The organism is Bacillus sp. TCT6 (assembly GCF_056033845.1).
This window is the reverse complement of sequence record NZ_JBVYHX010000001.1, coordinates 102672-218014: the sequence shown is the minus strand read 5'-3', so window position 1 is coordinate 218014 and position 115343 is coordinate 102672. Positions and strand designations below refer to the sequence as shown.

The 115343-nt window shown below is 35.2% G+C and carries 104 protein-coding genes, 3 pseudogenes, 4 riboswitches and 1 other annotated feature (2 of these 112 cut by a window edge); of the genes and pseudogenes, 32 read left to right on the top strand and 75 right to left on the bottom strand.

What is annotated here, in order from left to right:
• Both AC0ONG_RS00970 and AC0ONG_RS00965 read left to right on the top strand, forming a co-directional pair.
• Positions 1-155, top strand: partial view of a sigma-54 interaction domain-containing protein gene (locus AC0ONG_RS00970; RefSeq protein WP_001258425.1) — the end only. 1249 nt of this gene lie to the left of the window's left edge; the window shows 155 of its 1404 coding nt (coding positions 1250-1404); its start codon lies off the left edge, out of view; it ends in the stop codon at positions 153-155.
• 84 nt (positions 156-239) lie between these two features.
• Positions 240-443 carry a hypothetical protein gene (locus tag AC0ONG_RS00965; protein ID WP_000063865.1) on the top strand — a complete coding sequence of 68 codons (204 nt, stop codon included), beginning with the start codon at positions 240-242 and terminating at the stop codon, positions 441-443.
• 44 nt (positions 444-487) lie between these two features.
• Here AC0ONG_RS00965 and truA read toward each other — a convergent pair whose 3' ends face one another.
• From truA to AC0ONG_RS00930, 7 genes are all read right to left on the bottom strand, one after another.
• Positions 488-1225: a tRNA pseudouridine(38-40) synthase TruA gene (truA, locus tag AC0ONG_RS00960; protein ID WP_001067298.1), complete on the bottom strand. Its 738-nt coding sequence runs from the start codon at positions 1223-1225 to the stop codon at positions 488-490.
• A 114-nt stretch (positions 1226-1339) separates the two neighbouring features.
• A complete protein-coding gene (locus tag AC0ONG_RS00955) occupies positions 1340-2233 on the bottom strand; it encodes a hypothetical protein (protein WP_000758929.1) in 894 nt (297 codons plus the stop codon).
• 248 nt (positions 2234-2481) lie between these two features.
• A complete protein-coding gene (gene rlmD / locus AC0ONG_RS00950) occupies positions 2482-3861 on the bottom strand; it encodes a 23S rRNA (uracil(1939)-C(5))-methyltransferase RlmD (protein WP_000615212.1) in 1380 nt (459 codons plus the stop codon).
• Between the two features lie 10 nt (positions 3862-3871).
• A complete protein-coding gene (locus AC0ONG_RS00945; protein WP_000269427.1) occupies positions 3872-4735 on the bottom strand; it encodes a DNA-3-methyladenine glycosylase family protein in 864 nt (287 codons plus the stop codon).
• Positions 4736-4794: 59 nt separating this feature from the next.
• Entirely contained in the window at positions 4795-5577 is a 783-nt protein-coding gene (gene pdaA / locus AC0ONG_RS00940) for a delta-lactam-biosynthetic de-N-acetylase (RefSeq protein WP_000875970.1), read from the bottom strand.
• A 125-nt stretch (positions 5578-5702) separates the two neighbouring features.
• Positions 5703-7223, bottom strand: a complete 1521-nt coding sequence (gene fumA / locus AC0ONG_RS00935) for a class I fumarate hydratase (protein WP_000413529.1) — start codon at positions 7221-7223, stop codon at positions 5703-5705.
• Between the two features lie 206 nt (positions 7224-7429).
• Positions 7430-7612: an SE1561 family protein gene (locus tag AC0ONG_RS00930; protein WP_000513558.1), complete on the bottom strand. Its 183-nt coding sequence runs from the start codon at positions 7610-7612 to the stop codon at positions 7430-7432.
• Between the two features lie 213 nt (positions 7613-7825).
• Here AC0ONG_RS00930 and yfkAB point away from each other — a divergent pair, with 213 nt between their 5' ends.
• Positions 7826-8953 carry a radical SAM/CxCxxxxC motif protein YfkAB gene (gene yfkAB, locus AC0ONG_RS00925; protein WP_000156022.1) on the top strand — a complete coding sequence of 376 codons (1128 nt, stop codon included), beginning with the start codon at positions 7826-7828 and terminating at the stop codon, positions 8951-8953.
• A 35-nt stretch (positions 8954-8988) separates the two neighbouring features.
• On the opposite strand, the gene AC0ONG_RS00920 is transcribed toward yfkAB, so the two are convergent.
• Both AC0ONG_RS00920 and cax read right to left on the bottom strand, forming a co-directional pair.
• The gene (locus tag AC0ONG_RS00920; RefSeq protein ID WP_002083605.1) at positions 8989-9786 is read right to left on the bottom strand and encodes a YfkD famly protein; all 798 of its coding nucleotides are present in this window, start codon (positions 9784-9786) and stop codon (positions 8989-8991) included.
• A gap of 81 nt (positions 9787-9867) precedes the next feature.
• A complete protein-coding gene (cax, locus tag AC0ONG_RS00915; RefSeq protein WP_000482131.1) occupies positions 9868-10923 on the bottom strand; it encodes a calcium/proton exchanger in 1056 nt (351 codons plus the stop codon).
• Between the two features lie 178 nt (positions 10924-11101).
• On the opposite strand from cax, the gene AC0ONG_RS00910 reads away from it, so the two are divergent.
• The 3 genes from AC0ONG_RS00910 (at position 11102) to AC0ONG_RS00900 (ending at position 12457) form a co-directional block, all read left to right on the top strand.
• On the top strand, positions 11102-11518 hold the full coding sequence (locus AC0ONG_RS00910) for a pyridoxamine 5'-phosphate oxidase family protein (RefSeq protein ID WP_000550220.1): 417 nt from the start codon (positions 11102-11104) through the stop codon (positions 11516-11518).
• A 154-nt stretch (positions 11519-11672) separates the two neighbouring features.
• Positions 11673-11819, top strand: a complete 147-nt coding sequence (locus tag AC0ONG_RS00905) for a BH0509 family protein (RefSeq protein WP_000817786.1) — start codon at positions 11673-11675, stop codon at positions 11817-11819.
• A 209-nt stretch (positions 11820-12028) separates the two neighbouring features.
• Positions 12029-12457 (top strand): EamA family transporter, encoded by a 429-nt coding sequence (locus AC0ONG_RS00900; RefSeq protein WP_000100295.1) that lies wholly within the window; start codon positions 12029-12031, stop codon positions 12455-12457.
• Between the two features lie 11 nt (positions 12458-12468).
• On the opposite strand, the gene AC0ONG_RS00895 is transcribed toward AC0ONG_RS00900, so the two are convergent.
• Complete coding sequence (locus AC0ONG_RS00895) at positions 12469-13062, bottom strand: DedA family protein (RefSeq protein WP_000434870.1); 594 nt, start codon at positions 13060-13062, stop codon at positions 12469-12471.
• 487 nt (positions 13063-13549) lie between these two features.
• Here AC0ONG_RS00895 and AC0ONG_RS00890 point away from each other — a divergent pair, with 487 nt between their 5' ends.
• Positions 13550-16312, top strand: coding sequence for a tetratricopeptide repeat protein (locus AC0ONG_RS00890; protein WP_000151406.1), 2763 nt, complete (start codon positions 13550-13552; stop codon positions 16310-16312).
• 37 nt (positions 16313-16349) lie between these two features.
• Here AC0ONG_RS00890 and lepB read toward each other — a convergent pair whose 3' ends face one another.
• The 3 genes from lepB to AC0ONG_RS00875 all read right to left on the bottom strand — a co-directional run bounded on the left by lepB (position 16350) and on the right by AC0ONG_RS00875 (position 18815).
• Positions 16350-16886, bottom strand: coding sequence for a signal peptidase I (lepB, locus tag AC0ONG_RS00885; protein WP_000983696.1), 537 nt, complete (start codon positions 16884-16886; stop codon positions 16350-16352).
• 178 nt (positions 16887-17064) lie between these two features.
• Positions 17065-17745, bottom strand: a complete 681-nt coding sequence (locus tag AC0ONG_RS00880) for a lysoplasmalogenase (RefSeq protein WP_001051075.1) — start codon at positions 17743-17745, stop codon at positions 17065-17067.
• Positions 17746-17864: 119 nt separating this feature from the next.
• Complete coding sequence (locus AC0ONG_RS00875; RefSeq protein WP_000845710.1) at positions 17865-18815, bottom strand: DMT family transporter; 951 nt, start codon at positions 18813-18815, stop codon at positions 17865-17867.
• A 270-nt stretch (positions 18816-19085) separates the two neighbouring features.
• Here AC0ONG_RS00875 and AC0ONG_RS00870 point away from each other — a divergent pair, with 270 nt between their 5' ends.
• The gene (locus AC0ONG_RS00870; RefSeq protein WP_001083768.1) at positions 19086-21011 is read left to right on the top strand and encodes a heavy metal translocating P-type ATPase; all 1926 of its coding nucleotides are present in this window, start codon (positions 19086-19088) and stop codon (positions 21009-21011) included.
• A gap of 188 nt (positions 21012-21199) precedes the next feature.
• Here AC0ONG_RS00870 and AC0ONG_RS00865 read toward each other — a convergent pair whose 3' ends face one another.
• From AC0ONG_RS00865 to AC0ONG_RS00855, 3 genes are read right to left on the bottom strand one after another with little or no spacing between them, the layout of a single operon-like run.
• Positions 21200-22066, bottom strand: a complete 867-nt coding sequence (locus AC0ONG_RS00865; RefSeq protein ID WP_001226536.1) for a YihY/virulence factor BrkB family protein — start codon at positions 22064-22066, stop codon at positions 21200-21202.
• A gap of 6 nt (positions 22067-22072) precedes the next feature.
• Positions 22073-22588, bottom strand: a complete 516-nt coding sequence (locus AC0ONG_RS00860) for a DUF4075 domain-containing protein (protein ID WP_001085387.1) — start codon at positions 22586-22588, stop codon at positions 22073-22075.
• Positions 22589-22641: 53 nt separating this feature from the next.
• On the bottom strand, positions 22642-23106 hold the full coding sequence (locus tag AC0ONG_RS00855; RefSeq protein WP_000250910.1) for a low molecular weight protein-tyrosine-phosphatase: 465 nt from the start codon (positions 23104-23106) through the stop codon (positions 22642-22644).
• A 174-nt stretch (positions 23107-23280) separates the two neighbouring features.
• Here AC0ONG_RS00855 and AC0ONG_RS00850 point away from each other — a divergent pair, with 174 nt between their 5' ends.
• Both AC0ONG_RS00850 and AC0ONG_RS00845 read left to right on the top strand, forming a co-directional pair.
• The gene (locus tag AC0ONG_RS00850; protein WP_000366196.1) at positions 23281-23505 is read left to right on the top strand and encodes a DUF1128 domain-containing protein; all 225 of its coding nucleotides are present in this window, start codon (positions 23281-23283) and stop codon (positions 23503-23505) included.
• A 192-nt stretch (positions 23506-23697) separates the two neighbouring features.
• Positions 23698-26364, top strand: coding sequence for a cation-translocating P-type ATPase (locus AC0ONG_RS00845; RefSeq protein ID WP_000073684.1), 2667 nt, complete (start codon positions 23698-23700; stop codon positions 26362-26364).
• Positions 26365-26399: 35 nt separating this feature from the next.
• Here the strand turns inward: AC0ONG_RS00845 and AC0ONG_RS00840 are convergent, their stop codons facing one another.
• The 7 genes from AC0ONG_RS00840 to AC0ONG_RS00810 all read right to left on the bottom strand — a co-directional run bounded on the left by AC0ONG_RS00840 (position 26400) and on the right by AC0ONG_RS00810 (position 32981).
• The gene (locus AC0ONG_RS00840; RefSeq protein ID WP_001064413.1) at positions 26400-27482 is read right to left on the bottom strand and encodes a toxic anion resistance protein; all 1083 of its coding nucleotides are present in this window, start codon (positions 27480-27482) and stop codon (positions 26400-26402) included.
• A gap of 18 nt (positions 27483-27500) precedes the next feature.
• The gene (locus tag AC0ONG_RS00835) at positions 27501-29132 is read right to left on the bottom strand and encodes a YceG family protein (protein WP_000492854.1); all 1632 of its coding nucleotides are present in this window, start codon (positions 29130-29132) and stop codon (positions 27501-27503) included.
• Between the two features lie 109 nt (positions 29133-29241).
• The gene (locus AC0ONG_RS00830) at positions 29242-30033 is read right to left on the bottom strand and encodes a TerC family protein (RefSeq protein ID WP_000025702.1); all 792 of its coding nucleotides are present in this window, start codon (positions 30031-30033) and stop codon (positions 29242-29244) included.
• Between the two features lie 72 nt (positions 30034-30105).
• A complete protein-coding gene (locus AC0ONG_RS00825) occupies positions 30106-30684 on the bottom strand; it encodes a TerD family protein (RefSeq protein WP_000236653.1) in 579 nt (192 codons plus the stop codon).
• 85 nt (positions 30685-30769) lie between these two features.
• The gene (locus tag AC0ONG_RS00820) at positions 30770-31354 is read right to left on the bottom strand and encodes a TerD family protein (RefSeq protein ID WP_000146729.1); all 585 of its coding nucleotides are present in this window, start codon (positions 31352-31354) and stop codon (positions 30770-30772) included.
• A gap of 23 nt (positions 31355-31377) precedes the next feature.
• Positions 31378-31974 carry a TerD family protein gene (locus tag AC0ONG_RS00815; RefSeq protein ID WP_001121586.1) on the bottom strand — a complete coding sequence of 199 codons (597 nt, stop codon included), beginning with the start codon at positions 31972-31974 and terminating at the stop codon, positions 31378-31380.
• A gap of 128 nt (positions 31975-32102) precedes the next feature.
• A complete protein-coding gene (locus tag AC0ONG_RS00810; RefSeq protein WP_000666114.1) occupies positions 32103-32981 on the bottom strand; it encodes an ROK family protein in 879 nt (292 codons plus the stop codon).
• A gap of 201 nt (positions 32982-33182) precedes the next feature.
• Here AC0ONG_RS00810 and AC0ONG_RS00805 point away from each other — a divergent pair, with 201 nt between their 5' ends.
• Positions 33183-34151 carry an LPXTG cell wall anchor domain-containing protein gene (locus AC0ONG_RS00805; RefSeq protein WP_474203506.1) on the top strand — a complete coding sequence of 323 codons (969 nt, stop codon included), beginning with the start codon at positions 33183-33185 and terminating at the stop codon, positions 34149-34151.
• 113 nt (positions 34152-34264) lie between these two features.
• Here AC0ONG_RS00805 and proS read toward each other — a convergent pair whose 3' ends face one another.
• Positions 34265-35695 carry a proline--tRNA ligase gene (gene proS, locus AC0ONG_RS00800; RefSeq protein WP_001040984.1) on the bottom strand — a complete coding sequence of 477 codons (1431 nt, stop codon included), beginning with the start codon at positions 35693-35695 and terminating at the stop codon, positions 34265-34267.
• A 47-nt stretch (positions 35696-35742) separates the two neighbouring features.
• Positions 35743-35949: a binding site (T-box leader), on the bottom strand.
• Positions 35950-36042: 93 nt separating this feature from the next.
• Complete coding sequence (locus AC0ONG_RS00795) at positions 36043-36336, bottom strand: YesK-like family protein (protein WP_000383852.1); 294 nt, start codon at positions 36334-36336, stop codon at positions 36043-36045.
• A 154-nt stretch (positions 36337-36490) separates the two neighbouring features.
• On the opposite strand from AC0ONG_RS00795, the gene AC0ONG_RS00790 reads away from it, so the two are divergent.
• Positions 36491-37804 (top strand): alkaline phosphatase family protein, encoded by a 1314-nt coding sequence (locus AC0ONG_RS00790; protein WP_149185662.1) that lies wholly within the window; start codon positions 36491-36493, stop codon positions 37802-37804.
• Positions 37805-37912: 108 nt separating this feature from the next.
• Positions 37913-39196, top strand: coding sequence for an MFS transporter (locus AC0ONG_RS00785; protein WP_000738825.1), 1284 nt, complete (start codon positions 37913-37915; stop codon positions 39194-39196).
• A gap of 69 nt (positions 39197-39265) precedes the next feature.
• Here the strand turns inward: AC0ONG_RS00785 and AC0ONG_RS00780 are convergent, their stop codons facing one another.
• The 7 genes from AC0ONG_RS00780 to AC0ONG_RS00750 form a co-directional block, all read right to left on the bottom strand.
• On the bottom strand, positions 39266-39517 hold the full coding sequence (locus AC0ONG_RS00780) for a helix-turn-helix transcriptional regulator (protein ID WP_002023181.1): 252 nt from the start codon (positions 39515-39517) through the stop codon (positions 39266-39268).
• Between the two features lie 56 nt (positions 39518-39573).
• A complete protein-coding gene (locus tag AC0ONG_RS00775; protein WP_000992543.1) occupies positions 39574-40806 on the bottom strand; it encodes an MFS transporter in 1233 nt (410 codons plus the stop codon).
• A gap of 66 nt (positions 40807-40872) precedes the next feature.
• On the bottom strand, positions 40873-41454 hold the full coding sequence (locus AC0ONG_RS00770) for a TetR/AcrR family transcriptional regulator (RefSeq protein WP_001254432.1): 582 nt from the start codon (positions 41452-41454) through the stop codon (positions 40873-40875).
• An 80-nt stretch (positions 41455-41534) separates the two neighbouring features.
• Positions 41535-41678, bottom strand: a complete 144-nt coding sequence (locus AC0ONG_RS00765; protein WP_000817988.1) for a hypothetical protein — start codon at positions 41676-41678, stop codon at positions 41535-41537.
• A gap of 125 nt (positions 41679-41803) precedes the next feature.
• Positions 41804-42046, bottom strand: a complete 243-nt coding sequence (locus tag AC0ONG_RS00760; RefSeq protein WP_000394363.1) for a hypothetical protein — start codon at positions 42044-42046, stop codon at positions 41804-41806.
• 13 nt (positions 42047-42059) lie between these two features.
• On the bottom strand, positions 42060-42374 hold the full coding sequence (locus AC0ONG_RS00755) for a thioredoxin family protein (protein ID WP_000548632.1): 315 nt from the start codon (positions 42372-42374) through the stop codon (positions 42060-42062).
• Between the two features lie 10 nt (positions 42375-42384).
• Positions 42385-42756, bottom strand: a complete 372-nt coding sequence (locus AC0ONG_RS00750) for a DnaJ family domain-containing protein (protein ID WP_000382382.1) — start codon at positions 42754-42756, stop codon at positions 42385-42387.
• A gap of 371 nt (positions 42757-43127) precedes the next feature.
• Between AC0ONG_RS00750 and AC0ONG_RS00745 the strand changes: the two genes are divergently transcribed.
• Positions 43128-45152, top strand: coding sequence for a glycosyl hydrolase family 18 protein (locus tag AC0ONG_RS00745; protein WP_474203505.1), 2025 nt, complete (start codon positions 43128-43130; stop codon positions 45150-45152).
• 440 nt (positions 45153-45592) lie between these two features.
• On the opposite strand, the pseudogene AC0ONG_RS00740 reads toward AC0ONG_RS00745, so the two are convergent.
• From AC0ONG_RS00740 to AC0ONG_RS00710, 7 genes and pseudogenes are all read right to left on the bottom strand, one after another.
• Positions 45593-45787 (bottom strand): annotated as a pseudogene (locus tag AC0ONG_RS00740) (P-loop NTPase family protein); the annotation flags it as partial.
• A complete protein-coding gene (locus AC0ONG_RS00735; RefSeq protein ID WP_098829332.1) occupies positions 45784-46533 on the bottom strand; it encodes an ABC transporter ATP-binding protein in 750 nt (249 codons plus the stop codon). The pseudogene AC0ONG_RS00740 and the gene AC0ONG_RS00735, both read right to left, overlap by 4 nt.
• The gene (locus AC0ONG_RS00730; RefSeq protein WP_000715556.1) at positions 46530-47528 is read right to left on the bottom strand and encodes an ABC transporter substrate-binding protein; all 999 of its coding nucleotides are present in this window, start codon (positions 47526-47528) and stop codon (positions 46530-46532) included. The genes AC0ONG_RS00735 and AC0ONG_RS00730 overlap by 4 nt, the downstream gene beginning before the upstream one ends.
• Entirely contained in the window at positions 47525-48298 is a 774-nt protein-coding gene (locus AC0ONG_RS00725; protein ID WP_001057166.1) for an ABC transporter permease, read from the bottom strand. Before AC0ONG_RS00725 ends, AC0ONG_RS00730 begins: the two co-directional genes overlap by 4 nt.
• Positions 48270-48590, bottom strand: a complete 321-nt coding sequence (locus AC0ONG_RS00720; RefSeq protein WP_000082906.1) for an MTH1187 family thiamine-binding protein — start codon at positions 48588-48590, stop codon at positions 48270-48272. The genes AC0ONG_RS00725 and AC0ONG_RS00720 overlap by 29 nt, the downstream gene beginning before the upstream one ends.
• A 101-nt stretch (positions 48591-48691) precedes the next feature.
• A riboswitch (TPP riboswitch) is annotated at positions 48692-48793 on the bottom strand.
• Positions 48794-48845: 52 nt separating this feature from the next.
• Positions 48846-52427, bottom strand: a complete 3582-nt coding sequence (locus AC0ONG_RS00715) for a non-ribosomal peptide synthetase family protein (RefSeq protein ID WP_098829331.1) — start codon at positions 52425-52427, stop codon at positions 48846-48848.
• Between the two features lie 134 nt (positions 52428-52561).
• Positions 52562-54304 carry a methyl-accepting chemotaxis protein gene (locus tag AC0ONG_RS00710; protein ID WP_000761081.1) on the bottom strand — a complete coding sequence of 581 codons (1743 nt, stop codon included), beginning with the start codon at positions 54302-54304 and terminating at the stop codon, positions 52562-52564.
• Between the two features lie 135 nt (positions 54305-54439).
• Positions 54440-54524: riboswitch (cyclic di-GMP riboswitch) on the bottom strand.
• Between the two features lie 281 nt (positions 54525-54805).
• On the opposite strand from AC0ONG_RS00710, the gene AC0ONG_RS00705 reads away from it, so the two are divergent.
• A complete protein-coding gene (locus AC0ONG_RS00705) occupies positions 54806-56119 on the top strand; it encodes an anaerobic C4-dicarboxylate transporter family protein (RefSeq protein WP_000498722.1) in 1314 nt (437 codons plus the stop codon).
• A 115-nt stretch (positions 56120-56234) separates the two neighbouring features.
• Here the strand turns inward: AC0ONG_RS00705 and thiE are convergent, their stop codons facing one another.
• Positions 56235-56903: a thiamine phosphate synthase gene (thiE, locus tag AC0ONG_RS00700; protein WP_003255464.1), complete on the bottom strand. Its 669-nt coding sequence runs from the start codon at positions 56901-56903 to the stop codon at positions 56235-56237.
• A 5-nt stretch (positions 56904-56908) separates the two neighbouring features.
• On the bottom strand, positions 56909-57718 hold the full coding sequence (gene thiM, locus AC0ONG_RS00695) for a hydroxyethylthiazole kinase (RefSeq protein ID WP_001056107.1): 810 nt from the start codon (positions 57716-57718) through the stop codon (positions 56909-56911).
• A 72-nt stretch (positions 57719-57790) separates the two neighbouring features.
• Positions 57791-57903: riboswitch (TPP riboswitch) on the bottom strand.
• Positions 57904-58094: 191 nt separating this feature from the next.
• Here thiM and topB point away from each other — a divergent pair.
• A complete protein-coding gene (topB, locus tag AC0ONG_RS00690; protein ID WP_000047320.1) occupies positions 58095-60284 on the top strand; it encodes a DNA topoisomerase III in 2190 nt (729 codons plus the stop codon).
• Positions 60285-60322: 38 nt separating this feature from the next.
• Here the strand turns inward: topB and AC0ONG_RS00685 are convergent, their stop codons facing one another.
• The 4 genes from AC0ONG_RS00685 to AC0ONG_RS00670 form a co-directional block, all read right to left on the bottom strand.
• Positions 60323-63184, bottom strand: a complete 2862-nt coding sequence (locus AC0ONG_RS00685) for a YhgE/Pip domain-containing protein (RefSeq protein ID WP_000810075.1) — start codon at positions 63182-63184, stop codon at positions 60323-60325.
• Between the two features lie 305 nt (positions 63185-63489).
• Positions 63490-64281, bottom strand: a complete 792-nt coding sequence (locus tag AC0ONG_RS00680; RefSeq protein WP_016078585.1) for an endonuclease/exonuclease/phosphatase family protein — start codon at positions 64279-64281, stop codon at positions 63490-63492.
• Positions 64282-64285: 4 nt separating this feature from the next.
• Positions 64286-65923 carry a PTS transporter subunit IIBC gene (locus AC0ONG_RS00675; protein WP_000705560.1) on the bottom strand — a complete coding sequence of 546 codons (1638 nt, stop codon included), beginning with the start codon at positions 65921-65923 and terminating at the stop codon, positions 64286-64288.
• Positions 65924-66128: 205 nt separating this feature from the next.
• Complete coding sequence (locus AC0ONG_RS00670; RefSeq protein WP_001044700.1) at positions 66129-67793, bottom strand: glycoside hydrolase family 13 protein; 1665 nt, start codon at positions 67791-67793, stop codon at positions 66129-66131.
• Positions 67794-68036: 243 nt separating this feature from the next.
• On the opposite strand from AC0ONG_RS00670, the gene AC0ONG_RS00665 reads away from it, so the two are divergent.
• Positions 68037-69371: an FAD-binding oxidoreductase gene (locus tag AC0ONG_RS00665; RefSeq protein ID WP_016078584.1), complete on the top strand. Its 1335-nt coding sequence runs from the start codon at positions 68037-68039 to the stop codon at positions 69369-69371.
• 123 nt (positions 69372-69494) lie between these two features.
• Here the strand turns inward: AC0ONG_RS00665 and AC0ONG_RS00660 are convergent, their stop codons facing one another.
• The 9 genes and pseudogenes from AC0ONG_RS00660 to AC0ONG_RS00620 form a co-directional block, all read right to left on the bottom strand.
• Positions 69495-70178, bottom strand: coding sequence for an ABC transporter permease (locus AC0ONG_RS00660; protein ID WP_474203504.1), 684 nt, complete (start codon positions 70176-70178; stop codon positions 69495-69497).
• Between the two features lie 156 nt (positions 70179-70334).
• Positions 70335-71024, bottom strand: coding sequence for a Crp/Fnr family transcriptional regulator (locus tag AC0ONG_RS00655; protein ID WP_001081908.1), 690 nt, complete (start codon positions 71022-71024; stop codon positions 70335-70337).
• 202 nt (positions 71025-71226) lie between these two features.
• The gene (arcC, locus tag AC0ONG_RS00650; RefSeq protein WP_098829329.1) at positions 71227-72189 is read right to left on the bottom strand and encodes a carbamate kinase; all 963 of its coding nucleotides are present in this window, start codon (positions 72187-72189) and stop codon (positions 71227-71229) included.
• A 37-nt stretch (positions 72190-72226) separates the two neighbouring features.
• Positions 72227-73642: an arginine-ornithine antiporter gene (gene arcD / locus AC0ONG_RS00645; RefSeq protein ID WP_000503413.1), complete on the bottom strand. Its 1416-nt coding sequence runs from the start codon at positions 73640-73642 to the stop codon at positions 72227-72229.
• A gap of 99 nt (positions 73643-73741) precedes the next feature.
• Entirely contained in the window at positions 73742-74740 is a 999-nt protein-coding gene (gene argF, locus AC0ONG_RS00640) for an ornithine carbamoyltransferase (protein ID WP_000930283.1), read from the bottom strand.
• 30 nt (positions 74741-74770) lie between these two features.
• Positions 74771-76003: an arginine deiminase gene (arcA, locus tag AC0ONG_RS00635; protein WP_000682331.1), complete on the bottom strand. Its 1233-nt coding sequence runs from the start codon at positions 76001-76003 to the stop codon at positions 74771-74773.
• A gap of 268 nt (positions 76004-76271) precedes the next feature.
• Positions 76272-76721, bottom strand: coding sequence for an arginine repressor (gene argR, locus AC0ONG_RS00630; RefSeq protein WP_000711826.1), 450 nt, complete (start codon positions 76719-76721; stop codon positions 76272-76274).
• A gap of 146 nt (positions 76722-76867) precedes the next feature.
• Positions 76868-77440 (bottom strand): annotated as a pseudogene (locus AC0ONG_RS00625) (methyl-accepting chemotaxis protein); the annotation flags it as partial.
• Positions 77441-77809: 369 nt separating this feature from the next.
• A pseudogene (locus AC0ONG_RS00620) lies at positions 77810-77995 on the bottom strand (HAMP domain-containing protein); the annotation flags it as partial.
• A 374-nt stretch (positions 77996-78369) separates the two neighbouring features.
• Between AC0ONG_RS00620 and AC0ONG_RS00615 the strand changes: the two are divergent.
• The 3 genes from AC0ONG_RS00615 to AC0ONG_RS00605 all read left to right on the top strand — a co-directional run bounded on the left by AC0ONG_RS00615 (position 78370) and on the right by AC0ONG_RS00605 (position 80812).
• The gene (locus tag AC0ONG_RS00615; RefSeq protein WP_016078581.1) at positions 78370-79092 is read left to right on the top strand and encodes an amino acid ABC transporter ATP-binding protein; all 723 of its coding nucleotides are present in this window, start codon (positions 78370-78372) and stop codon (positions 79090-79092) included.
• A gap of 122 nt (positions 79093-79214) precedes the next feature.
• Positions 79215-80009, top strand: coding sequence for an ABC transporter substrate-binding protein (locus AC0ONG_RS00610; protein ID WP_000823756.1), 795 nt, complete (start codon positions 79215-79217; stop codon positions 80007-80009).
• A gap of 47 nt (positions 80010-80056) precedes the next feature.
• Positions 80057-80812, top strand: coding sequence for an amino acid ABC transporter permease (locus AC0ONG_RS00605; protein WP_003255986.1), 756 nt, complete (start codon positions 80057-80059; stop codon positions 80810-80812).
• 53 nt (positions 80813-80865) lie between these two features.
• Here AC0ONG_RS00605 and desB read toward each other — a convergent pair whose 3' ends face one another.
• Positions 80866-81951 (bottom strand): Delta(10) desaturase DesB, encoded by a 1086-nt coding sequence (gene desB, locus AC0ONG_RS00600; RefSeq protein ID WP_000661220.1) that lies wholly within the window; start codon positions 81949-81951, stop codon positions 80866-80868.
• A 581-nt stretch (positions 81952-82532) separates the two neighbouring features.
• Between desB and AC0ONG_RS00595 the strand changes: the two genes are divergently transcribed.
• Together AC0ONG_RS00595 and AC0ONG_RS00590 are read left to right on the top strand one after the other, a co-directional pair.
• Positions 82533-84059 carry an FAD-dependent oxidoreductase gene (locus tag AC0ONG_RS00595; protein ID WP_322217701.1) on the top strand — a complete coding sequence of 509 codons (1527 nt, stop codon included), beginning with the start codon at positions 82533-82535 and terminating at the stop codon, positions 84057-84059.
• Positions 84060-84204: 145 nt separating this feature from the next.
• Entirely contained in the window at positions 84205-85506 is a 1302-nt protein-coding gene (locus tag AC0ONG_RS00590; RefSeq protein ID WP_001183099.1) for an MFS transporter, read from the top strand.
• Between the two features lie 13 nt (positions 85507-85519).
• Here AC0ONG_RS00590 and AC0ONG_RS00585 read toward each other — a convergent pair whose 3' ends face one another.
• Both AC0ONG_RS00585 and AC0ONG_RS00580 read right to left on the bottom strand, forming a co-directional pair.
• Positions 85520-86302 (bottom strand): nucleotidyltransferase domain-containing protein, encoded by a 783-nt coding sequence (locus AC0ONG_RS00585; RefSeq protein WP_001208229.1) that lies wholly within the window; start codon positions 86300-86302, stop codon positions 85520-85522.
• Positions 86303-86413: 111 nt separating this feature from the next.
• Entirely contained in the window at positions 86414-87523 is a 1110-nt protein-coding gene (locus AC0ONG_RS00580; RefSeq protein WP_000147466.1) for a PRK06851 family protein, read from the bottom strand.
• Between the two features lie 148 nt (positions 87524-87671).
• Positions 87672-87784: riboswitch (SAM riboswitch) on the top strand.
• Between the two features lie 85 nt (positions 87785-87869).
• On the opposite strand from AC0ONG_RS00580, the gene AC0ONG_RS00575 reads away from it, so the two are divergent.
• Positions 87870-88502, top strand: coding sequence for a cyclase family protein (locus AC0ONG_RS00575; RefSeq protein ID WP_000862976.1), 633 nt, complete (start codon positions 87870-87872; stop codon positions 88500-88502).
• 134 nt (positions 88503-88636) lie between these two features.
• On the opposite strand, the gene AC0ONG_RS00570 is transcribed toward AC0ONG_RS00575, so the two are convergent.
• The 7 genes from AC0ONG_RS00570 to AC0ONG_RS00540 all read right to left on the bottom strand — a co-directional run bounded on the left by AC0ONG_RS00570 (position 88637) and on the right by AC0ONG_RS00540 (position 94416).
• Positions 88637-89017: a hypothetical protein gene (locus tag AC0ONG_RS00570; protein WP_000424116.1), complete on the bottom strand. Its 381-nt coding sequence runs from the start codon at positions 89015-89017 to the stop codon at positions 88637-88639.
• A 229-nt stretch (positions 89018-89246) separates the two neighbouring features.
• Positions 89247-90473, bottom strand: coding sequence for an ATP-binding protein (locus AC0ONG_RS00565; protein ID WP_001046097.1), 1227 nt, complete (start codon positions 90471-90473; stop codon positions 89247-89249).
• A 137-nt stretch (positions 90474-90610) separates the two neighbouring features.
• Entirely contained in the window at positions 90611-91876 is a 1266-nt protein-coding gene (locus tag AC0ONG_RS00560; protein WP_000434727.1) for a hypothetical protein, read from the bottom strand.
• Between the two features lie 239 nt (positions 91877-92115).
• Positions 92116-92784, bottom strand: coding sequence for an LSm family protein (locus AC0ONG_RS00555; RefSeq protein WP_001004281.1), 669 nt, complete (start codon positions 92782-92784; stop codon positions 92116-92118).
• Positions 92785-92946: 162 nt separating this feature from the next.
• Complete coding sequence (locus AC0ONG_RS00550; RefSeq protein ID WP_000443833.1) at positions 92947-93396, bottom strand: hypothetical protein; 450 nt, start codon at positions 93394-93396, stop codon at positions 92947-92949.
• Positions 93397-93416: 20 nt separating this feature from the next.
• Positions 93417-93941, bottom strand: a complete 525-nt coding sequence (locus AC0ONG_RS00545; RefSeq protein WP_000051518.1) for a hypothetical protein — start codon at positions 93939-93941, stop codon at positions 93417-93419.
• A gap of 235 nt (positions 93942-94176) precedes the next feature.
• On the bottom strand, positions 94177-94416 hold the full coding sequence (locus AC0ONG_RS00540; protein ID WP_001998970.1) for a helix-turn-helix domain-containing protein: 240 nt from the start codon (positions 94414-94416) through the stop codon (positions 94177-94179).
• A 186-nt stretch (positions 94417-94602) separates the two neighbouring features.
• Between AC0ONG_RS00540 and AC0ONG_RS00535 the strand changes: the two genes are divergently transcribed.
• Positions 94603-94971: a hypothetical protein gene (locus AC0ONG_RS00535; RefSeq protein ID WP_000235474.1), complete on the top strand. Its 369-nt coding sequence runs from the start codon at positions 94603-94605 to the stop codon at positions 94969-94971.
• Positions 94972-95168: 197 nt separating this feature from the next.
• Here the strand turns inward: AC0ONG_RS00535 and AC0ONG_RS00530 are convergent, their stop codons facing one another.
• Positions 95169-96218 carry an NAD(P)/FAD-dependent oxidoreductase gene (locus AC0ONG_RS00530; protein WP_001070938.1) on the bottom strand — a complete coding sequence of 350 codons (1050 nt, stop codon included), beginning with the start codon at positions 96216-96218 and terminating at the stop codon, positions 95169-95171.
• A 331-nt stretch (positions 96219-96549) separates the two neighbouring features.
• On the opposite strand from AC0ONG_RS00530, the gene AC0ONG_RS00525 reads away from it, so the two are divergent.
• The 3 genes from AC0ONG_RS00525 to AC0ONG_RS00515 are packed head-to-tail and all read left to right on the top strand — an operon-like array spanning position 96550 to position 99560.
• Positions 96550-97467: an iron-hydroxamate ABC transporter substrate-binding protein gene (locus AC0ONG_RS00525; protein ID WP_000732570.1), complete on the top strand. Its 918-nt coding sequence runs from the start codon at positions 96550-96552 to the stop codon at positions 97465-97467.
• Positions 97468-97515: 48 nt separating this feature from the next.
• A complete protein-coding gene (locus AC0ONG_RS00520; RefSeq protein ID WP_002153558.1) occupies positions 97516-98556 on the top strand; it encodes a FecCD family ABC transporter permease in 1041 nt (346 codons plus the stop codon).
• Positions 98553-99560 carry a FecCD family ABC transporter permease gene (locus AC0ONG_RS00515; RefSeq protein WP_000983742.1) on the top strand — a complete coding sequence of 336 codons (1008 nt, stop codon included), beginning with the start codon at positions 98553-98555 and terminating at the stop codon, positions 99558-99560. Before AC0ONG_RS00520 ends, AC0ONG_RS00515 begins: the two co-directional genes overlap by 4 nt.
• A gap of 44 nt (positions 99561-99604) precedes the next feature.
• On the opposite strand, the gene AC0ONG_RS00510 is transcribed toward AC0ONG_RS00515, so the two are convergent.
• The 3 genes from AC0ONG_RS00510 to mtnK are packed head-to-tail and all read right to left on the bottom strand — an operon-like array spanning position 99605 to position 102586.
• Positions 99605-100246 carry an L-fuculose-phosphate aldolase gene (locus AC0ONG_RS00510; RefSeq protein WP_000926560.1) on the bottom strand — a complete coding sequence of 214 codons (642 nt, stop codon included), beginning with the start codon at positions 100244-100246 and terminating at the stop codon, positions 99605-99607.
• 54 nt (positions 100247-100300) lie between these two features.
• Positions 100301-101344, bottom strand: coding sequence for an S-methyl-5-thioribose-1-phosphate isomerase (gene mtnA / locus AC0ONG_RS00505; RefSeq protein WP_000392488.1), 1044 nt, complete (start codon positions 101342-101344; stop codon positions 100301-100303).
• Between the two features lie 12 nt (positions 101345-101356).
• Positions 101357-102586 (bottom strand): S-methyl-5-thioribose kinase, encoded by a 1230-nt coding sequence (mtnK, locus tag AC0ONG_RS00500; RefSeq protein WP_000033216.1) that lies wholly within the window; start codon positions 102584-102586, stop codon positions 101357-101359.
• A 591-nt stretch (positions 102587-103177) separates the two neighbouring features.
• Between mtnK and ahpC the strand changes: the two genes are divergently transcribed.
• Together ahpC and ahpF are read left to right on the top strand one after the other, a co-directional pair.
• Positions 103178-103741 carry an alkyl hydroperoxide reductase subunit C gene (gene ahpC / locus AC0ONG_RS00495; RefSeq protein ID WP_000924420.1) on the top strand — a complete coding sequence of 188 codons (564 nt, stop codon included), beginning with the start codon at positions 103178-103180 and terminating at the stop codon, positions 103739-103741.
• Between the two features lie 14 nt (positions 103742-103755).
• Entirely contained in the window at positions 103756-105282 is a 1527-nt protein-coding gene (gene ahpF / locus AC0ONG_RS00490) for an alkyl hydroperoxide reductase subunit F (RefSeq protein ID WP_000599506.1), read from the top strand.
• A 40-nt stretch (positions 105283-105322) separates the two neighbouring features.
• On the opposite strand, the gene AC0ONG_RS00485 is transcribed toward ahpF, so the two are convergent.
• The 3 genes from AC0ONG_RS00485 to AC0ONG_RS00475 all read right to left on the bottom strand — a co-directional run bounded on the left by AC0ONG_RS00485 (position 105323) and on the right by AC0ONG_RS00475 (position 107990).
• On the bottom strand, positions 105323-106069 hold the full coding sequence (locus AC0ONG_RS00485; protein WP_474203503.1) for a hypothetical protein: 747 nt from the start codon (positions 106067-106069) through the stop codon (positions 105323-105325).
• 3 nt (positions 106070-106072) lie between these two features.
• On the bottom strand, positions 106073-106681 hold the full coding sequence (locus tag AC0ONG_RS00480; RefSeq protein ID WP_474203502.1) for an SAM-dependent methyltransferase: 609 nt from the start codon (positions 106679-106681) through the stop codon (positions 106073-106075).
• A gap of 193 nt (positions 106682-106874) precedes the next feature.
• The gene (locus tag AC0ONG_RS00475) at positions 106875-107990 is read right to left on the bottom strand and encodes a M20 peptidase aminoacylase family protein (protein WP_000853508.1); all 1116 of its coding nucleotides are present in this window, start codon (positions 107988-107990) and stop codon (positions 106875-106877) included.
• Between the two features lie 270 nt (positions 107991-108260).
• On the opposite strand from AC0ONG_RS00475, the gene nhaC reads away from it, so the two are divergent.
• Positions 108261-109682, top strand: a complete 1422-nt coding sequence (gene nhaC, locus AC0ONG_RS00470) for a Na+/H+ antiporter NhaC (RefSeq protein ID WP_000711513.1) — start codon at positions 108261-108263, stop codon at positions 109680-109682.
• Here the strand turns inward: nhaC and AC0ONG_RS00465 are convergent.
• Positions 109671-110942, bottom strand: a complete 1272-nt coding sequence (locus AC0ONG_RS00465) for a hypothetical protein (RefSeq protein WP_042597025.1) — start codon at positions 110940-110942, stop codon at positions 109671-109673. The two genes, nhaC and AC0ONG_RS00465, sit on opposite strands and share 12 nt — an antisense overlap.
• Before the next feature lie 94 nt (positions 110943-111036).
• On the opposite strand from AC0ONG_RS00465, the gene AC0ONG_RS00460 reads away from it, so the two are divergent.
• A complete protein-coding gene (locus AC0ONG_RS00460) occupies positions 111037-112146 on the top strand; it encodes a mandelate racemase/muconate lactonizing enzyme family protein (RefSeq protein WP_000704500.1) in 1110 nt (369 codons plus the stop codon).
• A 14-nt stretch (positions 112147-112160) separates the two neighbouring features.
• Complete coding sequence (locus tag AC0ONG_RS00455; RefSeq protein WP_000217559.1) at positions 112161-112856, top strand: hypothetical protein; 696 nt, start codon at positions 112161-112163, stop codon at positions 112854-112856.
• Positions 112857-113157: 301 nt separating this feature from the next.
• On the opposite strand, the gene AC0ONG_RS00450 is transcribed toward AC0ONG_RS00455, so the two are convergent.
• The 3 genes from AC0ONG_RS00450 to AC0ONG_RS00440 form a co-directional block, all read right to left on the bottom strand.
• Positions 113158-113865 carry a M48 family metallopeptidase gene (locus tag AC0ONG_RS00450; protein WP_474203501.1) on the bottom strand — a complete coding sequence of 236 codons (708 nt, stop codon included), beginning with the start codon at positions 113863-113865 and terminating at the stop codon, positions 113158-113160.
• A 94-nt stretch (positions 113866-113959) separates the two neighbouring features.
• A complete protein-coding gene (locus AC0ONG_RS00445) occupies positions 113960-114478 on the bottom strand; it encodes a YehS family protein (RefSeq protein WP_001251723.1) in 519 nt (172 codons plus the stop codon).
• Between the two features lie 351 nt (positions 114479-114829).
• Positions 114830-115343, bottom strand: the 3' portion of a protein-coding gene (locus AC0ONG_RS00440) for a tRNA dihydrouridine synthase (RefSeq protein ID WP_000566714.1). It continues 476 nt past the right edge of the window; only the last 514 of its 990 coding nucleotides appear in the window; its start codon lies off the right edge, out of view; it ends in the stop codon at positions 114830-114832.

Genomic DNA, 115343 nt, shown 5'->3' with positions numbered 1-115343 from the left:
AAACTTTAAAACACACAATAGAAAAAATGGAAAAAAACTACATCAATCAAATTCTTAAAGAGAATCACGGTAACATCTCACAAGCTGCAAAATTTTTAGGATTAAGTAGACAAAATTTACAATATCGAATTAAAAAACTGCATTTACACATATGAAATGAACATTTCTCCAAATGCAAAAAATAATTTGGTAAAATATGTTACAATGAACATATAACATGCTAGAAAGGGGCTATATATATGAGTAATGATAAAAAATTAAAGTTATTACAATACTTATACTTTTTCCCTGCCATGCTCTGTATGATGTTATTCATTAATTCCGATGTAAGCAGCTCTCCTTATGCAAAGCTATTAGGAACAATTTCGGGCTCCTTTGCAGCTATTATGCTTGCTGCTTTTTGGAATTTGAAGCTACATATAAAAAACGAGAAATCTTCGTAATACTAAAAAAATCGAGCTACTTAGCCCGATTTTTTTATTTGCCATTAAAACTCAACATTCTCTAAATACAACCCACTTGCCTCAGCAAGACAATTAATTTGATTGCGCTGCTTTTCTTCTAAAATGTTTGGAATTGCTTCAGCATCTAATTGTCCTAATCCAACTTCAATTAATGCCCCAACAATTTTTCTTACCATGTTATGAAGGAATCCGTTCCCACTTACTCTAATTTGTACAAATCCTGCCTCTTCCATCACATCAAGTGTATATACTTCTCGAACCATAGATTTTTTCTTTGATTTCGCATTTGAAAAAGCAGTAAAGTCATGTGAACCAACTAAATGTTTTGCAGCTGCTTTCATGCTTTTCACATTTAATTTTTTATTCACATGCATGCTGTATTTACGCATAAATGGATTTGTATGCTCTTCATTCCAAATTTTATACAGATATGTTTTTGCTTTAGAATTGTAACGAGCATGGAAACGATCATGTACTTCTTCCACATTCGTAATGCTAATATCATTAGGTAAATATTGATTTAAATATTTTTTCACTTTATGTTCCACTAACTTCTCATCACTTTGAAAGTTAGCAACTTGATTCAAAGCATGTACACCAGCGTCTGTTCTACTACAACCGATAATTTCAATTTCTTTTCCGATCATTTCAGATATGACACTTTCGATTTTTCCTTGAATCGTATTATCGTTATTACCAAGACGTTGCCATCCTTTAAAACGTGCACCATCGTACTGAATCGTTAATTTATAATTATTCATCGTATTCTCCTTGTCTTAATGGGCTAAAAATATAATCCCTCATACAGCTTTTCCATATGAGGGAACTATAACATATTGTTACTTCATTCTAAAAGGAATAAAGTAATCTATTTACTAATTACGATTCGTTCGAATCCAGGAATCTCCTAAGTATGTTCTAATTTTTAACCAACCAAATGATGTTGTAGATTCTTCAACTACAAATACAGTTTGTGGTGCAAAAGTACCGATTGCTCTACCGAAAGGTTGATCAAATGCCGTAAATACATTTGGGACATGGTAATAAGATCCTTGTGGTGCAATCCATTTTTCTCCAACCTCAACCTTAATTTTCTTCCAACCATTTTCTCCTTGTTGAAGTACTCTTACAGATTGGGCTGAGAATTTCACACCGTGATGCATGTACTTAGGTTCATTGTATGCATAAAAATCACGATTAATATGTTCCACGTGTGGATAACGAACAATCCACTTTGGCCCTAAATACGTGTTAATTAAAGACCAACCGTTTTCTTTTGTCTGCAAAATATTAACCGTTTGTGGAGCGAACCAAGCATCTGGATTTTTAGCTTCAGGGCTACTGTATGCTGCAAAATTCTGCTTCATTATTTGTGGCATTCCATTTACACTTGTCCACTTCTGCCCCAAATATGTATCAATCAAAATTTCACCTCTTAGTGTACCATCACGTGCAATAACAGTTTGAGGACCAAATACGTACTTCGCACTGTCCATATTAATCCAATCAAAAGCTTCAAAAGTTCGATTAATTTCTACTTTAGCGCCCTCTGGTGCGATAAATCCACCACTTATCTTCCACCATCCACTAGGATGTTGATTTGTAACATAAACCCTTTCTCCTGGCTGCAGTTCTTTTTTCACAGGCGAATTAAAACTACGACTTTCATATACTTTTAATGTTTTTGTTGTTTCATATGATTCCGCATGTGCAGAAGTTGCAAATAAAGAAACCATCCCAAAAACAAACAATGCCAACCATTTTTTCATAAATCTTCTCCCTTTCAGCTTATTTTCTATAGCAAAATTGCTATGTTACATCCATATTGTAATTTATTAATACAAAGTGGTCTATACAATCTGAATACTGTATATTTTTACAAATTCTTTTCAAATGCAGAAAATAATTTCATATACTTCATACAGAAAGTATGTATATTGATTACGTAACGTGATTTAGCTGCCAGCATAACAAAAAATGTTGATGTAGTTAACTACATCAACATTTTTAATCCTTCTTATTTCAACTTTAATCTAACTACATTTTCTACATGCGCAGTATGCGGGAACATATCAACTGGTTGCACATACTCCACTTCATAACTCTTCATTAATGCTTGTACATCACGTGCTAATGAAGAAGGATTACAAGACACGTACACAACTTGTTTCGGTTTCACCTTTAAAATCGTTTCCAGTAATTTATCATCGCAACCTGTACGTGGTGGATCGACAACAATTACATCTGGACGCCATCCTTCTTTTACCCATTTCGGTAACCATTGTTCAGCTTTACCTGCTTCATATTTCGTATTTGTAAATCCGTGACGCTTCGCATTTTTTCTTGCATCTGCAATCGCTTCTGGAATTACATCCATACCACGTACTTCCGCTGCATCGTTCGCAAGCCAAAGTCCGATTGTACCAACACCACAATACGCATCTACAATTTTCTCATCGCCTGTTAACGCAGCTGCTTTTTTCGCTTCATCATATAAAACAATTGTTTGTTCTGGATTCAACTGGAAGAATGCACGTGCTGATAATTCAAATGATAAATCGCCAAGTGTTTCTTGAATTACTTCTTTTCCAGCTAATTTAAATGTTTTATCTCCAAAAATAACAGATGTTTTACGCCAGTTTACATTTTGCATAATTGATTTAACCGCTGGCATCTGTTTTTGTACTTCTGCAACAAATTGTTCTTTATTTGGTAATTCTTCTTTTGTTGTAATAAGTGTAACTTGTACTTCCCCTGTTTGAACTGCAGTACGTGTTACAATTGTGCGTACTAAACCTTTTTGTTTTTTCTCATTGTAAATAGAAACATTTAATTTTTCTAAAATACGTCTTACAACTTTTGTCGCTTCATTCGTTGCTTTATGTTGAATCATACAGTGAGCAATATCAATTAACTGATGTGAGTTTTGTTTATATAGCCCTGTAATAACCTTTTCGTCTTTACGCCCCACTTGTAATTGACTCTTATTACGGTAATGCCATGGATTTTCCATGCCAAGCGTTGGACGAATTTTCTCTTCCATACTGTTTTTCATGTACTTCTCAAATGCTTGTACAACGATATCACGCTTTTGATTCAATTGTTCTTTATAATCTAAATGTTGCAGCTGACAACCGCCACACTCCTCATATACTGGACACGGTGCTTTCACACGATGCGGTGAAGCTTTACGAACTTTTTTCACTTTCGCTTCAGCGAAGCCACGCTGAATTTTCGTTGTTTCTGCAACAACTTCTTCTCCTGGTAATGCCCCTGGAATGAAAACAACTTGTCTCTTAAAATAACCAACGCCTTCTCCGTTAATCCCAAGACGTTTAATTGTCACAGGAAACGTTTGACCAACTTCCAACTTACTCTCATGTTGCTTTTGTATCATTATTACACCTCTACTCTATACTTTTCCATAAATATAACGCTGCATAACTGCAGTATGGTTCACACTCTTGTTTCACTTTTTCTAAAAATGCATCATCAGGTTTATCATCTAATTGAAATATACCTTGCACTGCACGCTGAATCCCAATGTCCGCTTTCGGAAACATATTTTTCCGTCCAATCCCAAACATTAAAAAGTTTTGCACTGTCCATGCACCAATTCCCCTAATTGGCAACAATTGTGCTGAAACTTCTTCTTCCGTCCCAGTTTCTATACTCGCTAAATTTAATGTACCACTGACAATACTTCGACCTAATCCTACTATATATTCAGCCTTTCGCTGACTAAACTTCTGCTCTCTCAATTCTTCTATTGAAATATTTGCTACTATTTCCGGAGTGGGGAAAAAGAATACACCGTTCTTCTCTGTTCCATACCGTTTCACAAATTGTTCTGTTAACACAGTAGCAAATTTCAAATTTATTTGTTGGTGAATGATACAGCGAAGAAGACAAGCAAAATAATCAAATTCTAAAATAATTGGAGTATAAGCATATGTTTCAAATAGTGGACGTAATGATGTGTTTAAAAAATGATTTTGTATATCTTGAAACGGTTCATTCCAATGAAAAATGGCCCTCATTCGTTTCATGACTTTCTCCGGATCTCCTGTCTGACTAGAAATCCAAAACTGTGGATTTTGAACAGTACCAATCCCTTGTAAGCGAACAACAACCTGTTCCTCTTCTATGCAAAGCGGGATATAAATGACTTTCTCATCTAATTGAATGACGTTAAGAGGATCAAAAGATAAACGTTTTAATACTTCTTCAAAATGATACGGATACTCTAACGTAACATGTTCGCTCCACATACGTTTCCCCATCCTTTTTACACATCATTATAGCATGAGAAAACCGTAAGCATACATGCTTACGGTTGATTGCTTTTTACTAAGTCATCTAGACTTTTAAAATGATACCCTTTCTCGCGCAAATCATCAATGATTTTCGCAAGTGCTTCTGCATTATCTTTTGATATTGCATGAAGTAATAAAATAGATCCTGGGTGAATCATCGTCATAACATTATTATGCGCATATTGCCATCCTCTTTGCTGATCCACTTTCCAATCCAAAAATGCAAGTGACCAAAATACATTATAGTAGCCCATTTCTTTCGTAAGAGCTAACGTTCTTTCACTAAATACGCCGCGCGGAGGACGTACATATTTCACTTCTTTTTGCCCAGTTACTTTTTTAATTTCTTCCGTTACACTCGTTAATTCTTCACGAAGCTTCTCATCATTTACCGCTGTAAAATCAGGATGACTCCAAGAATGATTTCCAATAATGTGTCCTTCATCCTTCATTCTTAACAATAAATCTTTTTGTGTTTTAATGTAATGCCCCGTTACAAAGAAAGTTGCTGGTACTTTTTTCTCTTTTAATACATCTAAGATTTTCCCTGTGTATCCATTCTCATATCCATTATCAAATGTTAAATAAATATCTTTTTTCTTCGTATCTCCTAAATAAAACCCGCCATTTTTTTGCAGTAAATCCGTATATAACTTTCCTGCATCTGGTACTGTTTCATTTTTAGGACGCGGGATTCCCCAGTTATGTGGAGTATTTGTATAAGCCAATGTTGAAACTGGAACAAGTGCCATCATAATTGAAAAAATGAGACCGATATATAACCATTTATATTTCATAAATAGTCTCCTTTCCATATATAATCGTACCTGTAGTTTCTGTTTCCTTACTTACTTTCATGCTGTGCATGTTTTTCTATATATACCAAAAAATGCATCTCGAAAGATTCGAGATGCATTTTTGTTTATTTAAATACCGGCTCTTTAAAGCTCGCTAATTTTTCAAGTGATGTTTTATCAACATCTGCATGTAAACTATTACCATGAGAGTCCATCGTTACAACTGCTTTAAAACCTTCAATGCGTAAATGCCACATTGCTTCTGGAATACCAAATTGTAAGAAATCAACATCTTCCACTTCTTTAATACATTCAGCATAATATTGCGCGGCACCGCCGATTGCGTTTAAGTACACGCCACCGTGTTCTTCTAAAGCCGCTAATGTTTTCGCACCCATACCGCCTTTTCCAATAACAGCGCGAATACCAAATTTCTTCATAATATCGCCTTGGTACGGTTCTTCACGAATACTTGTCGTTGGACCTGCCGCTTTAATTTGCCAATTGTCATTGTCATCTTTCACAACAACTGGACCACAGTGGTAAATAATTTGTCCGTTTAAATCTACTGGACAATCATTATCCATTAAATGCTTATGGATTGCGTCACGACCTGTATACATCATGCCATTAATTGTTACAACATCACCAACGCGAAGTCCACGAATTTGCTCTTCTGTAATTGGTGCTTGTAATACAATCTCACGTTGCTCTGTTTTTTCTTGTGCTTCATGCTGAAGTGTATCTTCACCTTCTTGATATAACCAATCCATAATTTCACCTGTTTCAGGATGGATTGTTACACCTAGGCGGCGATATGCCCAGCAATTATACGCCACAGATACGTAGAAGCTAGCTGGCAGGCGGTTATACACGCCAATTTTACAGCCCAGTAAAGTTGTTTCTCCACCAAATCCCATCGTACCAATGCCAAGCTTATTCGCATTTTCTAATACGTACTCTTCAAGTTGTTGTAACTCTGGTACTGGATTGACATCATCTAATGTACGGAATAATTGATTTTTTGCTAATTCATAACCTGATGTGCGGTCTCCCCCGATACCAACACCAATTACACCAGCACTACATCCTTGACCTTGTGCTTGGTATACTGCATGAAGAAGGCATTTACGAATTCCTTCTAAATCACGGCCAGCTCGTCCAAGTCCTTCTAGTTCACACGGTAAGCTATATTGAATATTTTTATTCTCACAGCCACCACCTTTTAGGATTAAACGTGCATCAATATAATCTTTTTCCCATTGTTCAAACTTAATAACCGGTGTACCTGGTCCTAAATTATTTCCACTATTGTCTCCAAAAAGAGAGTCAACAGAATTTGGACGAAGTTTACCATCTTTTGTCGCCCGCTCAAGCGCATTATAGATAGCTTCCTTCAACTTTAATTGATTCACACCAACTGGTGTATAAATTTTAAACGTTGGCATCCCTGTATCTTGGCAAATCGGTGAGATGTTATCATCAGCCATTTTAATATTATTTGTAATTGTGCCAAGTGCCATCGCAGAACGAGTCCCTGCATTTTCTCGCTCTTTCGCTTGTTGAATCGCACGACGAACATCTTTCGGTAAGTTCGTTGACGTTTCAACAATTAGTTGATACATGCTTTCTTGAAGCTTTTCCATTGTTACTTCCCCCTCAATTGTGAACGCTACCAAAACGTTATGAGCTGAAAATTCCATTGTTATGCTCTTTAGCTTTTTATTTGTTTCACGCTATTAAAGCATAAATGAAATTTTTCACAACTTGATTATACCTCTTTTTCTATCGTCCTTCTATTATCCGCACAGAAAAAGGCTACCAAATTGGAATTGGCAGCCTTTTTAATATATTATTCGTCTTTTTTAAATTGCTCACATTTTAATTCTAATTCATCTAACATTGCAAGAAGACGATCTACATCTTCTAATTCTACTTCTTCAGGTTCAATTGTATCAATTACTTCAATGAACATATTTAAACGCTCTTTTAAATATACTAATTGTGTATCTTTATCTTGAATTGCTTTTCCCATGAAGGCACTCTCCTTTTAATTCGAGTTGCTTTTATTATACCGCAAAAATGATTGCTATGGGCATGAAATTTCACCAATTTTGTCACAATCATCCACTATAATGTAAGCCCTCTCTCTTTTCATGCTAAAAAGTTTCACTTTATAAAAAGCACATATTCTTCTATTATAGAGAATGGACAAATTGTTATTTCAATAGTCAAAGGAGTATTTCATATGACGATATCACAAAAAATGAAGCCGATTACTCCTTCTTACGATCCATGGGAAGCGTATATGGACCTTGAAGAGTACGGCAAACTACTATTAACAAATGTTGAATTTACAACGACGACGTTATGCAATATGCGCTGTGAGCATTGCGCTGTTGGTTACACGTTACAGCCGAAAGACCCAAATCCGCTTCCGATGGATCTTTTATTAAAACGATTAGATGAGATTCCTCATTTACGTTCTTTAAGTATTACTGGCGGAGAACCTATGCTTTCAAAAAAATCCGTCGACAACTATGTAACACCACTCTTAAAATACGCCCATGAACGAGGCGTTCGCACTCAAATCAACTCTAACTTAACTATAGATTTAGCACGTTACGAACAAATTATTCCTTATTTAGACGTGTTGCATATCTCTCATAACTGGGGAACAATTGATGACTTCGTTGAAGGCGGATTTGCAATGATGGAGCGTAAACCTACTTACGAACAACGTGCAAAATTATTCGAAAGAATGATTACAAATAGTAAGGCTCTATCAGATGCAGGTGTACTTGTATCTGCCGAAACAATGTTAAACAAAAGAACTCTACCACATATTGAACATATTCACCGCCAAATCGTCGAAGAGATGGGCTGTAAACGTCATGAAGTTCACCCAATGTATCCAAGTGACTTCGCGAGTAATCTAGAGATTTTAACAAAAGCTGAAATTCGTGATGCGATTGAGCATTTACTAGAAATTCGCGATGAAAATGTATGGATGTTATTTGGAACTTTACCTTTCTATGCTTGTAGCGATGACGAGCGAGACATTGCCACATTTAAAAAATTACAAGAGAGCAAAAATGTAACCGTTCGTAACGATCCAGATGGCCGTTCTCGTTTAAATGTAAATATTTTCGATGGAAATATTATTGTGACGGACTTTGGTGATGTTCCACTTCTAGGAAACATACAAACAAACACATTACAAGAAGCATATGACAAATGGAGTGCTTCAAAAACAGCAAAATCATTAAGCTGTCACTGTCCTGCAGTAAAATGTCTTGGACCAAATGTTCTTGTAAAAAACAGCTACTATCCGACAGAAGATTTCTTATCAAAAACAGCAAACATTACATTATAAAAAAACGTCAGCTTATAAGCTGACGTTTTTTTATGTTATTGCGAGTGGGAAGAAGAAATGAATTTAAAAAATAAATGATCATGAATTGGAATCGCCGCTCCAATTCCTTGAGAAGTAATATTTTTCACAACAAGTCTTTTTTGATTTCCCTTTAATACAAGATACACTTCTCCAAATGTTACTTTTCCCTTTTCATTTACTGCTGGTGTATAAGCGTATAAATATCCGAGTTGACTCGGACTAATATTATACACACGCTCATGTCCAGTACCATAACCAATAGTTGTTTTAAACGAAAGGGGCAATTGTACTTTTTCAAGCGCTTTGAGAAGCATCATTTTTTTCACATCTGCAGCATCTTTCATATCTGCTGTTAAATCGCCTTCAACCGTCTTTTGTGTTTCTTGCTTATAGCGAAGTGGATATAAACGGTCTCCTCCGCGATTATCATACACATTTCGATTCACTTGTTTATATTCCCAATTAATCGATGTGTCTACTGATTCATAATGTAAAGCCCATTGACCTAAATAAATTTTTGCCCGGTACCCTACTGCAAGCGGCGCATTTGAAATTGTCGTTTCATTAAACATCCGAATTAAGTCTGGATTTTCAATTTTAATATTAGCTGTTTTCAATAGTTCTTGAGCAAACTTACTTGGCTGTAAACGTGGCAAATCTTGCGCATCATTTGGAAATGTATTGTCTTTTGAAATATTTAAAACAGATGAAGGCATTTTTGTTCCTACTGTTGTCTTTGCAAAACTCATGTTAGGAAATAATAAAATAAACGAGACCATAGTTGAAAGACATATGCTGTATACTCGTTTCACCTGTCTGGCTCCTTCCTATGTAAAGGTATATATACTACTTTGTTTATTGTTTTCTCTGAGCACAATTGTTATGCCTATTTTTCATAATAAATAAAAACCAATTCCCATAATGACATACGCCGCTAGTAAAGTGCCGCCTTCAAACCAGTTTGTATCTCCATCATTTGAAATCGCAATCGTTAAGAAAACGGCTGTAATCATAGATACAAGTTCTGGTATGGTAAATACTAAAGGCATCCTCTGCGCGAAGAACATAGATAGCAATACTAGTACAGGAGCAACAAACATGGCGATTTGTAATGTAGAACCTATTGCAATTTCGACTGCAATATTTACTTTATTTTTATAAGCCATAATAATTGCAGATGCATGTTCCGCTGCATTTCCAACAATTGCAACGATAATAACCCCTATAAATAATTCTGACCAACCAAATGATTTTGCAACAGTTTCAAAAGTATGCACGAGCGCCTCTGATACATAAGCTACCGCCAGTGTTGCTATCGCTAAAATAAGGAGTGCCTTCCCTTTCGACCACTCTGGCTCTTCTTCATGCGCTACTTCGTCACTTTTATGTTGATATACACCACGGTGCGTAACTAACTTAAATAGTAATGCAGCAATGTACATGATAATCATAATAATAGAAACACCTATACTTAATTGATACGTCTTGCCAGCGTCCATCTTCATTGAAAAGATCTCTGGAATAACAAAGGCCACGACAACAGCAAATATTAATAAAGCTGAATTATGCCTTGCATCGTAAACGTTAAAGCTTTGCCTTTTATATTTAAGTCCACCTACAAAGAAGGATAGTCCTCCTACTAATAATAAATTTCCAAGTACAGAACCCGTTAAAGAAGCTAACACCACTTCAATTAACCCTGCTTGAAGTGCAAAAATTGAAATGATAAGTTCAACAGCATTACCGAAAGTAGCATTTAATAATCCGCCTATTCTAGGACCAGATACAATTGCTAAACTCTCTGTTGCTCTCCCCATAAAACCAGCTAACGCGATAATCGTAATACAATACACAGCGAACATAATTGTTTCTGGCCAATGAAGTGTTTTTCCAAGTACAGATAGTGGTACACCTATAAGTGCTACTATAAGAAATATTTTATTAAACATGCTTTTCACCCTTCCATCGTATGTATTTCTCCTCAATATTATTATTATTATTCTCCTAACTTGTCCGATTTCATCACAATTACGTTTAAAAAATCGACTTGAAGAAAACAGTATGAAAGATATTTAAATTATCTTGTTTAAACAGAGAAAATATAAATTAGGAAAAGAGGTAAAGAATATGCACTTAAAAGAGAAAATTGCAACTATTATCCAAGGACAACGTACCGGTGTATTATCCACAGTACGTAACGAGAAACCGCATAGTGCCTTTATGATGTTTTTCCATGAAGATTTTGTACTATATGTTGCAACAGATCGACAATCAAAAAAGATAACAGATATTGAACAAAATCCTAATGTCCATGTACTACTCGGACGAGAAGGAAAAAAATTAGATGAAGATTATATTGAAGTTGAAGGATTAGCTTCAATCGAGGAAGACTCAACATTAAAAAACAAGTTTTGGAATAATAGCTTAAAACGTTGGTTACTCGGTCCTGAAGACCCTAATTACGTATTGATAAAAATCAATCCCGACACAATTTATTACATCGATGGTGCCGGTACGACGGAGCCTGAGTTTTTACGACTATAAAATAAAACAAGCCCCCTTTAGGTGGGCTTGTTTTGTCGAAAAGTTCTTTTGAAAAAAACAATAAAATAGGTGGAACTTTCTAAAGATTCTGTTATATAATAGCAGTAACTTAAATAAACTGTATTAAAACAGATTGAGAGGAGAAATAAAATTGATGAAGAGAGAAGAACGCAAAAATATGATTGAGTTTATTGAAAAGAAGAAAGGGATTGAGCGTGACGAATTACTGTTTATGACAGACGATGAAGTAGAGCATATTTATAATGTAACGTACTTTTTATATGAGGAAATTGCAGAGTAGCATAATAATCCCCACCTTATTAAAAATATAAGGTGGGGATTATTTCGTTATTTAGCCCACTATTTGCGGGCAGTAAAACTCCCACCTTAAAATTCAAGTGGAGCAAGAAGTTAAGTTGGAGTCATGCTTCCTATAAACCTTAATTACTTCAACTTTATACATGAGAATCATTTTCATGTATAATACTGTAAGATTGGAGGGATTTTACTATGAGTTCGTGGCTCTTATTTGCACTATTATCAGCAATTGCTGCTGCCCTTGTATCGATTTTTGGAAAGTTTGGTTTAGACGGAATCGATGCAAACGTTGCAACAACAATTCGATCTATTATTATGGCATTATTTATGATAGGCGTTATTATCATACAAGGTAAATTTCAAAATATCGGCGACGTACTGCTAAATAAAAAAGCACTGCTATTTATCACATTAAGTGGGATTGCAGGTGCTTCTTCATGGCTATTTTATTTTCTTGCCCTCAAAACAGGAAAGGTTTCACAAGTAGCTCCTGTCGATAAATTAAGCGTCGTATTTTCTATCATTCTCGCTATGATTATCCTCGGTGAAAAGTTAAACTTTATGACCGGTGTTGGTGTAGTCTTTATTACAGCTGGTGTATTATTTATTGCTTTCAGCTAAAAAAACCGCTATTAGCGGTTTTTCTTTTTCTTTATGTAAAACCATACAACACATGTAACAACTGCTGAAATTAATAAAATCCATATTCCATAATGATGTAAACTATACTCAACGAAGCGCCACTTCTCGCCTAACTTCCAGCCAAGCCCAATAAAAACACTTATCCAAATGAGCGCACCACCGTAAGCGTACAAACAAAAACGCCAAAGTGTCAAATTTGATACCCCAGCAAAATATGCCGTTAAATGACGTACTCCCGGTATAAAATAACCAATCATTAAAAGAAATGGCCCATATTTTTCAAATAAAATATGTGTTTTTTCAATGTGATGTTCTTTAATTCTAATTTTCGGCCCATATTTCTTTAAAACAGGGAGCCCAAGTTTTAAACCTAATATGTAGCTTAACGTAATCCCTAACATCGCACCAGCCATCCCACTTAAAAAAGCAGCAGTTCCTGACATAACTCCTTTTGAAACATTATAACCAATAAAGGTCAATAAAAACTCGTCTGGTATCGGTAATCCGACAATCCCACCAGCCAAAGCTATAACAATTCCAAAATAGCCATAATGCGCGATTAACTCGCCAATATGTTGTTCCATTCGGAAGACACATCCTATGCACGATCGTTATTCCACATTGTACCCTTTCTATCTTTAAGGCAAACATGGTATACATATTCACTATACATTGTTTTTATAATGAACTCTACTTCTATTCTTTCCTTTAACAGAGATAAAGTGAAACTTTAATCAGTGGGGCTTTTCTTCATCCTCTACTAATTATTAATCTACGCCAATCTTGCTTCTACAGACATCCCGACTCCCACATAACTCACTTACATTCACCAATTTTGAGAGTAGATTCTTACTGCCCGCAAATGACCCGATAAAAAATAAAAATTCATATGCGTGTTTTTTTGTTACAATAAAGGAAAGTTACTTTTCGCAACGGTTTAACTCTCAAGAAAAATGATATATCTAGCAAAAACATAGTTTGGTCTATATAATGCAACTTCTACCTATTAAAAGAACATGAACCCTTTTACATACAACATCATTTTTCTAAATTATACAGGGGGGAACGAACATGACCATTGAAAATCAATTTATTCAAAAAGTTTACTATAAAACATTTTTAACAGAAGAAACTTCTACTCCTGCATCGGAAGTACTCGGTGAAGCATATATAAATGAATCTAAAAATGAATTCTCCAACATTTCTAATATTCGATTTGCTCAAGGTGAATTTTATTATCAAAATAAAGATTTTGAAGCAGCTATATTTAAATGGGAAAAAGTAAATAATGCTCTTGCACTTTGGGCAACAAAAAATATTGCAGATGCTTATTTTGAACTAGGATTTTTACCAAAGGCAGAAGAAATTTATCAATCCATTCAAACAGAAGATACAACTCTTACGATGGAGGTTTCCTTACAACTTCTTTCTCTTTATATCGAACAAGATCGTTTAGGACTTGCTTTTAAGACGATTAGTGAAGCTGTTGCATTCCAACCGGATTACCCAAATATTACTGCAATTGCACGTTCTTTCTATGAAAAACAAGAAGATTGGAACAACGCTATCGAACTAGCTGTTCAAGAAGGTATTCGAACACAATCTTTACACTGGTTTGATACGTTAATAAATTACATAAATAAAGGATTTACAAAAAATATTAAGCCTGAATATTTCTATGAGTCTTTAAAAGCTCTATATGCTGTTGATCAAGCTCAATTTAAAGAACTTGTTATTGCTCTTTGGAATAGCTATCAACATGAATCCTTATACCTTCCTTGGATTCAAAGTATTAATCATTTATTCTTGCATATTGAAACAGACAATAATGACGATTGGAATGAAATTTCTACTCGCTATCAAGAAACATACTTTGCATTAATTACCGGAAATCATTTTATGCATGAATTAAACGGACTTGTACCAAATTTATTAACAAATTGGTTCAGTTTAACGAAAGCAAAAGATTCTCTAGTTGTCTCTGCAGCAGTGTTAGCATGGAATGAAGTCTCACCTACAACTTTAGAATCATTACTCGTAAAAAGTGCTGGATCCTTACTTTCTAATACATCTGCTGAAGCAGATGTAAATATGGAAACAGTTTCTCATTTATTCGAAACAATCGCTGTATGGGCTGAGAAAAATGATGTAGATTTAAGTCATCAATTTACGCTACTCGTCCATGAACTATGCGATTTAAATGTCACGCCACTACTAATAGCTGGAACTAGTGACCATGATAAAACATCATTTGTTAATTCAATATTAGGAGAGAACATCTTAAATGAAACTTTAACAACTCCTATTCTATTTAAAGACGCTAGTCAAACTGAAATAACAGAATTTACCGCGTTAGATATACGAAGTATCCCTAACCTTGATGAATTCCATCAAGTAACGGCTACATCTGCTCAGTCGGAACTTGAGAAAAGATGTATAGAAATTAAGCTACCAAGTAGGTTTTTAAGAAAAAATAAGTTTACATTTCTTATTACACCATCCATTCAAGGACAATTGGATAAAAACAATGCATACTTTGAATACTTACAAGCAGCAGATAGTCTTGTTTACGTATTAAATTCTTCTTCACCATTGCATAGTGAAGAAATTGATACGTTAATTTATTTACGTGAACAAGTATCAAACTTACAAATTCACTTCGTATTACACACAAATAATACGACTACTAATGAAAAACTAATTAGTAAACTTAAAGTGCATTTTCCAGATGCACAATTCTTCCCATACTCTCCTTCGCAAGAGAGTAGCCAGCAACTTGGAGATGTAACAGAATCTATTCTCTCTAATCTTGCAAAACGCGATATAGAAAAAGAACGTATAGAAAAGCTAATATGGTTTACGCAAAAGACGATTGCTTATCTCATAAACGAACGTGTGGAATTAGAAAATACATTAGTAAAATCCGTACGCTGGAATAAACACATCTCAGTGAAACTTACTGGATTTATTAATAACCTTACTGCTCTTGAAAAAGATAAAATTCGCTCTATTACCGAATCCTATCTTTTAACGAAAGAAGAAATTACACGAGATATACATTCTCAAATTCCTGAATTATTACAGAGCTGCTCTGATCTTGTTCAAGAAGATAGTGATTTCAAACTAGTTCATGAAGAATTAAATGCTGCAATGAATGAACGAGTTCAAAAGCATGTACAACAGGTACTTCTTCCTAAATTTACTGGGTCTATTCAAGAATGGATTGAAACAGCACATAATGAATTTATTCAAGCTCAAGCTTATTTAGATGAAATGAGTGAAACATTTAATAAATTATATAAAGAAGAACGTATGAAACTTCCTTGCGATTTCAAATTATTAGATGATTGGAATCGAGATGTTGTACGAATGACAAATCGAATTACAGTAACAAACATCAATATTTTATTACGCTTTACACCGACACAGTTTTTCTTAAAAAGTGCCGGAAAATTATTTGGTAATATGCAAAAAAACCAATCTATGCTCGCCAACAAATATAAACAATATATTGAAACAGAAGACTATACAGAAATTGCTCACACAATTTCAAAACAATTCTTCCTACAATTTGAAGTATTTGAAGGGGCATTAGAACGCGATATCATGATGTTCTTTAAAGATCCACTTAGCATATTGAAACAAAATGTGGATGCAGCTCAACTTGAGATACAGGAAGATGAACAAACATTAGCAACGCTAAGAAGCAATCCAGAAACATATCATGATCCTTTAGCGTTATTTAAACTACAATTGCTACAACATAAATTCGTTTTAAGTACTACAAAGAAACATGAAGATATCTTTGTATCTAACGAATCTCCTACTGTTTAACAGAAAAACCAAGCAAACTAAAATTTGCTTGGTTTTTTTACTTTATTATTTTCATATGTTCAAACGGATAATAAATGCCTGCTAACTTTCCTAACACATCTTCTCTATCAATAAAACCTAAACCATTTCTACTATCTTTACTTATTAGGCGATTATCTCCCATAACAAAAATCTTATTTTTAGGAATTGTAATCGGTCCAAAGTCCTCTGTTAAATTCATAAGTTTTTTTTCTGCTTGTTTTTTATTACTATCCAAATACTCTTCATCTTTCACTTCAGAATTTACATATAATTGATCATTTCTCATCTCAATAATATCTCCTGGCAATCCAATCACTCTTTTGACATAAAAATTATCTGTTTTCACAACAATAATGTCTTCTCTCCCATAGCTTTCAAATTGTTTTGCTAACTTATTAACAATCACCTTATCTCCATCTTGCAACGTCGGCCTCATGGATGCTCCTTTTACAGTCGTAGGGAAAAACACAAAAATTTTCGCCAAAAACACCAATAAACATGCAATTGCAATCGTTCCAAAAAATTCACGCCAACATTTTTTCCTTTGCATCATTTCACCATCTCATCATCTTTTTACTTTTATTATAAATAATACGACTGATATTTTTCTACAAAATTCTGAATTATTAAATTACAATATCAGAAATTTCAAAATAACAATACTGATCAAATTAAACAAGCAAAAAAGATACTCTCAAAATAGTCTATCCACTATTTTTGAGAGTATCTTTTTATAATCCCACATATACAATACACATTTGAGCAGCTACATATGTAAACCAAATCCAAAGTGGCTCATACTTCAATTTACGCCCTCCGATATCTGTCACGCCAATAATAAAATCAGAAATCACAAACAGTAAACCACCAAACGCTGGTATCCACCATATTCCTGTATTTTCATAATATAAGGCGAATGCAAAGCACGCCATTCCCCCAACCCACAATCCATAAATTAGAGCTCCTATCGTAAACAATTTATCCTGTTTATCATTTCGGATAAAGAAGAACCATCCTACAATTAGAAAGAGCCCATATACAAGTAAGCCAATCCAAAAACCATTCCATGAAATTCCTGTTTGCAAAAATGCTTTTACATAAAAACAATGAGCAAGGGCGAAAGTAACCATCCCACCAATTAATCGATGACCAATTGGAATCAACCCAGCCATAAACAAATCTCCCACAGTCGATAAAGTCATACCAAGTGCAACCCACGTACTATACTCTACAGATGGATCTTGTAACCATATCCAAATTGCACTACCTGTTAAAGAAAAACTAAGAATAAGACGGATTGCTAAAGGTAACGGCATATTAACTTTCGTTCTTTTTGTCTGCCCTATTGCATAAATTGCACCAATAAAAAAAAGAAGTATTTGCCCAATTAACACCACGTAAAGTAGATTCATAATATGTTCTCCTCAATAAATGCTTTTTGTATCTTTTTTCGTTACACTTAGTCTATTATCCTTTTTCTAAAAAAAAGAAGAACAGCACTGTTCTTCCATTGTAATCGCTTTTCTGCTCTCTATGCCACTTGTTTTTCTTGCTCTATTTTTTGCTTAGCTGGCGTCCGATTTACCACAATAATTCCCGCGGCTACACATGCTAAACCAAGTAGCACAAATGAATGAATTGCTTCACCTAAAATCATGCTCGATAATAACACACCAAATACGGGTATAAAGAACATATACATAGATACTTTTCCAACCTTGTTGTATTTCATAATTGTATTCCAAATACAAAAACCAGCTGCAGATAAGAAAGATAAATAAATCAGCATAAGTAGTGCGTGTAGACTAAATGTAAATGGCATTACTCCAACTTGTAAAGCCCCTATACATAATAATCCTATAGAACCAAAAATCATTTGGTATGCTGTCATATAGCCAACATCTAATGTTTTACTACCTTCTTTTGCTAATATGTTTCCATATGAATACAGCATTGCTGCACTAAGAAGTAATAAGCTTCCGATTCCAAAATGAAATGATAAGCTACCATCACTCGGCACATTTACTAAAATGACGCCACAAAAACCAATCGATACCCCAATTAATTTTCTCATATTGAGAGCATCATCTTTATATACAAAATGGGCGAGTAAAATTTGAAAGAATGATGATGTCCCTGAAATGATAGCTCCTTCAATCCCCGAACTATAACTCATTCCAATATAAAAACAGATATATTGAAGAAACGTTTGGAATAAACCAATTTGTATTAACTGTTTCCCCGTTCCTTTTTTGAAGCTCATATTTTTCCCTAACACTTTAAAAAAGAATAAAAGCATTACCCCAGATAACAAGAAACGATAACCAGCAAATAATATTTGCTCTCCAACTTCTTGTGGTTGAATTCCAAGTTCAACATAACTTAATTTAATAAAAGGAAATGCGCTTCCCCATAAAAAAGTTGCTACTATTGCAGCAATAAATACGCCAATCGGATGGGTAAAAAATTTCTCTGTCTTCACTTGTTGTCTTCCTTTCCGATCTTTTATGAACAATATTCATATATACCAGAGGAATTGCGAAAACACAAGTTTTCCGTTTATACTTGAAACAAAACCGTACCATCTCATAAAAACATATGATATACTATAGAATAATTACAATATAATAACGATTAAAAACAGATTCAACAGAAATGCTGCTATCCATTATGGATGGCAGCTTTCGTCGTTTTATAGGGGTTTCGATTTTGATTATTTTTCTCAATAAGAATTCGGAAGGAGCGAGTAGTAATGAACTCAGAAGTAAAAACGTTACAGGCAAAAGAAGCAATTTCCCATCCCTCTTTATGGGACACATTAAAAAAACATTATGAACTTGTATTTGCAGTAGCATCTGGTATTTTTATTTTAGTTGGCTGGTTATTCACAAAGAACGATGCAATGAATGTAGGTATTACTTGCTATATCCTTGCTTATATAGTTGGTGGATATGCAAAAGCGAAAGAAGGCATTGAAGATACGATTGAAGAAAAAGAGCTAAATGTTGAAATGCTAATGCTCTTTGCAGCTATTGGTGCTGCAATTATTGGCTACTGGGCAGAAGGGGCTATCTTAATCTTTATCTTTGCGCTCAGCGGTGCTATGGAATCTTATACGTTAAGTAAAAGCCAAAAAGAAATTTCCGCTCTTCTTGACTTACAACCTGAAGAAGCATTACGTATTTCCAACGGAACTGAAGAACGTGTTCCTGTTGGAGAGTTACAAATTAACGACATTATTTTAATTAAACCTGGTGAACGTGTTCCTGCTGACGGTACGATTCATAACGGTGAAACAAATATCGATGAGGCAGCAATCACAGGAGAACCTATTCCAAATGAGAAAAGACATGGCGATGAAGTATTTGCCGGTACTGTAAATTTACGTGGTGCTATCGAAGTTAAAATTACGAAGCCGAGCGATCAAACATTATTCCAAAAAATTATCCGTCTCGTCCAAAGTGCACAAAGTGAAAAATCACCATCACAACTATTCATCGAAAAGTTTGAAGGAACATACGTAAAAGGTGTACTACTCGTTGTTGCGCTTATGATGTTCGTTCCTCATTTCTTACTTGACTGGAGCTGGAATGAAACGTTTTATCGCGCTATGATCTTACTTGTAGTCGCATCTCCTTGTGCGCTCGTAGCTGCCATTACACCAGCTACGTTATCAGCCATTTCTAACGGAGCGAGAAACGGTATTCTCTTTAAAGGCGGTATACATTTAGAACGCCTTGCTTCTGTGAAAGCAATCGCGTTTGATAAAACAGGAACATTAACAGAAGGTAAACCTACCGTAACAGATGTATATGTTCGAGAAAATATAACAGAAAAAGAAGTACTTTCTATTACAGCATCAATTGAAAGTCACTCTACACATCCTTTAGCTGAATCCATTGTTAAATATGCACAACATGCGTACGACATTACATTAAAAAAACCAGAAAAGGTTGAAGATGTAACTGGTTTTGGTCTAAAAGGAAGATTGGAAAACATCGCTTATAAAATAGGTAAAGCTGACTTTATCGGTGAAGAAACAAAGACATTTCATAATGGTATTTCTGCCTCACTTGAAAAAGAAGGTAAAACTGTCGTTTATATTAGTGATGAGGGAGGCATTCTTGGACTTATCGCTTTAAAAGATACGCTTCGCCAAGAAACAATAGCTGCTATTCGTGATTTACAAAGCATTGGTGTCGAAGCAATTATGATTACTGGAGATAATGAAGAAACGGCAAAAGCAATTGCCTCTGAAAGTAATATAAAGGAATATTACGCATCATGCTTACCAGAAACAAAAGTTGAAACGATTAAAAAGTTAAAAGAAAAATACGGTACAGTAGCAATGGTCGGAGACGGTATAAATGATGCCCCTGCACTAGCTACTGCTAGCATTGGTGTCGCAATGGGAGAAGGAACAGATGTAGCTTTAGAAACTGCAGATGTTGTACTGATGAAGAACGAACTATCTCGCCTTTCCCAAGCAATTCGTTTATCAAAACGAATGAACCGTATTGTGAAGCAAAACGTAATCTTTTCGCTAGCCGTTATTGCCATGCTAATTTGTTCAAACTTCTTGCAATTTTTAGCTCTTCCATTCGGTGTTATTGGCCATGAAGGAAGTACGATTCTTGTCATTTTGAATGGCTTACGATTACTAAAAGGAAGCAAATAAAACGGGTCCCTCATAGAGGACCCGTTTTTTTTTAATGATAGCTATTATGACCGTTCGCACTGCTACTCGTTTTATGCTTTGGATGCGAACTGCTCTTTTGTTTATTATTACTTTTATTATTATGGTTCTTTTTATTATTACTCATGAAATATCCCCCCTGTTCCTTTTTATTATGGAACAAGAGCTCATTATTCATTACGGGAATTATTGTCACCGGTTCTATAATGGTGGAGTAAACCATTAATTTCACCGCCAAGTAAAATTACCCATCCAGTTAAATAAAACCATAACATTAAAATAATGATACCACCGAGACCACCATATGTATTGGCGTAATTCGCAAACTTATCTACATAATAAGCAAATGAGTAAGACACCACAATCCATCCTACAGTAGCAAATAACGCCCCTGAAATAACTTCTCTTCTTTTTAACTTTCGATCTGGTGCAAATGTATATAAGAAACTAAACAAAGCAAATAGTACGAAGAAACTCGCTACTAATCGTGTAATGCTCCATACGAAAGAAAAACTATCTGATAAACCGAGTGCTTTAAACACTGCTGCTCCAATAACTTGTCCGAATACCGGAACAATTAACGCAAAGACAATCATAAAAATAATAGCTAATGTAAACACAATTGATAACGCTCTTGTTGTAATAAAAGAACGTGTTTCCTTCACGTCATAAGCTCGGTTAAAAGCATTCATAACCGCATTAACACCATTTGAGGCAAACCATAACATGGATAATAAACCAAATGATAATAAACCACCATTTTGCTGGTTTACAACTTTATCTACATTTACCTCAATTAAGTTCATTGCATCATCTGGTACATAAACCTCTAATAAACTAAGCACATCCTCTGTTTGAATGGGAATAAATCCAAGAAGCGTAATTAAGAAAACGAGCCCAGGAAAAATTGCAAGCAAGAAGAAATAAGCGAGCTGTGCTGCCAAGCCCGCTACATCATCGCGCATCGTCCGGTCATATAAATCTTTACCAAACGAATAAGTACGATTTCTTCTCACCTTTTCTAAAATTTTCCTCATATATGTTTAAACGCTTTTCTTCTCTTCTTTATCTTGCTTTAACTCAATGTACGCTTCAGTTTTTTTTTCCACTGCATTTGAGTCTTTTATAAATAATTCACGCGCTTCTTTCATACCACCATCTTCAGCAACTACTGGCTCTTCTTCTGCTTTCAGCTCATCTACCTTTGGAGATACAGCTTGAATTTCAATCGTTTCTGGCTTTTCTTCTGGCTCAACTTTTTTCTTACTAAAAATTTCTTTCGTTTCTTTTAACGTCTCTACAACAGATGGCGTTAATTTTTTAATTTCTGCTACTTTCGCTTTTACCACATTGAAATCAGCAAGTTCGCGTCCTTTATCTGTAACAGTTTGCACTTTTTCTTTGATTTTTGCATTTTCACCAATTTCAATCATCTTTGTTTTTGCTTTTTCTGCTGTATTTTTTACTTTTTCACGGTTTTCTTTCTTTAACATGGATACAGCTACACCTGCCGCTACACCAATCGCAATGTTTCGAGCAATATTATTTTTCTTTGCCATATTCCTTCACCCTTTCATTTCTTATGTTAGAAAGTATTTCTTTCTAAGCTTCCTCATATTCCTTGTTCATTTCGAATGAAAGCTAATAGCTTTGCACACCCTTCTGTTACAAGGTCATATACTTCTTGGAAATTCCCTGTATAGTAAGGGTCAGGAACGTCTGTCCAGCCACCGTCTGGAACAAAGTCGGACAGTCTACCAATATAGCCTCCAGTTTTACCTAAACTTTTTAAATCTGCTATATTCTTGTTGTCCATGGCAATAATATAATCAAACTTTGTTAAGTCTTCTTTTTCTACTTGCCTTGCTTTAATTCCTTCAAAAGTGACTGCATTTTCTTTTAAAATTTTTTGTGTTCCTTTATGTGGCGGATGGCCAACATGCCAATCTCCAGTTCCTGCAGAATCAATGACAATTTTCTCTTCGAGTCCCTCTTTTACGACAAGATCTCGAAAAATCGCTTCTGCCATTGGAGAACGGCAAATGTTCCCAAGACAAACAAACAATACTTGAACCATGTTTTTGTTTCTTCCCTTCTTGGTGCATTTCTTAATATATACTTATAGTATAAACAACCAATTATTAAATATAAAGGAAATCCCTACTAATTTAATAGGATTGAAAAGATTCATTAACGAAAATGATAAAAAATGTTAAGATAGCCTTATGTTATTTTAAAGGGGGACACTTCGGTGGATTTATCCGTAAAGTCAGAAGAAAACGTTGAATATATGGTCGAAGCTATTAAAGAAAAATTACGTATGGTTAATGCTGGAGCGATGAGAGCTGCTAGTTTTAACGAAGAAATGTACGAAGATTTACGTGACATTTATGATCATGTTATGAAACGTGAAACTTTCAGCATTAGTGAAATGCAAGCTATTACAGAAGAATTAGGTACATTAATTAAAAAGTAAAAAAGCCTCTCTTATATGAGGCTCTTTTTTATTTCCAACAAATTCATGACAACTCTTCTCTTTCCCTCAACCAACTGTAAAATATTGTACAATAGAAGTAGAACCTCATCTTAGATTTTTTCTCCATACATACTACTCACAAATAATAGCAACACTACCATTGCTAACTGTTTTTACTGGAGGTGCTTACTTATGAGCAATTGGTACAGTAAGACGAAAGATCAAACATTAATTGACCTAGAAACAAACGAACAACACGGTTTAACAGATGAGATTGTAAGTGACCGTTTAAAGCAATACGGTTCTAATGAATTAGCTACAAAACAAAAACGCACTTTATGGCAGCGTATTTTCGCCCAAATTAATGACGTCCTCGTATATGTCCTTATTATTGCTGCCCTTATTTCTGCCTTTGTAGGTGAATGGGCGGATGCCAGTATTATCGGGCTCGTTGTAGTTTTAAATGCTGTTATCGGTGTTGTCCAAGAATCGAAAGCAGAACAAGCTTTAGAGGCATTGAAAAAGATGGCGACGCCTAAAGCTATCGTCAAGAGAAATGGTGAACTAAAAGAAATTCCATCTGAGCACGTCGTTCCAGGGGATATCGTTATGCTCGACGCCGGACGATATATCCCATGCGATTTACGCCTTATCGAAACCGCAAATTTAAAAGTTGAAGAATCTGCTCTAACTGGTGAATCTGTCCCTGTTGATAAAGATGCAATCTACCACCCTTCCATGCAAAGTGATGAGCAAGTACCACTCGGCGACCAAAAAAACATGGCCTTTATGTCTACTCTTGTAACATACGGAAGAGGCGTCGGTGTTGCTGTTGAAACTGGAATGAACTCACAAATTGGTAAGATTGCTACCCTGTTACATGAAGCAGACGATGATATGACACCACTTCAAAAAAGCTTAGCACAAGTCGGAAAGTATTTAGGCTTTGTTGCTGTAGCTATTTGTATCGTGATGTTTCTCATCGGCTTTTTACAAGGACGAGATACACTAGAAATGTTTATGACTGCTATTAGTTTAGCCGTTGCAGCTATTCCAGAAGGCTTGCCAGCTATCGTTTCCATCGTTCTTGCAATTGGTGTGCAGCGTATGATTAAACAAAACGTCATCATCCGTAAACTTCCTGCTGTTGAAGCTCTCGGGTCTGTCACAATTATTTGTTCAGATAAAACAGGCACATTAACGCAAAACAAAATGACTGTTACTCACTTTTATAGTGATAACACATACGATCACTTAGAACATTTGAATGTAAATAATGATACGCAACGTCTATTGTTAGAGAATATGGTGCTATGTAATGATGCGTCTTACAATAACGAATCACAAACCGGGGACCCGACTGAAATTGCTCTTCTGGTGGCCGGAAGCACTTTTAACATGCAAAAAGATCATTTAGAAAAAATACATGAACGTGTTAACGAGCTACCTTTCGACTCAGATCGTAAAATGATGTCAACCGTGCATACATACGATGAAAACTGCTATAGCATGACGAAAGGTGCTATCGATAAGCTCTTACCTCGATGTAACCATATTTTTAAAAACGGGAAAATCGAGATTTTAACTGATTCTGATAAAAATCAAATATTAGAATCTGCCGGAGCAATGTCTCAAGAAGCTTTAAGAGTACTTTCATTCGCATTTAAAAAATACAATTCAAACGATGTGGATATAAATCATCTTGAAGAAAATCTTATCTTTATCGGTCTTGTCGGTATGATTGATCCACCGCGAACTGAAGTGAAAGATTCAATTACAGAATGTAAAAAAGCCGGTATTCGCACAGTTATGATTACCGGTGACCATAAAGATACCGCCTTTGCAATTGCCAAAGAACTTGGCATTGCTGAAGAAATATCTGAAATTATGATTGGAACTGAATTAGATAACATTTCAGATACAGAACTAGCTAGCAAAATTAATCATTTAAATGTATTCGCTAGAGTCTCTCCAGAGCATAAAGTGAAAATTGTAAAGGCATTACGCGCAAAAGGAAATATCGTTTCTATGACTGGTGATGGTGTCAATGATGCACCATCTTTAAAGCAAGCTGATGTTGGCGTAGCGATGGGCATTACAGGAACAGATGTCGCAAAAGGAGCAGCTGATGTCGTGTTAACAGATGATAATTTCTCATCTATCGTGAAAGCTGTTGAGGAAGGTAGAAATATTTATCGTAACATAAAAAAATCAATTCTCTTCCTACTCTCTTGTAACTTTGGAGAAATTATCGCTTTATTTTTAGCGATTTTACTTGGCTGGGCAACACCCCTACGACCTATTCATATTTTGTGGGTAAATTTAATTACAGATACACTGCCTGCATTATCACTTGGGGTTGATCCTGAAGATCCAGATGTGATGAAGGAAAAACCACGACATGCGAAAGAAAGCCTATTTAGTGGTAGCGTTCCTTTTCTTATTTTCAATGGGGCTGTCATTGGGATTTTAACGTTAATAGCCTTTATCGCCGGAGCAAAATTCTATACTGGAGATACAAATTTATTCCCTCTTTTCCCAGAGCGAATTGATGAGGATGCTCTATTACATGCCCAAACGATGGCATTTGTCGTTCTTAGTTTTTCTCAGCTTGTTCATTCATTTAACTTGCGTTCAAGAACGAAATCGATTTTTTCAATTGGGATCTTTACAAATAAATATTTAGTCTTCTCCCTTCTTATCGGTGTTCTTATGCAAGTTTGTATCATCTCCATCCCGCCCCTTGCAAATATATTCGGTGTACATGCATTAACGATGCGAGATTGGGGATTTGTTCTCTTATTAAGTATCATTCCACTTGTTGTGAATGAAATTATTAAATTAGTGAAGAGAAACTAAAAGGCAATGAGGACTATTCCTCATTGCCTTTTCATTTATCCTTGTAATTCTTTTTTGATATTCTCTGTTAATGTAGCCATACGCTTGCGACTTTCTTCACGCTCACGTTTATTTTGTTCTTCAATTTGTTGTGTTTCTTGCATACCTCTTGAAATAATGTTCCAAGTTTCCTCAAGTGTTTCCATTTTAATACTAGAAGAACCTGATAATCTCGCTACTTCTACACTTTGCGTTGCGATATTTTGTGCATTTTTCTTAAGTAATTCATTTGTACGGCGATCAAGTTCAGCCATAGAATCTGCAACAAGCTTTTGACGTTTCGCATTTACTGCTTGAATGATACCATTTTTAAAGATAGGAATCGTCGTAATAAATGCTGTATTGATTTTACCAATTAATTTATTATTACCACGTTGAATCATGCGAATTTGTGGTGCTGTAAGTAGCGCAACCATACGAGCTTTTTCTAAATCATCAATACGTTGCTCTAAAATTTCAACCGAGTTTTTAAGCGACTCTAATTCAATACCTGCTAATTGATCATTATTACGCACGCGCTCTTCATACATCGGAACTAATTCTGTATTTAAACGCTCTAATAACATTTCTCCTGCTACTACATACTTCTCTAAGTCTAAATAATATTTTAAGTTTTGCTCATACAAGCCATCTAACGTACCAATTGATTTTTTCATCTCATCTTGGTACTTCGTAATTTCCACATAAACTTTATCAATTTCGCGGCCCATCGTTTGATATTTACTAAAGATTTGTTCTATCATTTTATCCGCTTTTTTGAACATGCGCGAGAAGAAACCACTTTTTTCTTCCGCAAAGTCTTTACTATCAAATCTGTCCATAATTTTACCAAGTTGCTTTAACAATTCACCAGAATCTTCTATCTTTGATAGAGACATTGTATGTAAAATTTGATCAGCGAAACGTGAAATTTCCATAGAAGGTTCTTTTCCAAGTTCAATTAATTCCAGTTGATCTTTAATATCTACTGCGTTATAAATACGTTGCACATCTGCATCTTGTCTAAGTTGCAAGCGAACATCTTGTGCGGTTTGCTCATTCAATTCAGTTTTCGAATCTAGTACGACTGGGTTATTCATATGGTATTCTCCCTTTCCTTATAAAAATGGACGAAATAGTCCTTTTATTGTTTGTGATAAATTTTTATAGGCTGATGAACCATGAAACTCAAGATCGAAATTAACTTCTTCAAGCCAATGGGAATCGAATGCTCCTGCTTCAACATACGGTTCAATATCGTTTCTGCCCGTGGGATTGAAATGGAATACATCTACTCCAATTTGATTCAAAAATAGTAATAAAACAGCGTCAGAACGAGTTAATTCTCCACTCTTCTCATTATTAAATATAACAATTTTCGGTACATCTTGTGAATAATCAAATTTCTCAAGCTGTTCTAAAATATTAGGTGGTATTTGAGAAAGTTGTGCGAAAACATACAGTGCTACATCTTGTTTCGTTTCTTTCGCAATTGGTTTGCACATTTCACTTTCGCACGTATGGATAATCGCCTCTGCAATCCCATGTTGTAAACCTTCCGGTAAACGCTTATGCGGCCACCAATGGCTATTCATAATTAGATCAGGATGTAATTTCCCAGCTCGGTCCAATGCATCTCGATAATGATATTGGAAATTTGCTTTTTGCTCTTTCGTAAATGGGAATGTATTAATTAATAAACTGTTATCAAATGATGTAACAACCTTTAATCGTTGAAAATATTCTTTATCATTCTTTGAAACGCCTGATATTTTCGCAAATAAAGAAGGAATATAAATATGTTTATTTTCAACAAAGAATGTTGGACGTACAAATGCCTTTTCTTTCGTAATTAAAAAGAGTTCATCATATGTCGTTTTTAACGTACGTGCTACAGGTGTATACGAACGAAATTGCCACGGTTTATATAATAGTGAATTATCGTGGTGAAGTACTTGTTCAATTTCTTTCGAAGCTTGATACGCTACTGTTGCAACACGCTCACGTCGACGATCAGGGAATGGTTCAAGCGAAATGCGACCCGGATGAGATACAACAAAAGTTCTTCCCTCTTCATCAATATTTTCAAATCCATCTTTTCCTTCGGGGTGATAATAAAGCACATCACAACCGAGCATAATAAGAAAATATAAGAAATATATACGGCTTTCCTGTGCATCACCATACCAAACGATACGCGGCATTTGTTTCTTATAATTAATCGTAGAGAACCACTTCGCTACGTAATTTTCGCTTAGTTTAATTATGTCGATTAAGAAACGACGGAAACCTTCTGTCTTTAACGACTGATTATGTTGTTTCTCATATAATTTCAATACTGAAATGAACGTCGCATGTATGTAATGCTGTAAATCAGGATTGTCTACTTTCGGTAAAAGTTGTTTCCCAGATAAGTGTGCAACTAGCCTATTTACTGTCAGACCATTTGGTGCTTCTTGATGTAATCCGAACACTTCTTGAATATGACGAAGCTTTTCCGAATCAATCACTTTGTTTAAATTTTGTTCGTGTAAAACTTCGATTCCTTTCGCTTCACTATAATCAAACAGTTCATTAAAATATTCATCTACATCATTAGGAACGCCAAGGATTCGACATGCTATATAACTAAATTTCATTTCATTCTCTGTCAGCTCATATTGTGGGCGTTTTTCTAAAAGTGTTTCAAATTGCTTTAAATCTGATTCATCTTTTAATGCATATGGTTGAAGTGTAAAACGTGAAAACACAACAGTTCACCTCCAAAAACATTTACGTTTTTTCTAAATCTTTCTTCTATTATAAACTATTTTTGGTTATAAAAAATGGGCGCTCGTAAAACGAGCAAACCCATTTCAATTATTTATTGTCTTCTTTAGTAGCTGCAACTTCTTCTTTAGCTTGTCCAGAATTCTTCATGTAGTGAATTATAAATGTTGCTCCAAATGCTACAACTAAAATAATGAAGAACAGTGTATGACTAATATGAATATCAATTAGAGACAATAGCATTTTCGATGCGATAATTAAGATTAAAATATATGCTGTCGTTTCAAGCTCTGGAATACGCTCTAACAATTTTAAGAATACACCAGCGATACCACGCATCATTAAAATACCTAGCATTCCGCCTAATAATAAAATCCAAACTTCATTAGATACACCAAATGCAGCAAGTACGCTATCTACAGAGAACGCGATATCCATTAATTCAACCATCGCAACTGTTCCCCAGAAGACACCGAACATTCTAAAGAAAATACTGTTTTGATTCATACCGTGAGCTTCGTCTTCTTCACTTGCACCTTTACGCTTATCAATAAAGTATTTTACTGATAACCAAGCAAGGTAAAGTGCACCAAGAAGTTTTACCCACCATAATTTAATTAAGAACATTCCAATTCCAATCGCAATAAAGCGGAACACATAAGCTCCAATAAGTCCATAGAATAATGCTTTTTTACGTTTTTCTTCCGGAAGGTGTTTTACCATTACTGCTAACACAAGTGCGTTATCGGCAGATAACAAACCTTCAAGTACAACAAGTGTACCTATTAATCCCCAAGATACTGGATCTTGCAACACTTTAATCCACATGTCCAAGTCGAAAAACTGAGCATACGTATCAAGGATTCCTTGCAAAATACTCATCTTACCTTTATCCCCTATTCTTTGCTAGATTTATAGAAAGGTCAAAAAAAGGAAACGAATATCGTTTCCTTTCTATGCATCCAAGCCATACGCTCTTACAAGCGCACCTAAACCACCTTGGAATCCACTTCCTACTGCATTAAACTTCCACTGTCCATTATGACGGTATAATTCACAAAAGACAACTGCTGTTTCGATGGAGAAATCTTCCCCTAAATCAAAACGAAGAACTTCTTCATTCGTCTCTTCATTTGCTAAACGAACAAACGCATTTCCTACTTGTCCAAAGTTTTGACTACGGCCTTCTGCATCATAAATCGTAACTGTAATAGCAATTCTGTGCACATCTGCTGGAACTTTCTTTAAGTCCACAACAAGTTGCTCATCGTCACCTTCACCTTCACCTGTACGGTTATCTCCTGTATGTAAAACAGATCCACAAGGAGACTGTAAATTATTATAGAAGATAAAATCAGTTTCCTTCGTACATTTTCCGTTTGCATCTAATAAAAAGGCAGATGCATCTAAATCGAAATCTGATCCACCGTCATAAGATTTAATATCCCATCCAAGACCAATTACTGCTTTTGTTAAACCAGGGCTTGTCTTACCCAAATCAATTTTCTGTCCTTTTTGTAATTGAATAACCATCTATATTCACCTCTATATTTTTATCTTTAAAAATATATCCATCGGTAAACATACATTTCACCGATGGATATATAAATTAAATCTATTACTCTACGTCTAAACCAAAGTTATTACATAGAGACGCTAATCCACCTTGGAATCCACTTCCGATTGCATTGAATTTCCAGTCACCTGCATGACGGTATAATTCACCTACTACTACGGCTGTTTCAATAGAGAAATCTTCTCCTAAATCGTAACGAATTAATTCTGCATTCTTTTCTTCATCTAAAATACGTACGAAAGAGTTAGAAACTTGTCCGAAGTTTTGGCTACGACCTTCTCCATCATAGATTGTAATTGTGAAACAAATACGTTCGATATGTGCAGGTACATTTTTCAAATCTACTTTGATCGATTCGTCATCGCCTTCACCTTCGCCAGTTCGGTTATCTCCTAAATGCTCGACAGCACCATTCGCACCTTTTGGGTTATTATAGAAGACGAAATCCTCTGCACCTGAAACTTTACCGTTAGCGCCTACTAAGAAAATACTAACATCTAAATCGAAATCGTTTTGTCCGTCATAACGATTCGTATCCCACCCTAGTCCTACAAGAACTTTTGAAAGACCCGGATTCGTTTTTGTTAAGTCTACCTTTTGTCCTTTTTTCAATGAAATTGATGCCATATTCAATTCCTCCTCGGTTTATTTTATTGATAACGTGATACAATCTCACTTAAGTTTTTATCTTGTGTGCCTTCTCCAACAGCTGAAAACTTCCATTCACTTCCGTGACGATACATTTCACCTGCAATTAGAGTCGTTTTGCCAGCATAATTATCCGATAAATTATAGCGTGCTAATTCTTCACCAGTTTGCGGGTTTTGAATACGAATATATGCATTACGAATCATCCCGAAATCTTGACGACGATTTACACAGTCATAAATATTTACAACGAATACTAAACGATTAATACGGCTCGGAACTTTATGTAATTCTACGAAAATTGTTTCGTCATCACCAGCGCCTTCACCTGTTAAATTATCTCCTGAATGAATAATACTACCACAAGTAGAAAGTTTATTTCCGAAGTAAACTAAATCATTTTTGTTTAAAAAACGATCTCCTTCTAACATAACAACAGATGCATCACAATCTACATTTGGTTTACTTCCAAATAATGAAGACAGAAATCCACCTGATTGCCCAATTGGATCCCAGCCTAAGCCAACCTGTAGTTTTGCTACTTTTGGTTGTCCTTTCGTTAAATCGATCTTTTGACCTTTTTCTAAAATAATAGGCATGAAGTTTCTCCCTTTCTACAAAGCATTTTCCAAATCGGAAAATATTGTATTCTTCTCTTATATTGTAGCATTATTTACCTAGCGATAAAAAGGATAAATTCTCAGTTATATGAAAACATTCATATAATTTACTTATGATGATGTAAGAAGTGGTAAATAGCACCAATCATTCCTGCACAATTACCGTTTTGTGCAAGTTCAATCTCACAATTATTATAAATCTCTTGATTTAAGTATTTACTGACCTCTTCTTTTACTTCTTTTAAAAACTCATTTCCTCTATCGGTAATTCCTCCACCAATAATAATCTTTTCTGGATTGAAAATATAAGCAAGATTACTAATTCCGATTGCCAAATGTTTAAAGAAGATCCTAACTGCTTGAGCAACTTCCCGATCTCCTTTATCATACAACTCGAAAATTAATCTCCCATTCCACTCACCTTTGCCTTTATATTTTCTGACAAGACGAATTAATCCTGAAATCGAGGCAACCTCTTCAAACGGTTTTCCTTCTATTAACATATTCCCCCATTCACCAGCACTAAATGAATGCCCTCGGTACAATTCTCCGTCTATAAAAATCGCTCCCCCAATCCCTGTTCCAAGGGTGAGCATAATAAAGTTCTCTTTCTCTCTTCCACTACCATTCCATTTTTCTCCAAACGCTGCACAATTCACATCATTGTCAATCGATACTGGAACTTTTAATATCTCTTGCAATCTATCAATAATAGGAATAGTACGATATCCCGGAATATGATCCGCACCTCCCGTCACAATTCCTTTACTAATATCAACAATCCCCGTGGTGCTAATACCAATTCCTGCAATAGTATGTTCATTCATTATTTTTTTTGATACATATATAAGTTTTTGAATAGTTTGTTCTCCGCCTAAATGAATTTCTGTTGCAACTGTTTTACGCTTTAATACTCTCCCTATTTCTGAAACAATGCCATACTTAATTTGCGTACCGCCAATATCAAACGCTATATACTCTTTCATCTACTGCCACTTCCTCTACCGTTCTGAATGTAAATTCTCCGCCTCTACTATTTGTAGGAAATCTACATTAACTCTTTTCTGCTTTGAGAAATACACCACCTTTTTCTATATATAGTTTTTTTTGCATAAAACTCTTTTTCCTAAGAAATATTACAAAGGGATGTATTTTAGATGGAATATTAATTTCTTAGGAGGAAAACCATGACGAAAATCTTCATTTTAGCATCAACACTCTCTTTATCTTTTTTTAGCGGTTTAAATATTGGTAATGCTGCAACTGAAAACTTCCGCCCATTAACAAACGCTATTGTACAAAATAGTGATCATTTTGCAGAAGGAAACTCAAAGGATAATAATAAACCTCCAGGAAATAACGGTTCTCAGAACGATAGTGGTTCTGGTGACAACGGTTCTGGCGGCAATGGTTCTGGTGGCAGTGGCTCTGGCGACAACGGCTCTGGTGGCAGTGGCTCTGGCGACAATGGTTCCGGCGGTAACGGCTCTGGTGGCAATGGTTCCGGCGGTAACGGCTCTGGTGGCAGTAGCTCTGGTGACAACGGTTCTGGTGGCAACGGCTCTGGTGGCAGTGGCTCTGGTGGCAGTGGCTCTGGCGACAACGGTTCCGGCGGTAACGGCTCTGGTGGTAACGGTTCTGGCGGCAATGGTTCCGGCGGTAACGGTTCTGGTGGCAGTAGCTCTGGTGACAACGGTTCTGGTGGCAACGGCTCTGGTGGCAACGGCTCTGGTGGCAGTGGCTCTGGCGACAACGGTTCTGGTGGCAATGGTTCTGGCGGCAACGGCTCTGGTGGCAACGGCTCTGGTGGCAATGGTTCTGGTGGCAATGGCTCTGGTGGCAATGGCTCTGGTGGCAATGGTTCTGGTGGCAATGGCTCTGGTGGCAATGGCTCTGGTGGCAATGGCTCTAAAGGCGGTAATCGTGTTAAAGGCGATAGCAGTTCTCAAGGTGGTAATGGCTCTCAGGGCGGTAACCGTGTTAAAGGCGATAGCAGTGGAAACGGCTCTCAAGGTGGCAATGTAAAAGATAATGCGAAAAAACAAGGCGATAAGTTACCGAATACGGCAACACATTATCCTGCATCTATTTTAATGGGGCTTTCAACATTCCTAATTGGTATGTTACTATTTATTCGCCGTAAAAACGCAAAATAAAACACATCCTTCCACTAAAAAATACATGAAATAAATTGTAAAAACTAAAAGGACTTTAGGTTGCATTTTATTATGCAGCCTAAAGTCCTTTTTATCACCTATCAGAAGGATTATTAATACGCTTTTCCCCAATACACCATTTGTTTAGCTTCTTTACCACAACAAATACATTCGTCAGCTAAATGCTCTTGCTCAAAAGGCATACAACGTGAAGATACTCCAACTTCTTCTTTTAGTTTCTCTTCACAAGCTAATTCTCCGCACCACATTGCCTTAATAAATCCTTGCTTTTCATCAGCTACTTGTTTCATCTCTTCAAAATTCGTCGCACTATACGTATTCTCATCGCGAAATACTTTTGCCTTATTAAATAAAGAGTCATGAATTTCCTCAAGTAGTGCTGGAATACGTTCTTCTAATTGATCCATTGATATAAATTCTTTTTCTTTCGTATCTCTTCTTACAAGTACAACTTGATTCTTTTCAATATCTTTAGGCCCAACTTCTAATCGAATTGGAATGCCCTTCATTTCATACTCATTAAATTTCCAGCCCGGTGTTTTATTACTAGCATCTATTTTCACGCGTGCAACTTTTTGAATATATCCTTGTAACTCTGTTGCTTTCGCTAAAACTCCTTCTTTATGCTGAGCAATTGGTACGATAACAACTTGCACTGGAGCAACTTTTGGTGGCATTACAAGTCCATTATTATCGCTATGAACCATAATTAGCCCACCTATCATTCTTGTTGATACACCCCAAGATGTTTGGTGTACATATTGCCACTTACCGTTACGATCTAAAAATTTAATATCAAATGCTTCAGAGAAATTCGTTCCAAAGTTATGGGATGTTCCTGTTTGAAGTGCTTTCCCATCATGCATTAAGCTTTCAATTGTATAAGTTGCCTTTGCTCCAGCAAACTTCTCTTTTTCTGTTTTTTGTCCTTTAATAACTGGTATCGCTAAATAATCCTCACAGAAAGAAGCATATAAGTTTAAAATATTTAATGTTTCAGCCTGCGATTCTTCTGCTGTTTCATGGATTGTATGACCCTCTTGCCATAAAAATTCTGTCGTACGAAGGAATGGCCTAGTTGTCTTCTCCCAACGAACTACTGAACACCACTGGTTGTATAATTTTGGCAAATCATTATAGGATTGCACAATTTTTGAAAAATGCTCACAGAATAAAGTTTCAGATGTAGGACGTACACAAAGTCTTTCCGCTAACTTTTCATCTCCACCATGCGTAACCCATGCTACTTCAGGAGCAAACCCTTCAACATGATCCTTCTCTTTTTGCAATAAACTCTCTGGGATAAACATTGGCATATATACATTTTCATGGCCAGTTTCTTTTAGCTTCTCATCCATCACCTTCTGCATATTCTCCCATAAGGCATAACCATATGGACGTAAAATCATGCACCCTTTTACACTTGAATAATCAACCAGTTCGGCTTTTTTTACAATATCGGTATACCACTGCGCAAAGTCCTCTTCCATCTTCGTAATGGCTTGCACTTGTTCTTTTGCCATAGTCAGTCTTCCTCCTTCTAGAAAATACAAAAAAGCCCGCGTCCCTAAATAGGGACCGAGCTTTGCCGGCGTTACCACCCTGATTCATACACAAAAATTGTATATGCTCTCTTCTTGATAACGGGAAATTCCCGCTGCATATGCAGAACTCAAAGGCAGGTTCCATATTGCCTTTTTAAGAATCTTTCAGCCTGGCGGATTCTCTCTCTGCTAAAAAGGTTGAACATGTACTAGTCCTTTTTCATCGTTATAACGAAATAAATTTGTTGATTATCATAATACAAATTCTTTTTTAAAACAATAGCTAATTTTCTTATTATTATATATTCTTTTCGTTTTTTGCAGTTTTATACGTAGCTTTTTCGAGAGATTTTTACAAGTTGATGTGCAATCATACCGATGAGTGTCCCTAGTAGAACGAAGAAACCAATAAATCCATATCCCATTCCTTCCCACCCACCAATAACCATCATTGTAACGGGAAAGGACGCTAAGCAAAGAAGTATTAAACTAAGTGCAAATATAATATCGAACTGTTTGTCTGGAAACCGTTTCTTTAGTAAATATGAAATAGCAAATACAAGGATAATCGTGATTCCGCCAATGATGTAAAAGATACCAAATCCATCTAACCAATCCATAGTGTTTCCTCCTTCCATAGATTCCCTTATACTTAATTATATGTTTATTTTTTCTGAAAATAAATAATGAATTTCCACCTAAAAATATATTTTTATTACTAGGTATTAATAGTAATATATAATAATAGGTTTTATATAATCAGGAGGGAACTTTATGGATAAAGCATTAACAAACCACGTCATTATTTTATCATTCGACTGTTTATCAGCTTTAGATTTTCCTATACTACAAAAACTACCTCATTTCCAATCTCTAATAAAAAAGGGCACGGTTGTCGAAAAAGTAGAACCAATTTATCCTTCTGTAACATATCCAAGCCACTCAACAATCGTAACCGGTAATTACCCTAACAAGCACGGTGTTGTTAGCAATACGTTACTTCAACCAGGGCGTGAATCACCTGATTGGCATTGGTACCGAAAATCGATAAAAGGAACAACATTGTATGATGAAGCACGTAAAGCAAATTTAACGACAGCTGCCCTTCTATGGCCTGTTACTGGGAGAGCAAACATTGATTACAATTTACCAGAAATTTTCCCCAATAGACCGTGGCAAAATCAAGTGTTAGTTTCCTTATTTAGCGGTAGCCCACTATACCAATTAGATTTAAATCGTCGTTTCGGCCATATAAGAAATGGTTTATCACAACCAGAGCTGGATAATTTCGTCCTCGCCTCTGCTGTACACACCATTCAGACGAAAAAGCCTAATGTTATGTTCGTACATTTCACTGATTTAGACACGCAAAGACATTATCATGGCTTTGAATCTAACGAAACAATAGCTGCAATTCATAGACATGATGAGCGGCTAGGGAAAATTATTCAAACTTTAAAAGACAGTGATCTATACGAAGAAAGTACAATTATTGCCCTTGGTGATCATAGCGCTTTAAGTGAAAACAAATCCATCCAATTAAATGTGCTATTCCATCAAAGAGGACTTATATCTCTTAATAAAAAAGGCAAATTAGTAGACTGGAAAGCCTATTGCCAAAGTTGTGATGGCTCTGCCTATGTATATGTGAAAGACAAAAATGATACGGATACAATTCGAGAAGTACAACTACTCCTTGAAGAACTGCTGCAAAATAAACAGAATGGAATTGAATTTATACTTCATGATGAAGCTGCGAAAGACCGCGGTGCAGATGGTAATTGTTTATTTATGTTAGAAGCACAAGAGGGTTATTATTTCACTGAAAACTATACAGGAGATTTTATAAAAGAAATTACTGAAAAAGATGTTACGCCTAGTAAAAAATATACATTTGGTACGCATGGATACTCTCCAACAAAACCTAACTATGAAACAATTTTTATCGCTGCTGGGAAAGGAATAAAAAGCGGCGTTACCGTCCCGTACATGAGGCTTATTGATGAAGGTCCAACTATCGCTAGACTACTCGGTTTACACTTAGGTGAAACAGACGGAGCAATTGTAGAGGATTTACTCCAATTGTAAAGAACTGTGTATATATGTAAAAGTTATGTAAAATTCATCACTGTTTCTCTTTTTATAATTTTTATTTTTGTACACTGTTAGTAAAACAAATTTAAGGGGGAACATTATATGAAAAAAATGTCCAGACAAGAAAAAAGCTGGATATTATACGATTGGGCGAACTCGGTATATTCGCTCGTCATTACAACTGCATTATTTCCAATTTACTTTAAAGCAGCTGCAAAAGAAGCTGGACTATCCGGGGCAACTTCAACAGCATATTGGGGATATGCAAACTCGTTCGCTACACTTTTAATTTCTATACTTGCTCCTATTCTCGGCACAGTTGCTGATTATAAAGGATTTAAAAAACGATTTTTCACATTCTTCTTTGGACTCGGCATCGTATTTACAAGTATGTTAGCAGTCGTTCCAACATCTCAGTGGTACTTATTATTAGGATGCTATATGCTCGCCTTAGTCGGTTTTGCTGGAGCAAACATTTTTTATGATGCATTTTTAGTAGATGTCACTTCTGAAGATAGAATGGATCGAATTTCTACGCGAGGTTTCGCATTAGGCTATATTGGGAGTACTATTCCTTTCATCGGTTGTATCGCTCTTATTATTCTTTCTCAAAAAGGAACTATCCCTTTATCTGTTGGTATTGCTAGTCAAATTTCATTTGCGATAACAGCTCTTTGGTGGGGGTTATTTACGATTCCAATGCTAAAAAACGTAGAGCAAAAGCACTATATTGAACGTCACCCTAGACCAATTACAATGAGCTTCAAACGCCTTGCTGCTACTTTTAAAAATATTAAAGAATATAAAACTGTATTCATGTTCCTAATCGCTTACTTTTTCTATATTGATGGGGTCGATACAATTATTACCATGTCCACCGCTTACGGAACAGATCTCGGTATCGGTGCAACGAATCTATTAATCATATTATTTGTAACACAAATTGTCGCTTGTCCATTTGCTTTATTATATGGAAAATTATCAGCAACATTTACAGGTAAAAAAATGCTATATGTCGGTATCATTATTTATATCATCATTTGCATATATGCTTATTTCTTAAAAACGACACTTGATTTTTGGATTTTAGCAATGTTAGTTGCTACATCTCAAGGTGGTATTCAAGCACTAAGTCGTTCATACTTTGCAAAACTAGTACCAAAAGAATCTGCTAATGAATTCTTCGGATTTTATAATATCTTTGGTAAGTTTGCCGCAATTATGGGCCCGGTATTAGTCGGTGTTACAACGCAATTAACAGGAAAAACAAACGCTGGTGTTCTTAGTATTATTGTTCTGTTTATTATCGGTGGATTCTTATTAACTAGAGTTCCAGAAAATAATACATCCGTTACACCACCTAGTCCAAAGACTAAAACACTATAAGAAAAGATCCTCTTCTCATGAGAAGAGGATCTTTTTTATTTTTAACGGTGCGCCTTATAATAAACGACTCTACTGCTTGTACAAAAATAATTTATCAACAGTTGTTCCTAATACTTCAGCTAAACGGAATGCTAACGCTAAGCTTGGATCATATTTATTATTCTCAATTGCATTTATCGTCTGTCTAGAAACCTTGCATTTATCAGCTAATGCGCCTTGTGAAATATTATTTTCAGTGCGTAATTCATAGATTTGATTTTTCACACCATTGCTCCTAACCTGTAAAATCGTTTTTACAACATCAGTATATAATTGGCTCATATAGTTGTCAAAAGTTCCTCAAAGAAAAAGGGAGCAATTTTGCTCCCTTAAAATAGTTATTTCGAAGCTAACGAATTTGTTAGTTTCTCTTTATTAACGACATCTTCTTTCTTTATTTGCATGCGTAGAACTGGTCCTATCGCTAATAAAACAAGTGCCATTGCTATACAAAACACAATAACTAGTGAAGTTAGTTCCTTTAATCCTCCAGCTAGTGAAGTTCCAATTAGCATTGCCCCCATAAACAGTGGTAAAATCGTCCCGTTTACTCTTCCAACCATATTTTCTGGTACAAGTTGAATCATAAGCGTACCGACAACGATATTAGCACAAGCTAAACAAATACCTGTTCCAAATCTCATGAAACTAGTAATCCAAAATGATGTAGATAGCCCTTCTACTAAAAATGACATCGCTAATATGCTCATACCGAATACGAACATCTTTTTCGGATTCACTTTTGAAGCGAAAACTGCAGCAACAATACCACCGATTAACATACCTATTCCGTCAGCTGCTGCTAAATATTGAACTGCTTCCTTTTCCATTCCAAGGCGTTCTATTACAAGAAACACCTCTAATGGATTTGTTAATCCAACAGCTAAACCCATAATAGTAAAAGTGATCGTAATCATACGTAAATTTTTCGTATGAAGAACATACTTCCAACCTTCTTTTATATCATTTTTTAATGAATCTCTCGCTACTTGCTCTTGTTCCATCCATTTTGGTAAAAACGAAAGAGCGATAGCAGATAACAAAAATAGAATGATTAAACTATATAGTGACGTAAATAAGCCAAGTTGTGTATACACAATTGATCCTACAACTGGTCCAAAAATCATAAATAATGACTGTAATGTTTGGTTAAATGCAATCGCATTTGCTACCTCTTCTTCTTTTACATAGCGCTTAAATATACGCGAAGATGAGGGCTGAGAAAACTGACCTACAATCGCGGAAATGAGTGTTGCAAAAAATATAGCCTGCCAATAATCAAATTTTAACAATACGAAAATTCCTATAATAGACAGTACACTTAACACATCTCCAGCAACCATTGTTCTTTTCGGATTCCAACGATCTGCTAATGCACCACCAATGAACGAGAAAATAAAGATAGGTGCATACTCCATGACAGATAATAGAGACACTGAAACTGGATCATTATTTGTCCGCTCCATTATGAAATATAAAAGAGCCATATTTCTAATCCAAATTGCAAATTGTTGTAAAATATCAGATGCCATAACGAGCATAAATGCTCGGTTTTTAAATAAAGCGTTCATTTTCATTCCCCTTTCACAAACCGACCGTTCGGTCTAATTTATTCTTTAAGAAAAGCAACTGACCTATTATTCAGCTGCCATTCCTTTTAACAATACATCTATTGCCTTTTTATAAATACGCTTCAACTCTTTATAATCTAGCTCGTAGTAAAGTACTCCAAGCCCTGATAATAATCCATTCACAATATACATAAGATCACGAGTATTATCTTCACGAAACTCTCCAGACTGTATACCTGCTTCAATTAATTTCTCAAACATAACATATGATTCTCTAGTTAAAGCTAACAGTTCATCCAGAATCTCTTTACTTACAACTTGGCTCATAGAGAATTCCTCTATTGCATTTGAAATTGGTTGCTGTATGTCCTCTACATGATATTCCGCGAGACCATATAGTTTTTCAGTACTAGTGCTATACAACTTCTCTTTTTCATTCCATTTTTCAAGCCAATCATACGTATGCTGTTTCACTACAAATAAAAATAAATCTTCTTTACTTTTAAAGTGATAATAAATACTTCCTTTACTTCGCTCTGTAATTTCACAAATCTCTTCCATAGATGTAGCTGCGTAGCCCTTCTGTGAAAATAGACTTTCTGCTTTATATGCAATTTCTTTCTTTATCTCTTCTGCGCTTCTTCTCATATTCACACCTCTTTAAACCGACCGTTCAGTCTAATAATAACAAATCAAAAACCTCTATCGCAAGAGGCTATATTCCTTATTTAAGAAAATGTACTTTCAAACCAAGTTCGAATCATATGTATTGTTCCAAATTTAAGTGTTAATTTAACAAGAAATACGCCTCCCGCAGCTAATAAAAATAACACTACTTTCCCCTTATTTTTCACTCTCGGTTCCCTTTTCATTTCCATTCCCCTTAGTATGTTAAAAATATTAATCAAACGTTTGTTTAACTGTGTTTATGCATATGTAAGCCAACTAATCAAACGTTTGTTTAAAAAGAAATACGCCTATATAAGGCGCATTTTCATCAATCACCACCACCGCAGCTTCCCCCGCTATCTCCCCCAAAAGACCCTCCACAATCATGTGAACCGCCATCATGCGAGCTATCATTATCAGATCCAGCAAAGAAAAATAATGGTGATGAGCTGTTAGATGAATTATGAATGTTATTTTGTTTTGTAAGATTTACCTTCTTTTTGTTCGATCGAACTGCTGTTACGATTATTCCAACTACAACAAATAATAGTATGACAATAATAAATTCCATATAAAAGCCTCCCTTATTCCTCGAATAATTGAATGGTTCTCTCTAGATTTTTAAGTGAAATGAAGCACGATTCCCGAAGGATCTCTTTTCCATTATAAAATAATAAAACTGTTGGTCCTGTAAATACTGCATATCGCCCCGCAATCTCTTGCATGTCTTGTAGTAATATCTCTATTTTCTCTACGTAATCATAATTCTCTAATACGTAATTTACTTTCCTTAACATAACATCACAAACACCACAATTTTCTGTTTTAATGAACAGAAGTACCAATTGTTGTTCTTCAATATATGTCGCTAATTCTTCTATCGTTTTAAATTTATGCATCTTATCCCTCTTAACGCAATTTATGAAATACTCTATCTTGATACATACGAAAAGCTGAACTATCTTTAATCCTTCTCTTTTCCATTACCTGCTGAAAACGAAGCGTTTTTGCTGTTAACTCTTCTCGTAATTTCTTTCTCTCTTCTTCATCATAACAGCAAGCAATTAGATCCTCTATTTTTAATATATCTTTTTGTAGTTCCATTTCTGATGGAATCATTCCCGCATTTTTTAAAATTTTATAACTCATTCTAAGTTCTGGAGGTACCATTGAAAGATCTTCTAATTGTAGTGGTTTTCCTTTTCCCGGCAGATAATCAAGATCACCATTCCGTATTGCTTGTCGAATTTTTTCTTCAGCAATGTTCAAAAACACATCCACACCATTCCCTCCTTTACATATTTTTACTATTATTTTACATGATATTTCCTTATCTTTCTACGTCTTTAATAATTGACTCCAGACAATTTTTTCTCAAATTTATTTATAATAAGCTTTTTCCTCCCATACCGATCTTTCGTTTTCATATATAGTTTGTATTCAAGCCTTTTTGTATTGAGAAAGTATGTTTTAACTTAATAAAGCGTTTACACTAAATCTTACATTTGTTACGATTTAATCACCCCCAGCTCCCTTGTATAGACTTCGTGATGTCTGATCATTTTATCTAGACGTTTCATACGTCTAGATTCATTTTGATTTATTGGCGTATGCCTTTAAATATATTTTTTATTTTGAAAGGAGAAATGGCTATGAGGTCTCAAAAATTCACACTGCTATTACTATCTCTACTACTTTTCTTACCTCTTTTTCTCAAAAATTTTATTACTCCAAATCTCGCATTAGCAGATTCACCAAAGCAAAGTCAAAAAATTGTTGGGTACTTTCCTTCGTGGGGCGTTTACGGACGTAATTATCAAGTTGCTGACATTGATGCATCAAAACTTACTCACCTTAACTATGCTTTCGCGGATATTTGTTGGAATGGAAAACATGGAAACCCTTCTACTCACACTGATAATCCAAATAAACAAACGTGGAACTGTAAAGAATCTGGTGTACCATTGCAAAATAAAGAGGTTCCTAATGGTACTCTCGTACTCGGTGAACCATGGGCTGATGTTACCAAATCGTATCCTGGTTCAGGGACAACTTGGGAAGATTGCGATAAATATGCCCGTTGCGGAAATTTCGGAGAACTAAAACGATTAAAAGCTAAATATCCTCACTTAAAAACAATTATTTCCGTTGGTGGCTGGACTTGGTCTAACCGCTTTTCTGATATGGCCGCTGATGAAAAAACAAGAAAAGTATTTGCTGAATCTACAGTATCTTTTCTTCGTGCATATGGGTTTGATGGCGTGGATTTAGACTGGGAATATCCGGGCGTTGAAACGATTCCTGGTGGTAGTTATCGTCCTGAAGATAAACAAAATTTCACTCTCCTTCTTCAAGACGTCCGAAATGCTTTGAATAAAGCAGGTGCTGAAGATGGCAAACAATATTTACTAACAATCGCTTCAGGCGCAAGCCAACGCTACGCTGATCATACAGAGCTAAAGAAAATTTCTCAAATACTCGATTGGATTAATATTATGACATATGATTTCCACGGCGGATGGGAAGCTACTTCTAATCATAATGCAGCTCTATATAAGGATCCAAATGACCCAGCAGCAAATACGAATTTTTACGTAGATGGTGCTATAGATGTTTATACAAATGAAGGTGTTCCAGTGGATAAACTAGTATTAGGCGTACCTTTTTACGGACGTGGCTGGAAAAGTTGTGGTAAAGAAAATAACGGACAATATCAACCTTGCAAACCAGGTAGTGATGGGAAACTTGCTTCTAAAGGTACTTGGGATGATTATTCTACCGGTGACACAGGTGTATATGATTACGGTGATTTAGCAGCCAATTACGTTAATAAAAATGGTTTTGTACGCTACTGGAATGACACAGCTAAAGTACCTTATTTATATAATGCAACTACAGGCACATTTATTAGCTACGATGACAATGAATCTATGAAATATAAAACAGACTATATAAAGACGAAAGGTTTAAGTGGAGCAATGTTTTGGGAACTAAGCGGAGATTGCCGTACAAGTCCAAAATATAGTTGTAGTGGTCCAAAATTACTTGATACGCTAGTAAAAGAATTACTTGGTGGACCTATTAACCAAAAAGATACTGAGCCACCAACGAATGTTAAAAACATTATAGTTACGAATAAAACTTCAAGCTCAGTTCAATTAAGCTGGACTGCATCCACTGATAACGTAGGCGTTACTGAATACGAAATTACTGCCGGAGAAGAAAAATGGAGTGCAACAACAAATAGCATTACAATTAAAAACTTAAAACCTAATACGGAATACACATTTTCAGTAATTGCCAAAGATGCTTCTGGAAATAAATCACAACCTACCGCTCTTACTGTCAAAACGGATGAAGCTAATACAACACCTCCTGATGGAAATGGCACTGCTACATTTTCAGTCACTTCGAATTGGGGAAGCGGTTATAACTTCTCGATTATAATTAAAAATAACGGAACGACTCCTATTAAAAATTGGAAATTAGAATTTGATTATAGCGGCAATTTAACACAAGTTTGGGATTCTAAAATTAGTAGTAAAACAAATAATCATTATGTAATTACGAACGCAGGATGGAATGGCGAAATTCCTCCTGGTGGATCAATTACAATTGGTGGTGCAGGAACGGGTAATCCTACCGAACTTTTAAATGCCGTCATTAGCGAAAACTAGACGTAATATCCATTAATTATTTCACTAAAGTTTGAATTTAGGTTTGAGCAATACTTCCTAAATTCAAACTTTTAATTTTATGAAAAATAAAAAGCATCACAATAACCTATTATAATTAGTTTCCAATATGAAGTTGATATGAAGTTAATTTGAATTTTACATGAATTCCCTTTAATTTCTATTGTCTTCCTATAATATCCACATTATTCTTTACATATAGGAATTATTTTCATTCCACTTTGAACTATCTATATATATAAAGAAAGATAGTCACCTTTTAGGGAAAGGCTTTCGTATTATTATAAATATAACAAAAGAAAAAGCACGCTTATAAGCGCACCATAAGAGTGCTTCTTCATACAATTCTCATGTAAGAGTTCTCGAAAATCATGTTAATCACAAAGAAAAGACATTAGCTCATAAAAGCTAATGTCTTTTCTTTATTCATATTGTTCAGCATTCCACTCTTCTATATTCCATACTTTTGTTATCCACGATTCATAGAAAGAAGGTTCATGTGAGACAATTAAAACCGTTCCTTTATATTGTTGTAACGCTTCTTTTAAAGCCATCTTAGTTTCTACATCCAAATGATTAGTCGGTTCGTCTAAAATTAAAACATCAGCTTTTTCTATTTTTTCATATAAGGAGCTAACACACTTAAAATCTCTTCTTTATCCTTTTTTAATTCGAGTGATGTTAACATATCCATCGTTCTCGGTCTAGGTAATTTCACTTGTACCTCGCCAACAATTGACGCTGGTCTTTGAGATAAAATAAATACGCGATCTGAAAGCAAGATTGCCTCATCTAAGTCATGTGTAACCATAACGATTGTTTGCTTCTCTTGATGCCAAGAGTTTAAAAGCCAGCTATGTACTTCCATTTTTGTAAATGCATCTAACTTTCCAAAAGGCTCATCAAGCAGCATAATTGGCTTTTCACATAAATATGTGCGCAGAAAACTAATTCTTTGACGCATACCACCAGACAATTCATCTGGATAATGGTCTGCATATTCATCTAGTTCGAACTGCTTTAATGCTTCCATTCCTTCTGTCAGCCTTTGTTTTTTCGGCTTTCCTTCAATTTCTAACGGAAGAACGATATTTTGCAAAGCTGATCGCCACGGTAGTAATAAATCTTGTTGTGGCATATAACTAACAACATCTTGCCCTTGTACTTGCTTATCTTTATACATTACGTTCCCGCTTGTTGGTTTTTCAACATTTGCAATCATGTTTAATAATGTGCTTTTCCCGCAACCACTCGGTCCTACAAAGGAAACAAACTCTCCCTCTTGTATAGAGGCACTAATATTCTCTAATACATTCTTTCCGTCGAAAGATTTCACTATATTTTTTATTTGTAATCCGCTCATTTTTCACTTGGAAGGAATTCATTTGTAAAAGCATCTTTTACATCGATTTTCTTTTTAATAACTTTGTTGTCATATAAGAAATTCATGTAATTCGTCCAAATTTCTTCCTTCTGTACTCCCCATGCTTTCGCATCATCTTGATACTTCGTACTTAACCATTTCTGGCTTTCTTGAACTAAATCTTTATTTACATCTGGAACAGCTTTAATTAGAATATCAGCAGCTTCTTTCGGTTCCTTAATTGCAAAATTATAACCTTCTGTTGTTGCACTCATAAACTTTTTCACAAAGTCTTTATCTTGCTTCGTATGTTTTTCACTCGTAATAATAACAGGACTATAGAAATCAAGCGCTGGATCTAAGTCCTTCACCATAATCGTATTTAACTCTTTTCCTTGGCGCTTCGCTTCAATTCCATCCCAACCGTAATAAATCCATTCGAAATCTGCATCACGACCGATTGATTTAAAGAAATCTGTTTGTCCTAAGATGATTTTTTCAACTTTATTAAAATCAGCTTGATGCTTATCCATAATCGTCTTTAATGTCGCTTCTTCCGCTGGTCCTCCCCAGCCGCCATAACGTTTACCTTCAAAATCTTTCGGTGACGTCATATTATCTTTCTTAAGCGATGCAAACGCTGAAGTGTTATGCTGAATAATCGCTCCTACAGATACAACAGGAATTCCTTCCACACGAGCTAATGTTACATTTTCTTGTGCGCTTATTGCGAAGTCTGCTTTTCCTGATGCTATCATTTGCTCTGCTGTTACATTGTCACCCGGTTGAATAATTTCTACATCTAATCCTTGCTTTTTGTAATAATCTTTCGTTTGTGCTACATATAAGCCAGTATGATTCGTATTTGGAAACCAATCTAATACTACTTTTACTTTTTGATCTTTACTTGCACTTTCTTCTTTCTTCGCCGGATTACATCCAGCCACACCTACCGCTAATAAGGCAGCTAACATAACTTTCAAACCTTTTTTCATTTTCTGCCGTCCTTTCTATATATCCATGGTGCTGTTATTCTTGCCATAAACTCTACGATAAAATACAGGCACAATGTCACCATAACGATGATTGCTGCAACACCAAATACTCGAGCAGTCAAAAATGATTTTGTAGCCCTCGTAAGCATAACGCCTAATCCTTCACTTGCACCGAGCCATTCTCCGATAATTGCCCCCATTACGCTATATGTAACTGCAATTTTTAAGCCTGAGAAAAAGTATGGAAGCACTGCTGGAAATTTTACTTTCTGGTAAACTTGCCATTTCGTCGCCTTCATTGTTTGTAACAGCTTCAACATGTTTTTATCTACTGTTTGAAAACCTTCTAAAATACTAAGCGCAATTGGGAAGAAACAAACGAGTATTACGACCATTACTTTCGGCAACATCCCATATCCAAACCAAATAATAAATAGTGGTGCAAGTACAACAATTGGAATTGTTTGCGAAATAACAAGCAATGGATTTATTAAAATACGAAATAACGGTATAACGTCCATAATAATTGCGATGCTCGTCCCCAATAAAATTGCAAAGAATAGTCCAATTATAACTTCCTGCAGTGTTTGCATCGTATTTGGTAATAGTAAATCTTTCATCCCAATTAATTCTTGAACAATGGCAGAAGGCTTTGGTAAAATCCACGGTTCGATTTTAAATAATGAAACAGATCCTTCCCATATCGCAATGAGAAGGATAAGCCAAATAGTTGTAATAAGTTTAGATTGCTTCTGGTTTTGCATATTCATCACGGTACTTCCAAACCTTTTCATCTATCGTTACACCAGTGCTTGGACGATAATGGATTTTAATAGAAGTAATCACTTCTTCTGCTCCAGCATCGACGCAAGCTTGTTGTGCACGTTTAACGACATCAAGAAGTACATCTAATTCTCCTTCCAAAGTTGTTTCCATTGCCCCTACTTCATAACGAACTCCCGATTGTTGCACAACTTCAATTGCTTTATCGACAACAGAATATACATCTTTCGTTTTCGCTTGTGGTACTACTGAAAATGACATTGTAACTTGTTGTGACATAATAAAATCCCCCTTATAAAATTAAATTTCAAAAATAAGAAAAGGCTTTCCTACTGCGTAGGAAAGCCTTGTATGCAAGTTATTATAGAATAACATATGCTACATCACTTTAAGTAACTCCCTACGCTGGCATTATCCAGATCAGGTTGAGGGTCGATGTTTACTTACATCCTCTCAGCCAATTGGCTCCCCGGTCCTTAATTCGTTTTCATTGTAGCATGATTTATTTTATTGAACAAACAAAAGCATGCATAATCATTTCATTATTTTTGGAAAATAACCAACTTTTTCACCATGAGCTAATAACTGCTGTATAAATTCTTTATTAATTGCTGGTACTTTCAATTCTTTTTTCTTAATCCATTCATTCGTTCTACGCGTACCCATTACAATTTCAGATTGCTGCGCTCCATCTCCTGCAACTTGAGAAGCAATTAACTCTGCTATTACTTCATTTCCCTTTGCTAATTCAAGTCCGGCATTTTCATATTCTGAAAGTGTAACCAGTTCAAGATTGTATCCACACTCTCCAATTAGCTGTATAAATTGTTCAAACTCAATTTGATGTGGATGACAGATGTGCAATGTTTCTCCATCTATTTGTGAATCTTGTACATACGTTACAATTGATTTACTAGCAAAATCAATTGGTGTGAAATCAACTTTCCACTTCACATTTGGTGCTTTTCCAATTAATAGCATTGTTTTAATAAGACGATAAAATGCGTTTCCTTCAATATTTTGTTGGAACGAACCTGTTTCTGAATGACATGCTAAATTACCTGCACGATAAATATTTCCACGCAAACCATTTTTCATTGCTTCACGAACAATGTTTTCCGCTTGTAGTTTACTATTTGAATATACATTCTCTAAGTCTACACTGTAATTAAAATCACCAGTTTTCATGTATGTATCCCATTGATCTACCGCTAATTCTAACGGGATACCAATCGTAGAAATAAAATGGAATGTAGCATCTTTTTCCACTAATGCTAGCATACGGCTAGTTCCTTGGACATTTATATTTTCAAATTGTTTTACATCTCCAAAATGTCTTACATCTGCACCGCAATGAATTATCGTATCCATCTTAGAACTGATGAACATAAATTCTTCTTCGCTCATCCCAAGATACTCTTCTCCCAGATCACCAGCTACGGCCTGTATACGCTGTAACCATTCTTCACATATATCATTAAAGTAAGCTGTTAATGTATCTATAATTCTTTGCTGCACATCTTTGGTTGGTCTTACTAAACAATAAATAGTAGCAGATGTATCTCTCAGCAATTCATATAATATGTGTGATCCTAAATAACCAGTAGCTCCTGTTAAAAAGACATTTGAAATCTGGGTTTCTTCCAAAACGTTTGCATACGTAATAGTATCCGGTTCGTGAATCACTTTATATTCACGAAATACTTCTTCTTTCTCTACTTTTACTTCTCGCTCAATTCGAGCTAATCCATATATCGTTCTTTCTTTAAAGAAATCTTGAATTGTTAAATGTGAGAAATCTTCTTTTAACAATGTTAAGACTCGTAATACTTTCAATGAATGTCCACCAATTGTAAAGAAATCATCATGCACTCCAACTTTTGAAATTCCTAATACTTCCGCCCAAGCGTTCGCTATTTGTTTTTCTGCTTTATTAGAAGGTGCAACATATTCTTGTAGACGAACCGGTTCATACTTTTCTTCTAACTGAGCTAACTTCTTAACATCAATCTTTTTATTAGGTGTAAGTGGTAATTCATTAATATAAATTAGTTTAGATGGCACCATATAATCTGGTAATTGCTCTTGTAACTGATAAACTAATTCTGGTATTTCTTTTTTATTTAAAGTTGTATAGAACGCGATTAAATATTGGCTACCTTCCTTACTCTTCTTAGCAAAAACAGCATTTTCTTTTATATTATGATTTTGAGAAATTTTACTTTGGATTTCTCCTAGTTCAATACGATGTCCTCTAATTTTTACTTGATCATCTTTCCGATGTAAAAACTCTATATTTCCATCCTCTAGCAACTTAACAATATCACCTGTTTTATATATACTAACTATAGGATTAAAAGGGTTCGGAATAAAAGCTTCAATTGTTTTATTAGGTTTATTAAAATACCCTTTTGCTAATCCTACTGAATCTATATATAATTCACCAGGTACACCAATTGGACAAAGATTCATATTCTCATCCAAAATCATAACTTGATAATTAGAACATGGTTTACCAATGGGAATACTCGCAATATCCTCATTTAACTGACTAGGTATTTTATAAGTTGTCGTCACTACTGTACATTCTGTCGGTCCGTATACATTATGAATTTCAACATTTGTACCTATTCTTTCTCTCCACAATTTAATAACCTCTACAGGCAACATTTCACCGCCAATCGCAATTCTTTTTAGGGAAGCTAGCTTATATATATCTTCTTCTGCTAAATAAGTTGCTACTTGTCGAACAAAAATTGTTGCTAATGCCAAGATCGAAGTTGCTTTCACTTTATAGATTGCATGTGCAAATGCTTCTACAGACAATCGCTCTTCCTCTAATAATACATACAAGTTTCCTCCACAGAATAAAGAAGCAAATGACTCCCATACAGAAGCATCGAAACTAAAGGAAGGAAATTGGGCAAATACATCCTCTTCTGTCAATTCATATTGCTTTTGCATCCAAATGTACAGATTAACAACGCCTCTATGTGCTAACATCGTTCCCTTTGGATTCCCTGTTGAACCAGATGTATAAATCATATAAGCTACATCATCACAATGAATAGACAACTTTACATCTATATCTTCACAAGTTTCACTATCATACATTGAAACTGTTTGAACCCCATCACATGTTATAGGCGTCTCTTTCATCAATATAACTTTCGCTTGGCTATCTTGAATAATGTACTGTATTCTACTTTCCGGATAATCTGGATCAATCGGAACATACGCTGCACCAGCTTTTAATATAGCTACCATACTTACTACTGTGTCTATGCTACGTTTCATAAATATTCCAACATAGTCTCCTAATTGGACGCCGTTTTTAATTAACATATGAGCTATTTGATTACTTTTTTTATTTAGCTCCTCATAAGTTAAAGTACCTTCCCTTGAAGATAAAGCTATACGATTTGGAAATTGAGTAACAGTATTATAGAACATATCGACGATACTTTTCTCAGGATATACTGCTGTCGTATCATTCACTTGACTATAAAGTGCCATCTCGGCCTCTGTAATAACATTAAAATCATTTATATAATTATTATTATTTTGTAATGTATTGATTAAAACACCTTGTATTTGTTGTGCATAACGAGTAATCGTTGTCTCTTTCCAATTAACACTATTAAATATTATTTCTACGCTTTGCATATTTTTACTGAATACAAATTGTAATGTATTCGTGTCTTGTAGCTCATAATATGTTTCACCAATAATAATAGGTGACATTTCATATAATGTATTACCGTTTTGAAACTCTTCTATTTCTTCCTCATTCATTTCTTTAATTTGTTCCAGTTGCTCTTCAATCTGTAAATTCAAACTTTCATAGGAGAGAAAATTAGAAATTTCAATAGTAATCGGAAATAAACTTCCTCTTACATGATAAAGCACGACAATATGTTTTTCTTTAGAAATATGATATAACCACGTTGCAGTCGCTCCTATTAAATCTACAATGTGAGTCAAATTTGGAAATAGTTCAGTTTTTCTTTTTACCCCAAATTCTGTTCCTTGAACATCTTTAGGTATTTTAATACTTCCTTCTACTTTTCCTAAAAATTCTTTTACCATCTCATTATAAGAAATTGCTAATTTCATATTTATGTAAATTCCTCTCTCAAATATAATAAAGGTGTGAAAATTCACACCTTTTTCATCCCTTATTAACGGGCAAATTAGTTCAATTCATAATCAAAGGGGGATCCCCCTTCGATTAGAATTGATCTTTCTTCTTATTCACTTTTAAACTCACCAATTAGCTCTTGTAATTCCTGAGAAAGCCAACTTAAAGAAGTCGCTAATTCTGCAATATCTTGTACTGATATTTCTTGCTCTTTCATGCTTTCTTCAACATTACTACTGCTGTTGGCATAAGTATTTGCAATATGTGATAATTCATTTACGACTTGAACAATATTCTGGCTATTTTGTAAAATGTCACTCGAATTACCAGAGACAGCTTTTACTTGATCTGTAACAGATTGCGCTGATTTTGAAATTTTTTCAAAGAAATCTCCACTACTTTGAACAAGTGAAATTCCAGTTTCTACTTCTTTTGAACCTTTTTGCATTGAAACTACAGCATCTTCTGTCTCAGCTTGTGTTTCACCAATTAATTTCGCTATATCTTTTGCAGACGCTTCAGTTTGTTCTGCTAATTTTCGTACTTCATCAGCAACAACTGCAAACCCTCTTCCAGCTGCTCCAGCACGTGAAGCCTCAATAGAAGCATTTAAAGCTAATAAATTTGTTTGATTTGAAATACCTGTAATTACAGTTACGATATCACTAATTTCTTTTGACCTTGTTTCTAACGAATAAATGATGGAAGATAAATCCTGTACTGCATTTTGGATTAAACTCATTTGATTAATAATTTGTCCAATCACTTCATTACCTTCAATTGAATGTTGCTCCATACCTTCAGAAGCAACCGCAACTTGTTTTGCAGCCCCAGTTATCTCTTCTACCTTATCTTCCATTCCATGTACAATTCCTAAACATTGTTGTACTGAAGTTTTTTGAGACTGTGCCCCTACTCTTAAACCTTCAATAGAACTTGCAATCTCTTGAACTGCCATACTGTTTTCCTCTGTACTCGCCGACAATTCTTGTGAAGAAGAAGAAACTTGCTCAGCAGTTTGCCTTACTTTATCTATAATCCCTTTAAATTTTTCAATCGTGTTATTGAAATAAACATTAATAATTCCAATATCATCTGGTCTTTCTTTTAATTTAATACTTAAATCACCTTCACCAATTTTACGTAATCCTTCTCGTAAATCTTTTAATGGAGCTAGCGAGTGACGCACGATAAAGAATTGAGTAATAGTCGCAATTGCTAATGAAATAATGATAAAGAGTAAGCCCTGTATCATAAACTTCTCTTTTGTAATAGGAACAATGGAAGCATCTAAGTCAGCCGCAATAATTGCAACAATATTGTTTTCTCCATCTGTAATTGGTTCTAATATTGTCACCCACGAACCTATTTCATCTTCATATACTTCTGTCATTTGGGCCTTTTTCGTATCAATGACCTTATCGTACGCCTTCATCCAATGAGCGGGTTGTTCATAATAATCTCCCGGCTTTATAGGGAATGCATTTGTTAACTCTGTAGTCAAACCAACGAGTTGTAATTCTCGCTTTTCATTCGGCTTTGCTCCTGTAACATACGTTTGTCCAACACTTTTCAATTCTTTTGACACTTCATCTAATTTCTCTGTTAACTTTTCTTTTTTCACTTTTTCGGCTGTAGGATCTTTCGCCATGTCTCTAACTAATTCTACATCCAATTTTTTCAACACTATTTCTCCTGTTTCAATAGACTGTCTTTCAAATAAAGACATCATACTATTTTGAAACATGTTGAAACTTAACGCGCCCATACTTCCAACAAGTGTCAAAATAACTAATACGGTTAATAAGACGTTCTTTTGAAGGAACGATAACTTATGCCAATATTTTTTCATTAATATCCACCTTCCTTAATGATTCTAAACAAAAAAAACAAAATATATGAATATTTTGTTTAAAGATGTTTCTCAATATGTTCGAGAATAAAAAAAAGCCAATGTAAAAGCATTGGCCAAGACCAACCCTATCCGTCCGGTAACTGGCTAGCATAGCCTTTCGACCTTAGCTCCTGTAGTTTTGCGTCCTCATGTTTCCATCAGTTTGCCTTTCTCGCTGAACGAGTTGAACGATATGGGAGTTCTATGAGAATCATATATTCTCTATCAAAGGTTACAACATATAAATCAAAATGTCTACTTATTTAGAGATATAAATACAAATTTTTAACGAATTGCTTTTTCGAAATAATTTCAAAAAGTACGTGAATGTTACTTTTTTTGTGTTATATAATAAAAAATGTATAAATAACAAGGATTTCTTCGGGTATTTATTTAATTTTCATTCAAATTAAACTATTCGAATATATCTTAACTAATGAATTTCGGAGGTAGTTTATCATGTTTTGGCTACAATTTCTTACCTTGTTACTCTGTATTTTTATTGGTGCACGCCTAGGCGGAGTTGGTTTAGGAGTAATGGGTGGAGTTGGTATGGCAATACTCGTTTTTGTCTTCCACTTACAACCGACCGCGCCTCCTATCGATGTAATGCTTATGATTTTGGCAGTAATTACAGCCGCTGGTGCTTTGCAAGCTGCTGGAGGAATGGACTATCTTGTTCACCTAGCTGAAAAAGCATTACGAAAAAATCCAAAGCGTATTACTTTTTTTGCTCCAATTGTTACTTATTTATTCACACTATGTGCAGGTACTGGTCACGTTGCCTATTCTGTACTTCCTGTTATTGCAGAAGTCTCTCGTGAATCAGGGGTTAGACCGGAACGCCCAATGTCGATTGCCGTAATCGCTTCTCAACAAGCAATTACAGCTAGCCCAATTTCAGCTGCCACAGTTGCTCTTTTAGCAATGTTAGCTGACTATAAAATCACTTTATTAGATATTTTAAAAGTGAGTATTCCTTCTACTTTCATTGCTTGTATGTTAGCAGCATTCGTTGCTAGTAAGATGGGAAAAGAATTAAATGAAGACCCTGAATACTTAAAACGATTAAAAGAAGGAATGATTCCTAAGCTTGAAGAGAAAAAAGAATTTGTAGGTGTAAAGGGCGCCAAATTATCAGTTATCCTTTTCCTTGTAGGAACCTTCCTTGTTGTACTTCTTGGTTCATTTGAAGCACTTCGTCCAGGATGGATAGTTGATGGGAAGTTAGCCCGTCTTTCCATGCCGAACACAATTGAGATGGTTATGTTAACTATCGCGGCTCTTATTATTATTTTCTGTAAACCAAATGTAGAAAGCATTGTGTCTGGTAACGTCTTTAAAGCAGGAGCAACAGCAGTTGTTGCTATTTTCGGTATCGCTTGGATGGGAGATACTTTCTTTAATGGAAACTTAAATATGATTCAAGGATCTATTCAGCATTTAGTAACAAGTGCACCTTGGCTATTTGCCATCGCACTATTCATTCTATCTATTTTACTGTACAGCCAAGCAGCAACAGTACGTGCCTTAATGCCACTTGGACTATCCCTTGGTATTCCACCAGCACTACTGATTGCGATGTTCCCTGCAGTAAACGGATATTTCTTCATTCCAAACTACGGGACAATCGTTGCTGCCATTAACTTTGACCGTACTGGTACAACAGGTATCGGTAAATACGTATTAAATCATAGCTTTATGATTCCAGGCTTAATTGCAACATTTACTTCTATCGGAATTGGAATGCTTTTAATTTCTATTATGTTTTAAAGAAAAAGCACAAACCCTTATTTAAAAAGGTTTGTGCTTTTTTAATAAGGGTTTGTTTAAATTTTTTGGGCAGTCTACTTCTCGATGTAGCACTTAAAATACTACATGTCCTTTTCTACAAACTTCTCTTTACTTCTTCAGCTAATTTTCTCGTACTTTCATACGCAGATTCAGCTAAACTAATTGCTGAAATAACTGAAACACCGTCCGCACCCGCTTCTATAACTGCCGCTGTATTTTCAATTGTAATCCCACCAATACCAACGATTGGCACTGTAATTCCTTGTTCTCTAAAATAAGCTAATCCTTTCGTTCCTTGAACCGCTTTCGTATCTTTTTTCGTACTCGTTGGGAAAATAGGTCCAACACCTAAATAATCTGCTCCATTTTCGATTGCAAAGCGTGCTTCTTCAATTGTATGAGCAGATACGCCGATAATTTTATCTCCCATTTTTTCACGAACAGATGTAATCCCTTCATCATTTTGTCCTACATGAACACCATCTGCATCTAATTCAATGGCTAATTCTACATCATCATTTACAATGAAAGGAACACTATATTCCTTACAAAGCGTCTGCAATTCTTTTGCAAAGCGCACTCTATCTCCTCCGATTAAAGAACCTTCCCCCTTCTCGCGAAACTGAAAAAGTGTCACTCCACCATCTAACGCTTCTTTCAATACAGCTAAAGGATCCCTCGTGCAGTTATTACTTCCCATAATAAAATACACTTGTAATAACTTAGACATTTTCTTTGTTTCAATGCGCATCGTATGTTTCATCCCCCTTACTCTAACTCCTCAATCTTCCCATACTTCTCAATATCAGCTGAAGTTGTATTCGCTAATTGATTTAAAAATTCAATTTGGAAACTACCTGGCCCTTTTTCTACTGTTTTAACAGCTGCCAGTTCCGCAGCTACACCATAAAACGTTAATGCGGCTACTACTGCTTTTACATAATCTTTTTCTACTGCTACAAATGCTCCTATTACCGAAGTTAGTAAACACCCTGTTCCCGTAACCTTTGTTAAAATAGGATGACCATTTCGAATAAGAACAGTTCGCTCTCCATCTGTAACAACATCTTCTTTTCCAGTAATGACAGCAACTGTATTTAGTTCATCTGCTGCCTGCCTTGCAATACTTACAACATTGCCATTTCCAGTACCAGCGTCTACCCCTTTAATTTCCCATTTCTCATTAATAACGTTTGCTATTTCAGCCGCATTGCCGCGGATAATTGCTAAATCTATTTCGGCTGGAATATGTCTCGCAACTTCTGTTCGATACGAAGTTGCTCCTGCACCAACTGGATCAAATAGTACTGGCACATTGTTCACATTTGCTGATTTACCAGCAAGTAACATCGCTTCTACTTCCTCAGGACGAAGTGTTCCCATATTTAATACTAACGCTCCAGCAATGCTAGCCATTTCTGCTACTTCTTCTTTTGCATACGCCATTACAGGCGATGCCCCAAGTGCCAACAAACCGTTAGCAGTAAAATTTGTTACAACAACATTTGTAATATTATGAACGAGCGGATTAGATTCTCTCACCAAATCCACTACTTTACTAATTTCTTTCATATTCATCCTTTTCATCTCCTAACTATAATGATGGGAGATACACAAAAAGGCACTTCGCGCGTACGCAAAGTGCCTGAACATGTGCTTTTACACTCTCCCTACGCTGGCATTATCCAACAGGTTCAAATGGTCAATGACGGACTAGTAGCCATACTCTCAGTTTGTATCCACAAACTCCCATGTGTTTCTTATTCATCTACTTCAAAGTCTACTCTTATTCTAGTAAAATAACAAGTTCTTTACTTTTCTATATAAAGTGAAACTTTAATCAGTCAGGATTTTGTTCATTCCACTAAAAACAGCTCAAATATGAAGCGAAACTGAATCTCAAGAAGATGTATGCTATATTTAACTTATGGAAATTTGAAAGGATGTTTTTAATATGTCAAAAAGCGTTGTAATCGCTGAAAAGCCTTCCGTTGCACGAGATATTGCTCGTGTACTGAAGTGTGATAAAAAAGGAAACGGCTATCTTGAGGGTAGTAAATATATTGTAACTTGGGCTTTAGGTCATCTCGTTACATTAGCAGATCCAGAAAGCTATGATGTGAAATATAAACAGTGGAATTTAGAAGATTTACCGATGCTACCAGAGCGTTTGAAATTAACGGTTATTAAACAAACTGGTAAACAGTTTAATGCTGTAAAGAGTCAGCTACTTAGAAAAGATGTAAATGAAATTATTGTAGCAACAGACGCTGGACGTGAAGGGGAATTAGTCGCACGCTGGATCATCGATAAAGTTAAGCTAAACAAACCAATCAAACGTTTATGGATTTCTTCTGTAACCGATAAAGCAATTAAAGATGGTTTTGCAAATTTAAAACCAGGTAAAGCCTATGACAATTTATACGCTTCAGCAGTTGCACGTTCAGAAGCTGACTGGTATATCGGTCTTAATGCAACTCGTGCTTTAACGACTCGCTTTAATGCTCAGTTAAATTGCGGTCGTGTACAAACGCCTACTGTCGCTATGATTGCTAGTCGTGAAGATGAAATCAAGAACTTCAAAGCACAAACTTACTACGGCATCGAAGCTCAAACGATGGAGAAACTCAAACTTACTTGGCAAGATGCAAATGGCAATAGCCGTAGTTTTAATAAAGAAAAAATTGATGGTATTGTAAAAGGTTTAGATAAACAACATGCTACTGTTGTGGAAATTGATAAAAAACAGAAGAAGTCATTCTCTCCTGGTCTTTACGATTTAACTGAATTACAACGTGATGCAAATAAAAAGTTCGGTTACTCTGCGAAAGAAACATTAAACATTATGCAGAAGTTATATGAACAACATAAAGTGCTAACGTACCCTCGTACAGATTCACGCTACATTTCATCTGATATCGTTGAAACACTTCCAGAACGTTTAAAAGCATGTGGCGTTGGAGAGTACCGTCCTTTAGCACATAAAGTATTACAAAAGCCTATCAAGGCTAATAAATCATTTGTTGATGATAGTAAAGTAAGCGATCATCATGCGATTATTCCAACAGAAGGATACGTTAACTTCTCAGCATTCACAGATAAAGAACGTAAAATTTATGATTTAGTTGTAAAACGTTTCTTAGCTGTTTTATTCCCAGCATTCGAATACGAGCAACTAACATTACGTACCAAAGTTGGTAGTGAAACGTTCATTGCACGCGGAAAAACAATTTTACATGCTGGTTGGAAGGAAGTATACGAAAATCGATTTGAAGACGATGATGTAACTGATGACGTAAAAGAGCAGCTTCTACCCCACATCGAAAAGGGCGATACATTAACTGTAAAGTTAATTATGCAAACATCAGGTCAAACGAAAGCACCTGCACGCTTTAATGAAGCAACTTTACTTTCAGCAATGGAGAATCCTACAAAATATATGGATACGCAAAATAAACAACTTGCTGATACGTTAAAATCGACTGGTGGATTAGGTACTGTAGCGACACGTGCAGATATTATCGACAAACTTTTCAACTCTTTCTTAATTGAAAAACGTGGTAAAGATATTCACATTACATCAAAAGGTCGTCAATTACTTGATTTAGTACCAGAAGAGTTAAAATCCCCTACACTAACTGGTGAATGGGAACAAAAACTTGAGGCTATCGCAAAAGGTAAGCTGAAAAAAGAAGTATTCATTTCTGAAATGAAGAACTATACGAAAGAAATTGTTTCTGAAATTAAATCGAGTGATAAAAAATATAAACATGACAACATTTCAACGAAGTCTTGTCCAGACTGCGGTAAACCAATGCTAGAAGTAAACGGCAAAAAGGGAAAAATGCTCGTATGCCAAGATCGTGAATGTGGTCATCGTAAAAATGTATCTCGTACAACAAACGCTCGCTGTCCGCAATGTAAGAAGAAACTAGAATTACGTGGTGAAGGTGCAGGTCAAATCTTTGCATGTAAATGTGGCTATCGCGAGAAATTATCAACATTCCAAGAGCGACGTAAAAAAGAATCTGGAAACAAAGCTGATAAACGTGACGTTCAAAAATATATGAAACAACAGAAAAAAGAAGAAGAACCATTAAACAACCCGTTCGCAGACGCATTAAAAAAACTAAAGTTCGATTAAACAAAAAGGTTCCTACCGCTCTCGGTAGGAACCTTTTCTTAATGAATGATTTTACTTCCTTTTGCATTCTCAACAAATTTTTCACTTGATTTGTTAATTGGTGTTTTCAGTAATAACGCAGCAACAATCATAACTACTACGAAAACACTTAACACAAGTAAATCTCGTGTTACGATATCCCAAAGCATTCCGCCAACTGTTTCACGAATTGCACTAATTGCATACGTGAACGGTAAGAACGGATAAATTGCTTGGAAGAACGCTGGTGTCATTTGAATTGGGAATGTTCCGCCCGATCCTGCTACTTGCAGTACAAGTAAAATGATCGCCATCGATTTCCCAACGTTTCCGAAAATAGAAACGAGTGAGTATACGATACAAACGAAGACTCCACCAATAAATAAACTAAATAACACAAACCAGAACTTATCGACTACGTACGTACCGAGTAAGAATATATCTCCCATCGATACGATAAACGCTTGTGAAAGACCTATCGTTAAGAATGTTAATAAACGTCCGAAGTAAATTTCATGGCTCTTATAATTCGCGCCCTCTTCGTGTACTTCTACCGTTAATAATGAAACCATTAATAATGCGCCTACCCATAATGCAAGCACTGTATAGAATGGTGACATCGCTGAACCGTAGTTCGGCATCGCAAATAATTTATTTTCTTTTAAATTTACTGGATTCGCAAAGTAATCACTTTGCTTCTCAACATCGTTTTTCAATAAGCGTATGATGTCTTTTAAATCCTCTTCAGATTCAAAATCACGAATTTTATTTGCTAAATCTTTAATCTTTTTCTCAGTCTCCGGCATTTCAGCTTTAATGTCTACTAATTTCTTTCTACCGTCTACCAAGCCTTTTGATGAATCTTCTAGTAACTTTTTAACATCTGGAAGCTTTTTGTCTGCATCGTTTAAAATTTGAGTTGTATTTTTCGACATCTCTTTTGTACGAGCAATTGCTGTATTGAAGTTAGGTACAATCTCTGAATCATACGTCGATAATACATCTGTTAATTGAGCTGATCCGCCCTTCGCAGCATTGTTAATACTTTCAATTACATCTTTTGTAGGTTTCTGTCCATTGTTAAGAAGTGTAATCCCCTTATTCGTTGCATCTACACCTTTTTGCAGACTACTTTTCGCTTTATTTAATTTTGCGATTCCATTATTAAGGTTTTTATCACTATTTACATCCGCTAAAACCTTATTTGTACTTTCTAGAACTGGAATCATATCATCAATTAAACCGATTCCAGATTGGAATTGACCATTTAAGCTTTTCAAGGCTTCCTTCGAACCTTCTAAACCATTAATACCTTTGTTTTGTACATCCTCTAGTGCTTTTTGGACACTAGATTTAGTACTTTCTAGACCATTTTTCGCTTTATCATAATCAGCTTTTGCATTATCGTATATTTCATTCGCATTAGCTTTAGCTTGATCTACTGTGCTAACTGCTTTTTTATAATCTGCTACAAACGTTTCATTATAATCTTTTTCAGCTTGATCAATTAATGCATTTGCTGCATCTAATTTTTGATTTGCTACATCTGTTACATCTTTCTTTACTTCTTGTCCTGTACCGATAACATTTACAATATCTTTAATACCGTTGTTTGCATTTTCCATACCACTTTTCAGCTTAGTTAGGCGATCCACTCGCCCTTGGAAAAAGCTTTTTCCAAAATCAGTCGTCGCTGAGTTTTGAAGTTCAGTAAATACATTAATAAGATACGAAATACCTTCTGTACGAGCTTGCAATTGATTTGATACTGCATTTAAATCTTTCTTTGCTTGTTCTGGATCAAACTGACCATTTTGCAATCCATTTAAAACACTTTTCCCATAAGCTGTTCCTGCACGTGATGAGCTTAAAACATTATTTACTGTTTGATTAATATTTTGCGCTATACTTTTATATCCGTCATTATTCAACTTAGAAAGGTCCGGTCTTGCAGGGAATTCAGGTAATCCATTCATTCCAGAGAAATCAGGAATATTTAAATCCACACCTGGATTCATTAAAAAGTTAGTAAATACAGCTGCACTATCCATAACGCCTTTTGCTACTACTAAATCATTTCTTATCGTTCCTGGAGCGTTTTTTAATGTTTGATCTTGTCTTGCAAAGAACTTATCTAAATTCGCCAATGCTTCCTGCCCATCATTTATTACACTCTCTACAACAGGTAAATCTTTTTGCGCCACTTTCACAATATCTTCTGCTCGAGTCGCATCATCTAACGCCTTATCCATGAGTGTATTCATTTCTGGGAACTGCGCTTCTAACTTAAATACAAGATCTTTTACTTTTTCGATACTTGGTAAGTTTGTTTCTAAATCGATTCCAAGGTCATTGAAAATTTTAAAAATCTCACCGTTTGCTGTTTTAACAAAGTTTTTACTAATTTCTTCTGTAATACCTGATGCACCTTTTGCTGTAATCTTCGGTGCGATCGCGTTTACTTTTTCATTCACATAGTAATCCAGTTCTGGTTTTTTCGGATTTTCATCCAGAACAGTTGCGATTTTTTCAGAGAAGTCTTTTGGAATCGTAATACTTGCATAATAATCCCCACGCTCAACTCCGTAAATTGCTTGTTTTTCATCTACAAATTTCCAGCCAAGATTTTTGTTTTTCTTAAGGGAGTCTACAATCTCTTTCCCGATATTAATATCTTTCCCTCTTAAATTAGAACCTGCATCTTGGTTAGAAACTGCAATGGGAACCTCTTTTGTATTTCCATACGGATCCCAAGAAGCTTTAATGTTAAACCATGCATATAACGATGGTAAAATCATTAATCCTAAAACAATAACAATTGCAGCCCAATGTTTGGCTACATTCCGTAAATCTGTCTTATAAATACGCCAAATCTGTTTCATAGAAGTTATCACCTAATTATATATTTTTCCTTCTTTAGAAAATGATACATGCATTTTGCAATTATATCACTTTCTACATCGTGTATTAACCAAAAACGTACTATTTTTTCCCATTAACTTTCACTTACTTCATTATATAACGAAGTGAGTCAAAGTATGAATACAAAATGACCAAATCGGTTTTACATTCAATAATAACAAATATATATGAAATGTCATAAAAAATACAAGTATTTTCTCTTGGAAATACTTGTATTCCTAAAAAAAATCCTCACAGCTTTTATTCTCTGTGAGGATTTCTTCTATTATATATCCAATTGAACCTCTACACCGAAATGATCTGAAATTACATTTCTGTTTGTACCATTAAAAATAACTTTTGAAGAATGAACCTTTTTACTTTGGTTACACAATATTAGATCGATTCGCAAACTATGTTTATTTTCATCCCAACCAGCAATCTCGCCTTGGACAGTCGTTCCTTCATCCTTCTCTATTGCTAATTCATATGTGTCATACAACCCTTTTTGCATCATATACTCATAACCTTCGCCTTCCAAGCGAGCATTGTTATTAAAATCTCCCATTAAGAAGGCGAGCTTATTGCTATCTACACGCTCCATCAAACGATCGAATTGACCTTTGAATGACTCTTCTTCATCATTCCACCAACCGAGATGGCAAGAGTAAAACGTTATATCCTTACCATTATAAGCAAGTGTTGTACTTACAATTTTACGCGTTTTCCAATACGTTGTATCCTCGTTTTCTGAAATAAAGAACGTATCTTCTTTTATAATATTATGCTTCGTTATAATCGCTAATCCTTCTTCGTACACGTCATAACCAATATGAGAGAAATCCCAAGTAATATTGTAATCTTTTACATGTAGCGCTTTTAACTCTTCTAATAGTAAAAGTCCAAAATTATCTTTTTTCTTGTTACCACATACATTTTCAGCTTGTATGGACTGACTTACTTCTTGTAATGCGATGACATCGTACTCTTCTTCTTGAATTACTTTAGCAAGGTATTGTATCTTTTCTATTTGATTCTCTTCTTGCCAAGAATGACAGTTTAAAGTTAGCAATTTCATATTATTACGCACCTAACATATCTTGAATGTCTGACTTTAATACGTCAGCTTTCGGACCATATACCGCTTGTACACCTTTATCTTTTACAATAAGCCCTAAAGCACCATTTTGTTTCCACTGTGCTTCTGGTGCAACAACATCTAAGTCTTTTACTGTTACACGTAAGCGTGTCATACAAGCATCTACGTCAGCAATATTTTCTTTTCCACCTAATAAATCGATAACTTTTGTTGCTAATGAACCATCTTGTACATTTCCTGTTCCTTCTGATGCCTCATCTTCATTATCAATATAGTTACCTGCACGCCCTGGTGTTGGTAAGTTGAATTTTTTAATTAAGAAATTAAATAGTGTAAAGTTAAGACCGAAGAACACTAATGAAACAATAACAAAGTTGATTAGGTCTCTTGTTAAACCTGCGTTAACCATCATTGGTGTACGAGTAATTAACTCAATAAATCCAAATGCATGAACACGTAAGTTAATTAAATCAGCTAGTGCGAATGCAAGTCCTGTTGTAATAGCATATACAACATATAATACTGGAGCAATAAACATGAACATGAATTCAATTGGTTCTGTTACACCTGTTAAGAATACTGCTAATGCTGCTGATAAAAACATTGGTTTATATTTTGCACGCTTTTCTTTATCAACGTTACGGAACATCGCAAATGCAATCCCCATTAACGCTGCTGTTGAGCCGATAACTTGTCCAGCTTTGAAACGAGCTGGTACAACGTTATTTAATAAATCGTTATATGCCTTCGTATCTCCATTTGCTAATAAATTATTTAAATCTGTAATCCATGCAAGCCATAATGGATCTTGTCCTGCTACAACTTGTCCAACTTTTGAACCAGTTAGCATCGTATATGTTCCGCCTAGCTCTGTATAGTTCATCGGAATCGTTAACATATGGTGTAAACCAAATGGTAATAATAAACGCTCTAACGTTCCATATACAAACGGTGCAACAACTGGTGCGCTATCTTTTGAAGCTGCAATCCAGCGACCAAATTCATTTAACCCACTTTGGATGAATGGCCATAGAAGTGATAATACAATCGCAGTAACTGTAGACCAAAGAATTACAACGAATGGTACAAATCGTTTTCCATTAAAGAATGCTAATGCCTGTGGCAGTTTATTATAGTTATAATATTTGTTATATAAAGTAGCTCCTAAGAAACCTGTGATGATCCCTACGAACACTCCCATGTTTAATGCAGGTGCACCAAGTACAGAAGTAAAGTAATCTTTTACAATTAAATCTCCCGCTATTACTGAAGAAACTTTCGCTTTTGAATCCGCTAACATTTCAGCGTTTACGCCAAATATAGCTCCTGTAATTCGGTTTGTTAAGACGAATGCTAATAGCGCTGCAAATGCACCACCCGCGCGATCTTTCGCCCAAGATCCCCCAATTGCTACTGCGAATAAGATGTGTAGATTTGTAATGATTGCCCAACCGATGTCTTCCATTACGCGAGCGATTGTATGAACTGCGTTAACATCCCCAGCAGACATACCAATTAACTTACCGATGGAAATCATTAAACCAGCTGCTGGCATTACGGCTACAACAACTAATAAAGCTTTCCCGAACTTTTGCCAAAAATCAAAAGACGTAATTTTCATCTGTTCTTCCTCCCCTTTATTTATAACAACATAATGATTTAAATTATAATTTCTGTTCCCTTTATGAAAACGATTCCTTATATTACTTTATTTTTATCTTTACGCAACCGTTTTCATAAATCTATTTTAATAAAAGCGTTTTCACTTTGCAATAGAAATTTATTTTTTTTCATAAAAAAAGATGCTCAAAGAGCATCCTTTTTTATTATGAAATGCGATAAACCCTTGTTTCATAAGGTTTTAAAGCAATTGTTGTTACTTCTTCATGTTCCGCAACTTCATAGTTATTTAAAAGCAAACGTTTGCGTTCTAGTGCAAATGAACCCTCATTATACACAGCTTCCTCTTTTGAGATATTACTAATTACAATGACTTTTTCATCCTGTAACGTACGTGTATATGCATAAATTTGTGGATCGTCTTCTAAAAGTAAATCGTACGTACCATAGTTCAGTACATCGTGCTCTTTTTTCAGGGCAATCATTTTCTTATAGAAATTGAAAATAGACTTTTCTTCATTTTTTTGCTTTTCAACATTAATTTCTTTGTAATTTGGATTCATGCTAAACCAAGGTGTACTTGTTGTGAAACCAGCATTCATCTCATCATTCCACTGCATAGGTGTACGTGAATTATCGCGGCAAGAAGCCCATATAATCTCCATCATATCTTGATGTGGTACGCCCTCTGCAATCTTCTCGCGATATAAATTTTTAATTGCTACATCATCGTAATCTTCAATATTTGGTAACTGAACATTTGTCATACCAATTTCTTGGCCTTGATAAATAAACGGTGTACCGTGCATAAAGAAATACATCGCCCCTAGAGCTGTTGCACTTTCACGCCAATATTGTTTGTCATCTCCCCATGTTGAAACGATACGTGGTTTATCGTGATTCTCAATATATAAAGCGTTCCATCCTTTATTTTCTAATCCTTTTTGCCATTTCGTTAATACTTTTTTCAATCCTACAACATCAAGGTCTTTCTTCTTCTCTGCATCCCATAAACTTAAATGTTCAAACTGGAATACCATATTGAACTTACCTTGCTCTTCTCCAACCCAAAGCTCAGCATCTTCAATCTTAACGCCATTTGCTTCACCAACAGTCATAATATCGTACTTAGAGAATGTATTTTCTTTTAGCTCTTCTAATAAAGGTTGAATACCTTTCACATTCATATGTTTATCAAAAGATGGCACATATTTTAACTCTTTTGGATTTGGCATATCCTTAAAGCCTTCTTCTTTTTTAATATGACTGATTGCATCAACGCGGAAACCATCAATACCTTTATCAAGCCACCAATTAACCGTATCATATAGTACTTCGCGAACTTCTTTATTCTCCCAGTTCAAATCTGGTTGTTTACGTGAGAATAGATGTAAATAATATTGTTCTGTTTCTTCATCATATTCCCATGCCGAACCATTAAAAATACTTTCCCAGTTGTTTGGCTCCGCACCATCTTTACCATCATGCCAAATATACCAATCACGCTTCGGATTATCTTTAGATGAACGTGATTCAATAAACCATGGATGTTCATCACTCGTATGATTAATAACTAAATCAATAATTAGCTTCATATCACGCTTATGAACTTCATCTAGTAAAGCATCAAAGTCTGCCATTGTACCAAACTCATCCATAATATCTTGATAATCACTAATATCATAACCATTATCATCATTAGGCGATTTATACATTGGACAAATCCAAATTACATCTATACCTAAGTCTTTTAAATAATCCAGTTTTGCAATAATACCTTGTAAATCTCCAATACCATCACCATTTGAATCCATAAAGCTTCGTGGATAAATTTGATAAGCAACCGCTTCTTTCCACCATGTCTTATTCATAGTCATTCTCTCCTTTTGCATCCCATCGGAATTTTATGCAAACGTTTTCGTAACACTATCATAACAAAATATGAACAGTTTGCAACTGTTTTCATTGAACTCTATGTAGATTCTTTATTCTTATGCTTTATTTATTTCTCACAAAGGTAAATCTCATTCTTCACCTCTCCTTGTCCACGCGTATTACAGACATTTTTCATATATTAATAAAAAGCTCTGATTATTTTAGAAAGGAGTAATAAATTGAAGCAAACAAAATTAACAGGTCGTATCGTTGTTCCCACAGATCCTGACTACGACGTAGCCCGAATGAATTTAAATTTAAGTATTCCAAAACTCCCTTGTATTATTGTTTTTTGTCAAAATAACAAGGATATCTGTAACGCCTTAAAATGGGCACGTGAACGTCATATACCATTTCGGTTAAGAAGCGGACGTCATAGCTATGAAAATTTTTCTCTTTTAAATAGAGGACTTATTATTGATGTGAGTGAAATGCATCGCATTACTGTTAATACAGAGAAATTAACAGCAACAATTGAGGCTGGTGCAAATCTTGGCACTGTTTATAAAGAACTTTGGAATTACGGTGTTACAATTCCTGCTGGTACAAGTGCAAGCGTTGGAATTGTTGGATTAGCACTTGGCGGTGGTATTGGTATGCTTTCGCGCTTATTTGGATTAACATGTGATCAATTAATGGAAGTGGAAATGGTACAAGCGTGTGGAAAATTTGGTGTAAAACTCATTCGTGCAAATGAACAAGAGAACTCTAACCTTTTTTGGGCATGCCGTGGTGGCGGTGGTGGCAACTTCGGAATTGTCACTTCCTTAACTTTTCGAGTCCACCCGATAAAAAATGTATCAATTTTCTCAATTACATGGGAATGGGACGACTTTATTGCTGCATTTCAAGCGTGGCAAAACTGGGCACCTTATATAGATGAACGTCTCACTTCATCGATCGAATTATTCGCCAAGCAACGAAATAAAATCAAAGCACAAGGCGAGTTTGTCGGTTCTCCCTCTGAACTCCATTTCCTATTATCCCCTCTTCTTGAAACTGGTAGCCCCTCTCTCTTTATAGAAGAAGTTCCTTATATAAAGGCTGTTGAATTTTTTAATGGCGGTAACATCCCTGAAAATTTCAAGCGCTCTGGTTCCTATGTCTATAAACCTATTCCCCTTAAAGGCATTCAAATCATGCAATACTTTCTTTCTCATGCCCCAAATAAAGATGCTAGTATTTGGCATCAATCGCTCATAGGTGCTGTTGAAAATATTTCGCCGAATGAAACGGCTTATTTTCATCGTAAAGCAATTATTGCTCAAGAATACATTACCTCTTGGAAATGCGATGATGAAGAAAATCGAAATATACGCTGGGTTAAAGGTTTACGAGAAAGCTTAGACCCTTATACACTAGGTGACTATGTTAACTGGCCCGATATCGACATTAAAAATTGGCAAACTAGTTATTATGGCTCTAACTTTCACAGATTGCGTAAAGTAAAAACTATGTATGATCCTTGTAATGTTTTTCATTTCCAACAAAGTATTCCTCCTTTTCATACGTGAAAAAGGGGATAACATAAAAAAATCATCCAATATGCCGTTACCTCGCAGTATGTTGGATGATTCAAGTTGATTTTCTATATCGTTTCAAATGATTGCTCCTACTCATAAGCTTTCAATTACGAATTAATTGTATTTCTCATCATTTTCATGCAATAAATGTAATTTAATATTTGGTACTTTATCTTTTTCAATACCTCTATTATAAGAAACAGGAACTTGAAATTCGAATTGCTTTGTCTCGTGTTTTTGTAAATAGACTGGTTTCGGTACTGGATAGCTTTTTGAATTCTCGTTTGCATTATCATATAAAACAACTTTTAATGCTTGTGAATGATTACGATAATTTTTTAAAGTAACAATGCACTTCGGTTGGATATTCTCTCCTTTTTTCTCCATTCTACACTGGCTATCTTCTTTTTTATATTCTATTGCTTCTACCCCTGTTTTTCCTGCGTAGTACCATGTTTTATTCAATGTCTGGAGGATTGTATTTAAAATAAACGGCATCATTACAATCAAAATACTAATGCCTACTACTTTTATCTTATTCGTTTTTCTAAATATACTAGACTCCTTTTTTCCTAGCCATTTTAAAAATAATATAAATGCAATTACATGTAGTATGAAAGAAACAATCAATATATTTGAGACTTTATAATCCATATAAACATACGTATGTATCGGAACCCTATAGACGTTGAATAGTTTTTCCCCAATTAATTCATTATCATTTGGAATTTTTAATAATAACAAAACCCCTATACTGTAACAAATAGCTACTAATCGATCATACTCAATACGAATCATTCTTTCTCCCCTTCACTTTGTTTTTTATTATCGATTTTAGCTATTATTACCATACTATACAATCTTTTTATAGAGGATAACGTAAAAAAGTTCCTTATAAATATATAAAGAACCTTATTAATATACATTATGAATTAAAAAATTAATATACAATTTTCACATAGAAATTTCTTCAAAATATGTTGGATCATGTATTGTAATTTTTTTATCTAAAATTGTAACAATGCTCTCATTTTTTAATTGTTTTAATACGCTGCTAACTGTCTCTCGAGATGTTCCAGATATTTTGGATATTTCAATTGTTGTAAGCGGACATGAAATTACAATCTTTTCCCCACTCTGTTCTCCTAAATCCTGCATTAAATAATTTAACGTCTGGATAACACGATCTTGTGCATTAGGAATTGTAATATTTTGCACTCGATTTTCGTTCAATTTTAATATAGATGATAATTGCTGAACAACGTACATCAATTGCGTTTTGCTAGATTTTACCACATCTTCAAAGATTACCGTTGGAATATAATATACCTCCACATCCGTCATTGCTTCTGCTGTATAGTTATATCCTCTGTCTGTAAACATACCACCATAAGGAAAAATAGAATACCGCTTTACATAGTCATCGTATAATAAGTTCCCATTTTGATTAACCCGCTCTAACTTTACAAAACCATCTAACATGAAGTAAATTCTTTCCCTTGAATCCCCTTCTAAAAATAAAAATTGACCTTTTTTATAAGTTCGCCAATAAACAAACTCTGTTAAGCCTTTCAATTTTTTTTCTGTTAAATGAGCAAATAATTCGAACTGCTTTAAGTCTTTCACTACGTTCCGTCTATTCATAAAATTCCCTCTCTCTTGCTGTATGTTGGAGCGAAAAATCAAGAAAGCGTATTCAATTTGAATTTTATCATAATTAACTTATATATTCAGATTTCATCATGAAAACTTTATGAACAATGAGTACAAAAAATATTAATAAATAAAAAGAATGAAGTTATTAACCTCATTCTTTTTTTTACTACTAAGTAGCGTACATAATAATTTAAACATACATGCATACATTCTGTTTTGAAATAATAGTACCAGCTTTTTCTTCTAGTGCTTCATATACTTTTTCTAAAGACGTAATAATTGTTTTTCTTTTTGGATTTGTATTAACAAAATTAATAGCAGCTTCAATTTTTGGAAGCATGCTTCCCGCAGCAAATTGTTGTTCTTCAATATATTCTTCTAATTGATTCACTGTGACATGCTCTAATTTTTTTTGATTCGGTTGATTATAATTTACATACACATGATCAACTGCAGTTAAAATAACGAGCGTATCGGCATCTACTAATTCTGCTAATTTCTGCGCAGCGAAATCTTTATCGATAACCGCTTCAGTTCCTTCTAACCCTTCTTCGGAATCAATTACTGGAATTCCACCCCCGCCAACAGCTATCACTATGTTTCCATCTTCCACCAAAGAATTAATCACTTTATGTTCATGAATACTTACAGGCTTCGGTGATGGAACAACACGTCTCCATCCTCTACCAGCATCTTCTTTAAACACTGCTTTTGTTTCATCCATTAATCTTCTGGCCTCTTCTTCTGTATAAAAAGGACCAATTGGTTTAGTTGGATTTTTAAATGCCTCATCTTTTTTGTCCACAACAACGCGCGTTATAACCGTTGCTACATCTTTTTGTATATTCCGTTTTTTTAATGCCTTTTCAATCGCATTTTCCATCCAATATCCAATCATCCCTTGGCTCATTGCCCCACAAGTATCTAATGGCATTGCAGGTGTCTTTTCCGTTTCTGCAGCTTTTTGCTGTAATAAAATATTCCCCACTTGTGGGCCATTTCCATGCGCAATTACTATATCCACATCATTTTCCATTATTTTCACAAGTTGTTCCGCCGTTTTTTCCAACGCTTCTTGCTGCGCTCCCGCAGTAGCTTCTCCAGACTGTATCGCATTTCCCCCTAGTGCAACTACAATTTTTCTTCGTGCCATATTTCAGCCCTCCAGTTCATTTCGCTTTCACAGCGCTTTATAAAGTAATACTGCCTGTAATTAATCCATAAATCGCAAAGAATGCTAAAGCACCAATTGCTACGGATGATGCTAATTCCACTCGAGTAAATATTTGCTTCGAACTCTTTTGCTTTTGAACATTGTAAAAAATAAAAATACCTGGCGCATATAAAGTCATTGTTAATAATAAATACTCTAAACCAGCTGCATAAACTAACCACACACCATAAATACTTGCTATCAAACCAATTATTATATTTTTATTTCGATCTACTTCTTCAGATTTTAAGCTATGCTTCAGTTGATAAAATGCTGAAAAAGCATATGGAATTAAAATGGCTGAAGATGCTAAAGAGAATGCAAAGTTATACGCCTGATCAGAAACGACGAATGTTAACAAGAATATTTGAATTAAACCATTTGTTATCCATAATGAATTTACTGGAGCCTTATTTTTATTTTCTTTTGCGAACCATTTTGGAAATACTCCATCTTTAGCCGCTAAATATGGAATTTCAGAAGCGAGCAAAGTCCAACCTAACCAAGCACCTAATACAGAGATGACCAAACCTAAATTTATAAAGATAGCACCCCATTTTCCAACAACACTTTCAAATAAATAAGCCATAGCTGGATTTTTCAAACCAGCAATATCTGCTTGCTGCATAAGTCCAAGAGACAATAATGTGATTAAAATGTAAATGATGAGTGTACCAATTAAGCCAATAACGGTTGCTTTCCCTACATCACTTCTATTTTTTGCTCGACTGGATAAAACAACCGCCCCTTCTACCCCAATAAATACCCATAGAGTTACAAGCATTGTACTTTTAACTTGGCTGCCAACTGCTCCCCATGAAAAAGAACCAGTTTGCCCCCAAAATCCATCTAAGAATGTATCAATATGAAACGCGAAGATTCCTATGACAATAAATACAAATACAGGTACTAATTTTGCGATTGTAGTTACTAAATTCACAAGTGCTGCTGATTGAACTCCACGTAAAATTAACATGTGAACACACCACAATAATACGCTTGCACCAATAATGGATTCTACATTTTGACCGCCTTCAAAGATCGGGAAGAAATATCCTAATGAAGAAAATAATAATGTACCGTAAGCTACATTCCCAAGCCAAGCAGATAGCCAGTATCCCCACGCACTATTAAATCCCATAAAATTACCAAATCCTGCTTTTGCATAGCTAAAAATACCACCATCTAAATCTGGCCGTTTTACAGTTAGATTTTGAAAAGATAATCCAAGTGCAATCATCCCAATTCCTGTTATAACCCAGCCAATAATAATGGCTCCAGCACCAGCACCTTTTGCCATATCACTCGCTAAATTAAAGGCTCCACCGCCAATCATAGACCCAACTACAAGAGCCGTTAGTGTAAACAACCCTAATTTCTTATCTTCACCCATTCCACTCACCTCTCTTTAATTGCAATAACAATACAAAAGCAATAGTGAATGATAGTGTCTAAAGGAGGAGAAAGAAGAAAGGAAGACTCCCTTTCTTCTTTACTCCATGTTTCCTAAAGTAGCTGCCATAACCGCTTTAATTGTATGCATTCTATTTTCAGCTTGATCAAATACTTTTGAATGTTTACTGCGGAATACTTCGTCAGTTACCTCCATTTCTTTCAACCCATATTTCTCGTAAACTTCTTCGCCATACATCGTTTCAACATCATGAAATGCAGGTAAACAATGTAAGAAAATCACGTTTTCATTCCCTGTTTCTTTAATCATTTTCATATTTACTTGATAAGGTCTCAATAACTCGACACGTTCAGCAAATTTTTCTTCTTCCCCCATAGACACCCATACATCTGTATAAATTACATCTGCATTCGCAACAGCTTCTTCCACATTACTTGTTATCATTACCTGTTCATTATATTTTTTTGCTAAATCAATTACTTCTTGTGCAGGCCATAAAGATTCTGGTGTGCAAATACGTACATCCATTCCAACGATTGCTCCACCAACTAGTAAGCTATTAGCAACATTATTTCGTCCATCTCCAACGTAAACGAGCTTCACATTTTTCAACTTCCCTACATGTTCTCTAATTGTTAATAAATCTGCTAGTGTTTGTGTTGGATGCCACATGTCTGTTAATCCATTCCAAACTGGCACACCAGAATTTTGTGCTAAAGATTCTACAGTCTCATGATTAAATCCACGAAACTCAATTCCGTCAAACATACGCCCTAACACTTTTGCTGTATCCTCTACGGATTCTTTTTTCCCAAGCTGAATATCACCTTTCCCTAAATATTCAGGATTCGCCCCTAAATCTGTACATGCTACTGTAAATGCACAGCGCGTACGAGTGGAGGTTTTTTCAAATAAGAGCGCTACATTCTTATCTTCTAAATAATGATGCGGGATACCATTTTTCTTTTTCTCTTTTAATTCTGCTGCCAAATCTAGAAAATATAACAATTCTTCTTGTGTAAAATCTTTTTCTGCTAGAAAGCTTCTTCCTTTTAAATTTGGTCTAGTCATTAACATACTTCATCCCTACTTTCTCCGTTATTTATACTAAATATCTTTACGAACAATTGGCATACTCATGCAACGTGGACCCCCACGACCACGAGATAATTCCGAACTTAGCACTTCAATTACTTCTATACCGTGCTCCCGTAATAACGTATTGGATACATAGTTGCGATCATATGTAACAACTACACCTGGTGCGATTGCTAATGTGTTCGAGCCATCATTCCATTGTTCACGAGCAGAAGCAATTACATCTCCTCCTCCACATGGAATAAGAACTAATTCACTTAAGCCTAATACCTCTTTTAATGCTTCCATTAAAGAAGTACGATGTGTAATTTTAAGAGTTTCCTCATCTGATCCTTTTTCTAAAATATAAATATTCATATTCCCTTTTGGCCCTTGAATGGCTGGATGAATTGTAAACTTGTCATAATCAACCATTGTAAATACTGTATCTAAATGCATAAATGCTCGGCATTTTGGAATTTCTATTGCTAACACTTTCTTAATTTTATTTTGTCGGCTAAAGAGATTTTTAGCTAAACGTTCAATTGCTTTAGCTGAAGTACGAGCAGACACTCCAATCGCAATTGTTTCTTCATTTAAAATTAGCTCGTCGCCACCTTCAATTGGAAATTTATAATCACGATCTAACCAGATTGGTACATTATGTTTTGCAAATCTTGGGTGATATTTAATGATGTACTCCATGAATAATGATTCACGTCTACGCGCTGGTTCTCTCATCTTATTTATCGTTAAGCCATCGCCCACGCTAGCTGCTGGATCACGAGTAAAATATAAATTAGGCATTGGATCTAAGTAAAACGGATAATGATCTTCCATTAATTCATATAAATGTGTCTTCTTACTTGTTTCAATTTCGTTTTTCCGTACACCGCCCATAATTTTTTGAATTAATTCTTCATTTGAAAAGGAAAGTAAATATTCTTTTAAAGTTTGATGTGCAACATTTACGTCAGCCTGTCCTTCTTTTAAAATACGATCAACAAATTCTTCTCGAAGTTTTTTATCTACTAACGCCTCAGCGGCTAGTTTTTCTAAATAAAGAACTTCAACACCCCGATTGCGTAACGTTTGTGCAAAATAATCATGCTCTTTTTGAATAATTGGTAAGTATGGAATATCATCAAATAATAATTGCTGCAAATAATCTGGCGTCAAGTTTTCCACTTCTTTACCCGGTCGTTTTAATAAAACCGTTTGTAATTCCCCAATTTCTGAAGTAACATGTATCGGATGTTTCATTTGTTGTACCTCCTTTTAAATATGTTTGATGTCTTACAAGTACATAATAAATGCTCTGCACTTTCATCTTTGTGAAAGCATCCACATTATCATTGTGAAATATTAAACAAGTTATTTTTTTAAAATCATACGAATTTGTATTTTTATAACAAACTCTCTCGCTTTTTCAATAAAAAACACATATATTACGCATATATGTTGAATATTCAACTTCCGTATTTAAACAAAAATCCTGTTTTTAATTTTATTAAAAACAGGATTTTTACATCTAAATAATTAAATTTAATCTTTCTTCTATAATCTCCCTATCTGATTTCGACTGTGAAATTATAAGGCATGTATCATTTCCACATATACATCCTATTTTTTCTTTCCAATCTAACTCATCAAATAAAACACCAATAACATGTGCATTACCAGGTAATGTTTTAATAACCATTAATTGATCTACACAATCAATTTTCACAACAACTTCTCGTAATTTTTTCTTTAACTTTATATCAGTTTGTAAATGCTCTTCTGAGAAAACTTTATATATCATTAATCCTTCTTGAGAAGGTACCTTCGTTAAGTTTAACTCACGAATATCGCGAGAAACCGTAGCTTGTGTTACTAATACATCTTTTTTTGCTAACAATTCTACTAATCTTTCTTGCTTATCTATTTCATACTCCTTTACAAATTGTTTAATTAACCGTTGTCTTTTTTCTTTTTTCATAAAAGACACCCCTTTTAATATTATAGCTCGCTATAATTTTCATCCGAAAGGGAGAGAAAAGAATGTTGCGGAAACGTTCATAGTTTAACTGTAAATATTAAATCAAACTAAATAAAAAAGAGAAGAACAGCATTCTGTTCTTCCTTTTACATTGAAAATCGTTCAATTGTTTGTTTCAAATCAGTTGCTTGCTTCTCTAAATCTTTTAATAATTGATCGATTACTATCATATTTTTAGACTGTTGTAGCGTCACACGCGCCACTTCTTGCGAACCAGCTGACGTTTCTTCAGCAATTGCTGCTACAGCTTTTGTTTGTGCTCCTATTTGATGAATGTGGCTCACTTGTTCATTCATATAACTACTAATTTGCTGAGTTGCATCGGCTACTTCCATAACACTTGATGACATTTCTTTTAAAATTAATTCCGTAGCTTCCCCACGTTTCGCCTCTTCTTTAGCTATTTTCACTTGTTCTGTCATTTTCATTGCAACTTGTTGTACTTCATCTTGCATATTCCGTAATAACTGAGATATGTTTCTTGCAGAATGATCACTTTCATCAGCAAGTTTACGTACTTCTTCCGCAACAACCGCAAAACCTCTTCCATGCTCTCCTGCGCGAGCTGCCTCAATAGAAGCATTTAGTGCTAATAAATTCGTTTGGCTAGCAATCGCACTCACAACAGACACAATATGTTCTACTTGTTTCATTCGTTCTTCTAACTTCTGTACATTTTGCATTGAATTTTCATTTTCTTTTGCCAATGTTTGAATACCTTGAATTAAAGACGTAAAGACACGAGTACTATGCCCTAAAGCTTGAACCATTTCTGAAGACAACGTATCAGACTGCTTCGCTTTTTCTTCTACTTCACTTGCAATAGACGTCGTTGTATCAACAGCAGAAACAATTGCTTGAATTGATGCCGCTGATTGCTCAGCGCCTGAAGAAATCTCTGCAAGTGTCTCAGATACACCTTGCGCTTGTCTCGTTGCTTCGCCTGTTTGTTTTCTAATCTGCTGTACTTGATTATTTGTATACGAAAATGTTGTATCAATATTTTTTACCATGCCCCTTAAGTTTCCTAACATCATATTAAATGCAACACTTAAAGATTTAATTTCATCATCTGTCTTCGGTAATGGAACATCTTCACGAATATCACCCTCAGCTGCTTTTCTTGCCGCTTCCTCTAACTTGCGAAGTGGTTTAATTAAAAATACGGCTGCTCCATATGCTAAAATTCCAGACCATACTACCCCTAATAACATAACGATAATATTATATAGAGTTTGACTTACATAACTTTGAAAATAATCGTATATCACGTAAATAAAAAATATACTTGTTGAATATGTAATAAAAGCTAAAACTGTAGTGAATAGCATAAGTTGTGTACGTAATCCAAAAGAAAATGTTTTTCTTTCTTTTTCCATCTTTCCTTTCCCCCTTTTTATAAGCAATATAAATACTACCTATATATTATTATCCATATTTTCATTATAGAAGGATATAGAGATTTTAAAAATATTATTTCTTTGAATATCAAATTGCACGAAAAAAATAAAGGATTCTGACAATTTATGACTAATAACAGAAATAAGGGGCAACATTTGTAAAATATATTTTTAACTGGGGGTTTTGTATGATTCAAGTTCGAAATCTAGTAAAATCATTCGGTTCACTTGATGTGTTAAAAGGAATTGATTTAGAAGTAAAAGAAAAAGAAGTTGTTGTTTTAATTGGTGCCAGTGGTTCTGGTAAAAGTACATTACTTCGCTGTCTTAACTTTTTAGAAATGTACGATGAAGGTGAAATCCACTTACAAAGTGAGCGAATTGATCCAAAGCATTCAAATTTAAATAAAGTCCGTGAAAATGTCGGTATGGTTTTTCAGCACTTTAACCTCTTTCCTCATATGACCTCACTAGAAAACATCATAGAAGCACCTATTCACGTAAAAAAATTAGAGAAAGCAAATGCAAAGGATATTGGAAATCAACTTCTCCAAAAAGTCGGCCTTCAAGATAAAGCGGATGTAACTCCTCATCTTCTTTCAGGTGGTCAAAAACAGCGCATTGCCATTGCACGAGCTCTTGCAATGAGCCCTAAGATTATGCTATTTGATGAGCCTACCTCAGCTTTAGACCCTGAACTTGTTGGAGAAGTATTGCAAGTTATGAAAGAACTTGCTGAAGAAGGGATGACAATGGTTATTGTTACTCATGAAATGAATTTCGCAAAAGATGTAGCTGATCGCGTCATCTTTATGGACGATGGAAAGATTGTAGAAGATGCTCCGCCAGCACAATTCTTTTCAGCTCCATCACATGAACGAGCGAAACAATTTTTACGCAACGTTTTATAATGTAACTTCTGTTTCAAACGAAAAGGAATACATTCATACGGTGCACAACTAATCATCCAAATAAAATATTTCAATAACATACTAAAAAACCATCCGTATGATCAATATATAGGAGGGGTTTTATGAAAAGAAAACTATTAACCATTGTTGCGAGCATTACACTATGTACATCCTTCATACTAGGAGCTTGTAGCAAAGAAAGTTCTACTACTTCATCAAATGGTGAAAAAGAATTTCGCTATGCGATGAGTGGATTATACAAACCTTTTAACTATAAAGAAAATGACGGCAAACTTGTCGGTTTTGATGTAGAAATCGGTGAAGCTCTTGCTAAAAAGATGAACATGAAGGCTACGCCAGTTACAAACCCATGGGAAACGCTAATTCAAGGTCTTCAAGCGAAGAAATATGATGTAATACTGGGTAGTATGGCAATTACAGAGGAGCGCTTAAAAGCTGTTAGTTTCTCAAATCCGTACTATCGCTCTGGCGCCCAAATTTTTGTAGCTAAAAAGAATACCGCTATCTCTTCTCCAGAAGATTTAAAAGGTAAGAAAATTGGTGTTGTAAAAGCTAGTACCTTTAAAAATCTTGTTGCAAAATATACAGATCAAATCACAGAATATGACAGTGATATTACTGCTCTTATGGATTTAGAGCCTGGGCGTGTTGACGCAGTAATTACGGATCAAATGGTTGGTCTACGTATGATAAAAGAAGGAAAATCGAATATAAAAGAAGCCGGAAAACCATTAAATCTTGATGAAATGGGAATTGCTATTCGCAAAGATAATAAAGAAATGGTTGAGAAAGTAAATAAAGCGTTAGATGAAATCATTAAAGATGGTACGTATGATAAGATCAGTAAAAAATGGTTCGGACGTAATATTCTTGGTGAAGAGGAAAAAACGAAGTAAGTAAGTTAGCCATTCAAAAGATTCATAAACAGTGCCCCACTGATTAAGTGTTCATTTTATGTGGGGCATTTCATTCTCTACTAAAATCTATACAATATGAGGTGAAACGCATGTTTGAAATTTTTATCTCTTCCTATCCCACACTCTTAAAAGCTACTATTGTCACATTACAATTAACATTAACTTCCCTAGTACTCGGTTCATTAATTGGATTATTATTCGCTTTCTTTCGAATCTCTAACAATAAAGTTTTAAATAGTATCGCTCATGTCTACATTGCTATTATTCGTGGTACACCTTTAATTGTTCAAATTGCCATTCTCTATTTTGGAATTACATCTGTTGTTGTTTTCACCCCTTTTTGGGCAGGAGCAATCGCTTTAGCAATTCATAACGGTGCATATATTACGGAAATTTTCCGTGGATCTATTCAATCCGTTGACCGAGGACAATTAGAAGCAGCTCGCTCTTTAGGCATGCCTTATCCTTTAGCTATGCGACGAATTATATTACCACAAGCATTTCGTCTGTCTCTTCCTCCTCTAGGAAACCAATTTATTATCGGATTAAAAGATTCTTCACTTGTTGCTTATGTAGGAATGTCCGAATTATGGGGATCGGGTTTATCAATTGCAGCAGGTAACTTCCAACAATTAGATACTTACATAATCGTTGGTGCATACTATCTCGTACTTGTTCTTCTATTTACTTATTTTGTTAATCTTTTAGAAAAACGATTACAACGAAAAGAAACTAACTCCTTCCAAGTCAATAAAAAGAACAAAAAGGAAGTTTCTTTATAAGAAAAAGCAAGCCTGAGATGGCTTGCTTTTTCACTGCAAAAATATATTAATTTTTACTGATTTATTTTTTTAATACTCTCTTTTTCTTCTATATGTTCCTCACGATATGAAATATTATGAGGGTCTAAGCCATTTCCTAAAGAACCGTAGAAATGCTCTCTATGCGGATCAACTAATTCACTTCCGTGATAATACACACGTGGTGTATTCCAAAGTGCTGCCAATGCTTTTGTCATCGGCATTTCGTGATAACGTTCCGGCCACATTTCTTTAATCTTCTCTTTTACTAACGGATAGTATTTAGAGCTCATAGCAGGGAACAGATGATGTTCTGTATGATATGAGAAATTGAAATGTAAAACGTCTACCCAGCGCGGCACTGTTACTGATAAGCAGTTTGCTAACGGATCATTTACTGGAACAATTGGATTTAAGCGGTGATTTGTTGCGATATATGCCATTACAATAAAGTTAGCAATTAACAACGGAATGACATATGCAAATAACCATTTTCCAGGTCCCATAATAAACAATAAACTAATCCAAACTGTCCAAGGCAAAAGAAGTTGAAGCCATACAGATTTTTGATTGGATGACTTGAACTCTTTTATAAAATGAAAGAACATTCGAGTCGAATGCAATGTAAATTGAATTGTTAGTGACAGAAAACTAAAGAATGAACGTACATGTAGAGGCATACGATATACCCAACTCAAAAACTTACTCTTCTTAAGTTTCTCAAGTGTCGGCCATGCATCCGGATCATTCTCTTCATGCTGTGTATGAACATGATGCGTTGCATTATGCCACTTTCTCCAAAGCTTTGGCCCTGTTGATAATGGCATAAATGCAATCGCTCCTAAGAAGTCACGAAGCCATGCCTTTCTTACAACAGTTCCATGTAAAATTTCATGCCCTAAAAATCCTAGTGAAGCAAAACATAATCCAAGAACAATCGCAATTCCTAGATTCGCCCACACATTCAATTCAAATACACCAATCGATATTAACCCCGCCAATGCCACAAGCAAATAAGCCAGTCCACCAAATAAACGAGTAGGCACTGGTTTAAATGCTTTTTTCGGCAAATGTGGTGATACACGTGCTGCATACCACCCAAATGTATGAAGCTCCTTCATCCTTTTGCCCCTTTCTTATGCCGCGCCTTGCGCAACTTACATATATCAATTCTTGCTTCCAGATTGATTTTACTAAATGATCCAAAAAGCATGTATTATAAGGAAAATATACTCACTCTATCGTCACTTATTTTTCGCTTTTATTATCAATGAAAAACATTTCTCTTTTTACTCTCTATCAACCTTTCCACATGATGAATCATAACAATAGAATTTCTATATTGTCAACACCTTTTATGACCTAGTAATAAAAGGTGGTTATGTTTTTATAATCATACTTTATTTCACTAAAAAAAATGTATAGATTCCATAAGGTTTTATCCACTATATATAGACATTTTCTTAAACGCCATAGACCCTATCTCATTCAATAAATCTCTATGTAATCAACAAACAGAATCACTTGAATTTAGTTTTATATAAATCCTACTTCTTCATAATGCCCCACCTAATTAATTATATTAAAATAATTTATAACCTCTTTTAATAAAAATAGACTTCTTCTAAAACAACACACATGAATTTCATATAATATGGAAATATTAAAAGGAAAATTGTTCTAAAATCAGGAGGTTTCAGCAATGAAAAGTGATACATTTCCACAACTGCCGCTATCTTATTGGATTGAATCTACTCAGTTTCCTACTTTCCCTCGTTTATCCGAAAATATAAAAACGAAAGTTGCTATTATCGGTGCAGGTATTACAGGTATTACTACTGCCTATTTACTTGCAAAAGAAGGCATCGATGTTGTTTTAATTGATTCTGGTCGTATTTTAAACGGAACGACTGGGCATACAACAGCGAAAGTAACAGCACAACATGATCTTATTTATGATGAATTAATAAATCATTTCGGTGTAGAAAAGGCCCGGCTTTACTATGAATCAAATAATCAGGCTCTACAATTCATAAATAAAACTGTTCAAACATATAAAATCGACTGTAATTTCTCAAATGAAGATTCATATTTATATACAACTACTGATAACGGATTAAGAAATTTATCGAAAGAATATGAAGCTTATCAAAAATTAAATATACCTTGTGACTATGTTCAATCTCTATCGATTCCTATTCCAGTACAATCTGCGCTTGTAATGAAAAATCAAGCACAATTCCATCCCCTTCTTTATTTAAAAACACTTTTAGAAAAGTTTGTGGAGATGGGCGGAAAGGTCTACGAACAAACAACAGCTATGGATGTGGAAAAGGGAGATTATCCACAAATAATTACAAAAGAGGGCGATCATATCACTTGTGAATATGTCGTCTCTTGTTCACATTTTCCTTTTTATGATGCGAATAGCTTTTTCTTTACGCGAATGTACGCAGAACGCTCCTACGCTCTTGCAATAAAAGCAAAAACGGAATATCCAGGTGGCATGTATTTAAGTATTGATGATCCAAAGCGCTCCTTACGCTATATAACAAACAATGGAGAAAAATTAATTTTGATTGGCGGAGAGAGTCATAAAACAGGTCAAGGAATAAATACGATGCTTCATTATGAAGCACTCTATTCTTTTGCTGAAGCAACTTTTGGAATAGACGAGGTTCCTTATAGATGGTCAGCACAAGATTTAATCACTCTAGATAAGCTTCCTTATATCGGACATATTAACGAAAGAAATCCAAATATATTTGTTGCAACTGGATATCGCAAATGGGGAATGACAACTGGAACTGCTGCCGCTCAGCTACTGAAGGACTCCATCCTAAAAGTCCACAGTCCCTATAAAGAACTGTATGCACCATCACGCTTCCATGCAAATCCAGATATAAAAACGTTCCTCTCCCAGAACATTGATGTTGCGAAACATTTAATTGAAGGAAAGATCGAAACCGCATTACGTAAGCCAGAAGATCTCGAAGTTGGTGAAGGATCTGTCGTACATGTTAACGGTAAACGAGCAGGTGCTTATAAGGACAAAGAAGGAAAATTACATATCGTCGATACAACTTGTACACATCTCGGCTGTGAAGTTGAATGGAATAATGGTGATTGTACCTGGGATTGTCCTTGCCATGGTTCTCGTTTTTCAATTGAAGGAGACGTTCTTGAAGGTCCAGCAGATCAACCGTTAAAACGAGTTGATAATGAGTGAACAAATAAAGAAGTTCAACATAATTACTGTTGAACTTCTTTATTTGTTATAAAACCTTTTCAGATAAATTTCAACACAGGGAGGAAAATATTAACATTAAATGAAATAATATATTCATCTACAAATTAAAAAGGGGGGGAATATTATGCAACCTTCAGCTCCACCTCATCTAGAATCTACAGAAACTATCTTTTCAAGCTCTATTACAAAACTTGTTGTTTTTATTTGTTGGCTAGCCATTTTAGCTGATGGATATGATTTAGGTATTTACGGTGCCGTTCTACCAAAGCTCCTAGAAGACAAAAGCTGGGCGCTATCACCATCGCACGCTGGCACAATTGCAAGCTATGCTTTATTTGGGATGTTTATTGGGGCTATTCTAGTTGGAACGATTACAGATCTAATTGGACGTAAATGGACGCTTATATGCTGTTTAGCACTTTTTTCTATCACAATGGGTTTAGCGGCTATCGCTCCTTCTCCTGAGTTATTTGGATTATCTCGATTTATAGGAGGAATCGGATTAGGCGGTGTTATCCCAACAGCTTCAGCACTTACTGTTGAATATTCACCCAAAAAAAGGCAATCTTTTATTTATGCTCTTATGTTTACTGGCTATCCTTTAGGTATCGTGTTAGGTGCTATTTTGTCTATATTTATGTTAGAAGATTTCGGATGGAGAATTATGTTTGGTATCGGAATGATTCCACTACTCCTCATTCCTTTCATTATTCGCTATTTACCTGAGTCCATTCAATTTTTATTATCACGTAATCGCCAAGAAGAAGTGAACCAAATTCTTAATCGTTTTCCAATTGAATTTCATGTGAAAAATAAAACTCATCAAGCTCCATCTACTATACAAAAGAAAAATGGATTTACTACGTTATTCTCAAAAGAATACATAAAAGCAACGCTACTTTTTTGGATCACTTATATAATGGGAATGTTTTTAATATACGGTTTAAACACTTGGTTACCACAGATGATGCGCCAGGCAGGATATCCTCTTGGGTCTAGTCTGTCATTTCTACTTATGCTAAATATTACCGCAGCTATCGGCGCATTATTCGCTGGAGCAATTGCTGATCGTATAGGAGCAAAAATTGTTATTAGCATCTCTTATCTTATGGCAGCTATATGTATCGGACTATTAACAATCAAACCATCTGTTACAATCATTTATCTTTTAATTGGCCTTGCTGGTATTGGATCAGTCGGTATTACTCAAATATTAAATGCATATGTAACACAATACTTCCCATCACATATCCGAGCTACCTCCTTAGGCTGGGGACTGGGGCTTGGCCGAGTTGGTGCAATTGCTGGCCCAATTCTTGTCGGTATTATTATGACAATGCAATATGACTTAGCATGGAATTTTTACTTATTCTCCTTTGCAGGTCTTATCGCAGCTATATCTGTTTTCTTCATTCCTACAAAATAAAAAGGGCACAAACTTACTTGTGCTCTTTTTCATATGCTTCAAACAACATATCTCGAAACAATGTATTTAAACTCTCAATATCGATTCCTGATCCCTTTTCAATTCCTTTTACATATTCCTGATAGTAATGAATTTGTTCTTCTAAAAATTGATTTAGCACCTTAATTTTCAATCCAACATCTAATTCAGTACCTGCTTTTTTCTTTATTAACAACTTTTCAATTTCATCTAATACACTACGTTCTAATGATAATTCTGTAATCAATCGGTCAAATTCTACAGGAGGTAAAGTCGTTTTCTCTTCTAGCCACTTACAAGCTAAAATGGGACGTAATACATAAAAGTACTTTTTCAGCTTTACATTCTCACCTTGCAAAAATTCACGATAATTTTTCGACGCCATATGTAAATAATGATATATCGTTGCTTTTGGATCAAAATTCTTCTCACTCATCTGTTGAAGTAGTTCTGGAAAATTAGAGTTTTTCGAATAAAAAATTGGTGATCGAATCCACTCAAGTAAAGCAGGATTCGACTTCGCGAATAGTTGCAATGCCTTTTTAATATCCCAACCACTTATATCTAAATCATCGCTAATTGGATATTCAATTACATCTCGTTTATCATGAATTGATAAATACCATTCTACTGGATGTATATAAATAAACCTAACATCATAATCGCTATCTTTCGATGGAAACCCCCAAGCACGACTCCCTGATTCCACCGCAAATAAAATTTTCACATCATTCTCTTTTTCAATTCTTTCTAACTCCAACTCGATTTTCTCTCTCATTTCATAACAACTCCATTTTTTGATTATTTCCTTGGAAATTCGACAATACACTATTAATTTTACTACATACTAAAAAAACTGTCAGAAATTACTGACAGCCTAATGAAACGTCTATTGTTGCTTTTCAATTACAGTAGCAGCAATTCGTTCAAACTCTTTTTGAATCTCCTCTTTATATGCATCTACTATTGAAAAATCCATAGCAGCAATATAAATTCGTTCTAATTTATCACGAACCGATTTTGCTTTCGCTAAGAAAGACATCGCCTCATTCATTTTTGCTTTATATTGAATGGAGACATCACGAATTTCCTTCGCATATTTCTCATCCGTCCCTGGCGTAACAATAAGGGCATACATATCAATAATTTCATCACCCTCGCGACTTGGAAAATATTCATGTGGTGCGGTGCTATCAAAAATTGCAAATCCTAATTCTCTTACGATAACCATATCAAGACTATTCGGGTCAAATCCGCAATGATATACTTCAACTTCAAACCCTTTTTCCTCAGCTGCCTTAGCTAACTTTTTGAGCATCGTTGATTTTCCAGAGCCTGGGCGCCCTTTTATAAAATAACGATGTGGTAACCCTTCTGTTAAATTAGGAACAAAATCAACTGCTCCTTTCGGTGTAGCAGCTCCTAAAAAACGATGTTTTACAAGCGATTGTCTCCCGCTTTTATCTGCAAATAATTTCTGGATTAGCTGATTGGTTAGTTCATTTGCTTTATTAAAATCTATATTATCAATATATATCTTCTCCCACTCATCATGTATAACCAATGCCTCTTTAAAACGTGCGTAAGCAGACTGAAAAGCTTTGCTTGCTTCTGAAACAAATCTTTCAATTTCTAACTTCTGCTTTCTTAGTTTATCTGAGTCCCAAGCAATTCCTAAATTTATATACTCTTCAACAACTCCTGGCATTTTTGGCTCAATAACATGCGGCGATGTCCCATCAACAATTCCTACTTTTAATTTTGGGATAATTACACCATCAACCGATTTATTATCAGAAGAACAATGTAACAATTCAATATCATATCCTTTTTCAATCCATTCACGACCTATTGCCTTTATTAAAGAAGATTTTCCCGTTCCTGGGCCACCCTTTAAGATAAATAATCTGTCTAATCCTTTTAAATTCTCTTCGTATAAATTGTGAAATCCCCTAGCTGTATTACCACCAGCATAATAATTTAATACATTTCCTGTCACTGCACTCACTCCTTCGCAGCATTCTATTTACATAACCTACAATATGCGAGCAGCTTTATTTGGGTGAATACCTATTTTGTATTGCACGAAAAAAGGAAATGAATTACAATTTAACTATCGGAAAATTACGATTTCAAAATTAAATACTTCTTTATCAAGAGAGGCAGAGGGACCGGCCCTTTGAAGCCCAGCAACCTCAGTTTATACAAACTGAATAGGTGCTAATTCCTGCAAAATGCATTGCATTTTGGAAGATAAAACTCAACTAGCATGTAAAGCTCATCTTTCTTGATACTGAAGGATGAGCTTTTTATTATTTGAAAAATATATATTGGAGGTATGTAAAATGAAAGTAATTGATTTATCGCAAACATTTGAAAATAATATGTCTCAATTTCCTGGAACACCTAAAATACAACTAGAAGCTGTTACAAGTGTTGAAGAATCAGGCTATCAAGTTACAGATTTTCATTCTGTCGTTCATGTTGGCACGCATTGTGATGCTCCTGCGCATTTTATTTCAGGCGCAACGACCATCGATCAATTACCGCTGGATCAATTTGTAGGTGAAGCTGTTCTTATAGATGTAACACATATTCAAGAGCGAAAATTACCTAAGGCAGTATTGCATAATACTGACATAAAAGAAGGTGATATTGTTATTTTTCATTCTAATCTATCCACCAAATGGAATACAGAAGCTTATGAGAAAGAAGCATTTTATCTTTCTGAAGAATTAGCTGAAGAATTAGTTCAATTAAAAGTAAAATCTATCGGTTTAGATTTCATTTCTCCTGATGAAGTCACAACAGAAACATCACCGATTCATCACATATTACTAGGGAATAATATTTACTTAATTGAAAACTTAACAAATCTAGATGCTATCGAAACAAAACGTTTCTTTTTCTCAGCCGCACCTTTAAAAATTAAAAATAGTGACGGTGCTTTCGCAAGAGCATTTGCTGTTATATTTTAAACACAACCTATAAAGTGAACCTTTAATCAGTGGGGGTTTTGTTCATCCCACACCTAACTTCTTTGCTTCCGCTGAATTTTGAGGTGGGGGTCTTACTGCCCGGCAAATAGCGGGATTAAAAAAAGCAAAGGCCACTACTGGTCTTTGCTTCTATATTTTCTATTTAAATTAAGAAAGAATTGTTCCACACGGGGACGCACCCAAGCTAAACAATCTATCTCTTTCTTCTTTGTGCAAGCTATCTCTTCTCCATCTACCATTTCAACAAGTTCTAGTTCTAACAGTTGCCTCGTGAATGCTAACATATTCACTTCTTCAGATGGATACTCTTCTTTTAATTTCTCCTCAATTTCTCCCAATAAAAAACCGTCACGCATCATTGCCAATGCATCAATCCAAAGTGGCGGCATTTCATATTTTTCTCCTGTAATTGTATCTTTTACAATATAATTCTTTTGCTCTTTTCGAAATTGAATCGTGTGTAAACATACAGTCGAATTTAATGTTAATTCCATCATACCACCTCTTTCATAATATCTGCATAGAAAAAAGGATGCGCGTGCACCCCTTCTTATCTTTTCATAACACTACTGAACCGTTACATGAGTAATCAATCTCATGTCGATATTTTCCTCCATTATAAACGAAGTATTTTATAAAAAAAACCCTTCTTGAAACATTTTATAAAATGTTTATATTTACACAACAAGAACACTTTTCTGAAAAATCTTTTCTCCCAATACATTAAACGGTCGGCAGAAAAATTTCTACTTTCGTTCCTACTCCTAGACTACTTTGGATCGTGATACTCCCTTGATGTTCCTTAATAATTTTATATGTAATCATTAATCCAAGTCCTGTACCAGTCTCCTTTGTTGTGTAAAATGCCTTGCCGATTTTTTCCAACTTTTCATTCTCTATACCAAATCCTTGGTCTTCAACAGAAATACACAAATGTCCTTGCGTTTTTTGATATGCACGGATATGAATTTCTCCGCCCTCTGGCATTGATTCTATTCCATTTTTAATGATATTTAATAACACTTGTTTTAATTGCTTATCATCACCGTTTATAGCCGGTAAATTCCCATCTACTTGTAAATGACATTTAACTCTATATTGCATTGCATAACTTTCCATTAGATGCACAACATATAGAAGGATGTCTCGTATATTACACCTTTCATAATTTGTTGGCTTTGGTTTTCCTAACAACATCAATTCACTAACAAATCCATTAACCCTTTCAATTTCTTGTAACATAATGTCGTAGCTCATCGTATCAGCTGGATTTCTTTCTTTTTGCATTTGCGTAAACCCTTTTAACGCTGTTAACGGATTTCGAATTTCATGGGCAATTGTTGTAGACATAGTTCCAATCACAGCTAAATTTTCCGTCTCTTTCATATTGTTCATCATTTCAACCACTGTTCTTACATAAGATTGAAATCGTTTTAATAAAGAATGTGAAATAATGAAATAGAATACACATAAAACAAGTGGAATTACCACTTTTAAATCTTGTAATAGCAATGTGAAAAATACGTACTTTCCAATTACACTAAAGGAAACTAAATAAAAGTATTTTCTATTCACGAAAACTGGGGCAAATAAAATTAATAACATTTCTACCATACTACCATGTTCAAAAGGTCTATCCGTTCGCAAATAAATCATTAAATTATTAACAAGATTGATAAACATGTACCCAAATAAAAATAAATATTTTACAGAATATACATACCCTCTTTTTTGAAGGTATATAGAAATAGGAAATATTGCTATTACAAATATAGGCACACCTATCCCAAGACTACCTTCTGGCCAACCTACCGCTGTTCCACTAATATTCATAGCAGGATACACAAAATAATATATAGCGTCATATAAAAAGAATATAATATAGAATAATAATATAAATACCTTTAAGGCTCTTCTTTCTTCATAAATCAAGCTCTTGTATTTGTTCATATAAAAACTCCCCTTGATCGATACAAAAAACTTTCATTGTTATCTCCTTAAAGTATAAGTATGAAATTGCTTTCAGGGCAATATTTAACCTTATAATACTAAAAGGAAGGAGATCTCTCCTTCCTTTTGGTAACAAATTACACCCATCTTACCCTGTCATGTAACAATCCATCAGTAAAATTATTATGCCCCATTACAAAATCCTTCATATATAAATTTAAATACTCACCGTACTTACTTTCTGTATTTAATAACAACTCCTCGACGTAATAAGCACCTTGTTCAAATCGATCTAAAAGTAAACTGGACAAGCCCGCATAAATCCCGCACCCTACCTGAAAATACGTTGCATTCGTTTTATATTTACGAAAAACTTGGCTACTATTCATCACATTATACATATATGTCTCACTATTTTCATAAACGAGTAACACACCGACCAAGTCCTCTCCAGCAACCTCTTCTTCCGCTGGATTAAACACTTTACGATTCCAGTTCCATAAATCTTCTACTTGGTCTAAATTCTGTCTAATTATATTTGTTGTATACTCATTAATTCGGTAAAGAAAACCAACTTCCATATTAAAGTTTTTCCCTAAAATTAATACTTCCTCATGTGGCATTAAACAACCATAGAATTCTTTTTCTCCCAACTTCACTTTATACTCTGAAGCATATACATCTTCATAAAAGTAAAGAGGACGATGTTGACTCATATACATCGGATAACTCCAGATTGCTTCATCTAAAAATCGCTCTACTGCCCATGAAGCATAAAGTGTATGTGGCTTTATAAGCGCTGTATCATTCAAAAACGACGTGTCATGTTCTACAATATAACATGCTCTTGGCCTTTCATTTGGTCGTTCCTTCATAAGTTCAACAACCATCCATTGAACAACACCTGGATTCATACCTGAACCTATAATCGCTTTTGTATTTGTAAATTTCTCTTTCTCCTTCTCAAACCTTGTATATCTTTCCGTAAGCTGAAAGCCGATTAAGCTATCGTCCTGATCTACGGCCTCATTTTCCAAGGCTGAATTAATATAACAAATTCCTAGTTCATTACAGCAGCTTAATACTCTAATTGTATCTGCTCCTGAAACATCAATCACAACACTCGTTCTTTTTTCTTTTAAATGTTGTTTAAATTCCACTACATTTTGAAGGTTTATTTCATATAAATATAAGCGACCTTTCAAATTCGAAAACAACTCATCATAATAAGTCCTATCTTTTTGTTTTATATCCACCAAATGAAATTTGGCATTCTTTAATACTTCATAAATTGGATCTTTTTCATTTGCTATCGCTTGATTTAAAATTGCTAAAACTGCTTTTGCTGCTCCACCAGCACTACCAAGCAATGTAATTGATAACGAATTCGGAAACTGCTCCACAAACAAAACCCCTTTAATAAATTAGTTGAGCAGCTCCTCCTCAAAAAATAAATTGAATACATAAAAAGATAGCTCGTACATATTTCTTTATAAAGTAGTGCAAAATTATTTTTAAAAAGATCACACTATAATATATTTATATTCAATTCATTTTTCCCCTCATATCCAAATTAAACTAAATAAATAGGCTCGACCTTTTCTTCTGCATATAAAAGAAAAAGCCAGCCCTTCCAACTAATCTACGGACAATGGACGGATTTTACATGTTGAATATTCACATACATTTTTGCATCACGTGCTTTTGATATTTCAATATGACCTTCATCAATTTTCGCCATTTTTCCAATTTTATTGGACTCCTCACCTAAATCGAACACCATAATTTTCCCTGTCATTTTAATAAGCTGTTCTTCAAACGTTCTAGCTAACGTAATATTTAACGGATTTACGGGGAGTTCATTTTTATTGAGGGCATACGGTACTTGGTTTTCTTTATACGGAATTAACCATTTTAAATGCTTTAAAGATATATATACCGTTTTATAAACCGGACTATAAAAAACAATATAATCGTTCATCACACTTGTAACATAACCATGTATTGGAGCATTTCCTGCTACATAAACTTCTGTAAAAATACCTTTAGAAGTACTTAATACTTTTCTCAAAGAAATTGAAGGGGATTCCCTCTTAATTACAGAATCAACATCTGGTTTTGATATTTCTTCGTCATATGGTCTTAAAAATTTATAGTATTGTACATGATATAAAGATATATATACGTAATCTTGTCCATTGTAAAGAACAACGATATCATTTCCTACATCAATTAATACACCTTTAAATCTTTTTTCACCGATTAATTTAACATATATATTTTCTCCAATACTTTTATTCAACTCATTCATCTATATCCTCCTTCCTATGAATATCAGCTTTCCTATCTTCTGTTTCAAAAAAAATAATCAGGGCAATGTTTTGTCTTAATAGTAAGTAATTCCTTTTCATACTATCGAAATAAGAAATTGTTCTTCTCTTTCCCTCATAATGCCCCTCTTATTTATTAAACATTATTCATCTTCATTCTTTTTACATTTCACTACTTGACTCACACTCTTAATATGATAATTAATGATATAAATGACTTCATCGCAGTTTACTAGTGTAATACATTCTTCATGCACTTCACTTAATAATCCTTCCACACATTCTGGACCGCCACGATTAATCTTTACCCACTTATACTTCAAGTCACGTAATACATCGACAAAAGTATCATCATCAGAGCAGAAACATGAAACATAGGAATCGCCACATTTACTTTCTTTCACTTTCTTAGCTAGACTCTTCACATGTTTCAATTGGTAATATACTAATTCACCAAGAGGAAGTTGTAATGTAAGGTAATCTCTCCCTAACGATACAAGTACCCCCACTCGACTCTCTGGTCCACGAAGATTTACTTTTACAGTCTCACCGACTAAGCATTTAATTTGCTCACAGCATAATATACTTTCCAAATTTGTATCCTCCTTTCTTATTATCTTCCTCTACTTGACTGTCTTTGTGCGCGAGCTCGACCTGAATTATCGCTACTACTTTCCTTACTATTACTATCTTCGCTCTCATCGCTCTCTCCGCATGCTAATGCATTATAGTTAACACTTTTAATATGCTTTATTGCAATTAATATAACTTCTTCTTTTACAATTAATGTAACGAAGTCACAAGAAACATCTTGTAAAATGCCTTCCACTTTCTCTGGACCACCGCGATTAATTTTCACCCAGCAATATTTGAAGCTTAGAAGTAGTGCTTCAAAGTCGTCTGCACATTCGCAATCTTCCCAATCACAATCACTTGATCCACAGTCTTTTGCATTTTTCGTAATACTTTTCAGATGGCTAAGTTGATAGTAATAAAGCTCACCTTTTTCATTCTTCAATACGAAGTAGTCCGGACATACTGATATTATTGTTCCTTTTTGAGATTCTGGACCACCCCTGTTTACTCTCACAAAAGATCCAATTAAGTCTTTCAGAAAATCACAATGAAATAAACTCACGAGAAAACCCCTTCCATTAATTTATAAGCTTTTGCACTGATAGTATATGTATCTGTACAGGTTACGTTCTCTATGTTTGTCCTAGCTAGAAAAAAATATGCTTTTAACATGGTAGACTACTACCTATCAAAAATATAAGAAATTCTGCGTGCCCATTAGGATTTTGATACATTTAAACAAAAAATCCCGTATGAAGATACATTTCTGCATATCTTCATACGGGATTTCCCAAAGTTTAGTCTTCGTCTTTAACATCCATATCTTCTGGAATTGGTTCATTTAATATTTCTTCCACTAACTGCTTATATTTCTCCATTTGTTCTAAATGTGTATTGAATTGTTCTTTATTTACTAAATATTGCTCTCCATCGAATAGCGCACGAATTTTCTTTTGCTGAATTAACTCTTCAATATACGATTTCGGTAAATTCAAATACTCCGCAGTCTCTTCTACTGTTATATACAATGCGTTCATTCCTTTATTATTTTTTCATCTATACTGTATCTTACTTTACTTTATTTTTGTAAACAAATAAAAAAGATTTTGTAAATGCAGTTCAAAAAGCAGGTAGATGCATTCCATATATTGTATAGTATTATATAGTAAGAATTTTTTAAATATAGAATGGTATTACCCATTTACACAAAGGAGAGTTAACATATGGCTACTCGTCACATCATTACAATGTTAGAAAAAACACTACAAGTTGAAACAGAAAACACAATTTCTCATTTGAATGTATCTTTATCTGATCGTTTTCTTTCTCAAAGCACAGCAATACATGAAAACAATTGTTATCATACAATTGGTGAATGGTACAAAAATCATTTCTTATTCCAACAAGATGATTTCCTTTGGGCTAAATATGCTTTCTATGACGCATATTGTGAAGCCATCAAAAAACAAGGCCATCTTACAAAACGCGTCCGTCAAATATTAGAATCATTGGCTCGAAAACATGGAAAACAATATATTGCTTCTATACTAAATATGCCATTTCCTAATGAACGCGCTAAAGGGACAGCGTAATTTAGCCATGTTCTGCGTAAGCAAAACATAGCTAAATTGTTTTCTAGGATGCTTTACCAATAAAATGTTCATATCATATGAACTGATGAAACCGGTGTCATTATAATGATTGAAAATATAGTAAACAGGAAAACCCCCACGTACATCTCTCATCCATTTGAATAGAGAAGTATGTGGGGGGGTATACTTGTTCCTTATTATTTCATCATCTGTTTAATCAGTTCTCGATTTCTCTTCTTAAATACTTCATTATGAGAAGAAACCATTCCGTACTCACTTGCATCTGGTTGGATAAATTGCTTTGCTTTATTCACAGCATTTCCAGCATCTTGGAATGCACCTGCAATTAAGTGTAGTTTCCCTTCGTGCTTTAAAATATCTCCAGCAGCATATAATCCATCTACTGAAGACTCACTATTTGCATTACCTGCAATATAATAATTATCTATAATCGCAACGTCTAACTCACTATTTTCTAATAATGTAATGTCACGTTCATATCCATGATTAATAATAACTTCATCAATAGGTAAATGAGAAACCTCACCTGTTTCATGATTTGTCAATTCTACATATTCGATCGCTTCATGATTATCACCAGCAATGAGTTTTGTAATCGATGTATTAAAGAAACACTCCGCCGAGCTGTTCAGCAGTTGTTTTACTTGTGCTTCATGACCAGATAATTCTTCTTTTCTATATGTTACATACACTTTTTTCGCAATTGGTTCTAATTCATTTGCCCAATCAACCGCAGAATTTCCTCCGCCGGAAATAATGACCGTCTTACCTTTGAAACGCTTTAAAGATTTCACTGTATAATTTAAATTAGATACTTCAAATCGCTCAGCACCTTCAATTGATAACTTTTGAGGTTTCAATATACCACTTCCAGTTGCGACGATAACTGTTTTTGAAAAATGTTCTTCGCCATTGCTTGCTTTTAACGTAAAAGTGCCATCTTCGTTACGAATAATCGATTCTACTTTTGTATTTAATACCACTTCTGGCTTAAATGTTAGCCCTTGCTGTACAAGTTGTTCAATTAATTTATCACCTGTAACTGGCAGCAGCCCTCCTACATCCCAAATCATCTTCTCTGGATAAACATGTATTTTTCCACCTAACTGTGGTTGAAATTCTATTATTTTCGTTTTCATCTCTCTGAGTCCACTATAAAAAGCTGAATAAAGCCCTGCAGGTCCTCCGCCTATCACAGTTACATCAAACAATTCTTCTTGATTCATTCGTGTCACTCCTCAGCTACTAGTCATTGATTATCATTCTCAATAAAATATAACCTGTTTCCGCAAAATTTACAATCAAAATTACTATTGACAATACACCTATATAAAATTATATTATTTAAAGAATCAATAGTGATAATCATTATCAATTTGTTAATAATTAGCAAATTGAGATTACATCTTCTTTCATTAATATGGTTAATACTATATTATAAAATCTCATATTCAAGATTTTCAATAAATTATTTTGCATTACCACTACTCTTTCAAAAAGATTACAGTTAAACAAATTATTGTATACACATATCATCTATGTTAAAGGAGAAAGACGATGAAAAAGTTATTTATTTCACTAACAGTTCTTTTCGTTCTTGTTATGAGTGCTTGTAGCAATGGCTCTACAGACAAAAAGAACGATGCAAAAGGTAGTAAATCAGAAACAATTACATACCAATCTGAAAATGGTAAAGTAGAAGTTCCTGCAAATCCAAAACGCGTTGTTGTATTATCATCATTCGCTGGTAACGTAATGTCATTAGATGTAAATCTTGTTGGGGTAGATTCATGGTCTAAACAAAACCCACGTTTTGATAGCAAACTTAAAGATGTTGCTGAAGTATCAGATGAAAATGTTGAAAAAATCGCTGAACTAAATCCAGATTTAATCATTGGTTTATCAAATATTAAAAATGTCGATAAGTTAAAGAAAATCGCTCCTACTGTAACATACACTTACGGAAAAGTTGATTACTTAACACAGCATTTAGAAATTGGTAAGTTATTAAACAAAGAAAAAGAAGCAAAAACTTGGGTTGATGACTTCAAGAAACGTGCACAAGAAGCTGGTAAAGAAATTAAAGCAAAAATCGGTGAAGATGCAACAGTTTCTGTTGTAGAAAACTTCAACAAACAGCTTTATGTATACGGCGAGAACTGGGGCCGCGGAACAGAAATCCTGTACCAAGAAATGAAATTAAAAATGCCTGAAAAAGTAAAAGAAAAAGCATTAAAAGAAGGTTACTACGCATTATCTACTGAGGTATTACCGGAATTTGCTGGTGATTACTTAATCGTAAGTAAAAATAAAGAGACTGATAACTCATTCCAAGAGACAGAATCATATAAAAACATCCCAGCAGTAAAAAATAATCGCGTATATGAAGCAAACATGATGGAATTCTATTTCAATGATCCACTTACATTAGATTTCCAACTAGACTTCTTCAAGAAGAACTTTCTTGGTAAATAATACAAACATGAGGAATTCTTAATTTAAGAATTCCTCTTCCTTTATTCTATGAACAGAAAAGATGTGAAACGAATGACAAAAGATCATGAAAATCCACGTTCTATAGCTTTTACATACAAACTAATTTTAAGCTTAATTGCATTCTTTCTTATTTTTATGGTTGCAATGGTATTAGGTGCTGCAGATACTTCGATAAAAGATGTATGGTTAGCACTCACTTCCTCCGCTAAAGGAGACAAAATATCTATTATTCGAGAAATACGTTTACCACGTGAAGTTGCTGCTATTTTTGTAGGAGCTGGATTAGCCGTTTCTGGAGCGATTATGCAAGGATTAACACGAAATCCACTTGCAGATCCTGGTTTATTAGGGCTATCTGGTGGAGCAAATGCTGCGCTTGCACTGACACTTGCTTTCAATCCTTCCATCAGCTATCTTTACTTAACATTAGCTTGCTTTATCGGTGCGGCAATTGGCGCAATCATGGTATTTGGAATTGGTATGGTGAAAAAAGGCGGCCTTTCTCCTCTTCGAATTGTATTAGCGGGCGCTGCAGTTTCCGCATTTCTACTCGCAATTTCAGAAGGAATCGGCATTTATTTTAAAATTTCACAAGATGTATCACTTTGGACTGCTGGGGGCGTAATTGGAACAACTTGGAGCCAATTAAAAATTATTATTCCAGTCATTTCAATTAGTATCTTTATCGCTATCTTACTAGCAAAAAAATTAACAGTTCTTAGTTTCAGTGAGGAAGTGGCTATTGGACTTGGTCAAAAAATTATTGTTATTAAAACTATTTTATTTATCATTATTATCTTACTTGCAGGTGCATCTGTAGCGCTTGTTGGAAATATGGCATTTATCGGTTTAATGGTACCTCACATGGTACGCCCAATTGTCGGTCCAGATTACCGATTTGTTATACCGATGTCAGCAATTGCTGGAGCTTCCTTTATGCTACTTGCAGATACAATCGGACGTACTATTAACGCTCCGTACGAAACACCAGTTGCGGCAATTGTCGCGATTGTAGGGTTACCATTCTTCCTATTCATTGTACGTAAAGGAGGAAAAACATTCTCATGATGCAATCTATTCTAAGAAAACAACGTCTTATTATACTCGCTTTACTAATACTGACCATCACCACCATTGTAGTTGGAATGGGACTTGGTTCAGCATCTTTATCTTATGATCGACTACTCCCAACATTAATGGGACAAGGGACTTTTAAAGAGGAGTTTGTTTTATACTCTTTAAGACTACCTAGAATTGTGATTACATTATTAGCTGGTATGGCTCTCGCTTTATCAGGGGCTATATTCCAAGGAATTACTCGAAATGATTTAGCTGAACCTGGTATTCTCGGGATCAACTCTGGGGCCGGTGTTGCTGTTGCTATTTTCTTTTTATACTTTCCAATAGATGTAGGTTCATTTCTTTACTTACTACCAGTCGTTGGATTTATCGGGGCTTTTCTGACAGCTGTTCTAATTTACGTATTTTCATATAGTAAATCAACTGGGCTTCAGCCAATCCGACTAACATTAACCGGTATTGGTTTTTCATTTGCACTATCTGGAATGATGATTGTCCTTATTTCATCCGCTGATCGTATGAAAGTGGACTTTATCGCCAAGTGGATTGCCGGAAACATTTGGGGAGATGACTGGGTCTTCGTTTTAGCAATGCTCCCATGGTTAATCGTATTAATTCCGTTCGTTTTCTATAAAGCAAATCGATTAAACATTCTAGCATTAAACGAGCCAGTCGCAATCGGTGTTGGAATTGAAATTGAAAAAGAACGCAGATACTTATTAGTTGCAGCCGTTGCGCTTGCAGCTGCAGCTGTTTCCGTAACAGGAGGAATTAGCTTTATCGGACTAATGGCTCCTCATATCGCGAAATCTTTAGTAGGTCCAAGACATCAAATTTTCATGCCTATTGCCGTTTTAATCGGCGGATGGCTATTGCTATTAGCAGATACAATTGGCCGAAACATCGTTGAACCTAACGGCATCCCAGCAGGTATTGTCGTTGCTTTAATTGGGGCTCCTTACTTTATGTATTTGTTGCTTAAGAAAGCGTAAAAAACACCCTCAAGATCTTTTCTTGAGGGTGTTTTTGTTTCATTCTACTGCTGCCCATACCCTTCAAACTTCTTCGCCAAATTCTCCATCTCATCTTCTGGCAAAAGCTTCGGTTCTCCGACGCTTTTCGTTTGATAATAAATTTGAGCACAAAACTCAATCTCTTCTGCAACAGTAAACGCCATTTTTATATTATTTGCACCAGCAATTAAACCGTGATTTGCAAGTAGCACAGCACGACGATCAATCATGCCTTCAAAAGCAGCATCCGCTAATTGCTTCGTACCAAATGTTTCATACGGTGCACAGCGAACATTCGGGCCTGCGAAAGCAATTAAATATGAAACAGCAGGAAGCTCCCATCCTAATGACGCAATCGTCTTTGCGTAAGGAGAATGTGTATGCACAAGCGCATTTATATCTTCACGATTTCTATAATAAATAAGATGCATATCTAGTTCGCTTGATGGCTTTCTCTCTCCCTCTACCACTTCACCATCTAAGTTTAATATAACTACATCTTCAGGTTTTGTTTCATAATACTCTAAACCACTTGGACTAATCGCAACAAGACCTTGTTCGCGATTGAAAATACTAATATTACCCCCAGTCCCCTTTGTTAAACCACTAGAGATCATTTTCTTTCCATACGCTACAATTTCTTCTCTTTCTTTTTGTAATAACATATACATCCCCCTAAGTATGAAGCTTATGATGACTGAATTTTAAAAGCTATTTACTTATTGAAATAGCTTTTTTAAGTTCTCCGTAAACGGTGCTTTTACAATCCCTTTTTCTGTAATAATTGCTGTTACATTCTCATATGGTGTGACATCAAACGCCGGATTATATACTTTACTTTCTTTCGGGGCAGAATATTGTCCGAAGCGATTAATCACTTCAGAAGCATCTCTTTCCTCAATCGGAATTTCTTTTCCTGTCGGTGTTTTTAAGTCGATTGTTGGTGTTGGCGCTGCTACATAAAACGGAATGTTGTAGTATTTAGCTAAAATAGATACGCCTAATGTGCCAATTTTATTTGCTACATCACCGTTTGCTGCCACGCGGTCACATCCAACGATTACAGCATCGATTTTTCCTTGTGACATGACCATAGCTGCCATATTATCCGTAATGACAGTAACATCAATTCCCGCTCGCTGTAGTTCTAATGCTGTTAACGTTGAACCTTGTAACCTAGGACGAGTTTCATCTGAATAGATTTTTAAGTCCCATCCTTTTTCTTTCGCTAAGTACATTGGTGCTGTCGCAGTACCATACTTAGTCGTCGCTAACGCACCAGCATTGCAATGTGTTAATACTCCCATTTCATCATGGAATAATGTTAATGCATGCTCTCCAATTTGACGATTAATTTCTTCATCTTCTCTATGAATCTCTTTTGCCTCTTCTAGTAATCTGTCTTTCAACTGGACGATTGATAAGTGCGCGTTCTCTGTCGCTACCGCTTCCATTCTTTCAAGTGCCCAGAATAAGTTTACTGCTGTTGGCCTTGATGTTGCCAAATATGCACATACCTTTTTGACTTCCTCTATAAAGTCTTCCATCTTACTTTGAATAACTTCCTTTGTTCCTAAATACACACCGTACGCTGCCGAAACACCAATTGCTGGTGCTCCTCGTACTTTCATTACTTGAATGGCATCCCACACACTTTCAGCTGTCTTGAAAGATTCATAGACAACCTCATTCGGTAATAATGTTTGATCTAATAAAACTAAAGCATCATCTTTCCACTGAATGGGTATTAATTGCTCTTCCATCATATTCTCCCCTTACTTCGCGTATTGCATTGACTGTTCTTTTAACGTTTCTACAAAACGTGTACCCGTTCTATATTGATTCGCTCGTAAAATAAAACTCTTCGCTACTTGAAGACAAATTCGCTCCGCTCTAGCACGTGCTTCCTCATTCTCAATACAAGTAATATCTTTTACTTTCGCTAATCCAACAATACGGCGAATTAATTCCAGACCTGTCACTGCAGCCGTATCCTCTAATACAGATTGTAAATATACTTCGCTAAAGCCTTCTTCCTTCGCCATAATCTCGGTCACATGAATATCCCAAGCATCTAAAAACTTCTTCTTAAATAAATCAATTACCTCTACCATCGTAGTTTGTAACCAATCCATATACGTATCTTTCTCCGCTCCAGGTGGCATCGTTGCATCTGCATTCACCCAAGCAAACATTAAATTCGCCATTACATTCCCAACGTCATATCCCATAGGTCCATAAAAAGCAAACTCAGGATCAATAACCTTTGTAGAATCATCTCTTACAAAAACAGAACCAGTATGTAAATCACCATGAAGTAATGCCTGTGCATTCGTCATAAAAGAAAATTTACGTTTCGCTACTTCCATACGAAGCTCTTTATCACTATAAATATGTTCCCTAATCCATCCCTCATTTAACGGAAATAACTCATTACGCTTATTATGATTGGTAAATGGTTCTGAATATACGAGGTCCTCTGTAATCTCACATAATTCAGGATTTATATAATTCTTCACAAGCTCCTTCTTCTCTTTATGATTCATTACAACATCCGATGTTAATAAAAGTGTATTTACCATAAAAGTAGTTAAATCATCCGCAAGCCTCGGAAATATTTGATGATTTATAAGTGCTGTACGTAATATTGTGTGATCCGATAAATCTTCCATTACGCAACAATTCATCACACTATCAAATAAATACACCTTAGGAACAAGTCCGGGTGCTAACTCATCCTCTAACTGCAAAACATCTGATTCTATACGAATACGGTTTGTCGACAACTTAAACTCATCTGAAATGCGAGCTGTATCCCCAGCTTGCTTTACGATGACTGACATGTTCTCTTTTTCATCCCAAACGCGGAACACATAATTTAAATTGCCATCACCTATTTCTTTACACTGTAACTCCTTTGCATGTTCAAACTTAGACAATTTCTCTTTCACATATGCAATCACATCTTTAGCTTCCATTAAAAAATACTTCGTGAACTTAGACATGGTTTCCCCTCCACACTAATTGTAAGCGTTTTCTAAAAGCTATAAAAAATAATAGGTTGAATTTTTTCATCCTATAAATATGTATTCTTCTTTTTGAAAGATATATCTAGGTTTTATTATATCTTGTTAGCACTTTGAGTCAATGTTTCTAACTATCATCTTAATATACTTCCTAATTATATATTTGAGATGACAAAAATTGTTCAAAAAATTTCCGATTCATTTTATTTTATTTATCACAAAATTCTTTGTAAAATAGAAGTAAGCAGTTCCTTTTCAAAACCACAACTTCTAAGAAATATTTCCTTCCTAAAAAATTAAACTTACACACTATCTCTAACATACACACTAAACTTTTCAAACACTCATCTAAAATTTATAGACTTAAAATTACCTTTCTATTCCCTGATAGCCTTAATTGAGAATAAATATTAATTAAATTGGAATAAAGTTGGTTTATTCGCTTGACAAAATAACCAATTCTATATGATAATTAATATCGAATTAGAATTATTATAGTTAATTAAAAAATATATTTTATGAGCACACTATTTTTTGATGCTCAAACCAACATTTAGGAGGAATTTTAACATGTTATTAATCGGCACAGAAGTAAAACCGTTTAAAGCTAATGCTTACCATAATGGAGAATTTATCCAAGTTACTGACGAAAGTTTAAAAGGAAAATGGAGTGTAGTTTGTTTCTATCCAGCTGACTTCACATTCGTTTGCCCAACTGAACTTGAAGACTTACAAAACCAATATGCAACTCTAAAAGACTTAGGCGTTGAAGTATACTCTGTATCTACAGACACTCACTTCACTCACAAAGCATGGCATGATAGCTCAGAAACTATCGGCAAAATCGAGTACATCATGATCGGTGACCCAACTCGCACAATCACTACAAACTTCAACGTTTTAATGGAAGAAGAAGGTCTTGCTGCTCGTGGTACATTCATCATCGATCCAGACGGCGTTATCCAATCTATGGAAATCAATGCTGACGGTATCGGCCGTGACGCAAGCATTCTTGTTAACAAAATTAAAGCTGCTCAATACGTACGTAACAACCCAGGTGAAGTTTGCCCAGCTAAATGGCAAGAGGGTTCTGCAACACTTAAACCAAGCCTTGACCTTGTAGGCAAAATCTAAGGAGTTCGATCAAAATGATACTAGATGCAGATATAAAAACACAACTATCCCAATACCTTCAGTTAATGGAAAACGATATTTTACTTAAAGTAAGCGCAGGAGACGATAACGTATCTAAAGATATGTTAGCTCTAGTAGACGAATTAGCTACTATGTCATCTAAGATTACAGTAGAAAAAGTTGAATTAGAGAGAACACCAAGCTTTAGCGTAAACCGCCCTGGTGAAGACACTGGTGTCGTATTCGCTGGTATTCCATTAGGACACGAATTTACATCATTAGTGTTAGCTTTACTACAAGTAAGTGGACGCGCTCCAAAAGTTGAACAAAAATTAATCGATCAAATTAAAAACATTCAAGGCGAATATCATTTTGAATCTTATATCAGCCTAAGTTGTCATAACTGTCCTGATGTTGTACAAGCTCTTAACGTAATGAGCGTTCTTAACTCTAGTATTACACATACTATGATTGATGGCGCTGCATTCAAAGAGGAAGTAGAAAGCAAAGACATCATGGCAGTACCAACTGTTTACCTAAACGGCGAATCTTTCGGAAGCGGTCGTATGACACTTGAAGAAATTTTAGCTAAAATGGGTAACGGTCCAGATGCATCAGAGCTTTCTGATAAAGATCCATACGATGTTCTTGTTGTTGGTGGCGGTCCTGCTGGTGCAAGTGCAGCAATTTACGCAGCACGTAAAGGCATCCGCACTGGTATCGTTGCTGAGCGCTTCGGTGGTCAAGTAATGGATACTATGGGCATTGAGAACTTCATCAGCGTAAAAAAGACTGAAGGTCCTAAGCTAGTAGCAAGTCTTGAAGAGCACGTAAAAGAATACGATATCGATGTAATGAATCTACAACGTGCGAAACGTTTAGAGAAAAAAGAACTTATTGAAGTGGAACTTGAAAACGGCGCTATTCTGAAAAGTAAGAGCGTAATCGTTTCAACAGGTGCTCGCTGGCGTAACGTTGGCGTACCGGGTGAAGCTGAGTTCAAAAATAAAGGTGTAGCATACTGCCCACACTGTGACGGTCCATTATTCACTGGAAAAGACGTAGCAGTTATCGGCGGAGGTAACTCTGGTATTGAAGCAGCTATCGACTTAGCAGGTATTGTTAAGCACGTAACTGTTCTTGAATTCATGCCAGAATTAAAAGCTGATGCTGTATTACAAGAGCGTCTTAACAGCTTACCAAACGTAACTGTTCTGAAAAACGTTCAAACGAAAGAAATTACTGGTACTGATAAAGTAAACGGTATTTCTTACATCGATCGTGAAACTGAAGAAGTTCATCACGTTGAATTACAAGGTGTATTCGTACAAATCGGTCTTGTGCCAAACACAGACTGGTTAGGCGAAACAGTTGAACGCGCTCGCGGTGAAATCGTAACAGACAAGCACGGCGCTACAAACGTACCAGGAGTGTTTGCTGCAGGTGACTGTACAAATAATCCGTACAAACAAATCATCATCTCTATGGGTTCAGGTGCAAACGCAGCTTTAGGTGCATTTGATTACTTAATCCGTAACTAATAAAAAAGACGCGCTACCAATAGGTAGCGCGTCTTTTTTATTACATTGTATCCAAATGTTCGTCAAATTCCTTCCAGCATATTAAATCATATGGTGGTTCTATATCTAATACTACATTTACATCTTCTGCTACTACTTGTATTCTTTTTTCTGGGTTATCTCTTTTTCCTGAAGGATAAATAGCAAGCTTAATTATTTCCTGCTTTCCATCTTCATAAATTCTTTTCTTTAAGTCTAATTGGTCAATTTGTTCTTTTGAAGGAATCTCTTTCCCTTCCCAATCACATATTTCAAATAGAGGATATCGATCCCCATACCATTCTTCAATAATCTCGATGACTTTCAGAATAATATACTTCCCCGACACTAATTCATAACTAACAGCATCACCTGCTTTTAAAGAAGTATTTGCTATAAATCTCTTCGGTATTTTTTTAGCTTGTGGCTGCGGAGAATGTAACTGTTCTCTAAGTTTATTTAACACTACTTCACGTTTTCTCTGTAATGTAGGTTCTTCTTCACAGCGTGCTAAATCTGCGCCGCTCTCTATTATTTGCAATGCCTCATGTTTAACATTGTCTTGAAGCCTTCCTAACTTCCATTGTATATAAGCAAATGCTAACCAAAAAACAAGTATCTCTTCATCATCTAGTTCAGTCTGGTATTCATCAATTACAACCCTACTTGCTTCTTCATTTGAATATTCATTTCCTAATAAGTCCTTATAAATTAACTGAATATCTTTAGCAATATCATCTGATAATATCGCTACTCCCCAAGCCCCCATACATTAGCACTCCAATCTATAAACTAAAAACCTCTCATTCCCATTCTTCTCATAAGCACCTGGCAATCTAACTTCTTTCTTCAGCTCAAACGCAGTCTGATTTTCTAAGAAGAAAATATAGTCCTCAGAAGGATAATATAAAATAATATCCACTTCTCTCCCCGTTTCTTCTACCGAAAGCAAAATGTTATTTACTACATTCATAAACACTTGTACAGAAAATGGATTAAAAAAATAAAACCTATTATCATGCGGATCAATCTCATATTCCTGCGCTAAACAACATTGGAACTGGATTTTCCCCTTACTGTTTCGTGTCTTTCGTGCATAACGATCTCGATTATCCATCGCTTCTTTATAAAACTCTTCATTCATTTCAATTCCAACTGCTGATGCACCACATTTATGATGCATATAAAAGTTTAATCTTCCTTTTCCGCACCCAAAGTCTACAATTCGGTCGCTACTTCGTATTTCATATTGATTCAGTAACTCATCTAATCCGCTATAGGGCGTCGGTTCATAGCGGTGATAATGCATAGACTTGTTAAACCCCTTTTGCTCACCGACTGTTTTTATATGTAAAACTGCATCGTAATATTGTTCGTTCATTCGTTTTCTCCTATTAAAAAATGGTACTTATTATTATACACCATGTACTGGAGATTCATTTTTAATCAAATTAATAGGTACGTGAAATTATATTAACGATTTTCTTAATATATCTATCGTAACTTCAAATATATCAACGATTTTTCAAATATATCGATTTACCGACAATCCACGACAAAAAAACAGGAGCTCTCTAGCCCCTGTCTTCTAACACTTTCAATACAGTTTGTTTCAATATTTCTACTCCATCCATAATACAACTATGATCAAACCTCATATACGGATGGTGTAATCCAGGTTGTAGGTCTGCTCCTAGTCCAAGCATGACAGCTTTTAAATGTGGTCTTTTCACTGTGTAATAATGGAAATCATCGCTTCCTGTCGTATAGAGAGGTCCCGTACATCTCTCTTCCCCATACACTTCGATAATACCTTTACGCATAAAGCGCTCTGCTTCTTCGGAAACCTCTGCTCCTGGTGCAAGATCCATCCATTCATATGAAGTTTTCGACCCCATCGATGCAGCTGATTCTATTACATGCTCAATCTTTTCCTTTAATTCTTCTAATAGTATATTACTCTCTGCTCTTACATCTAAACTGAAATGACCATTTCCCGGAATGATATTTAAATTATCGCCACCAGCTTGGCATCTCGTCATTTTTACTGAATAGGAACTTTGCGGTGGCAACCAAATATTTTTCAAACCGATATTAATCATGGAAATGACATCAATTGCATTCACACCTTGGTGTGGTCTCGCCCCGTGTGCATCCTCCCCATGAATCATCCCCTCTAAAAATCCAGCTGCTCCATGGCGAATAGATGAGGCTGCTTGTTTCAAAGATAGTTCTTCAATCGGTCTTAGATGGACACCAAATAAGAAATCAGCATCATCTACAGCACCTTTCTCCACCATCTTCAAAGCACCATTACCCTTCTCTTCTGCCGGCTGAAAAATAAACCTAACCGTACCACTTTTCCATCTCATATTTTTCAATTGTAAAATAACTCCCATTACAATGGTCATATGAGCATCATGACCACATGAATGGTTCGCTTTAAATTCTCCATCTACTTCTTGCCAAAGTGCATCCATATCAGCACGAATCGCAATAACTGGATTCCCGCCTCCAATCTCAGCAATTACACCTGGACAATCATCAAATGTTCTATATGAAATTCCTTCTTCTTTTAAAAAGTCAGTAATATACGCTGTCGTTTCATATTCTTTCCAACTTACTTCAGGGTTTTCGTGTAAATGCTGAAAAATCTCCGTTAAGCGCTCTTGTAGTTCTAATGTTTTCAACGTTCCAGTCTCCTTCCCAAATTATAAACCATCAGGTTAATTATACTTATGAAAAACAGATGTTTTTATGAACATATTGAATTTTAAGAAAAAAGTCAATTGTTTATTTTTAAATACGATCGACAACTCACTTCATAACGATAGAACATTCCTTATTTTCTGTTTTTATGTTGACGCTTACATAAACTTTTAGTTATCATAACCTAATAAACGTCTATTTTACGACAATTCTAAAAATACAAACAAACATACGTAACAAGGAGGAACTTTATGAAAAAAGAAATACCTTTTGGAATAGCGATTATCCCTATTATCATTACCGTTGCAGTTATGATGGTTACAATTGTTGTATTAAAACAAAGCCCTCACGTTCCACTTATTATCGGTACAACCGTTGCTTCTATTGTCGCTTGGCGTTACGGTTACAAATGGAATGATCTTGAAGAAGCAATGTATAAAGGGATTCGTCTTGCATTACCCGCTATCGTCATTATTATTCTTGTTGGCTTAACAATTGGTGCTTGGATTGGCGGTGGAATTGTCGCAACGATGATTTATTACGGTTTAAAACTTTTAACTCCATCACTATTTTTAGTTTCCATTACTGTCATTTGTTCTATCGTTGCATTAGCGATTGGTAGCTCTTGGTCTACAATGGGTACAATTGGTGTTGCTGGAATGGGAATTGGCCTAAGTATGGGAATTCCAGCTCCAATGGTTGCTGGTGCCATTATTTCAGGCTCTTATTTTGGCGATAAAATGTCACCGCTTTCAGATACAACTAACTTAGCCGCAGGATTAACAAATACAGATTTATTCGCACACATTCGTCATATGTTATTTACTACAGTTCCCGGTTTAATTATTACTCTTATCGTATACGCGGTCTTAGGAAGAAGCTTCGGCGCTAACAATATTGATGCGAAGAGCATCGATCAAACGTTACAAGTATTGCAACAAAACTTTGTTATCTCACCTTTCCTACTCATTATACCCGTAGCCGTTATGGTATTGGTCGCTAAAAAGGTTCCTGCCATACCAGCCATTCTCGTCGGTATTATTTTAGGATTCTTATCACAAGTCTTTATTCAAGGTGGTTCTGTCTCAGCATCTGTCGGTGCACTCCAAGCTGGATTTGTTATAGACACTGGAAACAAGCTAGTAGACGAACTATTTAACCGCGGTGGCTTAGATTCGATGATGAATACAGTCTCTATGACAATTGTCGCTATGACTTTCGGAGGAGTATTAGAACATACAGGTATTCTTCGCTCAATTGTAAATCAAATTTTAAAGTTAGCGAAATCAGCAAAAGGGCTTATCGCTTCTACTATCGCATCTTGTTTTGCAACAAACCTTACTTGCTCTGAACAATATATTTCAATTGTTGTCCCTTCAAGAATGTACGCAAATGCATACACAGAAAAAGGACTACATTCAAAAAACTTATCCAGAGCATTAGAAGATGGCGGAACATTAACTTCTGTCTTCGTTCCTTGGAATACGTGCGGTGTATTTATTCTCGCTACACTTGGCGTAGGTGCATTTGAATATGCTCCTTATGCTATTTTGAATTTCATCGTACCTATTATCTCAATCATTTATGGTATAACAGGTTTCACAATTGTAAAACTATCAGACATTGAAAAAGCAGAACTGCTAAAGAAACAAAAAGCTCAACTAGAAGCTTAAAAATAGCGGTAAATTCAGTTCATATAGTGCGCGAGGTCGCCCTTGTTGATAGGGCATTTCCTCGCCGCAAATATGAGCATACCCGTAATCAACTAATTTCTTTAACAACCTTTCTGTCGATCTTCGAGTCACTTGTAAGTACTCAGAAAGGTCAGCTGCTGTAAATTTCAATGACGGATGCGATTGACTAAATTGAATAATTTTTGACAAGTTGGCCGGACTAAGCTTCGTTTCCTTCGCTATTTTCATTAGTTCCGGATTATCATTTTTCAAACTTTGTACTCTCTGTTCTTTCGGGAATGGACCAAACAAATCTTTATCACTTGTTAGTATATAAAAACAACGATCTATTGGATTATTCTTTGCAAAACTTTGAGCAATTTTTGCATTTTGCTCCGCTTCTTTCACGGTTTTTCCATAACCAAATCCAATAGCTATCGTTCCTTCTATACTCGCAAACAAGTTATCTATCGCATTTGTTTTAATAATTGATTCGATATCACCACGAGTTGTATACAAAATGCATGTCATTTCATCCACTTGTTTAAATGAACCACGTAGTTCTTTTGAAATGACATCTAGTTTTTCAAGCAAACTCGTTCGTAATTCTAAGGACGAAATAATACAAGTACCAACAGTAGCTGAATAGCTTTTTGCTAACTCAGCTTTTATTTTTGCATCTTTTAGCCCATGTATAATGGATTGTGTTGGATCAATCATACGCTCTGAAGGAACACCCATTTTTTGAAGCTCGTCGTAAACAGCGTGAATACTAGTTAAAGCTAAATGAGCTTCTCCAGATTGATATTTAGCTACATGAAAATCGATAACTCTATTTATTTCATCTTTACTCCACAGCATATTTTCATAATCCAACACTTGCGGACTTTCTTTTATACCGATATCATGGAACACATTTGTAATAAACGAGCGGTCTACTAAATCGATGGAAATGTTATGTGGTTGAATACTTTGATGATACATGATAGAAAGAATGGAAGATGCGACAGTTGTCTCGTCTTGCTGTAAGTATGTACTTGGAATTCGTAATTGTTCTCTTACTTCTTTTGCCATATAATAAGGTAAAGCACCTGAGAAAAAGATGACATCACAAGGCTTTAGACACTTTAATAGTTCAGAAGATTCTGCCGGATGAAGGTAAATATAGGAATCAATTTCTATTCCTTCTAATTTTTGAGCAATAGGAAAAAGGTTATCCATAAACTCCTTTGAACCGACAACTGCAATTTTTATCATCATTTTCTCTAACTCCTTATCATTAATTAACGACTATTTAACGTCAACTATATCAAATGTATAAAACTATTGTAAAACAGGAAGGAGTTTCTATTCAATGAAAATTACAGCTATTCATCTTTACGCAATTCGTTTACCGCTTCGCAGTCCGTTTGTTATTAGTTATGGCTCTTATTCTGATATGCCCTCTATTATCGTCAAAATGGAAACAGATGAAGGTATTATCGGTTACGGTGAAGGCGTTGCTGATGATCACGTCACAGGTGAATCATGGGAAAGTACTTTCCATACTTTAAAACATACGCTAACCCCTGCTCTAATCGGGAAAAATCCAATGAATATCGAAAAAATACACGACATGATGGACAATACAATTTACGGTGTTCCAACAGCGAAAGCCGCAATTGATATTGCTTGTTTTGATATAATGGGCAAAAAACTAAATCAACCTGTATATCAATTAATTGGTGGGCGCTATCATGAAGAATTCCCTGTCACTCACGTTTTAAGTATTGCCGATCCTGAAGATATGGCTGAAGAAGCTGCTTCTATGATTCAAAAAGGTTACCAATCTTTCAAAATGAAAGTTGGTACGAATGTAAAAGAAGATGTGAAACGTATTGAAGCTGTACGAGAACGTGTAGGAAATGACATCGCTATTCGCATTGATGTAAACCAAGGCTGGAAAAATAGCGCGAACACATTAACAGCACTGCGTTCATTAGGACATTTAAACATTGACTGGATTGAACAACCTGTTATCGCGGACGATATTGATGCCATGGCTCATATTCGTTCTAAAACAGATCTCCCGCTTATGATTGATGAAGGACTAAAAAGTTCTCGTGAAATGCGCCAAATTATTAAATTAGAAGCTGCCGATAAAGTGAATATAAAACTAATGAAATGCGGCGGCATATATCCAGCTGTAAAGCTCGCTCATCAAGCTGAAATGGCCGGCATTGAATGCCAAGTGGGATCAATGGTCGAATCCTCTGTTGCCTCTTCCGCAGGATTCCATGTCGCTTTCTCAAAGAAAATCATTACGAGCGTAGAGCTAACAGGACCATTAAAATTCACGAAAGACATTGGAAACTTACATTACGATGTACCATTCATTCGCTTAAACGAAAAGCCGGGACTCGGCATTGAAATAAACGAAGATACACTACAAGAACTAACCGTCTTTCAAGACGTTGTACGCTAAAGGAGGACTATCATATGACGGTTCTATACGAAGGAACATTAAAACAAAATAACGAATCATTTCACGTTACATTACTATCACTAGAGCACATCGAACAAATTTTATCACTACAAAACATTGTAGTTGAAGCACTAGAAGATAAAAGTCGTTTACAACCACTCTCACAAGAAGAATTTCAATACATTCTAAAAGGAAACGGCATGATGATCGGTTCTTTTATCGAAAACGAACTCATCGCATTTCGCGCTCTACTCGTCCCGCCTATCGATGATGAACATTTAGGGCTTGATATTGGTTTGCCAGAAAGTGAACTACACCGCGTCATCTATCAAGAAATCTCAAACGTTCATCCGAACTGCCGAGGAAATGGTATGCAAAAAATATTAGCAAACGTCATCATGGACGAATTGCAAAAAGAAGATAGCAAATATGATTATGTATGCTGCACCGTTGCTCCTTTTAACATCCCGAGTTTGAAGGATAAATTTGCGCAAGGGATGGAGATTGCTGTGTTGAAGGAAAAATATGGTGATAGTCTGCGGTATGTTTTTGTGAAGAAATTGCGCGGAGATAATGAAAGAGATTGGACGGATGTTCAAAGTATTCTAATGAGTGATGCTAGTGGACAGCAGGCTTTGCTTTCGGAGGGGTATCGTGGGTATGAGATGGAGAAAGTTGATGAAGAATTTGTTGTGAAGTTTGGACGATAATCTATATACTCGAAAAGAGGAGATGTCCCTTGTGGCATCTCCTCTTTTCGATTTGTTGAACAATCCTGTAGTAAATGAAATTATATCAACGATTTTTCGAATATATCTATCAAAACTTACAATATATCAACGATTTTTAAAATATATCTATCAAAACTTACAATATATCAACGATTTTTAAAATATATCTATCAAAACTTACAATATATCAACGATTTTTAAAATATATCTATCAAAACTTACAATATATCAACGATTCGACAAGAAATATCGATTTACCGACAAAAATTGATATCCCTTCCTAAACCGTCATCTTCCAACTAGATAAAGCTAACCAGTTCTCCATTTCCTTATAATCAGGCATTATCTTCCCGACAAGACGCCAAAAAGAGCGATCATGATTTAAATGAACCATATGACACATTTCATGAACGACTACATAGTCAATTACTCGCTGTGGTGCCATTGCTAGCTTCCAATTGAATGTTAGTTGTAAATTCGAATCGCAAGTACCCCAAGTACGACTACTATCTGTAATACGAATAGAACGTGGTTTTGTTTTGAAATTACTTTGATGCGCTTTAATACTCTTCTCTACTAAAGATTTACAATGCTTATAGTAAAATCGTTTTAAAGCTTGTTGTATTTTCTCATCCTTAAGCTCTTTCACATAAATATGTAACTTATCCCCTTCAAATACTGCGTTGTCTTGCTCAATTCTTGCATCTTGGGAAATCTGTATCGGATACGTATTCCCTAAATACAAAAAGCCCTCTCCTTGATCATAATCCTTTTCCTGTGGTCCATGCGCTCGCTCCGCCATTTCCTTACGAGTTGTCTGAATCCAATCCCACTTCTCCTCTAGCAACTGGACTAAGTATTCAACAGGTGTCCCTTTCGGAGCCTGCACTTCCACATTTCCATACGAATCTACAAAAAGACGCACGGACTTTTTCTTCTTATAAGTTATATGAAAATTAATTGTCTCACCTAAATATGTATGTACCATTTCATCACCTAGCGTATTATTTTACAAATAAAAAAGAGTAGGATACAAACGTCCTACTCTACCTATTATATCATTTACTGCTTTAACGAACTCATTATCCTCTATACTTTACACCTAATCCCTTAATGAAATTCCTTGCGTATCTATCGCCGCACTCTTTGTAATTTTTATGACCTTTTTTTCTTAATAGAGCGCCTAACTCTCCTTTTGTTACCGTAACGCCTACGCTATCTAATATATCAAGTACATCCTCACTCGTTAAAGATAGTGCGATTTTCATTTTCTTTAGAAGAAGGTTATTGGCACTCTCCTTACTCTGTACAGGTGCAGGCTGCCCTGGTTTCGGATCTTGCTTTCCTCTTTTTAAAGTAATAAATCCATTGAAAAATGCCTCTAACATCATCATATCGCATGTTTTTACGTACTCATCTTCGATTACATCCGCATCTTCGGCTTCATGCTGAGGAGCTCTCTTTATTTTTGTAAGCATATCAACTACGTCTTCTTTCGTTACTTCCATCCCGCCGAGTTTAAAGATTTCCACCATATCTATATCTCTTATATCTAAAGCGTATCGTACTCTTTTTAATATATCGTTGTTGCTCATTGCCATTGGGTTTCCTCCTGAAATGTTGATTATTTATTCAGCAGTTAAAGTTTATCCTATAACGTGCTTTAAATTATCATGTTTAAATCTAACCTTTTAGTTATTGTCCGCTAAATTAATACTTTAACATTTTAAAGATATGTTTTATAGTCTTACCCGAACTTTTCTCTATCATTGTATCTACAGAGCTCTTACGTGTTTTTTATATGCCTTTAAAAAGATTTCTCTCTTAACATTAACTAAAAGAAAAAAACAGTGCTTTGATTTCTCAAATACACTGTTCTTTTCCAGCTCTACGCTTATTTTCAACTCACTCATGTCATACACTACATATGAAATGATTTAACTGCTTAAAAGTTAAACCGTCTCACTATCCTGAGCAACACCAACACTATCCTCAAACTTATCCAACAAAGCACGCACCTCATTGGTCGATTTCGTACTCATCAATTGATTTCTCAATTCCGCAGCTCCTGGGAAGCCCTTCACATAAATTTTGAAGAAGCGGTGAAGTCCTGTGATTGAGCGTGGCAGTACTTCTGCATATTGATCTTGAAGATCAAGTTGTAGTCTTAAAAGATCTAGATGTTCTTTACTGCTATGCTCTCTTGGCTCTTTTTCAAAAGCAAATGGATTTTTGAAGATGCCTCGTCCGATCATTACGCCATCAATGCCGTATTTTTCAGCAAGTTCCAGTCCCATTTTACGATCAAGGATGTCTCCATTGATTGTTATTAACGTATTTGGTGCGATACGGTCACGTAATTTTTTAATTTCCGGAATTAGTTCCCAATGCGCATCTACTTGGCTCATTTCTTCTCTTGTGCGTAAATGAATAGAAAGGTTCGCAATATCTTGTTTGAAAATGTGC

Bases quoted from the DNA above. Each gene is read 5' to 3' on its own strand.
- AC0ONG_RS00965 (WP_000063865.1), top strand. From the start codon at position 240: ATGAGTAATGATAAAAAATTAAAGTTATTACAATACTTATACTTTTTC.
- truA (WP_001067298.1), bottom strand. From the start codon at position 1,225: ATGAATAATTATAAATTAACGATTCAGTACGATGGTGCACGTTTTAAA.
- AC0ONG_RS00955 (WP_000758929.1), bottom strand. From the start codon at position 2,233: ATGAAAAAATGGTTGGCATTGTTTGTTTTTGGGATGGTTTCTTTATTT.
- rlmD (WP_000615212.1), bottom strand. From the start codon at position 3,861: ATGATACAAAAGCAACATGAGAGTAAGTTGGAAGTTGGTCAAACGTTT.
- AC0ONG_RS00945 (WP_000269427.1), bottom strand. From the start codon at position 4,735: ATGTGGAGCGAACATGTTACGTTAGAGTATCCGTATCATTTTGAAGAA.
- pdaA (WP_000875970.1), bottom strand. From the start codon at position 5,577: ATGAAATATAAATGGTTATATATCGGTCTCATTTTTTCAATTATGATG.
- fumA (WP_000413529.1), bottom strand. From the start codon at position 7,223: ATGGAAAAGCTTCAAGAAAGCATGTATCAACTAATTGTTGAAACGTCA.
- AC0ONG_RS00930 (WP_000513558.1), bottom strand. From the start codon at position 7,612: ATGGGAAAAGCAATTCAAGATAAAGATACACAATTAGTATATTTAAAA.
- yfkAB (WP_000156022.1), top strand. From the start codon at position 7,826: ATGACGATATCACAAAAAATGAAGCCGATTACTCCTTCTTACGATCCA.
- cax (WP_000482131.1), bottom strand. From the start codon at position 10,923: ATGTTTAATAAAATATTTCTTATAGTAGCACTTATAGGTGTACCACTA.
- AC0ONG_RS00910 (WP_000550220.1), top strand. From the start codon at position 11,102: ATGCACTTAAAAGAGAAAATTGCAACTATTATCCAAGGACAACGTACC.
- AC0ONG_RS00905 (WP_000817786.1), top strand. From the start codon at position 11,673: ATGAAGAGAGAAGAACGCAAAAATATGATTGAGTTTATTGAAAAGAAG.
- AC0ONG_RS00900 (WP_000100295.1), top strand. From the start codon at position 12,029: ATGAGTTCGTGGCTCTTATTTGCACTATTATCAGCAATTGCTGCTGCC.
- AC0ONG_RS00895 (WP_000434870.1), bottom strand. From the start codon at position 13,062: ATGGAACAACATATTGGCGAGTTAATCGCGCATTATGGCTATTTTGGA.
- AC0ONG_RS00890 (WP_000151406.1), top strand. From the start codon at position 13,550: ATGACCATTGAAAATCAATTTATTCAAAAAGTTTACTATAAAACATTT.
- lepB (WP_000983696.1), bottom strand. From the start codon at position 16,886: ATGATGCAAAGGAAAAAATGTTGGCGTGAATTTTTTGGAACGATTGCA.
- AC0ONG_RS00880 (WP_001051075.1), bottom strand. From the start codon at position 17,745: ATGAATCTACTTTACGTGGTGTTAATTGGGCAAATACTTCTTTTTTTT.
- AC0ONG_RS00870 (WP_001083768.1), top strand. From the start codon at position 19,086: ATGAACTCAGAAGTAAAAACGTTACAGGCAAAAGAAGCAATTTCCCAT.
- AC0ONG_RS00865 (WP_001226536.1), bottom strand. From the start codon at position 22,066: ATGAGGAAAATTTTAGAAAAGGTGAGAAGAAATCGTACTTATTCGTTT.
- AC0ONG_RS00860 (WP_001085387.1), bottom strand. From the start codon at position 22,588: ATGGCAAAGAAAAATAATATTGCTCGAAACATTGCGATTGGTGTAGCG.
- AC0ONG_RS00855 (WP_000250910.1), bottom strand. From the start codon at position 23,106: ATGGTTCAAGTATTGTTTGTTTGTCTTGGGAACATTTGCCGTTCTCCA.
- AC0ONG_RS00845 (WP_000073684.1), top strand. From the start codon at position 23,698: ATGAGCAATTGGTACAGTAAGACGAAAGATCAAACATTAATTGACCTA.
- AC0ONG_RS00840 (WP_001064413.1), bottom strand. From the start codon at position 27,482: ATGAATAACCCAGTCGTACTAGATTCGAAAACTGAATTGAATGAGCAA.
- AC0ONG_RS00830 (WP_000025702.1), bottom strand. From the start codon at position 30,033: ATGAGTATTTTGCAAGGAATCCTTGATACGTATGCTCAGTTTTTCGAC.
- AC0ONG_RS00825 (WP_000236653.1), bottom strand. From the start codon at position 30,684: ATGGTTATTCAATTACAAAAAGGACAGAAAATTGATTTGGGTAAGACA.
- AC0ONG_RS00820 (WP_000146729.1), bottom strand. From the start codon at position 31,354: ATGGCATCAATTTCATTGAAAAAAGGACAAAAGGTAGACTTAACAAAA.
- AC0ONG_RS00815 (WP_001121586.1), bottom strand. From the start codon at position 31,974: ATGCCTATTATTTTAGAAAAAGGTCAAAAGATCGATTTAACGAAAGGA.
- AC0ONG_RS00810 (WP_000666114.1), bottom strand. From the start codon at position 32,981: ATGAAAGAGTATATAGCGTTTGATATTGGCGGTACGCAAATTAAGTAT.
- AC0ONG_RS00805 (WP_474203506.1), top strand. From the start codon at position 33,183: ATGACGAAAATCTTCATTTTAGCATCAACACTCTCTTTATCTTTTTTT.
- proS (WP_001040984.1), bottom strand. From the start codon at position 35,695: ATGGCAAAAGAACAAGTGCAAGCCATTACGAAGATGGAAGAGGACTTT.
- AC0ONG_RS00795 (WP_000383852.1), bottom strand. From the start codon at position 36,336: ATGGATTGGTTAGATGGATTTGGTATCTTTTACATCATTGGCGGAATC.
- AC0ONG_RS00790 (WP_149185662.1), top strand. From the start codon at position 36,491: ATGGATAAAGCATTAACAAACCACGTCATTATTTTATCATTCGACTGT.
- AC0ONG_RS00785 (WP_000738825.1), top strand. From the start codon at position 37,913: ATGAAAAAAATGTCCAGACAAGAAAAAAGCTGGATATTATACGATTGG.
- AC0ONG_RS00780 (WP_002023181.1), bottom strand. From the start codon at position 39,517: ATGAGCCAATTATATACTGATGTTGTAAAAACGATTTTACAGGTTAGG.
- AC0ONG_RS00775 (WP_000992543.1), bottom strand. From the start codon at position 40,806: ATGAACGCTTTATTTAAAAACCGAGCATTTATGCTCGTTATGGCATCT.
- AC0ONG_RS00770 (WP_001254432.1), bottom strand. From the start codon at position 41,454: ATGAGAAGAAGCGCAGAAGAGATAAAGAAAGAAATTGCATATAAAGCA.
- AC0ONG_RS00765 (WP_000817988.1), bottom strand. From the start codon at position 41,678: ATGAAAAGGGAACCGAGAGTGAAAAATAAGGGGAAAGTAGTGTTATTT.
- AC0ONG_RS00760 (WP_000394363.1), bottom strand. From the start codon at position 42,046: ATGGAATTTATTATTGTCATACTATTATTTGTTGTAGTTGGAATAATC.
- AC0ONG_RS00755 (WP_000548632.1), bottom strand. From the start codon at position 42,374: ATGCATAAATTTAAAACGATAGAAGAATTAGCGACATATATTGAAGAA.
- AC0ONG_RS00745 (WP_474203505.1), top strand. From the start codon at position 43,128: ATGAGGTCTCAAAAATTCACACTGCTATTACTATCTCTACTACTTTTC.
- AC0ONG_RS00735 (WP_098829332.1), bottom strand. From the start codon at position 46,533: ATGAGCGGATTACAAATAAAAAATATAGTGAAATCTTTCGACGGAAAG.
- AC0ONG_RS00730 (WP_000715556.1), bottom strand. From the start codon at position 47,528: ATGAAAAAAGGTTTGAAAGTTATGTTAGCTGCCTTATTAGCGGTAGGT.
- AC0ONG_RS00725 (WP_001057166.1), bottom strand. From the start codon at position 48,298: ATGAATATGCAAAACCAGAAGCAATCTAAACTTATTACAACTATTTGG.
- AC0ONG_RS00720 (WP_000082906.1), bottom strand. From the start codon at position 48,590: ATGTCACAACAAGTTACAATGTCATTTTCAGTAGTACCACAAGCGAAA.
- AC0ONG_RS00715 (WP_098829331.1), bottom strand. From the start codon at position 52,427: ATGAAATTAGCAATTTCTTATAATGAGATGGTAAAAGAATTTTTAGGA.
- AC0ONG_RS00710 (WP_000761081.1), bottom strand. From the start codon at position 54,304: ATGAAAAAATATTGGCATAAGTTATCGTTCCTTCAAAAGAACGTCTTA.
- AC0ONG_RS00705 (WP_000498722.1), top strand. From the start codon at position 54,806: ATGTTTTGGCTACAATTTCTTACCTTGTTACTCTGTATTTTTATTGGT.
- thiE (WP_003255464.1), bottom strand. From the start codon at position 56,903: ATGAAACATACGATGCGCATTGAAACAAAGAAAATGTCTAAGTTATTA.
- thiM (WP_001056107.1), bottom strand. From the start codon at position 57,718: ATGAATATGAAAGAAATTAGTAAAGTAGTGGATTTGGTGAGAGAATCT.
- topB (WP_000047320.1), top strand. From the start codon at position 58,095: ATGTCAAAAAGCGTTGTAATCGCTGAAAAGCCTTCCGTTGCACGAGAT.
- AC0ONG_RS00685 (WP_000810075.1), bottom strand. From the start codon at position 63,184: ATGAAACAGATTTGGCGTATTTATAAGACAGATTTACGGAATGTAGCC.
- AC0ONG_RS00680 (WP_016078585.1), bottom strand. From the start codon at position 64,281: ATGAAATTGCTAACTTTAAACTGTCATTCTTGGCAAGAAGAGAATCAA.
- AC0ONG_RS00675 (WP_000705560.1), bottom strand. From the start codon at position 65,923: ATGAAAATTACGTCTTTTGATTTTTGGCAAAAGTTCGGGAAAGCTTTA.
- AC0ONG_RS00670 (WP_001044700.1), bottom strand. From the start codon at position 67,793: ATGAATAAGACATGGTGGAAAGAAGCGGTTGCTTATCAAATTTATCCA.
- AC0ONG_RS00660 (WP_474203504.1), bottom strand. From the start codon at position 70,178: ATGATTCGTATTGAGTATGATCGATTAGTAGCTATTTGTTACAGTATA.
- AC0ONG_RS00655 (WP_001081908.1), bottom strand. From the start codon at position 71,024: ATGAATAGACGGAACGTAGTGAAAGACTTAAAGCAGTTCGAATTATTT.
- arcC (WP_098829329.1), bottom strand. From the start codon at position 72,189: ATGGCACGAAGAAAAATTGTAGTTGCACTAGGGGGAAATGCGATACAG.
- arcD (WP_000503413.1), bottom strand. From the start codon at position 73,642: ATGGGTGAAGATAAGAAATTAGGGTTGTTTACACTAACGGCTCTTGTA.
- argF (WP_000930283.1), bottom strand. From the start codon at position 74,740: ATGTTAATGACTAGACCAAATTTAAAAGGAAGAAGCTTTCTAGCAGAA.
- arcA (WP_000682331.1), bottom strand. From the start codon at position 76,003: ATGAAACATCCGATACATGTTACTTCAGAAATTGGGGAATTACAAACG.
- argR (WP_000711826.1), bottom strand. From the start codon at position 76,721: ATGAAAAAAGAAAAAAGACAACGGTTAATTAAACAATTTGTAAAGGAG.
- AC0ONG_RS00615 (WP_016078581.1), top strand. From the start codon at position 78,370: ATGATTCAAGTTCGAAATCTAGTAAAATCATTCGGTTCACTTGATGTG.
- AC0ONG_RS00610 (WP_000823756.1), top strand. From the start codon at position 79,215: ATGAAAAGAAAACTATTAACCATTGTTGCGAGCATTACACTATGTACA.
- desB (WP_000661220.1), bottom strand. From the start codon at position 81,951: ATGAAGGAGCTTCATACATTTGGGTGGTATGCAGCACGTGTATCACCA.
- AC0ONG_RS00595 (WP_322217701.1), top strand. From the start codon at position 82,533: ATGAAAAGTGATACATTTCCACAACTGCCGCTATCTTATTGGATTGAA.
- AC0ONG_RS00590 (WP_001183099.1), top strand. From the start codon at position 84,205: ATGCAACCTTCAGCTCCACCTCATCTAGAATCTACAGAAACTATCTTT.
- AC0ONG_RS00585 (WP_001208229.1), bottom strand. From the start codon at position 86,302: ATGAGAGAGAAAATCGAGTTGGAGTTAGAAAGAATTGAAAAAGAGAAT.
- AC0ONG_RS00575 (WP_000862976.1), top strand. From the start codon at position 87,870: ATGAAAGTAATTGATTTATCGCAAACATTTGAAAATAATATGTCTCAA.
- AC0ONG_RS00570 (WP_000424116.1), bottom strand. From the start codon at position 89,017: ATGGAATTAACATTAAATTCGACTGTATGTTTACACACGATTCAATTT.
- AC0ONG_RS00565 (WP_001046097.1), bottom strand. From the start codon at position 90,473: ATGAACAAATACAAGAGCTTGATTTATGAAGAAAGAAGAGCCTTAAAG.
- AC0ONG_RS00555 (WP_001004281.1), bottom strand. From the start codon at position 92,784: ATGAATGAGTTGAATAAAAGTATTGGAGAAAATATATATGTTAAATTA.
- AC0ONG_RS00540 (WP_001998970.1), bottom strand. From the start codon at position 94,416: ATGAACGCATTGTATATAACAGTAGAAGAGACTGCGGAGTATTTGAAT.
- AC0ONG_RS00535 (WP_000235474.1), top strand. From the start codon at position 94,603: ATGGCTACTCGTCACATCATTACAATGTTAGAAAAAACACTACAAGTT.
- AC0ONG_RS00530 (WP_001070938.1), bottom strand. From the start codon at position 96,218: ATGAATCAAGAAGAATTGTTTGATGTAACTGTGATAGGCGGAGGACCT.
- AC0ONG_RS00525 (WP_000732570.1), top strand. From the start codon at position 96,550: ATGAAAAAGTTATTTATTTCACTAACAGTTCTTTTCGTTCTTGTTATG.
- AC0ONG_RS00520 (WP_002153558.1), top strand. From the start codon at position 97,516: ATGAACAGAAAAGATGTGAAACGAATGACAAAAGATCATGAAAATCCA.
- AC0ONG_RS00515 (WP_000983742.1), top strand. From the start codon at position 98,553: ATGATGCAATCTATTCTAAGAAAACAACGTCTTATTATACTCGCTTTA.
- AC0ONG_RS00510 (WP_000926560.1), bottom strand. From the start codon at position 100,246: ATGTTATTACAAAAAGAAAGAGAAGAAATTGTAGCGTATGGAAAGAAA.
- mtnA (WP_000392488.1), bottom strand. From the start codon at position 101,344: ATGGAAGAGCAATTAATACCCATTCAGTGGAAAGATGATGCTTTAGTT.
- mtnK (WP_000033216.1), bottom strand. From the start codon at position 102,586: ATGTCTAAGTTCACGAAGTATTTTTTAATGGAAGCTAAAGATGTGATT.
- ahpC (WP_000924420.1), top strand. From the start codon at position 103,178: ATGTTATTAATCGGCACAGAAGTAAAACCGTTTAAAGCTAATGCTTAC.
- ahpF (WP_000599506.1), top strand. From the start codon at position 103,756: ATGATACTAGATGCAGATATAAAAACACAACTATCCCAATACCTTCAG.
- AC0ONG_RS00485 (WP_474203503.1), bottom strand. From the start codon at position 106,069: ATGGGGGCTTGGGGAGTAGCGATATTATCAGATGATATTGCTAAAGAT.
- AC0ONG_RS00480 (WP_474203502.1), bottom strand. From the start codon at position 106,681: ATGAACGAACAATATTACGATGCAGTTTTACATATAAAAACAGTCGGT.
- nhaC (WP_000711513.1), top strand. From the start codon at position 108,261: ATGAAAAAAGAAATACCTTTTGGAATAGCGATTATCCCTATTATCATT.
- AC0ONG_RS00465 (WP_042597025.1), bottom strand. From the start codon at position 110,942: ATGATGATAAAAATTGCAGTTGTCGGTTCAAAGGAGTTTATGGATAAC.
- AC0ONG_RS00460 (WP_000704500.1), top strand. From the start codon at position 111,037: ATGAAAATTACAGCTATTCATCTTTACGCAATTCGTTTACCGCTTCGC.
- AC0ONG_RS00455 (WP_000217559.1), top strand. From the start codon at position 112,161: ATGACGGTTCTATACGAAGGAACATTAAAACAAAATAACGAATCATTT.
- AC0ONG_RS00450 (WP_474203501.1), bottom strand. From the start codon at position 113,865: ATGGTACATACATATTTAGGTGAGACAATTAATTTTCATATAACTTAT.
- AC0ONG_RS00445 (WP_001251723.1), bottom strand. From the start codon at position 114,478: ATGGCAATGAGCAACAACGATATATTAAAAAGAGTACGATACGCTTTA.